Raw genomic sequence first — 85,596 nt, forward strand, 5'->3', positions numbered from 1 at the left:
CGCACACCCGTTCCCGACGGATCGGCGACGAACGGTCCGCGCTGGCGGACGGCGGGAATATAGCTTGCCGACCAGCCGCCGTCGGAACCGAGAAACAGATTGTCGTCAGGGTCGAGCCCGAGCAGCGCGACGGCATAGATGCCGCCACGATCGTCGCGCCTGAACAGGATCGGATAGTCGCGTTGCGCCGCCTCGAACTCGTTGGGGAACAGCAGCACCTGATTCACCGCATCGCCATGCGCGGCGTCGTGCACCACCGTGACGGTCAGGTCATGATGGTCGACATTGTTGAGCAGCACGGGGTTGGGCATCGCGATCCTCGAGGCAGGGTGCCGCCACGTTATGAAGAAGCGGTGGCAAGGAAAAGAGCCGTTCGGCAGTCCGAACGGCCCTTTCCAGTTACTTGACCGCGATCAGAAGCGGTAGCGGGCGCCTAGCAGGAAGCGCGGCTTCAGTTCCTGCGCGAACACCAGCGCGTTGCGATCGCGTCCGTACTGCACCAGCGGTTCGCTGGTCAGGTTCACGCCCTCGATCGACAGCGCCATGCGGTCGTTCAGGTCGTAGCTGATGTTGAAGTCGAGCGTGCCGAACGGCGCGACGAACAGCGGGTTGCGGCTGTCGCCCTGATTGGTCGCGGCAAGGAACTTGTCGCGCCAGTTGTACGACACGCGCGCCGACAGCCCGCTCTTGTCATAGATGATCGAGCCGTTGGCGCTGTCGCCAAGCCCCGTCAGCGCGAACACGTTGACGCTGGGGTCCGCGGCGATGTCGGCGTTCACGTCGCCATACACTTTGGTGTACGACGCCTGCACGCCGAAGCCGGTGTTGCCGAAGAAGTGCTGCCCGGCCAGTTCGAAGCCATAGATATGGCCGTCGCGGTTGTTGACTGGCTGCGACACCGCGAAGTCGTAGAGCGGGTCTTGCCCATTGGCGAAGATGTCGACTGATTGCAGGATGCTGTTGACGTAATCCTGGTTCAGCGCGCCCGCCGCGTTCCGGTTCGCCTGGAAATTGGCGTCGGCCTGGGCGGTGTTGCCGCCGTTCTGGCTGAGTAGCGCGGTGTAGGTGAACAGGTTGACGTCGCTGAGGTCGGCACCCAGCGCGCGCAGCCGGTCGGCCGCCGTGCCCGACCGCGTGCCCGCTGCGCCCGACGACGGATCGCGCAGGTCGAACAGGCTGCGGTTGAAGACGCCGGTGCCGATGAAGTTGCGCACCCGCTTGTCGAAGAAGCCGAGCGAGACATAGCTCGACGGCTTGTAATACCATTCGACCGACACGTCGAAGTTATCGGAGACCAGCGGCAGCAACCCGGCATTTCCCGAATTGCCAGTGGGACGACCGCCCAGTGCCACCGGCCGCGACGGCGCGCCTGCCGTGGTCGATGCGAACAGGTTGCCGTAATCGGCGCGCGCCAGTGTGCGGCTGGCGGACGCACGGGCGATGAAGTTGTCGAACACCTCGATATTGAAATCGACCGCCGGCAGCAGGTTGGTATAGCTGCCACGCTGCGTCACCGTCGACGCGGACGACGAGATGACCGACGAGAAGTCGTTGTCGGCATCCCATTTGATCGCCGACGGGATCGCCTGCAACGCGGTCGAGCGGACCTTGGTTTCTTCGTACCGGGTGCCGAACACCAGGTTGGCGGTGCGCCCGGCGATCTCGCCCTTCCACGTGATCTGGCCGTACACGCCCCAGATCTTTTCGCCGACGCTATCGAAATCATTGGCGGTCGTGTTGATCGGGTTGGCGGCATAGAAGTTCGAGAACAGGTCGTTCAGCACGACCGCATTGCCGCGGAACGCCGTCCGCTTCACGTCCGCCGGGCTGAACGTGTCGAATTTGCAGTCGAGGCAGAAAGTCTTGACGACGTTCGACGCCAGCCGTTGCACGATGCCCGGATCGGTAATGCCCCAGTCGCCGAGCTGCTGCTGCGTCTGCACCCGCGCGCTGGTCATCTGCGCATCGGTATAGGTGCCGCCGAAATCGAACCGGCTACCGCCGCCCAGATCCCAGCCGAGATCGGCGCGACCGCCATTGATCCGCTGCCGCTGGGTCGCGGTGTTGGTGCGCGCGATCTGCGTGCCGAGGTCGCCGATGTCGAGGACGCCGTTGCCGTTGCCGTTGATCGTGTCGTTGATCGTCTGCGTCACGCGCGGGAAGCCGGTGCTATAGTCGATCGCCTGGCTGCTGATGACCGGCGCGCCGAGCGACACCAGCGTCACCGACGTGCCGTTGGCGGCATCCGGCGTCGACTTCGACACGGCATGATAGCCATCGAGGTTCAGTGTAAGATTGTCGGTCATCTCCCACTTGCCGTTCAGGCCGTAGGATTGCAGCTGGGTCTTGGTCGCGCGGAATTGCTGTTCGAACCCCTGATCCTTTACGCCGTTGATCGATTCCGCGATGAAGTCGGGCGTTGCGATCACGTCGTTGCCGTTGAAGCGGATCTGGCCGAACGGGCGGTTGAACCAGTTGGTCTGCTCGCTGCGCTGCTCCTCCAGCCGGTTCTGCGCGAACAGCGCGTCGGCGGTGAAGGTCAGCCGGTCGGTCGGGGCGAGTTGCAGCACCGCCTGCCCGTTGATGCGCTCGCGCTTGTTCTCGGAGAACTGGTAGCGGCTGTCGTTCGGGATCAGCGCGAACGGGGTGGTCGGCCGGTTCTCGATCTGCGTCTGCCCGTTCACATACGGGCCGGCGGGGTTGAGGACGTTGGCGGTCGGTACCACGGTGAAATAATTGGGCGCGCTCTGTGCCGAGGTGCTGTCGCGCCGTTGATAGCTGCCGAACACTGACAGGCCGATGCTGCGCGAGTCGTTGCGCCAGCTGAGCAGGCCCGACACTTCGGGCAGGACGCGGGCGCCTTCGCCGGCATTGGTGCTGACGTCGTGCAGCGCCTTGACGCCGAACGACCCGGTGACGCCGGTTTCGCGCGAATCGAGCGGCTTGCGGGTGACGACGTTGATCGCCGCGCCGATGCCGCCCGACGGGATCGCGGCGCGGCCGGTCTTGTAGACCTCCAGCGCCGATACGCCTTCGGACGAGAGATTCTGGAAATCGAACGAGCGGCCGGTGCCGCGTGCGAAGTCGCCCGCGCCGCTGGTGTCGACGTTGGAGGCGGGCAACTGACGCCCGTTCAGCGTGACGAGGTTGAACCCGCCCGAGAAGCCGCGGACCGAGACCTGCGAGCCTTCGCCGTTGACGCGGTTGATCGATACGCCGGTGATGCGCTGCAGCGACTCGGCAAGGTTGGTGTCGGGGAACTTGCCGATATCCTCGGCCGAGATCGCATCGACGACGCCCGCCGAGTTGCGCTTGATATCGATCGCGCGGTTCAGCGACGCGCGGATGCCGGTGACGACGATCTCGCCGCCATCCTCCTGCACGGGGTCCTGACCGGTCGGCTGGGCGACGCTGCCCGCCGCGCCTTCGGTCGCGCCCGGCTGGGCATTGGTGGCGGTATCGGTGGTCTGTGCGGCGGCGACGCCCGGTGCGACGGACAATGCGGCGAGCGCAATGGTCGAGGACGTGCGCGCGAGCGTGCGAAGAAGGTGGCCCTTCATACGGAATCTCCCCTAAGTGGTTCTGACGGTTCAATCCGTCCATCATTCTCGCCGGATGATCCGGCTGTGGTAACGCTACCAATCTGTCCAGCGTTGTCAATGCGCGAACGGTGCGGTTCGCTGCTGCTAAGATATTATCTTGTATTCTTTTTAGGTCGGGATCGATGCCCTGTGTGCGGCAGGAACGGCGCATTCTCGACGTTAACCGTAAGTTATCGCCTCACCGCTACTACCCGTGGATCGATACGACAGCGCGTCCGTGCGGAAGCGTTTCGGGGGGGAGCAGGTTGACGATGAGATGGTTCAGCAAGGACGCACCGATCCGCACGAAATTCCTCGTCATGGGGATCGTGTATGTCGCGTTGATGTGCGTCCCGTTCGTCACGACGGTGCTGGCCGTCAACGAGACGCTGTCCGAACCGGTGTTGCTGGGCATCACCAGCGCGACCGTCATCGTTGCCATCGTGCTCGGCGTTCTTTTCCGTAACATCGTCTGCGGACCTTATGTCGGCACGGTCGAACGGATGGAGGGGCTCGCGCAAGGCGACCTGACCACGCCGATCGGCTTCGCCGACCATAAGGACTGTGTCGGTCGCATGTCGCGGGCGATGGAAGTATTCCGCGAGAACGGCCGGGTGGTGAAGGAAGCGGCGGCCGCGCAGCAGCAGGTGGTCGGTTCGCTGGGGCAGGGGCTGTCGCGTCTAGCCGCCAGCGACGTTACCTATCGCATCGAACAGAGTTTCCCGTCGGATTACGAACGCCTCCGCATCGATTTCAACGCGGCGATGGACGCGGTGTCCGAAGTATTGTCGGCCGTGCGCGATGCGACCAGCGGCATCAACAACGGAGCCAACGACATTCGTCAGGCATCCGACGACCTGTCGCAGCGCACCGAGCAACAGGCCGCCAGCCTTGAAGAGACCGCCGCGGCGATGGACCAGATCACGAGCACGGTGAAGGAAACCGCTACCGGTGCCAGCCGCGCCAACATGGTGGTCATCGAAACCCGCGACGAAGCCGAACAGTCGGGGGACGTCGTCCGACGCGCGGTGGAGGCGATGAACGGCATCGAGCGCGCCTCGGGCGAAATCGGCGACATCATCAGCGTGATCGACGGGATCGCGTTCCAGACGAACCTGCTGGCGCTGAACGCCGGTGTCGAAGCGGCGCGGGCCGGCGATGCGGGCAAGGGCTTTGCCGTCGTCGCCAGCGAAGTCCGGGCACTCGCCCAGCGGTCGGCCGATGCGGCCAAGGACGTGAAGTCCAAGATCACCGCTTCTTCCGAACAGGTCGCCATGGGCGTCGAACTGGTCAGCGAGACCGGCAAGGCACTGCAACGGATCATCAACCGCATCGGTGAGATCAGCACGCTGGTCGGCACCATCGCCACCTCGGCCGATCAGCAGGCGACCGGCCTCCAGCAGGTCAACACCGCCGTCGGCGAGATGGACGGGGTGACGCAACAGAATGCGGCGATGGTCGAACAGGCGAACGCTGCTGCCCGGACCCTTGCCGAAGAGGCACAGGAGCTCGCGCGACAGGTCGCCCGCTTCACGGTCGACAGCGGCAGCTACCGCGGCGGCATGAGCATGGGCGGGGGCGGCCATGTCCAGCAGATGCCGAGCGCGGTGCACCGCCTGCAAGCCCGCGCCGCGCAGGTCGGCCGTGAGATCGCCCGCGGATCGCGCAAGAAGGTCGCTGTTGGCGGCGGTGGCGGAGCCGCTGCGGCTGCACCGGTCGTCAACGAAGACGACTGGTCCGAATTCTGATCGCTCCGGCGACCCACGTCTTTTCCGAACAGGAATTTCCGATGCCTATCGTACTCGCTCCCGTGCTCGACACCGCCGCCGCCGCTCCGCTTCGGCTGACGCTGCGCGCCGCGATCGACACCGGTCAGTCGATTATCCTCGACGCATCCGCGGTCGAGCGGATCGGGCAAGCCTGTCTACAGATCCTTGCCGCCACCGAAGCGGCGGCGGACCTTGCCGGCCTCGACTTCCGCATCGTCGGTGCCAGCCCCGCCTTTGCCGACATGGCCACGCTGGCCGCGCTCGACACCCTTCTCGCCGCCTGATTCCGGAGCGAACCCATGGACCTCGACGCAATCCAGCAGATCTTCTTTCAGGAGTGCGAGGAAGGTCTCGCCGCGATGGAAGGCAATTTCGCGTTGCTGCGCGACGGCGACCGCGATTCGGAAACGATCAACGCCGTCTTCCGCTGCGTACATTCGATCAAGGGCGGGGCAGGGGCGTTCGGTCACGAACGTCTGCAGGCCTATACCCATCAATATGAAACGCTGCTCGACCTGATCCGCAACGGCACGCTGGAACTCACCTCACCGCTGCTCGACGTGGTCATGGGCGCGTTCGACATGCTGGCCGACCATGTCGCCGCCGCCCGCGATGGCGGAACGCCGCCGTCCGACGCGGCGATGCTCGACCGGCTGTCGGCGGCGGCGGGCGGCGGCTCGGCGCATGGCGGTTCGGCCAAGGCGGCAGCGGCCCCGGCTGCGGCCGAACCGGCCCCGGCGATCTCCGACGATTTCGACGATCTGATGTCGATGCTGGGCGATGTCGCCCCGTCCGAGGAGGGCGCCGATGCCGATGACGGCTGGCGGCTGCGCTACGAACCGGGTGCCAAGGCGTTCGAACACGGTGCCGAACCGCTGCTGCTGCTGCGCGAACTGACGCTGCTGGGTGGCAAGGTGACGCAGTGCGATCGCAGCGCGCTGCCGGGTCTCGACGCGCTCGATCCCGAAACCGGCTATCTGGCATGGGACGTGGCGTTGCCCGCCAGCGTTGCCGAGGATGATATCCGTGCGGTCTTCGAATTTTCGGACAGCAACGCGATCACGCTCGGCAAGGGCGCGCCGGAAGCGTCGATCATGGACGATGTCGATTCGCTGTTCGACTTGCTCGACACGGTCACCGCACCGGTAGCGGCGGTCGAGGAACCGGTCGCTCCGCCGCCCGCACCTGCACCCGCACCTGCCGCGCCGGCACCTGTTGCGGTCGCGCCGGCTCCGGCGGACGAGAAGGCCTCGCCGCGCGCCGCGGCGGCTGTCGCCCCGGCGGCGCAGACGATCCGCGTCGACCTCGACAAGCTCGACCGTCTGGTCAACCTGGTCGGCGAACTGGTCATCACCCAGGCGATGCTCGCCCAGCGTCTTGCGGAAAATGCGATGGGCGGGATTTCCGAGCTCAACGACCTCGAACATCTGACGCGCGAATTGCAGGAATCGACGATGGCGATCCGCGCGCAGCCGATGAAGACGGTGTTCAGCCGCGTACCGCGGATCGTCCGCGAACTGGAGGGCGAGACCGGCAAGCGCGTCCGACTCGAAGTCGACGGCGAGATGACCGAGGTCGACAAGACCGTCGTCGAACGCATCGGCGAGCCGCTGACCCACCTGATCCGCAATGCCGTCGACCACGGCCTCGAAATGCCCGACGTGCGCGTCGCCGCCGGCAAGCCGGCCGAGGGCGTCGTCCGCCTGTCGGCCGCGCACCAGTCGGGCCGCATCGTCATCACCGTCGCCGACGACGGACAGGGCATCAACCGGGCGCGGGTGAAGGCCAAGGCGATCGAGAAGGGCATCATCCTGCCTGATGCGGTCCTGAGCGATGAAGAGATCGACAACCTGATTTTTGCGCCGGGCTTTTCGACTGCGGCGGCGATCACCAACGTCTCCGGCCGCGGCGTCGGCATGGACGTGGTGCGCAAGAACATCCAGGCCCTGGGCGGACGCATCGGCATCCAGTCGCGCGAAGGATTCGGGTCGAGCTTCTCGCTCAGCCTGCCGCTGACGCTGGCGGTGCTGGACGGCATGATCGTGACGGTCGGCGAACAGACGTTCGTCATTCCGCTCGGCCACATCGTCGAAAGCCTGCGACCGACCGAGCTGACGCTCAACCGGCTGGGGCCGGAGGGGACGCTGCTCGACGTGCGCGGTTCCTATGTGCCGGTGCTGCGTATCGCCGATCATCTCGGCATCGCCGGCGCGCAGCGCAACGCCACCGACGCGGTGCTGATCGTGGTCGAGGGCGATCATGGACAGGCCGCGCTGCTGGTCGACTCGATCCAGGATCAGCGGCAGGTCGTCGTAAAGAGCCTTGAGGCCAATTATCAGGCGATCGACGGCGTGGCCGGGGCGACGATCCTCGGCGACGGGCGCGTCGCGCTGATCGCCGACGTCGACGCGCTGACGTCGCGCAGCCGCTTCGCCAACCGCGCGCCGGCGGCCATCGCCGCATGAGCGCCACCGCCGCCCTCGACAACGGCCGGACACGGGAGTTCGACTTCCAGACGGCCGACCACCGCGCGATCGCCGCGCTGGTGTATCAGGAGGTCGGCATCCTGTTGCCCGACGGCAAGGCGCAGCTCGTCTATGGCCGGATCGCGCCGCGGGTCCGCGCCTGCGGCCTGTCGAGCTTCGCCGATTATGTCGCGTTCATCGGCCGCGACGCCGAAGAGCGCGCTCGTACGGTCGATGCACTGACCACCAACCACACCAGTTTCTTTCGCGAAAACCATCATTTCGAGGATTTCGTCGGGCGCATCTGGCCGGGGCTGGTCGACCGGCTGAACAAGGGGGGCCGCGTCCGCCTGTGGTCGGCGGCGTGTTCGAGCGGCGAGGAACCCTATTCGTGGCTGATGGCGGCGTTCGGTGCCGACCGCAGCCTCGCGCAGCGAATGCTCAAGGCCGATCTGCGGATGCTGGCGACCGACGTGTCGCCCAGCGTCCTCGAAAAGGCACGGGCCGGGCAATATTCGAAGGAAACGATGCGGACCGTGCCTGCCGCGCTGCGCAGCGCATGGACCCGGGGGGAGGGCGACGATCTGATCGTCGACCCGCTATTGCGCGACGCGATCGCGTTCCGGCCGCTCAACCTGCTCGGCGACTGGCCGATCAAGGGGCGGTTCGACACGATCTTCTGTCGCAACGTGATGATCTATTTCGACGAACCGACGAAGGAAAAGCTCCTGGCCCGGCTCGCCGACCGACTGGAGGTGGGGGGGATGCTGTACATTGGTCATTCGGAGCGGTTGCTCGGCGCGGTAATCGACAAATTCCGTCCGATCGGTCGCACTGCCTATCAGAAGGTGGCGGCATGACCGTCCGTGCGCTGATCGTCGACGATTCCTATTCGATGCAGGCGATCATCCGTCGCAAGCTGCAGGCCGATCCGACGATCGAAGTCGTCGGCACCGCCGCCAGCGCGGACGAGGCGCGGGCCCAGATCAAGGCGCTCGACCCCGATGTCGTGACGCTCGACATCGAGATGCCGGGGATGAGCGGACTCGACTTTCTCGACCGGTTGATGCGGCTGCGCCCGACGCCGGTCGTGATGTTGTCGACGCTGACCGCGCAAGGCGCGGAGGCCAGCCTGACTGCGCTGGAGCGGGGGGCGTTCGACTGTTTCGACAAGAACCGGCTGATGGCGCACAACGACCATAGCGGACTGGACCTTGCCGATCTGGTCCGCGCGGCGTCGCAGACGCGGCCCGCCGCGCGGGTCGTGCCTGCGGCCCCGGTCGTTCACGAACGTGCGACCTATACGCCGCGTCCCGGATCGATGATCGCGATCGGCGCGTCGACCGGCGGCGTCGAGGCGCTGATCGAACTGCTGTCGGCGTTTCCCGCCAACTGCCCGCCGACGATGATCGTTCAGCATATGCCGGCGACCTTCACACCCAGTTTCGCTGCCCGGCTCAACCGGCTGTGCGCGCCGAGCGTCGAGGAAGCGCGCCCCGGCGCGGTGCTGGGCGTCGGCAAGATCTATCTCGCGCCGGGTGGTGAGCGTCACATGGAACTGGCGGGTACCGGCGACCGGCGTCATTGCCGCTTGTTGGAAGGCGACAAGGTCAATGGCCATCGTCCTTCGGTTGACCGGCTGTTCCATTCGGTCGCGCGTCTGGCCGGACGCGATGCCACCGCCGCGATCCTGACCGGCATGGGCAGCGACGGCGCGGAGGGGATGAAGGCGATGCGTGCCGCCGGTGCGATGACCTTCGGTCAGGACAAGGCGACCAGCGTCGTGTACGGCATGCCCGCCATCGCGTGGCAGATCGGCGGCGTTGCCGAACAATTGCCGCTGCGCCGCATCGCCGGACGGCTGCTCGCCGAATGTGCGCTGTGAACGCCCTGTCCGCGCGGGACGGTCTGCGCCGGGTCACCGTGGCGCAGGGCGAGACTCAGGTCAGCCGCGAACCCGATGTCGTGCTGACCACCGTGCTGGGCAGCTGCGTCGCCGCCTGCTTCTACGATCCTGTCGCGCAGATCGGCGGCATCAACCATTACCTGCTGGCGGACGGCACGGCATCGGACCAGGCATCGATGCAACGCTACGGCGTTTACGCGATGGAAGTACTTATCAACGCAATGTTGACCATGGGTGCCGCAAGATCGCGTTTGCGCGCACGAATCTTCGGCGGTGCAACGATGCGGGAAGGATTTCGTGATATCGGGGGTGCCAACATCGCCTTTGCCCGCACCTTCCTGCGGAACGAGCGGATCGCGCTGGTCGGCGAGGACGTCGGGGGGACGCGGGCACGCCGCGTCGAGTTTCGCGCGGCGGTCGGACTGGCCCGGTGCCGGTCGGTCGTCGATGCGGCACCGCCGGTGATCGTGGTCCGCAAACCACCACCGCCACCCGCCGCCGTCGGCGACGTGGAATTTTTTTGATGACTGATTTCGTACCGAGGGAGCCTACCGTGGCAAAGACGATCCTGACCGTCGATGATTCGCCCAGCATGCGGATGTTGCTGCGGGTGGCGTTGACCGACCTGGGCTATAGCGTGATCGAGGCGGAGGACGGCGTCCATGCGCTCGAAAAGCTCGACGGCGTACAGCCCGACCTGCTCATCACCGACATCAACATGCCGCGCATGGACGGTTTCGGCCTGATCGCCGAAGTGCGCGGGCAGGGGCGTCGCAGCCTGCCGATCCTGGTGCTGACCACCGAAAGCTCGGACGAAAAGAAGCAGCGCGCCCGCGATGCCGGCGCGACCGGCTGGATCGTCAAGCCGTTCCACCCCGAAAAGCTCGCGGCTGCCATTCGCCGCGTGCTGCACTGACCCGTTTCCCGCCCGAGGATTAGAGCATGTCCCGCCAACTTATCACCTTTCAGCTGGGCGACCAGATTCTGGGCGTCGACATCATGGCGATCCGCGAGATCCGCGCATGGTCGCCGGCGACGCCGCTGCCCAACGTGCCGCCCTATGTCCGCGGTGTCGTGAACCTGCGCGGCGTCGTGCTGCCGGTGTTCGACCTGCGCCACCGGCTGAACTGGGGCATGACCGATCCGTCGGCCCGCCACGTCATCATCGTCGTGCGCATCGATGAACAGTTGCAGGGCATCATCGTCGATGCGGTCAACGACATCGTGTCGATCCATCCCGATGCGATGCAGCCGATCCCCGACATGGGCGACACCGAAGCCTCGCGCTTCCTCGAAGGATTGGCGACGATCGACAATCGCATGATCCTGGTGCTGGCGCTCGACCGTCTGGTCGACCAGCAGGTCGCAGAAGCCGCCTGAAGTACCGCGTAATCTTTTTGGGACACTGACATCATGGCTGCAAGCACCAAGGTTCTCGTCGTCGACGACTCGTTGACCATGCGGGCGCTCATTTCGGGAGCGCTGGAACGGATTCCGGGTGTGGAGGTCGTCGGCCTTGCGGATGGTGCTGCGGAAGCACGTTCGATGGTCGCGTCGCTGAAACCCCACGTCATCACGCTCGACGTCGAAATGCCGGGCATGAGCGGCATCGAATATCTGGCCGAGATCATGGAATCGAAGCCGATGCCGGTCATCATGTTCTCCACCCGCACCACGGATGGCGCGGGCGAGACGATCGAGGCACTGCGGCTGGGAGCGATCGACTGCCTGCCCAAGCCGCGCGTCGCGGCCCCGGCCGAACTGAACGCGATCATCGCCAAGCTGGGCAAGCGCATCAAGTCGGCCCGCAATGCGCCGATGAAGAGCAAGGGACCGGCGGCCAAGGCCGCGGCGCCGATCGACTGGAACGGTCGCCTGATCGTGCTGGGCGGCGATGCGTCGAGCACTGCGTCGATGTTCGGCATGTTCGGTGCGTTTCCTGCCAACTGCCCGCCGACGATCGTCGTGCAGCATCTCGGGCCGGGTCTGGTCGAGGGCATGGTCGAAAAGCTCGGGACGCAGGTCGCGCCGAAGGTCGTCGTTGCGCAGGACGGGATGAAGATCGAGCAGGGCACGATCTATTTCGCGCCGCAGGGCGACCATCACGTCGTCGTCGACGCCTGGCCGTCGGGCAAGCTGCGGTTGCTGGCGCGCGATCCGGTCGCGGGCGAGCGTCCGTCGATCTCGCTGCTGTTCGCCGCTGCGGCCAAGGCGGCGGGGGCCAATGCGGTCGGCGTGCTGATGATCGACGGCAGCGAAGACGGCGGCGGCGGTCTGAAGGCGATGCTGGGCGCGGGCAGCTATGCCTTTTCCCCGGCGGAGGGCGGCGGCGGTCACACGCTGGCGCGGGGTATGGTCACGCAGCCGGTCGCGCCCGACGCGCTGACCGCCAGCGTCCTGAAACTGTGCTCGAAATGAACGCGCCCGTGACCTTTCCACAGCCGATTCCGATGGGCGGCGCACTGGCCGAAGAACTGGTGCGCGCCTCGCGGATGCTGGGCGACCTCGCCTTCGAACTCGGCAGCGACGAAGCGACGCTGCGCCGGCATCTGACCGGGTTGCAGTCGATCGATCACGTCACGCAGATCCTGCTCAACCTCGCCAGCGTGCTGCGCGGTGGCGACGGGCAGGATCAATTGTCCGAAGTGACGCTGGAGGACATGCTGGCGCGGCTACGTTGCCACGCCGCCTGACCGGTGCGTCACGCTATCCCGGATAGCGCAGCGCCAGCGGCAGGAAACACAGCGCGGCCCCGACCGCGACCCATGCCAGACCCGGCAGGTTCCGCGTCGCGCGGCCCCCGCCGGCATAGGCGAACGCCCCGTCCGATACCCAGATCAGCTTGAGGAAGCCGATCGTCATCACGATGTTGCCGATCGGAATCGCGACGAAGGCGGCGATGTCGACCATCATCAATGCGGATAATTGCTGACCGCGGACAGTGCCGCCTTCAGCCGGTCGCGTTCGTCGCGATAGGTCCGCGCTGCGCGGTCGATCTGATTGAATCGACGATCGGCGTCGAGCAACGCGTCCGTCAGACGCTGACGATAAATAAACGGCCACTGCATAGGTCCTCTCCCGATACGACGTAGATATGGAGGGCAGCGGAAGGTGCCGGACGGGACACTGGTCCCGCGCAGTCAGCCGTGGCGATGCCCGAACGGATCGCTAGGCCAAAGACCTGTTAAGCCGTTACTATAGCTTTCTTATGTATGGACGGCGTCCAGTGCCCGGCTACGCGTGGTCCGGGTGTACGGGCCGTGCCGCGGCGCGTTCGTGGGAGTCAGCCTGCCGCTATGCCGTCCTATCCGATCACCGCCGACCTTGCCTCGCGTGGACTGAAACTGTCGCTGAACCGGCACGAGCTCGCCTCGACCGCGACCGTCATCCTCGTCCTCGCGCTGGTCGGCAATCTGGTCGCCGCGCATTATGACGAGGTCACCGCTGCGCTGGTGTTCATGTTGGGCGTCACTGTCGCCGGGGCGGTCGGCGGCCTGTCCAGCGCGCTGATCGCGGCGGTAGCGGCGTTCCTGATCTTCAATTTCTTCATTACCCAGCCTGCTTTCTCGTTCCGGCTAGGCACCGAACGCGATCTGGCACCGCTGTTCATCTTCAACCTGTGCGCGATCGTGACCGGTATCCTTGCCGGGCGGTTGCGCGACCGGTCGGAACTGGCGCGGCTCGGCAATGCCCGGCTGACCAACCTGCTGCGGCTCAGTCGGGCGCTGCAATCGGCCGGGCGGGTCGTCGATATCACCGCTGCGCTCGCCCGCGTCGCCGAACCGATCCTGAACGCACGCCTGACGATCTTCCGGCTGCGGCCGGGCGGTCTCGACCGCGTCGGTCCGGACGAGACCCTTTGTGCGATCGACGACATGATCGCGGCGTTGCTCGCCAGCGACGAGGGCATCCTGGTCGAGCGTCCGCTGGTGGCGATCCGGCTGGACGGCAGCGAAGGCGCGATCGGTGTCCTGCTGCTGGAGGAAACCGGCGCTGGCCCGATGGACCTGACCCTGCTCAAGACGTTCGGCGGCAGCGTTTCGGTCGCCTTCGAACGCGCCATCCTGTCGGAACAGAATGCCGAACGTCGCGCAACGGTGAAGGCCGAGGAACTGAAGACCGCGCTGCTCAATTCGGTCAGCCACGATTTCCGCACGCCGTTGACCGCGATCAGCGCCTCGGCGTCGAGCCTGTTGATCTACCGTGACAAGCTGGATGCCGACACGTTCGAACAGTTTCTGCGCCAGATCGTCGACGATTGCGAACGGCTCAATCGCTACACGGCGAACCTGCTCGAAATGAGCAAGCTGGAGGTCGGCGACGATCCGGCATCGTTGCAGACGCTGGGCGTTGCCGAGATGATCGGCGTCGCCATCCAGCGCGTGCGCCCGCGCGCCGGCAACCGCCGGTTCGAAACGGTCGGCATGGACCCGAGACTGGTCGTATCGGCGAACCCGGCGCTGTTCGAACTGGTGCTCATCAACGTGCTCGACAATGCGATCCTTTATGGTCCCGACGGCACCCGCATCGTGCTGAGCGCCGAGGATCTGGGCGATCGTTGCCGGATCGGCATCGCCGACGAGGGTTGCGGTATTCCGGAGGACGACCTAGTCCGCGTTTTCGAGCGTTTCTACCGGGTGCGCCGGAGCGAGGCATCGCCACGCGGCAGCGGCCTGGGGCTGGCGATCGCCAAGGGCTTCGTCGAGGCGCTGGGCGGATCGATCGCGGCGCAGACGCCGGGCGTGGCGAACGGAGGCACGAAGATCGTTATCGAACTGCCGATCGCCAGCGGAATGCCTGCGACATGACCCGCATCCTGATCGTCGATGACGAACCGTCGCTGGTCGCGGTGCTGGAGCCGACGTTGCGCGCGGCGGGCTATGACGTGGCAACCGCCTGCGACGGCGACTCCGCTGTCGAGGCGGTACGACGGATCGACCCCGAACTGATCCTCCTCGACCTCGGCCTGCCCGACATGGACGGGAAGGACGTGATCGGCGCGGTGCGCGCAATCAGTGCGGCATCGGTCATCGTGATTTCGGCGCGGCATCAGGAAAGCGAAAAGATCGCGGCGCTCGACGGGGGGGCCGACGACTATGTCAACAAACCCTTCGAGATCGGCGAACTGACCGCCCGCATCCGCGCGGCGGTGCGGCGGCGTGCCAGCGTGCGGGTGAAGCCGCGGACCTATCACAGCGGCCCGCTGGCGATCGACTTCGATGCCCGGTCGGTCCGGATCGAAGACGAGCCGATCCGCTTGTCGCGCAAGGAATTCGACCTGTTGCAGGCGCTGGCGATGAGCGCCGGACAGGTCGTCACGCACAAACGGCTGCTCGAGGTCGGCTGGGGATCGCCATCGGCGGACAGTCAGTATCTGCGCGTCTATATCGGCTATCTGCGGCAGAAGCTGGAGGAGGATTCGACCGATCCCCGGCTGATCCTGACCGAACCGGGCGTCGGGTACCGGCTCGCGCCACCGCGCTAAGCTGGTCCGCCCGAGCGGGAAATAAGGGATGGTGGTGCCCCGTGCAGGAATCGAACCCGCGTCTCTTCGTTACAAAGGAAGCCGTTTACCATTAACGTAACGGGGCACTTCCTCGCGCTCTGTACCAAGCGGCGTGCCTCAGCACAACGGCGGGTGAGGCGGGATATTCGACCCGCTCGTCGCGACGGTCTCCGCCTCACCGCACCCCGAACGTCCACCCTTCCGTCCGCGCGACCTGCGCCGTCAGCCCGGCCGGTGTCCACAACCGGCCATCTCCCGCGACCTGCCGCAACCAAGCCGCGCTCAACAACGCGTCGGTGGCATGATCGTCGTAGCGGGCGATCGGAACGTGCGCGGGGCTGCCCAGCACCGCCAGCGCCGCATCCAGCGACGCAGCATCGCGCAACTTGCTCAATCCCTTGCGCACCCCCGCCGCCCGCGCCGCGATGGTCGTGTAAATTTCGACGATCACCGGCCCGGCATCGGGCAGCGGATCGAACGGCCAGACCGGGATCGCACCGCGCAGCCGGTGCAGCACGCGCATGCCGGTCAGGCTCGACTTCCCGACCTGCGCCGCGCCGACGAGGTTGAAACAGCTGGTCGGCGACAGCCCAGCCAGCAACTGCCGTTCCTCGCACACTCGCAACCGCCCGCGTCCGGCACCGAACAAGTCGCCGCACGCGCGCTGCCGCCGGAAGTGCCGCGACAGTTCCGGATCGGCGACCACCGACGACGCCGCCAGAAACGGATCGTCCGCCGCCATCGTGTCGACCATCGCCCAGAGTGCCCGTGCATCGGGCGGCGACGCGTCCCAGCCCGGAAAATAGCGGTCTAGGTCGACAAACGGCAGCGCCGGCGACAGGTCCAGTCCGATCAGCATGTCGGCTCGCGCTGCCGCCAGCCCGGCCAGCCAGTCGAGCACCGCGCCCCGCGACCATCCGCCTTCGCGCACGATCAGTTCGGGGCCGGCGTCACCGATTTCGGCGACCGCCAGTCCCTCCGGGTGCGCGACCGCCTGTCCCGACCAGTCGATCGCCGCGAACCGGGTGAAGCGCCGGGTCAGGGCCGCTCGCCCCACGCCTTGCGCTGGGTGACCGTCGCCCGGTCCCACCATGCCCGGTGCAGCAGCGTCGCGATCCGATCGCTGGCATTGGTTCCGTAGCGCACCAGCACCACCGGCCAGCCGCGATAATGGTCGGTCTGCCAGAAAGTCGCCGGATCGGTCTCGATCAGCATGTCCTTCTCACCTTCCGCGACATGAAGCACGAAGCTGTCGGACCCGGGCGCGGTCGTGCCCGCAAGCGTCCTGTTCCTGAAACGCAGCGCCGGCCGGCCATAGCTGCTGCCCGGCTCGACGCCTGGCAAAGTGCAGCCGATCGCCACGACCTCGGTCCAGTCCCTCATGACTGGCGCCGTTCGTCCCACCACGCCATGCGTTCGGCGATCCGCTGTTCGAAGCCGCGCCCGGTCGGTTCGTAGAACCGCTTTGGCGTCATCTCCTCCGGCCAGTAATTCGCGCCCGAAAACCCGTCCTGATGATCATGGTCATAGGCATAGTCCTTGCCATAGCCGATATCCTTCATCAGCCGGGTCGGGGCGTTCAGGATCGACTGCGGCGGCATCAGCGACCCCGTCTCGCGCGCGCTGGCGAAGGCCGCCTTCTGCGCCTTGTACGCCGCGTTCGATTTGGGCGCGGTGGCGAGATACAGGCACGCCTGGACGATCGCCAGTTCGCCCTCGGGACTGCCGAGAAAGTCATAGGCATCCTTGGCGGCGAGGCATTGCACCAGCGCCTGCGGATCGGCGAGGCCGATATCCTCGCTGGCGAACCGCGTCAGCCGGCGCAGGACATAGAGCGGTTCCTCACCCGCCGTCAGCATCCGCGCCATGTAATAGAGGGCGGCCTGCGGGTCCGATCCGCGCAGCGACTTGTGCAGCGCCGAGATAAGATTGTAATGCCCTTCCCGGTCCTTGTCGTAGACCGCGACGCGCCGTTGCAGCAGCGCCGACAGCCCGGCAGGGTCGAGCGGTTCGGGCAGTTGGATCGAAAACAATGTCTCCGCCTGATTGAGCAGGAAGCGCCCATCGCCATCGGCGCTCGCCACCAGTGCCGCCCGCGCGGCATCGGTCAGGGGCAGGGGGCGTTCCTCCGTCGCCTCGGCACGGATCAGCAATTCGTTGAGTGCGGCGGCGTCGAGCCGGTGCAGGATCAGCACCTGTGCCCGGCTGAGCAATGCCGCGTTCAGTTCGAACGACGGATTCTCGGTCGTCGCCCCGACCAGCGTGACGGTGCCATCCTCGACATAGGGCAGAAAACCGTCCTGCTGCGCGCGGTTGAAGCGATGGATCTCGTCCACGAACAGCAGCGTGCGTTTGCCGATCCGGCCATGGTCGCGCGCCTCGGCGAACACCTTCTTCAGGTCGGCGACCCCTGAGAACACCGCCGAAATCTGGGAATAGCGCAGGCCTACCGCATCGGCCAGCAGGCGGGCGATCGTCGTCTTGCCGGTGCCGGGCGGACCCCACAGGATCATCGACGACAGCTTGCCGGCCGCGACCATGCGCCCGATCGCGCCATCCGCGCCGGTCAGGTGATCCTGTCCGACCACCTCCGCCAGCGTTGTCGGGCGCAACCGGTCGGCGAGCGGCCCACCGTTCGGCGTTTCGGGCGGGGGCGGGGCGAAGTCGGCGAAAAGGTCGGCCATGCCGGCAATATAGGGTGCGCGAAAAAACCCGAAAGCTGATCTTGTATGCGATTGTTTCAGATATATCTTACCGCTCAAGATATATCGGAGAATGAAGATGCGATTTGGATTGGGATATGATTCATGGACCGGCGGGCCGGGCATGGGCGGGCGTGGCCGACACGGTGGTCCGCGCGGACCGCGCGGGCGGGTGCTGGGCGGTGACGAACTGAAGCTGGTCCTGCTGGCCTTGATCGCCGAGACGCCGCGCCACGGATATGACCTGATCCGCGCGATCGAGGGGAAGACCGGCGGTGCCTATGCGCCCAGCCCCGGCGTCGTCTATCCGACGCTGACGCTGCTGACCGACATGGGGCTGATCGACGAGCAGGCGAGCGAGGGGACGCGCAAGCGGTTCGCGGTGACGGAAGCGGGCACCGCGCAATTGACGACCGATGCGGCGCAGGTCGGCGAACTGTTCGAACGGCTTGCGGCACTGGGCGAACATCGCGCCCGCACCGATGCCGGCCCGATCCACCGCGCCCGTGCGAATCTGCGCACCGCGATCCATCATCGGCTGGCGGCGGACGTCGACACCGAAACCCTCCACCGGGTCGCCGCCATCCTCGACGAAGCCGCGCAAAAGGTAGAACGCCTGTGACTGACCATACCGCTACCGCGATCGTCGCGACCGCCCATGCCAGCCGGTACCTGCAGCAGCTTTGCAAACATTGGCAGCACAACCTGACCGTCGCATTCGACGCGAACCACGGCACGGTCGCGTTCCCCCGCGACGCGCGCGGGGCCGATCATCCTGGTGACGCACTGGTGACGTTCGACGCCGCCGACGATGCGTTGACCGTCCGCATCGACGCGACCTCGACCGAGCAATTGGCGGGGCTGGAGGGTGCCGTCGCCCGCCACCTCGATCGCTTCGCCTTTCGCGAAGCGCCGCTCGGGTTCGACTGGCGATGAGGCGCGGCGCGGTTTCGTGCGTTCGGGTCCCATGACCGATTCGATCGACACCCTGCGCCAGCAGATGGAGGCCGCCGCCGCCGCAATGGATTTCGAAACCGCATCGCGACTGCGCGACCGGATCAACCTGCTGCGCGGCGGTGCGCAGGCGGAGGCGGCGATCGCTGCGGACACCGCTGGCCTGACCCGCCAGCAACCGGGCGCAATGGGACTGGGCACCAGCCGCCAGCGGGTTGAACCGCCCGCCGGCTGGAAACCGCCGAAAAAGCCCGATCCGATGGTGACGCGGAAACGATAGCGTTCGTAGCGATTTGCATCGAACTAAAGCACCGACACGGCGTTGGAACCGCGATGAAGCGATATGTTGTATCTTCGCGCGATCGGGAGCATAAGGCGGCGATGCGCAGTTCCACCGCCCGATCCTGGTTGCACGAAGGTCGCCTCGACCGCGCCGGCATCGTGCTGTCGGCGCTGTGTGCGGTGCATTGCGTCACGACGATCGCGATCATGGCGTTGCTCGCCTCGGTCGGCGGTGCGTTGCTGCATCCCGCGATCCACGAACTCGGCCTCGCCTTCGCGGTGCTGCTCGGCATCGTCGCGCTGGGAGCCGGTTATCTCCGCCACGGCCAGCGTCTGCCGACCGCAATCGGCGGCGTCGGGCTCGCCGTGATGGCGCTGGCCCTGACCCTGCCGCACGGGGTGCCCGAAGCGATCGCGACCCTGAGCGGCGTCGCGCTGCTGGCGTACGGTCATCATCTGAACCGCCGCGCCGGCTGCTGACCGGCTTGCCGCCAACGGTGCAGCCGCTTATCTCATTGCGATGGCGCATGAGCATCACGATCATCACGGCCCCGCGTGGAGCAAGGCTGCCGAAGTCGCGCTGACCCGCGCCGGTGAACAATGGACCGCGATGCGCGCGAGCATTTTCGATGTGCTCACCTCGTTCGACAAACCGGCTTCCGCCTATGACATCGCCGATGCCGTGTCGAAGGCGCAGGGGCGGCGGGTGGCCCCCAACAGCGTCTATCGCATCCTCGACCTGTTCGTGAACGCGAACCTCGCCCGCCGGGTCGAAAGCGCCAATGCCTATCTGGCGAACAGTCATCCCGACTGCATCCACGACTGCATCTTCCTCGTCTGCGACCGCTGCGGACAGACGACGCATATCGACGACGACCGGATCACCGGCAGCGTCCGCTCCGCCGCCAGCGGGGCCGGCTTCACGCCCGTCCGCCCGGTGATCGAGGTTCGGGGTACGTGCGCGGACTGTGCAGGAACGGTGCACGACTGACGCTTTCCCGAAGCATTGTCGCGCTTTGTCCGAACGGCGTGCCACGAACAATCGACACTGTGGCTGACCTGCGATAAGCAAGGATGATGGCCGATCCAATTAGCACGCCGCTGCTCGATACCGTTCAGACGCCCGCCGACCTTCGCAAGCTCTCCGCCGGCGATCTTCGGCAACTCGCCGATGAATTGCGACACGAAACCATCAGTGCGGTCGGTACGACCGGCGGTCATCTTGGATCGGGTCTGGGCGTCGTCGAACTGACCGTCGCGATCCATTATGTCTTCAACACGCCTGCCGACCGGCTCGTCTGGGACGTCGGGCATCAATGCTATCCGCACAAGATCCTGACCGGCCGTCGCGACCGGATCCGCACGCTGCGGCAGGGCGGGGGGCTTTCGGGTTTCACCAAACGGTCGGAAAGCGAATACGACCCGTTCGGCGCGGCGCACAGTTCGACCTCGATCTCGGCCGCGCTCGGCTTTGCCGTCGCGAACAAGATCGCGGGCACGCCGGGCAAGGGCATCGCCGTGATCGGGGACGGCGCGATGTCGGCGGGCATGGCCTATGAGGCGATGAACAACGCCGAACAGGCCGGCAACCGTCTGGTCGTCATCCTCAACGACAACGACATGTCGATCGCCCCGCCGGTGGGTGGTCTGTCGGCCTATCTGTCGCGCATCGTGTCGAGCCGGGAGTTTCTCGGCATACGCGAGACGTTCAAGAAGATCGCCCGCCGGCTGCCGCGTCCGCTGCATACCGCCGCGCGCAAGACCGATGAGTTCGCCCGCGGCATGGCGACCGGCGGTACGTTGTTCGAGGAACTGGGCTTTTACTACGTCGGCCCGATCGACGGTCACAATCTCGACCATCTGATCCCGGTCCTCGAAAATGTCCGCGATGCCGCCGAAGGGCCGATCCTGATCCATGTTGTGACCAAGAAGGGCAAGGGCTATGGCCCGGCCGAGGCGGCGGCCGACAAATATCACGGCGTGCAGAAGTTCGACGTCATCACCGGCACGCAGGTGAAGGCACCGGCCGGCCCGCCGCAATATCAGAACGTGTTCGGCGAAACGCTGAGCAAGCTGGCCGAGACCGATGACCGCATCTGCGCGATCACCGCCGCGATGCCGTCGGGTACCGGCCTCGACAAGTTCGCGAAGGCGCATTCGGGTCGGTTCTTCGACGTCGGTATCGCCGAACAACATGCGGTGACCTTCGCCGCTGGGCTGGCGGCGCAGGGGATGCGGCCGTTCTGCGCGATCTATTCGACGTTCCTGCAACGCGCCTATGATCAGGTCGTGCATGATGTCTGTATCCAGAACCTGCCGGTCCGCTTCGCGATCGACCGCGCCGGGCTGGTCGGGGCGGACGGCGCGACCCATGCCGGCAGCTTCGACGTGACCTATCTGGCGACCCTGCCCAACATGGTGGTGATGGCGGCGGCCGACGAAGCCGAACTGGTCCACATGACCTATACCGCCGCCGAATATGACGCGGGCCCGATCGCGGTTCGCTACCCGCGCGGCAACGGCGTGGGCGTCGCGCTGCCCGAAACCCCGCAAAAGCTGGAGATCGGCAAGGGGCGGCTGGTCCGCGAGGGGCATAAGGTCGCGATCCTGTCGCTCGGCACCCGGCTGGAAGAAGCGCTGAAGGCCGCCGACGCGCTGGAGGCGAAGGGGTTGTCGACCACCGTCGCCGACCTGCGCTTCGCCAAGCCGCTCGACGAAGCGATGATCCGCCGCCTGCTGACCACGCACGAGGTCGCGGTGACGGTCGAGGAGGGCGCGGTCGGCGGACTCGGTGCGCATGTGCTGACCTTCGCCAGCGACGCCGGCCTGATCGACGGCGGCTTGAAGCTGCGCACGATGCGCCTGCCCGATACATTCCAGGATCAGAACGCCCCGCAGAAGCAATATGACGAGGCCGGCCTCAACGCGCCGCAGATCGTCGACACCGTGCTGCAGGCGCTGCGCTGGAACGAAAGCGGGGCCACAGAAGTCCGCGCATGACCGGCCCGCAAAAGGCGGTCGCGATCATCGCGTTGGCGGTGATCGCGGTCGGCTGGTTCAACTGGCGGATGTGGCGGCGATTTCGCGCCGCCAAAGCGTATCGTGGCGGCTGGAGCGAGGCGGACTTCGACACGATGGTCGCCGGCAACGGCGTATCGTTGGCAGTAGCCGCAGCGGTCCGCGTCGCCGTCTCCCATTTGTACGGATCGGGCGTGGTTCCGCATCCCGACGACGACTTTCTACGCTTCCTGGGCGTCGATCCAGAAGATCTCGGTAAGTTTGTCTCCGATGCGGCCTTCTTGTTGAACCTGCCGATACTTGGATCGGAAGATCCAGACCAGGTCTCGGCACTTCACGACCTGCGCGACCTCGCTCAATATATGCAAGCTAAGGTCGACGCAGGCATCTGATGCGCGGGTTAACGCAAAAACTGCCCCTGTGCCGCGTCGGTTGCGTTGATCGCCAGCACCGACCGCGCGTCGCTGGGCAGGCGGACATGGCCATGCCCGTCGCCCGATGCCGAAATGACCCGTTCGAGCAATTCCTGACCCTCTTCCCACCAGCCGATGCCGCTGGCGGCGTTCAGATGCCCTTGCGGGCCGGCATCGATGAAATGACTGCCCCAATCGGCCGCCATCGAATGGGCGCGTTCGATCGACACCCACGGGTCGTCGGTCGACGCCACGACGATTGACGGGAAGGGCAGCGAGAAGCGCGGCGTCGGCGCGAAACCCTGCAATTCCATCGGTGCGCCGTGCCGGTCGACATCCGCCGGCGCGACCAGCAACGCGCCCGCGACCGGCCAGCCATAAGGCTGCCCCGACAGTTGCGCCCACCACGCGACCGCGAGGCAACCGAGCGAATGTGCCGCCAACACCACCGGCGCCTGCGCCTGCCGGATGGCCTGATCCAGTTTCGTCACCCACGCATTGCGCAACGGGCGCGACCATAATCCCAGCTCGACGCGCGCCGTGTCCGGCCGCGACTGTTCCCACAGGGTCTGCCAGTGCGACGGTCCGGAGCCATTCAATCCCGGCACGGTCAGCACCGTCGGCAAGGCGGTCGGGGGTGTCGAAAACTGCGCCATCGTCACGCTCCTGTACGGTTCGCTCTCGATGAAGGCCGACCCGTCAGCTTTAGGGGAGGGATCGGGGCCGGGTCGGCCTTCACCAGCAAACATATTCCTACTGCAATGATAGGCAATAGCCAATCGGCGAGTGGATCGAGGGTTGCGACAAACCGAAAGCCGCGCCATGCGCCGTCCATGGCAAAGCAACGCGCGGACCAGATGCTCGTCGATCGCGGCCTCGCCGAGAGCCGCACCCGGGCGCAGGCGCTCATCATGGCCGGACTAGTCTTCGTCGGCGACCGCAAGGTCGACAAGCCGGGACAGCAGCTTCCCGACGCCGCCGTGCTCGACGTGCGCGGGCGCGATCATCCCTGGGTATCGCGCGGCGGGGTCAAGCTGGCGCATGGCCTCGACCATTTCGGCTGGAACGCGACCGGCGCGATCGCTGTCGATGTCGGATCGTCGACCGGCGGCTTTACCGACGTGCTGCTGACCAATGGCGCGACCCGCGTCTATGCCGTCGACAGCGGCACCAACCAGCTTGCATGGAAGCTGCGACAGGACCCGCGCGTCGTCGTCCTCGAACAGCTGAGCGCACGACTGCTGACGCCCGCGCATATTCCCGAACCCGTCGATCTGGTCGTCTGCGACGCCAGCTTTATCGCCCTGTCGAAGGTGCTGGCCGTCCCGCTCGGCTTCGTAAAGCCCGGCGGGCGGTTGCTCGCCCTCATCAAGCCGCAGTTCGAGGCGGGGCGCGAAGAGGTCGGCAAGGGCGGCGTGGTCCGCGATCCCGCCATCCACGCCCGCGTCTGTGACGAGGTCGCGGCGTGGCTGACCGGCATCGGCTGGCAGGTGATCGGTATCGATCGCAGCCCGATTACCGGGCCCGAAGGCAATATCGAGTTCCTCATCGCCGCCACCGCGCCCGAATCCACTACGGACACTTGCAATGACGCAGCGCACACAGCAAGCAATGCCGCCTGAACGACCGCACAAGGCGTGTGGCCGGCACCGGGGTACGGGATGAACGAGATCGCGTCGAAGTGGCAGTTGCGTTCGGAATTCCTGCGATGGGCCGTCATATGCGTGCCGCTGATCCTGTTGCTGGGTTTCACGTCGGGCCAGCTGGTCGTCGCCGGCGACGATAACGGCTGGTACCGGATGCTCGACCTGCCGGCGCTGCGGCCGCCGAACTGGGCCTTCCCGGTCGTCTGGACGATCCTGTACGTGGCGATGGGCTTCTCGCTGGCGATCATCCTGAGCGCGCGCGGCGCGCGGGGGCGGGGCATCGCCATCGCGCTGTTCGTCGTGCAGCTGGTAATGAACCTCGTCTGGTCGCCGCTCTTCTTCGGCGCGCATCAGGTCAGCCTTGCGCTGATCCTGATCGTCGCGCTGTTCTTCACCGCGCTTGCCACGACCTTCGCCTTTGGCCGCATCCGTCCGCTCGCGGCGTGGCTGTTGGTGCCGTATCTGGCGTGGCTGGTGGTCGCATCGGCGCTGAACTGGCAGATCGACCGGCGCAATCCCGATGCGGAAACCCTTGTGCCGCCGGCCCATTCCACCCAAATCGCACTTTGACGGCAGGCGGTTTCCCGCCTTCGCCAACGAAAAGGATTATCCATGCAGTCCGACAACCGCCTGTTCGACGATTTCGCCAAGTTCGTGAACGGCGCCGCCGGCACCATCGCCGGCATGGCCCGTGAGGGCGAGGCGGCAGCGCGCGAGCGGGCCAAGACGTTTCTCGGCGGCATGGATTTCGTCAGCCGCGACGAATTCGAAGTGGTGAAGGCCATGGCCGTCGCCGCCCGTGACGAAGCCGATGCGCTGCGCGCCCGGCTCAGTGCATTGGAAGGCAAGCAGGCCGTCGCACAGCCGCTGACGGCCGACACGTCGGGTGCCGGCGAAGGCGCGCTTTGATTCGTGCCGCACGTCCGCCGTGGCGCGTGACGAGGGCGACGCGCGCGGCTAGGACGTGGGGATGATGTTGGACGAAGTGGAAGAGGACGGCGACGACGCCGCTCCGATCGATACGCTGGAACGCTATTTCGCGGCGCACGGCTGGAAGCATGAGCGGGACGGCGACGAGATCGTCGCGAACGTGAAGGGTAGCTGGACCGAATTCGAACTCCGCGCGATCTGGCGAGGAGAAGATGGCGTCCTGCAATTCCTCGCGCTGCCCGATATTCGCGTCGCGGATGAACGGCGCGGTGCGATCTACGAAACCATCGGCCTGATCAACGAACAGTTGTGGATCGGCCACTTCGAGCTTTGGTCGTCGAGCGGTATCCTGCTGTATCGCCATGCCGCGATGCTGGGCGACGAGCCGGCGCTGACCATCGATCAGGCCGAATTGATCATCGACGCCGCGATCGACGAATGCGAACGCTTCTACCCGGTGTTCCAGTTCGTGCTGTGGGGCGGCAAGACGCCGAAGGAAGCCATTGCTGCGTCGATGATCGAGACGCAGGGCGAGGCATGACCGCACTGCCCGGATCGCTGTGGCTGATCGGCTGCGGCAATATGGGCGGGGCGATGCTCGATCGCTGGATCGCGGACGGCGTCGATCCGGCGGCGATTACGGTCGTAACCCGCAGCCCGCGCGAGGTTCCGGCGGGCGTTACCCATGCGATCACGCTGCCCGAAACGCGTCCGGCGATCGTCGTGCTGGCGGTCAAGCCGCAGCAACTCGATGTGATCGCGCCCGATCTGGCCCCCCGCCTCGCCGGCGTGCCGCTGTTGATCTCGATCCTCGCCGGTGTCGAGGAAGCCGCGCTCGCCCGCCGGTTCGATGCAGCGACGATCGTGCGCGCCATGCCCAATTTGCCGGTCGCGATCGGGCAGGGGGTGGTTGCGCTCCACTCGCACGGATCGGATGGCAATGCCCGGTCGACTGCCGAAGCGCTGATGCAGCCGCTCGGACTGGTCGAATGGATCGACGATGCCACGCTGTTCGATGCCGTAACCGCCTTGTCGGGCTGCGGACCGGGGTTCGTGTTCCGCTTCATCGACGCGCTGGCGGCGGCGAGCGCGGCGCTTGGTCTGCCCTCTGATCAGGCGCAACGCTTCGCCATCGCCACGGTGCAGGGTTCGGCGACGATGGCGGCAGGAAGCGATGCCTCGCCCGCAACGCTCGCCGATCGTGTCGCCAGTCCCGGCGGCTCGACGCGGCAGGGGCTGAACGTCCTCGACGAAGGCGACGCGCTGAAACGCCTGCTCGCCGCGACCCTTGCTGCGTCCGAACGGCGCAATGCGGAGATGGCGGCGGCGGCGAGAGGATGATCGGCGCGATGCTGCTCGCGGCGATGCCGGCCGCAACCCCGCCCGCCGACGTCGCTGCCCGCGCGCGACAATGCGCCGGTAAGGACGGCTGGAGCGATCCCGCGCCGCCGGTCCGCATCTTCGGCAACGTCTACGACATCGGCACCTGTGGCATTACCGTGCTGCTGATTGCCGGGCCGCACGGCCATATCGTCATCGACGCCGCGACGGCCGAAGCGGTGCCGTCTATCGTCGGCAACATCCGAAGGCTGGGTTTCCGACCGCAGGATGTGAAGCTGCTGCTGATGAGCCACAGTCATATCGACCATGCCGGCGGCCTCGCCGCGCTGCGTCGCGCGACTGGTGCGAAACTGCTCGCAAGTGCCGCGGCGCGTGAGGTGATCGAACGCGGCCGGTTCGCGGGCGACGATCCGCAGCGCGACATCCTGTCTCCGGTCGATCGCGTTCCGGTCGCCGGCGTCCTGACCGACGGCCAGCCGGTTACGCTCGGCCCGATCCGACTGACCGCGCATCTGACCCCCGGTCACTCGCCCGACGGCATGAGCTGGTCGTGGCGTTCGTGTGCGGGAAAGATCTGCCGCACCGTCGTCTTTGCCGACAGCCTGTCCGCCGTATCGTCGGATGCCTACCGCTTTCGCGACCACCCCGCCTATGTCGCACGGCTACGCGCGACGATCGCCAAGGTGGCGGCGCTGTCGTGCGATATCGTCCTTACCCCGCATCCGGCGGCAAGCGACATGGCGGAGCGCTTGGCAGGCGATAAGCCGCTGGTCGACCCGAACGGCTGCCGCGCCTACGCCGCCGCCGCGACCCGGCGTCTCGACAAGAGGCTGATCGACGAAGCGCGCTGACCTACCGCCCCAGCGCCGCCACCGCCGCCTTGTCCCCCGCCGGGATCAGCCCCTCCAGCACCGCCCAGAAGCCGCTGACGGCGTCCTGTCCCGCACCCGAATAGGCGCGCGACAATTTCGCGTTGAGCATTTCGTACAGTCGCGCCTCCAGCGCCTGTCCTTCGGGCGTCAGTTTCAGCAACCGCTGCCGCGCATCGCGGTCGCCCGCCCGGCTCTCGACCAGACCCCGCGACGACAGGTCGTTCAGCACCCGCCCCAACGACTGTTTCGTGATCGCCAGCAACCGCAGCAATTCGCTGACCGACAGGTCGGGCCGGCGGGCGATGAAATACAGCGCGCGGTGATGCGCACGCCCCAGATTCTGCGCCGCCAGTTCCTCATCGATCGTCCGCGTCAAATGGCTATAGCCGAAATACAGCAGTTCGATCCCGCGCCGTACCTCCGCTTCGCGCAGGAACAATGCCGATGCGGCCATCGACTGGGCGGGCGATATTGGGGCAGTCATGTTGACCATTTCTGCCATCCGGCCTACGCCACCGCAAGCATTCATCCATGAGGACGCCATGACGCAGCCGACCTTCGCCTTCGAATCCCATGCGACGCCGGTCGCGGCGAGCGAGCGGGCGGCACGGATCGTCAATCCGGGGTTCGGGCGCGTCTTCACCGACCATATGGCGACGATGCGCTGGTCGGAGGACAAGGGCTGGTATGACGCCAGGATCAGCGCACGCGCGCCGATCGTCATGGACCCGGCCGCCGCTGTCCTCCACTACGCGCAGGAGATTTTCGAGGGGTTGAAGGCCTATACGCTGCCCGATGGCGGCGTCGCGCTATTCCGCGCCGAACAGAATGCCGCCCGCTTCCGCCGCTCGGCAAAGCGCCTTGCCATGGCCGAATTGCCAGAGGACCTGTTCGTCGCGTCGTGCCGCGAACTGACGCTGGCCGAGCGCGACTGGATTCCGGCCGGGGAGGGCAGCGCGCTCTATCTGCGCCCGTTCATGATCGCGAGCGAGACGTTTCTCGGCGTGAAGCCGTCCGCCGAGTATCTCTATTGCGTCATTGCCTCGGCGGTTGGCAACTACTGGCCGGGCGGTGCCAAGAGCATCTCGTTGTGGGTGTCGAAGGAATTTACCCGCGCGGCGCCGGGCGGCACCGGCGATGCGAAGTGCGGCGGCAATTACGCCGCCAGCCTGCTCGCCCAGTCCGAAGCGATCCGGCAGGGCTGCGATCAGGTCGTGTTCCTCGACGCGGTAGAACGCCGCTGGGTCGAGGAACTGGGCGGCATGAACATCTTCTTCGTGTTCGACGACGGCACGATGCTCACCCCGCCGCTGACCGGCACGATCCTGCCCGGCATCACCCGCGATTCGATCCTGACGCTGGCCCGCGATGCCGGGATCGACGTGCGCGAGGAACGCTATTCGATCGACCAGTGGCAGGCCGATGCCGCCAGCGGCCGTCTGGTCGAGGCGTTCGCCTGCGGCACCGCCGCCGTCGTCACCCCGATCGGCAAGGTGTCGTCGGCGGACTTCAGCTTCCAGATCGGCGACGGCCAACCCGGTGCGCGGACGCAGGCGCTGCTCAAGCAACTGACCGACATCCAGCGCGGCCGCAGCAACGACCCGCACGGCTGGATGCAACGCATCGGCTGACCCACGGCCCTCTCCCCTTCAAGGGCGTTTCGGGTGAACAGTGCCCCGCACTGTTCAGCCCATGCCGGGACCAAGGTTCGACCTGCGAGTTTCGCCTGCCGGCACCGCGCTCAACCGAACCGCTTTCGCCCGGTTGAACGCGGAATGCCTCAAAGCACCTCGAACAACCCCGCAGCGCCCATGCCGCCGCCGACGCACATCGTCACAACGACATACTTTACGCCGCGCCGCTTACCCTCGATCAGCGCATGGCCCGTCATCCGTGCGCCCGACATGCCGTACGGATGCCCGATCGAGATCGCGCCGCCATTGACGTTCAGCCGGTCGTCGGGAATGCCCAGTACGTCCTGGCAATACAGCACCTGCACTGCGAACGCCTCGTTCAGTTCCCACAGCCCGATATCGTCGACCGACAGGCCGAAGCGTTCGAGCAGCTTGGGCACGGCATAGACCGGGCCGATCCCCATCTCGTCGGGCTTGGTGCCCGCCACCGCCATGCCGACATAGCGGCCCAGCGGCTGCAACCCGCGCGCTGCGGCGACCGATTCCTCCATCAGCACGCACGACGACGACCCGTCCGACAACTGGCTGGCATTGCCGGCGGTGATGACCGCCTGTTCACCCATGACAGGTTTCAGCGACTGCAGCCCCTCCAGCGTCGTGTCGGCGCGGTTGCCTTCGTCCTTGGTCAACGTGACGTCGTGGGTCGATACTTCCTTGGTCGCCTTGTCGACGACGTTCATCGTCGCGGTCACCGGCACCAGTTCGGCATCGAACAGTCCGTTCGCCTGCGCGGCGGCGGTGCGCTGTTGCGACTGGAGCGCATAGGCGTCCTGCCGATCGCGCGAGATGCCATAGCGTTTGGCGACGATCTCGGCGGTCTGGAGCATCGGCATATAGATGTCGCCGTGCATCGCCAGCAATTCGGGATCGGCGGCGATCCGCATCTGCGGCGTCTGGACAAGGCTGATCGATTCGACCCCGCCGGCGACACAGATGTCCATGCGGTCGTGCACGATCTGTTTGGCGGCGGTAGCGATCGCCATCAGCCCGCTGGCGCATTGCCGGTCGATCGACATGCCCGACACCGTCGTCGGCAGGCCGGCGCGCAGAGCCGCCTGACGCGCGATATTGCCGGCCTGATGCCCCTGTTGCAGCGCCGCGCCGAACAGCACGTCGTCGACCTCGCCCCCCTCGATCCCGGCGCGTTCGACCGCCGCCCGGATCGAATGCGCGGCCAGCGTCGGCGCGGGCAGGTTGTTGAACGCCCCGCGATAGGCGCGCCCGATCGGGGTACGGGCGGTCGAAACGATGACGGCTGAGCGCATGGCGGGTCCTTGTTCAGGTGAAGATCTGGCTGATCCATTCGGCGATCAGCGCGGGTTGATCGGTACCGTCGACCTCGACGGCATAGCTGATGGTCTGTTGCCACCGGCCGGGGCGCTTCTGTTCGAACGCCACCAGCGTGAAGCGCCCGCGAACGCGCGACCCCGACCGCACCGGCCGGACGAAACGCACGCGGTTGCCGCCATAGTTGATTTCCATACGCGCGCCCGACACCGCCGGCATCCCGCTGCTCGCCGCCAGTTTCGGCAGCAGCGACAACAGCAGGAAGCCGTGCGCGATCGTACCGCCGAACGGGGTCGCGGCGGCCGCCACCGGGTCGACATGGATGAACTGATGGTCGCCGGTCGCATCGGCAAAGGCGGTGATCCGCGACTGGTCCAGCGTCATCCAGTCCGACAGCCATTCGCCGCCGATCCGTTCCGCCATCGCCTCCGCCGTGATCGCCGTCACCGACCTCTCCTTATCCGGCCAAGCATAGCGGCACCAACGGCGCAACCGCAAGCGCGAACACACCGAAAGCCGGAAAGTCAGGATATCGGCGTCCGGGATGCCCAAACCCTATCTTCGAAAAGATCAGCTCGCCGTAGGGGCCGGGTCGACGATCGAGCCATCCGCCCGAGCCGTCATGTTGACCTGCGTCGGATAGGCGATCTCGATCCCTTCGGCATTGAACCGTCGCAGGATCGCGATGCCGACCGCGGTCCGCCCGTCGTAGAAGGCCGCATAGTCGACGCCCGGCGAATCGAAGATGACCTCGAAATCGAGGCTCGATGCGCCGAACCCGATAAAGCCGCAACGAACGAACACGCGATGTTCGGCCTCGACGATCTCGCGCAGCATCGTGGGCAAGCGCGCACAGGTGTCGGCATCGGTCTGATAGGTCACACCGATCACGAACGACGCGCGGCGATGCTCGCGCCGGCTGTTGTTGGTGATTTCCTTGTCGAGCAGGTTCTTGTTCGAAATGATCCGCTCTTCGCCGGTGATCGACCGGATCCGCGTCGATTTCAGCCCGATCTCGGCGATGGCACCATTGGTCTGGTCGTAACTGACATTGTCGCCGCGCCGGAACGGCTTGTCGAAGATGATCGACAGCGCGGCGAACAGATCGGCGAAAATGCCCTGCGCGGCCAGACCGATGGCGATGCCGCCGACGCCCAGTCCCGCGACCAGCCCGGTGACGTTCACCCCCAGATTGTCGAGCACGACGATCAGCGCGATGGCGAACAGCGCGAAGGTGACCAGCAACCGGATCAGCCCCATTGCCGATGCCAGCGCCTCACCATGATTATGGTCGCTCGCCGTCCGCCGCTCGACCACGCCCAGGATCACTTCGCGCGCCCAGATCGCCGCCTGGAACACCGCGGCGACGGTGAACAGGAACTCGATCGTCGCGGTCACCATCGGCGGCGCGCTGGCATAGCCGTCGACCAGCTTGGCGGCGAGCGTTACCATGAAGAACAGGCCGGTCCGCGCGACCGCCCGCCCGACGACGGTACCCCATCCGGCGCGATCGTTGCGACACAGCCGCATGCCCCAGCGCCGTACGACCAGCAGCGCGACGACGATCGCCGCCCCAACGCCCAGCGCGACCAGCACCTGCAACCAGTTGTCGGCGATCCACCGCGCGCTGTCCTGCAACAACAGCTGCGCCTGCGCTTGCGCCTGATCGGCGCTGAAGCTCTTTTCGACCGTCGCGGCGGCCGAACTATTCTGGGCGGTCATGCAATCCTTTCAGGCGGCTTCGGCGACCTTCGCCTGTGCTTCGAGCAGCGCGATCAGCCCGCGTTCGTGCCGGTTGAGATGCTTGGCACTACGCGGCAGGCGCAGCGTCTCGCGAAATGCGGTCTGCCCGTCCTTGACCAGATCGATCAGCAGCGGATGGACATAGGATTTGCGGGCGATCGCCGGGGTATTGCCCAGCGCGTCGACCACCGGCCCCAGCATCGTCTTCAGGCTGATGTCCTGCTCCGCCTCGGCCAGCGAGGTGAAGGCCAGCACGCTCGCCCCCCACGTCCGGAAATGCTTGGCGGTGAAATCCCCGCCCATCGCCTCGCGGATATAGGCGTTGACGTCGCCCGACGTGACCGGATGCGTCTCGCCCTCGGCATCGACCCAGCGGAACAGATGCTGTCCCGGCAGATCCTGACACTTGCGTACGAAACTGGCCAATGAGCGGTCGGTGATCGTCAGGATTCGCAGCTTGCCCGACTTCGCCTTATATTGCAGCTTCAGCGAGGTGCCCGACAGCCTGGCGTGGCGCTTGCGCAGCGTCGTCGCGCCGAAACTCTTGTTGACCCGTGCATAGCCTTCGTTGCCGACCCGGACCCGGCCGAGATCGAGCAACCGCACCACCGCCGCCACCGCCCGCTCGCGTGACAGCGCCCGCTTGGCCAGATCGCGTTCGACCTGCGCCCGCAATTTGGGCAGGGCATGGCCGAACGCGGCACAGCGATCATATTTCGCCGTTTCCTGCGCTTCGCGGAAATCGGGGTGATAGCGATACTGCTTGCGGCCCTTGTCGTCCCATCCGATCGCCTGAATATGCCCCGACCGATCGGTGCAGAACCATGCGTCGCGATAGGCGGGCGGCAGGCCGATGGCGTTCAGCCGGTCGATCTCGTCGCGGTCGGTGATGCGTTCGCCGTCCGCGTCGTAATAGCCCCAGCCGTGCGTCAGTTTCTTGCGGGTAATGCCGGTTGCCGCGCAGTCCGAAAACGTGCAGCCGGCGGGGCAGGGGAGGTTGTCTTCGGCTGGTTCCATCGGGCTTTCCCTGCAGGTGATCCGATCAATGTTCGGCTCGTCGCTTCGTTCCGGAACCGGGCCGGTGCCGACCGGTTAGGGGCGGACCGTAACAGGAGATTACCGATGGCCGACCTCGCCAATGCCCGCGTGCTGATCCTCGCCGCCGACGGGTTCGAGGAATCCGAACTGTTCGATCCGCGTCAGGCGCTGCTCGACGCCGGGGCGCAGGTGACGCTCGCCTCGATCAGGACCGATCCGATCCAGGGCGTCGTCAACGACAGTGAAAAGGCGCGGACGATCACCCCCGACCTGACGCTCGACGATGTCGATACCGAACAGTTCGATGCGCTGCTGCTGCCCGGCGGCGTCGGCAATCCCGACAAGATGCGCATGGAGGAACGCGCGGTCGAAATCGTCAGCGAATTCATGGACGACGACAAGATCGTCGCCGCGATCTGCCATGCCCCATGGCTGCTAGTCGAAGCCGATGTGGTCGACGGCCGCCGCGTCACCAGCTGGCCGTCGGTGCGCACCGACCTCGAAAATGCTGGTGCCGAAGTGGTCGATCAGGAGGTCGTGATCGACGGCAACCTCATCACCAGCCGCATGCCCGACGACATTCCGGCCTTTTCGAAGGCGATGATCGACGCGCTGGAAAGCGAACTGGCGGAGGCGTGAACGGGGCGGGGCGGAGCAACCTCCGCCCCGTGTCCGCTGTAACCGACGTTCGTCCTTACCGCGAAGGCGGGAACCCAGATGCGCCAACGTTCGCGCTCGGATCGGAAGTGTTGCGTCTATAGGTCCCCGCCTTTGCGGGGACGGTGACGCGTACCTGCAACGGTAAAAGCCTGCCGTCAGCCCCTCAAACCCCGACCGCAACCCTCCGCCGATCCCACCACCGGTTCATCCACCCCTGCGCCGGCCGCTCGACATAGCGATACAGCAGTTCCGACGACCCGATCACCGCGACCCCATACAGCGCCAGCACCCATGGCCGCGCGGTCGCGGCGTCGGCGACGAACACCAGCTTGAACACGAACCACAGCAGGAAATGGCCGAGATAGGTCGCGTAGCTGATCTCGCCCAGCCGATGGATCGGCCACCATTCGAGCGGATTGCCCCGCCGGTTCGACAGGATCGCCAACGCCAGCAACAGACACGCCAGCGCCGGCGGAAACGCATAGGGCTCGGGCAACAGCTTCAGCCCCCATCCGACCACCAGCAACCCTGCCAGCAGCACCGCAATCCCCGCGACCCCGTCGCGCCGCTGCCACCGGACCCATAGCGCGCCGATCGCCGTCCCCGCCGCGAACTGGATCACGCACCGCGCCACGGCGAAGCGTCGCAGATCGGCCCCCAGCCCATCCTGCCCGGCATGGGGCAGCAGCCCGAACAGCAGCACTGCGACCACCGCTATCAGCGCCCAGCTCGGTACCCGCCGCCAGTCGACCGTCACCGCCAGCACCGGGAACAGCAGATACGCTGCCGACTCCGCCGAAATCGACCACGCCGGATCATTCCACGCCAGCGGCTCGACGAAACCCCAGCTTTGCAGCAGCACTAGGTGCAGCGGCAATTCGGCAAAGGGGAAGCGGTCGATATTGCGCCCGCTCGCGGCCAGCACGATCGCGAGGGCGACGGCGCAGGCGAGCACGAACAGATGCAGCGGCCAGATGCGTGCCATCCGCTTCCAAAGGAATCGCCCCGCCTCGCCGAACCCGCGTTCGCGAAACCGCGATCCCCATGACAGCCAGATCACGAAGCCCGACAACAGAAAGAAGAAATCGACCGCCAGATACCCCTTGGCGATCGCGGATTCGATCGCCGGGTGCAGCGCGCCCATCGAGCCGCGCAGGTGGAAAAACACCACCCACCATGCGGCGATCCCGCGCGCGCCGGTCAGGGCCTTCAACTCGTTCATGCCGCCATCGTCTCCGTCTTGCGCCGCTGGAGCGGTTGCCACGCCGCCTCGGTCCGTTTGCGCGCCAGATAGGTGTCGAGGCCGATCTGCGCGCCGATCAGCATGAAGACGAAGGGTTGAAAAGCGATGGCGATGAAGTTCGCGCCGAACAGATAGATGATGTGCCCGTTCTGCAGCGCGGCGGCGAGCGGCACCACCCACGCCTCATTTTCGCCCGCCTTGGCATAGCGCCGCCGCAGCACTTCCATGCGGAACAGCCCGCCCAGATTGATCGCCAGCCACAGCATCAGCCCCGGCCAACCCTGTTCGCCCAGCATCTCGAAATAGGCCGAGTGGTAGGCGCGGGCCTTGTCGACTTCCAGACTGCGCTCGACCGTGCGGTTGCCGGCGTCGCCGACCACCGCGACCTTTTCATAGCGGATGCGGTTCTGCAGGAACGCGTTGAACCCGCCGCCGAACGGGTTCTGCTTCACATAGTCCAGCGTCCATGCCCACACCGCCAGCCGCGTCGATGCCGATGCGTCGGCCTGATAGGTGCCGATCGTCTCCATCCGCTGGGTAAAGGCGGAGGGGAGGAACGGCAGCGCCAGCAGTCCCGCCGCACCCGCCATTGCCAGATAGGTCAGCCGCCGCTTCACGTCGCGCAGGCTCAGCACGCCCAGCAGCGCGATGCACAGCAACCCGGTACGTGTCGACGTGCCGACCGGGATCAACAGGCAGGAAAAGGCCAGCGCATAGCAGAAGGTCCGTGCCCGCCAGTCGGGGGCGAACACCGTGCCGAACCGGGTGAACCACAGGATCAGCGGGATGATCGCGATCGCGACCGTCGAGATCGTCGACCCTTCGTACAGGCCGGCATTGTTCGACACCATCAGGTTCAGCTCGCCATAGCCGCCGCCCGATCCCAGCGTCTTGATCCCGCCGACGATGATGATCGACGCCGCCGACAGCACCATGAACAGCAGCAGCGATTCGATCCGCAATTTCGTCCGCAGGGTGAGCGGCAGGAAGATCGCGAACGCCAGCGCCTTCCACACCCATTCCCATTTATACTGCGCGTCGACCGGAAAATCGGCGGTCTTCGTGGTCCACAGGCAATAAAAGAGCAGCGCCAGCATCAGCAATTGTCGCGGCGCGATCCGCGTATCGCGCTTGTCGTCGACCGCGATCCACGCGACCACCGACATGCCGGCGGCGATCAGCGAAATCGGCACCGAATTCAGCAGGATATAGGTCAGCCGCTGCGGCGCGACGATGTCGATATAGACATAGGTCAGCACGAACACGAACGGCCGCCGCAACCCGGCGGCGAACAACGCGCACAGGAACGCAACGAAGACGAGGTCACGCACCCGGGCGTTTGCCCCGCTTCACGCCCACCCTGACCGGCTCGCCCTCGCGATCCAGATCATCGCGCCGCAACAGGTGCCACACCGCCAGCAGCATCAGGAAATGGGTAAGGCCCAGCGAGAAATTGTCGATCATCAGCCGGCCCCTTCGCGTTGCCCGCCGGTATCGCACGGGCGGGTTGACGCGACGTTAAGCGCGATAGGGAGCGGGGGCCAGCCGGACTGGAAAGCGTCGGTGCCGAAGGGCGTATCCCCCGGCACGAACGCACCCTTCATCCGGCGTCGTCGGGGACCGTCCCCGCCGCGGCGCTGACCCGCGCATGGGTGAAGATCATCTCGCGGCCCTGGCGGATGTCGCCGGTTTCGGACTGCTGCAGCAACCGCTTCGCATCGGTCTTGCGGTACAGATCCTCGGTCCGGTCGATTTCGCCATCGTCGACACCGACCGAGACCATCGCCGCGCGCGCCATCGTCACTGCCGAATCGAGCACTTCGCGGAATACGCCCTCGATCGGCGCACCGGCCAGCTTCATGACCGCGCGCCGGTCAAACGCGCGCACGAAGATGCCCGGCGTCGGAAACGCCTGATGGATCGCCGCGACCGATTCACCGTCCAGCGGATCGCCATCGACGCAGAACAGCAGCAACGCCGCATCCTGCGCCCCGGCCAGCCGCAACAGGTCGATGCGGGTGCCGTCGCCATAATAGACCTTCATGCCGAAACTGCCCGCAATCTCGATCATCTCGACGTCGCGGTCGATCACGGTGACGCTGATCCCCTGCGCCAGCAGCATCTGCGCGACGGTCTGCCCGAACCGGCCATAGCCGACCACGACCGCGCTCGCCCCGTCATGGCGCGGGCCTTCGGGGGTGTCGCCGCGCTTCTTGTCGGGGTCGGCGCGGAAGCGGCGCGTCGCCATCATCAGGAACGGGGTGGTCGCCATCGACAGGGTGACGATCGCGCCGAAGACGCTGGCCGCTTCGGGCGCGATCAGCAGCGCGTTCTGCGCCTGCGCGAACAGCACGAATCCGAATTCGCCGCCCTGGCTCAGCAACAGGCCGAGCGCCAGCGCCCCGCGCCACGGCATCCCGAACAACCGCCCGATGCCGAAGATCACCAGCCCTTTGGTCGCGATCAGCGCGATCGCCATGCCGACCACGAACACCGGCCGCTCGACGATCGCGCCGAGATCGAGCATCATGCCGACCGCGAGGAAGAACAGCCCGAGCAGGATCGACCGGAACGGTTCGACATCGGCCTCCAGCTCGTGGCGATACGGGCTGTCGGCCAGCATCACGCCGGCGATGAACGCACCGAGCGCCGTGGACAGCCCCAGCGCCTGCATCACCGCCGCGCTGGCGATGACGGTGAACAGTCCGGCGAACACGAACATCTCGCGCTCGCCCATATTGCCGATCAGCCGGAACATCGGCCTGAGCAGGAACCGCCCGGCAAGGATCAGCCCCGCGACCGCGCCGATCGTCCACAGCCCCAATTGCCATCCCGGCGGCCCGGCGGCATCGGCCGGGTTACGCGACAGCGCGGCGACGATGGTGATCAGCGGCACGATCGACAGGTCCTGGAACAACAGGATCGCGAACGCCCGCTCGCCGAACGGCGTCTTCATCCGCCCCGCCGATTGCAGCATCGGCAGCACCTGTGCCGTCGACGACAGCGCCAGCGGCAGGCCGAGCGCCAGTGCCGCCGCCCAGCTGAAATGCGTCGCCAGCCACACGACGCCGGTGATCGCGACGCCGCACAGCACGACCTGCATCAGCCCCAGCCCGAAGATATCGCGCTTCATCTGCCATAGCCGGGACGGGCTGAGTTCCAGCCCGACAAGGAACAGCAACAGGGTGATGCCGAGTTCGGCGATGGCCAGTTTGGATTCGGCGTTGCCGACCAGCCCCAGCACTTCCGGCCCGACCACCGACCCGGCGACCAGATAGCCGAGCGTCGCACCCAGTCCCAGTTTTCGGAAGATCAGGACGAAGATCAGCGCCGCGCCCAGCAGCGGCGCGAAATCCCGTAACAGCGACGCGGTGCCGTGCTCCATCAGGCCGCAGCCCGCCGACCGGCGATCGCCGCCGCTTCCGCCGCCGCCTCGAACGCGAGCCGGATCGAGGCATGGCGCGCGCTATGCGGCCGCGCCGGTTCGAACAGCGTCAACCCCGGCCACTCGGGCGCGACGCCTTCCCCCGCTAGCCAGGTGGCCAGCGCATCGCGAGCGGCGGCCAGTTCCGCCGCATTCCGCCCGACGATCTCGCGCGCCAGCAACGCCGACGACGCCTGCCCCAGTGCGCACGCGCGCACCAGCATGCCCACCGCCGCGACGCGGCCGTCCTCGTCGAGTATGACATCGACCGTCACCCGGCTGCCGCAGATCGGCGATCGTTTCTCGATGCTGGCATGGGGGTCGGGCAGGCGGACGGCCTGCGCGGTCTCGGCGGCTAGGCGGAGGATTTCGGTATTGTACAGATTGGCGGTCACGCGACCGGATGTAGGGCGCGATCGTGACGCTGGCGAGTCGGTCGCACGATTATTCGCCGAACACCGGCTCGCCCCGGCGGCGGCGATCGATAAAATCGACCACGCTGGTGCTGGTGGCGTTGAGCAGCGGATAGGTCCGCGCGTCCTTGATCCACACCGGCCGCCGCGTCGGTCCGCCGCCGATGAAGTCGGCCGCCAGCAGCAGCAGCAGAAAGGCGAGACTGGTCAGGATCAAGCCCTTGAGCGCACCGAAACCGAACCCCAATGCCCGGTCGACCGGCCCCAGCACCGACGCCCGCGTCCGCGCACCGATCGCATTGGCGACCAGCCGCCCGGCAAAATAGCCGACCCCCGCGATCAGCGCGAAGGCGAGCGTCGCTGCCCCCCCGGCGGTGCCGGTCGGCCCGACCAGTGCGGCGGCGACCGGCGTATGGAACAGCTTGAGCGCCAGCACGACCAGCACCCATGCGCCGAGCGACAGGATCTCCGTCACGAACCCGCGCAGGAAGCCGAGCACCGCCGCACCGCCAACGGTGAGCAGAACGGCGATATCGAGCGAGGTCAGACCCATGGCCGGGCTATGCCGGGCGTGGCGGGGATTGTCGAGCGCTCCCGATCCTGTCCGGTCTGCGAGGTCGCTGCGAACGTCCCGCGCGCGGCTTCCTTCTTCCGTACCCCGGCGAAGGCCGGGGTCCAGTTGGGGAACGTCGGTGATCTGTGGGAAAGCCTTCCCAACTGGCCTCCGGCTCCGGCGAAACCTTGGGACCGATCGACATTCAGCGATAATCACGGAATTTCGTCATTCCCGCGCAGGCGGGAATCCATAAACGCCGACGGTTTGGCTCGATCCGCGACGTTGGCGTATAGGGGCTCCCGCCTGCGCGGGAGTGATGAGAGGGGATGGAACACTATTCCTTCATCCAGCGAACTGAATGTCGATCCCGCTTAGCGAAAGTGCCGATCGCCGACCCGCTGACGTACCCTCCCGCAGGCGGGGGGCCAGAGCCCCGAGCAAGGGCGGTTGTTTGCTTGGCACCGGACGCCCGCCTGCGCCGAGGGTTCGGCGGATATGCGGGTATATGCCGTGTTTAGATCAAGGGGCGCGGCCCGCGCACCGGACCGTCCCTGCAGGAGCAGGTAGAAGCGCGCCCGTCAGCAGTCCCGACTTCCACAAAGGTCTGGCGCCGGTACGGTTCCGGACCGCCGACCACCAAACGAACCTATTCCGTAACCACCGGTATCCCCGGCAACGCCTTCGACGTCCGGACGGTCGGCGACGTCTTCACGCTCGCGACGTTCGGCGCGGTAATCAACTGCGTCGTCAGCATCGACTGAAAACTTTCCAGATCGGCAGCGACGATCTTCAGGATGAAATCGATCTCGCCGTTCAGCATATGGCATTCCCGGACTTCGGGAATCGTCGCGATATGCGCCTCGAACGCCGCCAGATCGCTACCCGCCTGGCTTTTCAGGCTGACCAGCGCGAACACGGTGATCGTGAAACCCAGCAGTCGCGGGTCGAGTGCGGCGTGATACCCCTTGATCGCGCCGGCCTCCTCCAGCGCCCGCACGCGGCGCAGACAGGGGGGTGCGGTCAGCCCGACGCGCTCGGCCAGTTCGACGTTCGTCATTCGCCCGTCCTCCTGCAACAGCGACAGGATCTGCCGGTCGATACGATCGAAAGCCATATAGTGCGGTCCGTGGGTTTGTTCGAATGAAAGCGCAACCTACAGCATCACAAAATTGCGCGGAAGCGTAATTGTCCCACATTGCGACGTACCGAAATTGAGCGGTTCCGGAATGCGCTTCTCCTCGTTAAGGGTTCCTTAGCGCGGCGGCTTCGCGTGGCGCTTTCATGGGTGGCTGGTGCACTTCGACGACACTCTCGAAACGGTTCTCGCTGCCGATTTGTCGGGCGAGGGCGCGCGCGCGTCGGTGTGGCGGCAACTCGTCGATCTGGTGGGCCGGGGACGGGTGTCCGCCGACCCCCGCGCCATCGCCTTGCTCCATGATCTGCGTAACCATGTTCCGCGAACGGTTCGCGTGGCCAGTGCCCGCGACCTCGAATATGCCCGCCCGCCGGTCGAACTGGTCGGATTGCTGGCGACCGATGTGATCGAAGCGGCCTTGCCGGTACTGCGCGGCGCTATCCTGTCGGTCGATCAGTGGCAGGCACTGTTGCCGCGCCTGTCGCCACCGGCGCGCGGCGTGGTGCGCAATCGCCGCGACATCGACCCCGCCGTCCACCGCGCGCTCGACAGCTTCGGATCGGTCGATCTGGTGCTGTCCGACGAACGCCCGGTCGAACCGATCGCGCCGCAGCCGGTCACCGCGCCGGTTCTCGCCGTCGTCCCGCCGCTCGCTGCCGTTCCGGTGACTGCGCCGGCGATCGATCCGGAACCGCTGTTCCTCGACCCCGCGACCGAGCCCGATCCCGCCGGTCCGTTCCGCATCGCCGACGTCATGGCGCGGATCGAGGCGTTCGAACGCATCCATGACGGCGCGCCGCCGCCCCCGCCGCAAATCGCGCCGCAGGACAGCTTCCGCTTCGAAGCCGACGCCGCCGGTCAGATCCGTTGGGTCGACGGGGTAAGCCGTGCGCCGCTGATCGGCATGTCGCTGGATTTCTGCGCGACGCCCGGCCATGCCCGGTTCGATGCGATCGCCGCCGGCGCGCTGCGCAAGCGCGCGCCGTTCCGCGATGCCCGTCTGACCATCGGCGGCGACAGCGATGCGACCGGCGAATGGTTCGTGTCGGGCGTACCCGCGTTCGACCATGCCACCGGCCGCTTCATCGGCTATCGCGGGACCGCGCGGCGACCCTATCACGGCGAACGCGCCGAACCCTATCTCAACCGCGATGCCGGCATCGCCCAGCTGCGCCAGCTCGTCCACGAACTGCGCACCCCGGCGGGCGCGATCGCGGGCTTTGCCGAAATGATCCAGCAGGAATTGCTGGGGCCGGTGCTGCCCGTCTATCGCGATCGTGCCGGTGCGATCCTCAACCATTCGCGCGATCTGGTCGCGGTGATCGACGATCTCGATCTTGCCGCGCGGATCGACGGCGACGCGCTCGACCTGCGCGACGATCGCGTCGCGCTCGGGCCGTTGTTCGACGTGATCGCCGCCGATCTCGTGTCGCTGTGCGAATTGCGCGGCACGCTGCTGGAGGTCGATCCGACCGACATCGCCGTCGCCGGGGATCGCCGCGCCGTCGAACGGCTTCTCGCCCGGCTGCTCGCGACCCTCGTTTCGGCGGGGGGGCAGGACGAATCGATCCATGTCCGGGTCGGCCTCGAAGGTGATGGCTTTGTGTCGATCGTGCTCGACCGGCCGCAGGCGCTCGACGCATGGCCCGGTAACAGTGTGTTCGACGTCGATGACGGCGAAGAGGATATGTCGCTGCTCGGGACCGGCTTCGCGTTGCGCCTCGCCCGCAATCTCGCGCGCGAACTCGACGGGACGCTGGCGTTCGGCTCGGCGACCCTGACCCTGCGCCTGCCGGCCGCCCATGCGGTGGAGATCGAACGGGCGCAGCGGCGCTGATGGAGCCGTTCCGGCCCGCCGATGGCCGACCGGTCGTCTGGCGCGAAGGGTTCGGCACACGCTTCACCGTCTTCGTCGATACCGAGGAAGAGTTCGACTGGCGCGCGCCGTTCCGCCACGATGGCTGGGGCGTCGGTGCCGTCGCCGCGCTGCCCGACGCGCACCGCCGTTTCGCCGACCATCGCGTCGAAACCTGCTATCTGGTCGACTATCCGGTCGCGACCGATCCCGCCGCCCTCGACGCGCTGCGCGCGGTGGTTGCCCATGGCCGCGCCACGATCGGTGCGCAGCTGCACCCATGGGTCAATCCGCCGTTCGACGAAACCCTGTCGGCGCATAGCAGCTTTGCCGGCAACCTGCCGCGCGCGCTGGAGGCCGCCAAGCTCGACCGCCTGACCGACGCCCTGACCAGGGGTTTCGGGACTCGCCCGATCGTCTATCGGGCCGGGCGCTATGGCCTGGGGCCGGCGACGCTGGGGTTGCTGGCGGCGCGCGGCTATGCGCTCGATAGCTCGATGCGCGCCCGCTATGACTATCGGGCACAGGGCGGGCCGGACTATCGCGGCATCGGCAACGATGCGTTCCACACCGGCCCCGACGAGCGCATCGTCGAACTGCCGCTGACGACCGTCTTCACCGGGCGGCTGCGGCGCGGCGATGCGCGGCTGTACGAAAGTGCAGGCCGGTTTCCCCGCGGCCGGGGTCTGCTCGCCCGGCTCGGCCTGCTCCACCGCGTCGCGCTGACGCCCGAGGACATGCCGCTGGCCGACGCGCTGGAGGCGATCCGGGTGGCGGTGGGCGAGGGGGTGCGTGTCCTCAACTTCGCCTATCATTCGCCGAGCCTCATACCTGGCCACACCCCCTATGTCCGCGATGCCGCCGATCTGGCCGCCTTCTGGCACTGGTGGGATGCCGTGCTGGCGCTGCTCGCCACCTTGCACGTCCATCCCGCGTCCAGCGACGACATCCTCGCCGCCGCCACCTGATTCTTTCGCCTTCGCCGTGCGTTGGGCCGCGCGAAAGGAATTGCCGATGCTCACCGCGCAAGACGAACACTGGATGCGCGAGGCGATCGCCATCGCCCGGACCAAGGGCGACGACCCGTCCTGCTCCCCCCTCGGCTCGATCATCGTTCGCGACGGCCGCGTGTTGTCGGCGCAGCCGAACCAGACGCAGGAACTCCCCGACGCAACCGCCCATGCCGAAATGATGGCGATCCGCCGCGCCTGCGAAAGCGAGGGCGATATGGAGCTGCGCGGCGCGACGCTCTATTCGACGCTGCAACCCTGCGGCATGTGCACCATGGCCTCGATCTGGTCGAAGGTCGGCCGCGTCGTCTACGGCGCCGGCCGCGACGATGTGCACGCCATGTATTTCGAGGATCGGCACATCGATACGCTGGCGTTCATCGGCGACGCTTATCGCGACGACATCGTCATCGAGGGCGGCTGCCTGCGCGCGGAATGTGCGAAGCTCTATTACGGCCCGGACGACGACGTGCCGGAGGAAGAACAGGGCAACCTCTGACTCCCTCTCCCCTTCAGGGGAGAGGGAAGGGGCCCGTCCGGCGCAGCCGGATGGGAAGGGAGAGGGGCATAGAAAAAGGAGCCGGAAGCGCGAAGCCTCCGACCCCAATTCTGCATGTCGGCCGACGCGGGACTAAATCCCGCGTCGTCGGTCGGGTGCTACGCCCCCGCCGGCCGGTCGCCAGCCGTCTCCGTTTTAGCTTGCGCTAAAGCGGTGCGGCCCGGAGCTTACGCTCCGGCTACTTCCGTAGTGTCGACCTTGATCCCCGGGCCCATCGACGACGAAACCGCAACCTTGCGGACATACTTGCCCTTGGCGCCCGTCGGCTTGGCCTTGACCACCGCATCGACCAGTGCGTCGAAGTTTTCGCGCAGATCGGCCGCCGAGAACGACGCCTTGCCGATGCCCGAATGGATGATACCGGCCTTTTCGACGCGATATTCGACCTGGCCGCCCTTGGCCGCTTCGACCGCAGCCGCGACGTTCATGGTGACGGTGCCGAGCTTCGGGTTCGGCATCAGGCCCTTCGGACCCAGGATCTTGCCGAGACGACCGACCAGACCCATCATGTCCGGGGTCGCGATGCAGCGATCGAAGTCGATCTTGCCGCCCTGGATGGCGTCCATCAGGTCTTCGGCACCGACGACATCGGCACCCGCCGCGGTGGCTTCGTCCGCCTTCGCACCGCGTGCGAACACGCCGACGCGCACGGTCTTGCCGGTGCCCTTGGGCAGGGTCACGACGCCGCGCACCATCTGGTCGGCGTGACGCGGATCGACGCCGAGGTTCAGCGCGACTTCGATCGTCTCGTCGAACTTGGCGGTCGCGTGGGTCTTCGCCAGCGCGATCGCTTCATCGATGCCGTGCAGCTTCAGCGCGTCGACGGCGGTGGCGAGGGTCTTCGCCTTCTTGGTCAGCTTGGCCACAGTCTTAACCCTCCACCACTTCGAGGCCCATCGCGCGGGCCGAACCTTCGATGATCTTCGTCGCCGCGTCGATGTCGTTGGCGTTCAGATCCTTCATCTTGATCGTCGCGATCTCGCTCAGCTGCGAACGCTTGATCTTGCCGGCAACCGACTTGCCCGGTTCCTTCGAACCCGACTTCAGGTTGATCGCCTGCTTGATGAGATAGGTCGCCGGCGGCGTCTTCGTCTCGAAGCTGAACGAACGGTCGGCATAGACGGTGATGATCGTCGGCAGCGGCGTGCCCTTGGCGATATCGCCGCTGGAAGTCTGCGCGTTGAACGTCTTGCAGAATTCCATGATGTTCACGCCGCGCTGACCCAGTGCGGGGCCGATCGGCGGCGACGGCTTGGCTTCGCCTGCCGGCACCTGCAGCTTGATATAGCCGGTAATCTTTTTGGCCATGAGTCTCACTCTCTTTCAAGTTTAGCGGTACGTGCGGTCGATCCTGCCGGACCGGCCTCCCGCCATGGTTTCCAAAACTGTCGTTTGGGAAGCGGCGCGCTTAGCCGAAACACCGCGCGCTTGCAATGTAGGATTCCGTCTGATCCGTTCGGGACCATGCCCCAGCCGAAACCACGTCCCTATACCCGCAAGCAGGCGCTGCAAAACGCCGCCTTCCTGACCGAACTGGCCCGCACCGGCAATGCGCGGGAGGCGGCACGCACGCTCGACCTCAACCGCTCGATGCTGACCAAGCGGAGGAACGCCGACCCCGACTTCGCCCAGCGGTGGGAGGCGGCGCTGGTCCTCGCCGCCGCCGCGCTGTCCGACCCGCAAGCCCCGCCCGGCGAGGCGCACGTCGTCCGCACGCGCGGCCGCCTGCAACTGCGCACGTCCGGCAAGCGTCGCCAGATCGATCGCGACGCCGAACAACGCTTCCTCGCCGCGGTCAGCGCCACCGCCAATATCCGCCTGTCCGCGCAGGCCGCCGGCTTCGCGCACAGCAGCTTCTACGCCCGCGCCCGCCGCCATCCCGGCTTCGCCCGCGAACTGCGCATCGCGCTCGCCATCGGGGCCGAGCGGCTGGAGGCGGCATTGCTCGAAAGCAGCCTGCCCGAAAGCAACGCCCACGATCACTGGCGGCACAACGATCCGCCCGCCATCCCGCCGATGACGGTAGCGCAGGCGATGCAGATGATCGGCCAAAAAGCGCGCCGCGAACGCGAACTCGCCGACCCGCAGGCCCTCCCCAAACGTGGCGAGAGCAACGCCGCATGGATCGAACGCCGCACGCTGGCCAATGGCGTCCGGGCGATGCTGGAAGAGGAGGAAGCGCGGATGGTCGAATATGCGCAGGAGGAATGGCGCAAGGGTGGCCGGCGCACCCAATGGGAACCGGGCGGCTGGGACTTGCTGCTCGAACAGGCGTTGCGGGTGAAGGGGAAGGCGGGCAGCTGACGCAACCGCCCCCGCCCGCCAGTATCGCCCCGGCCCGGACCCGGCGGCACCTCCCGCCATCGTCACTCCAGCACAGGCCGGCGTCACCCGGCGATCGAGCGCAACGCCCGCCCGAAACCCCCGAAACGCACCCATCGCCCCCTTGCTGTCTTCCCCAATCCGGCGCAATTTCCATCCCGGAGAGGTACAAGAAGAGGCAGCAAGACGATGCGAAGCGCGTTCCTGATCCTGACCCTGATCGCCACCACCGGCCCGGCCATCGCCGCCACACGCCCACCGACCACCACCTGGGGCAAGCCCGGCGTGTCCTTCGACGCCTATCGCCGCGACGCCCGCGAATGCGCGGTGCAGGGCGCGAAGGCCGATATTGGTGGGTGGAAATCGACGAAGGAAGTCGTCGCCGCCACCCGCGATCAGGACCGCATCCTCGAAAACCAGACGCTCAGTCCGAACAATCCGATGATCGACTACGCCATGGTCTATCACCGCCGCATCCGCGGGAATGTCGAGGAAGTGCAGCAGACGATGGTCGGCGCGGTCGAGGAATGCCTGATCGGTCGCGGCTATCGCGAGGTCGTGCTGGACAAGGCGCAGGAGCGGCAGTTGCGGAAGTTGAAATGGGGGACCGAGGCGCGGGCGCGGTATTTACATGCGCTGGCGACGCGGGAGCCGGGGGTGGGGAATAGTGCGCCGGTTTGAATGGGGCTGAGGAGCCATTTTTGCCGCCCTCGCAAGGGCCGGGTCCGTTCGCAGGATAGAAATTAGCGGATTTCCCTCGGCGGCCGGCTTCTCAAAAGTGCCCAGAAAACGATTCTACGATTGGCACCAAAAGCGGCGGATTTCTGCGGTTTTCTGAAAGAGCGTCGGGAAGGTTGTATTAGGCTTTTGTACTAGTCGAGGCAAGGGGCTGGCGAGCCATTCGGCTACGCTCCCTGAGCTACCTCTGTATCAATCTCGAAAGACATAAGCGGCTTCCCGAAATGCCTAGCCATATCTAAATTGTATTGTTTGAGGCAACTTTGGAGCTTCGCCATGTTTTCAGCTAGCAGTGCAATCATACTATCTAAAAGGGCTTCAAGCATGAGAGTGTATGGCTTGATTCTAGCCGCTTCTTCTGGCCTTATCCGATGTGTGAAAGTCATTCCCTGATTGGCTACAGGCTGAGGCATCAACTCATAAAGAGCTTCATGCCTTGCCTTGTACTCATTCATTGCAAAGATAATTGATGAGTAGCGGCCGAAGCATAGTTCTAGCTCTATTAGAAGCTCAGCCGATTGTGACTTGAGCAAGAGATCAGTTTCGCTTTGATTTAGCTCCTGCGGTTTACGATCAGGCACACCTAAAGGGCGGACTAGCGGAAACTTCATATTTGGCGGGTACATCGGTTCACGGATAGCAAGACTGCCCTTGATATGCCGGTCAATGTCCGCATTCTGGTTTAAAAGCGTGAGAACCTTCCATCCAATGCCCCGGCCAATCTCCGCGTCACGCTGCCTATCAGCTTTCTGCTTCTGCCGGTTGGCGATAGGATAGGCTGAAAGGGCGACGGCCACGGCCAACGCCGACATGGACCCTGAGAACCAATCGGCCCAGCTACCCGGCTCAAGGCCGACAAGACCGAGCAATGTGTATTCCTGCGCCATCTGCGCCTCCAACTAGATCGTTATTTAGGTCGGCTACGGATATGCCGTCTCCATATCCCGGCCAGAATGTGCGGCGGCATCTTTGATTAGGGCATCGCCCATAGCTACACAGCCAGTAGCATAGACCAGCTTGTAGTTATCCTCTTTCGATCCCTTGAGGAACGGAGCTATTTTCAAGATAGGCTCTAACAATGTCGGGTGGTCAAAGGTCAGCGGTAGCGCCCGATGGGCGAAAACATTCCTAATATCCTTGATCGCGTTAAGACGGCCATGCATCAATGGACCGTAGATACCTATCGCCATGCCCAGCTGTATCTTGGCAGAGAAAGTGGCGAATGGCGCGCTAGGCCCGGTAAACCACTCTCCGGCTAGCTTTGCTCCGGGATCAATTAGGCGGCACTTGATAGCTTGAGTAAGATAATGTTCGACCAATCCGCCGCCCATAATTGCGCAGCCACGATCGTCAGCTTCAAAATGCAGCATCTTCAAGTATGCAGGCATGTCGGCTGGATCGGGTATCTCAGCCATAAGCTGCTGCCGGGTCGGCTGCTTAACGCCACGGGCTGCCGTATGCTTCGCCCGATCATTGCCGCTTCCTGTCACTCGCTACCCCTATGCAACCTGCCTACGACCTATTTCCGCTGAGGATATGCGAGAGGGCAGATCAGACAAGTGGGAGCCGGTTTGCCCCCGTAGCCCCTCCCTGCCCGGTCCCACGATTATGACACGCCTAGCGCGACCTGCATCATCGCGCATGGTTCTTCATCCCTGCATGACGTGTCGCAGTAGCTAGATCATGGCTGGATTGGTGCTGTCCAGAATAACCAAACGAGTATTTGCGGATCTCCGCAGGAACAAAAACGGCGCAGGGCCTTCGCCCTACGCCGCTGACGTCGGTCGGGTTGCACCCGCCGGCCGGTGTCCGCCGTCTCACGAATAGCGTTCGCTATTCGTGTGCGGACAGCAAGTCAGGCTTTCGCCTTACTTGCTTCGTTCCACCTGCTCGAAATCCAGTTCGACCGGGGTCGCGCGCCCGAAGATCGACACCGATACCTTCACCTTCGACTTGTCGAAGTCCAGCTCCTCGACCAGACCGTTGAAGCTCGCGAACGGGCCGTCCAGCACCTTGACCGAATCGCCGATCTCGAAATCGACCTTGATCTTTTGCTTGGTGGGCGAGGCGGCGGCCTCTTCCTTGCTGTTCAGCATCCGCGTGGCTTCCGCCTCGCTGATCGCCTGCGGCTTGCCCGACGATCCCAGGAAGCCGGTGACCTTCGGCGTGTTCTTGACGAGGTGATAGACCTGATCGCTCAGGTCCAGCTTCGCCAGCACGTATCCCGGCATGAACTTGCGTTCGGACTGCACCTTCTTGCCGCGACGGACTTCGGTCACATTCTCGGTCGGGACCTCGATCGCTTCGACCGCATGATCGAGGCCGAGGCGCGTCGCCTCGCTCAGGATCGAATCGCGGACCTTGCCCTCGAAACCCGAATAGGCGTGAATGATGTACCAGCGCGACATGCGTATCCTTTGAACTTTTCGAAGGGGTGCGGGAGACCGATCGGTTACTGTGCGAGCTTCAGCAGGCCCTTGACGATCGCGTCGAACGCCGAATCCACGCCGAGGAAGAAGATCGCCAGCAACGTCGTCATGATGACGACCATCACCGCGGTCATCACGGTTTCGCGGCGCGTCGGCCACGTCACCTTGGCGGTTTCGGCCCGGACCTGCCGCATGAATTCGACTGGGGTAACCTTCGCCACGTGCCTGACCTTCGTTATCGGTTTGACCGACGGCGGGACACAAGGCCCCGTCCGGTTCCTGTCAGGAAACCGGCGCTGCCCATCCACGCTGTCGGATTGGGCATGGTATCTAGCGATCTAGGGCGGAGGAAGCAAGCGCGCGGGGCAACGGGGCGGCACACCCGCCGCCCGTGCCCACGCACGATTGGTTTGGAACCGCGCGAAGGGCGATTTTTGAAGGCGGTGCCGGCCCGCCGCTTCGCCCGACCACCCACGCGGCGCGCGCAATAGCTGGCCGGGTAGGGGAGCGGGCCGGCACCGCAAACCGCGCAACCGCGCGGTTCCGAACTGCCTTTTAAAAGCGGAAGCCGATGCCGGCCGTCGCCTGCACGCGTTCGAAATTGACGCCGTCATACAGCGTCTTGTTGGTCGAATATTGGGTGACGGCCACGTCGCCCTTCAGATAGGCGCGGCCACCAATGCCATATTCGGCACCCGCGCCGATATGATAGCCGCTATAGCTTTCGTCGGTCGAAAAGTCGTCCGAGGTGCCCACGGCATCGTAATCGAGCTTCAGCTTGGCGTGCGAATAGCCGCCCCGCAGATAGGCGACCGACCGCGCCCCGATCGGGAAGCCGACGCGGACACCGGCATATTTGGCGACGCCGGCCTTCTGGCACAGTTCGTCATCGCCAAAGATTTCGTCGCACTGCTTCTGCGTCGACTTGCCGATCCCGGCATAGGCGCCGAGCAGCACCTTCGCGCTGACCGCGACGTCATAGCCGATCTCGCCGCCGAAACCGATGCCGTCATAGCCATCGTAATATTTCGTATCGTCGTCGTAATAATTTCCCTCCAGCCGGTCGTACCCGACCAGCGCCTCGACGCGCAGCCCCTGCAGTGGATCGCGCGCGACCCGCTCCTTCATTTCGGGATAGGGCTGCGGCGCGTCCTGCGCGGCGGCGGGTTGTGCGAACGCGATGGTTGCGGCCACGATGGCCCCTGCCTGAAACTTCATGAAAACCCCCTTTGGTCCACGCGGTTGTCGCGTCGGACGGCGGGGCCGTTAGCGGATACGTGCGGCCTTGTCGCCGGTACTTTGGTCCGGTTCAGAGCAGACTGACCGCTGCGAACCCGCCGATCAGCGCCACGACCAGCAACGTCCCGATCAGCGTCAGCCGCTTCTCGATGAACGTCTGCACCGGCTGGCCATATTTCTTCAGCAGGAACGCGATCAGGAAAAAGCGGAAGGCGCGGGTGATCGCGGCCGTCAGCACGAACAGGCCGAAATTGAACTTGGCGAGCCCCGAGGCGATCGTCACCAGCTTGAACGGGATCGGGGTCAGCCCCTTCAGCAGGATGATCGCCGCGCCGTACTGCGCAAACCCCGCCTGAAATTTCGCGGCCTTGTCCTGCAACCCGTACAGGTTGATGACCCACGCCCCGACCGTATCCCACAGGAAATAGCCGATCGCATACCCGACCATACCGCCCAATACCGACGCAATCGTGCAAATCGCCGCGATCTGATAGGCGCGGGNAGCTTACGACGGCGAGGCTACGCACCGCGTGCCGATGGTTGGCAAGGCGGAGCGTCCAGTCGTACAGCGCACGGAACATCGTCGGCATCCATATAGGGGTCGGCGCGGGGTGCGTGTCGTCGCAAAGAGCAATGTATGCGACTAACCCACTGATTGCAGCGGGCCTAAAGCATAGAACATAAGGACAGCGCAACCTTACAAACTGCTCGAACGGGCGATTTAGAACCGTTTGACCGGTGCAACCAAAGAAAGCTCTTCCGGTGCAGGAGCAGTCAACGGCTGATCAGCGCATATCCCTTCCACCATTTCATATGGTCCGGGCGGCTCGTTCGGTGCGTTTGACGATGTTGCGAGCGGCAGGGCTGCGCAGGGACCGGCTCCGTCAAGGGCGCTGGTTCCGGACGACTGGCCCTGTCCAACAATATGGATTGCCACGGCATCACCGATCCAATCGTCAACGCAAGATTGTCGTCTGAACTACGGGAAAAATCGATACTCTGAGTAGGTTATATTCCCCCGCGTTACTTGTGATTACCGTCAGGCTCTGATCGCAGTACGTCGCTTATATTTTAAGAATGAAGCGGCCGTTCGTCGGCAATCGGAAGGACGGCTATGGTTGTGAAGGTGTACGGCCCGCGCTCGGCGTTACTCCCCGCTCTGGCGTCGTTGCTGGCGTTGACGGCATGCTCGGTGCCGAACCACATGCATGTGACACGCGGCACCGACCCCAAATATGTCGACACCAATGTCCGCTTCCGCACGACCTATTACTTTCGCGTGTTCGACTTTTGTTGGTCGGCAGATACTGCTGTCGGCAGCGGGAGCGGCGCTCCGCGTTATCGCAGCATCATTCCACAGACCGACACGCTCTACCGGTATCGCATGACGGGCAAGGCATCGGCGCTGGGCAGCAATATCAAGTTCGAATCCGGAGTGCTCAACGAGAAGGATATCGACCCCTTCGGTGCCGACGTCGTCTATAATGGCGACGTCAACCGTTATGTCGTCCGCAGCCGTTCCGATGCCAAGTCGCAGGCCGACCAAATCGCTGCCGACCGCCGTGCCGCCGCCCTTGCCACGGCGGCGCGCTCCGCTGCCGATGCGGCGCTCGGGCGGTTCGAGGCGCTCGGCAAATTGCTCGAACAGTCCGCAAAACTCCCCGAAAAGGAACGCGACATCGCCCAGGCCGAATTGAAGACGGCGATGGCTGATGTGCTGCAGGACTATACCGGCAAGCTGCGCGCGCCGCTGGGCGATGCCCTGACGGACAGGTTCGACCGTATCGACAAGCTGCTCGCCGGCCTCGCCGCGACCGAGGGTCGACCGACCACGCCGCCTGCCGCCGCCACGGCCGAAGCGATTGCCAAGGCTGCCGTCGAGGAGGCGCGGGCCGCCATCAACGAGGCGGCTCGGAAACAGGCGCTGTCGGCGCAAGCCGACGGTGCCGCCACACCGCCGCTATGTCCGGCCAACACCATCCTGACCAAGGGATTCCAGGTAATGGGCCCTGAAGGGATGCGGCCGTTCGACCAGAAGCAGCGGCTGGTGATGGCGATGTACACCAGTGCGAAGCCCCTCACCGAAACCCTGACCGAATATTCGGGCAGGATCGTCAACGGACGGGCCAATCCCGCCGAACAGTTGCTGCCGCTGGCGCGCGAAACGCTACGCATTGTCGAGACGCAGCGGACGCTGGACGCCGCGGCCGGTCGGATCGCCGCCGGTGGCGATGCCGTGCCGAAGCTGGACGAACTGTTCGCGACGACGATCGAAACCTTTGGAACGGCGCCCCGCTGATGCGTACACTTCTCACCCTGATCGCCGTGCTGCTGTGCGCCGGCTGCACCCGTTACGAACCGGTCTCGCTGCACGGCGCGGGATCGATGCGCGTCGAGGTCGAGGTCTACAAGGGGCCGCTGTCGGTATCGTCCGAAGCGCAGGTCGGACAGATGGTGGCGGTGATGGCTGATCTGGTCCGCGCCACCGTGGACTGGCGCGCCAGCATCAAACGCCAGTTCGGCAATGTCGAGGAGCAGCAATGCACGCGGCCGGGGTCGGACGGCCTGGCGGGGCTCGATCCGCGCGACTGCGCGATGCTGAAAAGCGTGTTCGACAGCAGCGGGGACGTGATCGGCGGTGCCTGCTATATTTTCGAGACACCGACGCTCAGCAAGACGGTCGGCCCCGCCGTCTATCTGCCGCTGGGGACGTGCAGGCAGCACCAGCAATATTGGGACCATCTCGGCACCTATCGCCGGTTGCTCGACGATGCGCTGGCCAATTGCCAGCCCAAGGACGGCCAATCCGTCAACCTGCTGCAATGCCAAGGCAGCACGATCGTCATCGCGGTCGAGAATCTGGCGTCGATGATGCGCACCGCCGCGTTTCGGCAGGCAAACAGCCAGGTGGCCTATATTTCCAAGGACCAGCAGGTGCGGATGGCGCTAGCCCGTTTCGGCTATATCGCGTCGGAATATGGCAACCAGATCCAGGGACGGATCGGGGTGCTGCAGAAGCAGCTCGGCGATGACGAGCAGGCGCGCAACCTGCCGATCGGCGATTATCTCCGCAGCGCGCGACCGACCGATTTCGTGCAATTGTTCGACTGGCTCGACGCGGGCGACCCGAGCGGGCGGGTGATGCCGGTCGAGGACCGGGTGCGGATGGCCGAACGACTGACATCCGATTTCTACTGGGAGAAGGTCAACGAGGTCTATGCATCGGGCCAGGGCGATGTGTCGATGGCGTTCATCAAGGACGATCTGGGCAACTGGAACCTCAAATCGTTCAGCAACGATCCGCAAAAGCTGCTCGGCGCTTATCGCAAGGCGACCGACGCGGCGTTGAAGGCGGTCGCGAAGCTCGCGTCGAATGCCGCGACCGGGGGTACCGTCGAGGGCGTGGCGCAGGCCAGCCGCATGGCAGCACTCGCCAATCAATTGGCGACCGGACAGGTGCCCGGCGGCGGCGCCAACGTTGCCGGGCTGGACGTCGGCGGACTGCACGATCGCGCCGTTGCCCGGATCGCGGCGATCCGCGAACGCTTTGCAACGCGCGGGGCGGGGCTCGACACCGAGATCGCCACCCAGACGGCCGCGCTCGGTGCGGAGATGAAGGCAGTGGCGGAGAAACAGCAGGTGCGACAGGCCCGACAGGCGGCGGTGGATGCGTCTGACACGGAGGAGAGCCGCACCGCGCTGAACGCCGCCACGCTGGACGTGGCGGAAGCGGAAACCAAGGCCAAGACGGCACAGGACGCACTCGACCGGTTGCAGCGTCGCAAGGCCGAATTGCCGGCCGAGGCGATCGAATCGCTGCGCGCCGCGCTGGGCGATCATCTGGCGGTGGTCGCGGCGATGCAGGACGGCATCGCCGCGTCGTCGGCCCCGCCGAAAACCCCGTAACCGGCGGATACGCACGCAGGCCAGGAGAAGATGGATGTTCGCACCGGTCCCGATGCTCACCGCACTCCTTGCCGGGCCGGTCGTCGGTGCGCCCGCGCCGCCGGTTGCGTGGGCGGCGACTGCGGAGGATGACGACCGCCTGCGGGTCGTGCACGAAGAGAAGGCGCCGACGCCCGTTTCCGCCGACACGGTCAGCGTGCGCCTGTCCGGTTCCGGCCTTCGCATCGACCCGCGCGAGTTGCTCCAGCAGCGCCGGGCGTCGACCCGGGCAAGAACGTCGGTCGAGATCAAATGCCCCAGCGCGATCGGCGATACCGTTGCCCGGATTCCCTATCGGCTGGCCCGGCAGACCTATGGCAATGCCCGGTTGATCGCCGACGTGAACGGCGTATCCGGCATCGCCGTCGCGACCGATCCCTATGGCGACGGCATCCTCATCGTCAGGGTTCCGGGCGAGCGGATCGGCGCCGACGGCATCCTGTCCATCGACCTGCTGCTGCAGGCCGAATGTTTCGACTGGTGCGTGGTCGCCGCCGAGGTCGAGGACGTCACCCTCGCCATCCACCGCTCGAAGGCGGTGCCGAAGGACTGCAAGGAATCTTCGCCCCCGGCACCGAGGAGGACAGGAACAGTCGCGGCGAAGCCCGTGTCCCGTCGCGTCGCGCGCGCTGTCCCGCCGCCGGCCGCCCGGGTATCGCGTACAGCCCCGCCGAAGGTGAAGCCTGCGCTGCCCCCCGTTCCTGCGCGATCCCCGGTTGCAACCCCATCCGCAACGGCGACCTTGCCGCCGGTCGCTCTGACCTACGACCTCGGCCCCGCAACGTCGGCGTTTCGTGGCAAGTGGCGGGCGCGGGTTCAGGCTGCGATAATCCCCATCAATGCGTTCGACGCGGAGCCGACGACGGATGCGTCGTCGACCGAAGCGCGCAGCGACATGCGGTTCTACCTGCCGTTACGCGCCAAGGCCGCGCTGGGCGATCGGAAGACGCGTGTCACCCTGATCTGGTCCGTCAGGAAGCAGAAGCTTGCCGATGGTCATGTCGAACTCACCGTCAACGGCCTCACGGCGCACAAGGTCATTCGTGCCAGCAGTGGTTCGGCGGTCGCGCAGCGGCTGTCGCTGTTCGTGCCGGCGGTTGCCGTTCGTGCTGACGACCGGCTGTCGATCGAGGCGTCGGTCCGGGCCCGACGCGGTACAACGGGAAGCGTCAATGTCGTGAGCGTGGACGCGCTGGAAATCGAGGTGTTGCGATGACGCGGCTGGGCTATTGGGGTGCGGAAGACCTTGTCGGGCCTACTCCTGGCAGTGAACCGACCGCGGGGGTCGAAGACGATTCGGACAATTCTGCGATCGAAGACGTTGAGCGCAAATACGTCGCGGCGCGCCGGAGAACTCCATATCAGGGTCCGCCCATTGTTGACGGCCCCCCTGCTGGTGGCGCTTCACTATCCGGCGCTGCTCCACCCGCAAGCAACGTTCCATCGGCTGGCAACCAGGCGAAGGACACCCGGATCGGACTAGCCCTGTCGGGTGGCGGAATCCGCTCGGCCACTTTCTCTCTTGGCATCTTACGGGGTCTTAGCCGCCTGAAGCTTATCCAACGATTTGACTATCTTTCGACCGTGTCGGGGGGCAGCTACATCGGTGCCTTTTACGTCAGCCTGTTCACACCCCCCGCAAAAAGGGGAAGCGGGCCTGTGGTGTGGACGTCGCCGGTCGATGACGCAGACCCGCTGGGAACGGCATTCGGTGCCCAGGCCATCCGCCATCTGCGCGAGAGCGGGCGTTATCTCCTGCCCGGCGGCGGAGGCGACGCGCTGCGGCTGGCAATCATGGCATTCCGCAATTGGGTCGCGGTGCAAATGGTGATCGGGATGTCGCTGCTGACGTTGTTCTTGTGCGGCAAGACCGCACAGGCGGCGCTGGTCGAATGGAAGGTGCTGGACCCGTTTCAGGCGTGGATTGCCGCGGACGGATGGCCCGCATGGCTATGGCCCGTCGAATGGTTGCAAGGGTATCCGACGGAGACTCTCATCCTCAGTTCACTCTGGCCGATCGTCGTGTTGTGCCTGTGTGTCGCGATCGCGCTGAGCTGGGGATACTGGCTCGCACGCCTCGAAAACATTCAGGAGCTGCGCGTATTGCGGATTCTCGGTGGCGCGGGACTGGGAACAGTCGGGATCGTCGCGTTGTGCTACTGGCTCGCCGCGCACAGCGAATCTCCGGGAGTATGGCTGGGCATTGCCGTTCTCGGGTCCGGAGGGTTGTTGTCTTACCTCGCCGCCGAATGGGTCGATTACCTTCGCATGGGCAGCGGCTATGCCAACGCCACCTCAGCGCTCAGGGAGCAGGAGGACCGCGTACGCAACCGCCTCACCGGCTGGGCGACAAAGGTTGTGATGACTGCGTCGATCGCCGGATTGCTGGCACTGGTCGATACGTTCGGACAATCGGCTTACGAGTATCTGCGGCAACCCACCAGTTCCTCGCTAGGTTTGCCGCTATCGATCAGCGCAGCCATCGCCGCCGCGACACCGGTGTTGCAACGCATCCTTGCCACGGTGCAACGGCTTGGCTCGGTGCCGGTCCTGCTGCGGCGCTTTGGCCGATGGATCGCTACCCTTGTGGGGCTGCTGCTGGTGTTGGCGATCGTAACGCTGTGGGCGATTGCCGCCGATTATATCGCGTGGCGCGGTGAACCGATCGGCTTCGTAGGCCCGGCGATATTCCCGATCACTCCCCTCGGATCGCTCGCCATCACTGCGAGCATCGCCGTCGCGGTCGCGACCTGCATCGGCCTGTCGTTCGGCTTCCTGAACATCTCCTCGTTCAGCGGCTTCTATGCCGGGCGGTTGCGTCGAGCCTATCTTGGCGCCAGCAACCCGCACCGCGTATCCTCCCAAAAACCGAGCAATCGGGACGATCCGGGCGACGATATCGCGCCGCCCGATTATTACGCCATGGGAAGCGGCGCGCCGCTGCACCTGATAAACGTGACCATCGCTGAAACGCATGGCAAGGGGTCGCCGCTGGTGCAACGTGACCGCAAGGGACGACCGATGACGTTGTCGCCGGCGGGCTATCTCGTCCCGACGATCGGCGAGAAACGGGTCAGAATAGGTTTCGAAACCGATCCCGCCGCGCAGGGCGTCGCTGCCGCATCGCCGCCGCGTCGTACCGGTTCCGATCTGCCACTGTCGACCTGGGTGGCGATTTCGGGGGCCGCCTTCTCCACGGCGCTGGGTTCATACACGTCGATGGGTTTCTCGCTGCTCGCCGGACTGGCCAACCTTCGCCTCGGCTATTGGTGGGAGCCATTCCCGCAAAATGCTGCGCGGCGACCGTCGCAATGGACGCAACGCTATCTCGTGCGCGAGTTTCTCGCGCGCTTCGGCGGCATTTTCCATCATCGCTGGTACCTTACCGATGGCGGCCATTTCGAAAATACGGGGGTGTACGAACTCGTCCGCCGCCGGGTGCCGCTGATCGTCGCGTGCGACAATGCGGCCGACCCGGATTATGACTTTGGCGACATCATGAACCTAACGCGTAAGCTGCGGATTGACTTCGACGCGGAGCTTGAGTTCCTGCCGCGCGCGGAACTGGATAAGTTGCTGGGCGTTGGCACGCCCGTACGGTCGGTGTTCGGTGAATTAAGCGATCTGGTCCGGTTCCACGCGGGCAGCAGCAGCCGCGGTCCCTATGCCGCACTGGCGCGGATCACCGTCCCGGATCGTCCCGGCAAGCCGGCTTATATAGGCACGATGATCCTCATCAAACCGCGGCTGGGCGGTCTCGAACTGGCCGACCTGCTCGATTACAACCGCATCGATGCGACTTTCCCGCAGCAGACGACCCGCGACCAGTTTTTCGACGAGGCGCAATGGGAAAGCTATTACCGGTTGGGGATGATGATCGCCGATCTCGTCTTTGCGCCGCCGGCCAAGGGGCAGTGCTGGGCACCGGCCTCGCTTGTCGCGGTCGATACGGAACGGGCCACCTGGGTCGATAAGGAATGGGTTCCGCAGCCGAGGATCGCTAAGGTGGAGCGGGCGGCTCCCCTCCCAACACAACCGACCGTATGCTGGTCGCGCATGAAGTCGCTCTGGCCGCGAAAGCGCGGTTGAGCGGGAACTCGCGAAGGCGCGGCGTGGATGCCAACCGGTTTGCTCCACCGCCGTCGCCGCCGGCCACGGACCGGTGGTGGTCCGAGACCGGGACGCGCAAATCAAATGAGCCCTAACCCTAATTTTTGAAAGGCGCGGAGCGGTAGCTAGGGTCAGGACCCATCGATGTGAGCGGCGCGATCTGATTCAGGCTCCGCAAGGAGACCGAAATGAGCGACCTGTTTTGGCTGACGGACGAGCAGATTGAGCGGCTGCGGCCGTTCTTTCCCAAGAGCCACGGCAGGCCTCGGGTGGATGACCGCCGGGCGCTGAGCGGCATCGTCTTCGTCAACCGCAATGGGCTGCGCTGGCGAGATGCGCCCAGCGCCTATGGTCCTCACAAGACGCTGTACAATCGATGGAAGCGCTGGGGCGAGCGAGGCGTGTTCACGCGCATGATGGAGGGGCTGGCTTCGGGCGATTCAGAGCCGAAGACCGTCATGATAGACGCGACATATCTGAAGGCGCACCGTACGGCATCGAGCCTGCGGGTTAAAAAGGGGATCTCGGCCGCCTGATCGGACGCACCAAAGGCGGCATGAACACCAAGCTCCATGCCGTCGCCGATGCAAACGGCCGCCCCTTGAGCTTCTTCATGACCGCCGGGCAGGTTAGCGACTACACCGGCGCGGCAGCGCTGCTGGACGACCTGCCAAAAGCGCAGTGGCTGCTCGGCGACCGCGGCTACGACGCCGATTGGTTCAGGGACGCTCTCCAGGCCAAGGGCATCCAACCATGCATCCCGGGCCGGCGATCGCGCAACGAGCCGGTCAGATACGACAAGCGCCGTTAGCGGCGCCGTAGCCGCATCGAGATCATGTTCGGCCGCCTCAAGGACTGGCGTCGCGTTGCGACACGCTATGATCGCTGCCCCACCGCCTTCTTTTCCGCCGTTGCTCTCGCTGCCACCGTCATCTTCTGGCTGTCATCAACGAGTCCTGACCCTAGACCGTGTTGAATTTCTGAGTGATCGTTCATCACCGTGGCGTTGCGCATCCACAGCTTCCGACCGTCCAGGATTTCGAGTGCGGTATCGGCCGTGGTGTAGTGGGCGAGCTTTATGCCCTCTCTTTTAAGCCTAGCTTCGCGTTCGAAAGCATAACCGAAAACAATGCGGGTCAGCTCGCCCCAAGCGGTCGCAGATCACCCCCGGGAATAAGAAGTCGCCATAGTCCAGGCTGTCGTCTTCGAGTTTCAAAAGCGGCTGTCCCGCGATCACCCTTGTCATTCCTCAAAACCTTGCCCCCGTCGCGATTCCCCTGAAGCGGAGCATAGACGGAATCAGTGCTTTTCATAGGATTGGGCCGACGATCGTGACCTGTTGAAGAATCGCATGGTTGCTTTGCTATCTCAACCCGCTAGTTCCACACCGATGACCATCGAGGAACTAGAAGATCCGGCGGGAGGCATCCTGGCTGATCGCGAAGCGCAGCGGCAAGACCGCAGCGAAGGCGCTCACCATCGGCAGTGAAAGTCTGGATAAGACGATCCTGGAGATCGCCGACATGTATGGCCTGACAGAAGGCGAGCGGCGGGTTCTGCGCCCGTCGATCGCCGATGACGTTCAGAAGGGTGCGTCTACGATCGTCACCGCCGCGAAGTCGTTGGCGGGAGCCGCGGCCACCACGGCGGATGCAGGCAAGATGGCCAAGGCCGCAGGTGCGGCATGGAAGACTGGCCGGGTCGGCAAGACGCTAGTGACTGCCATTACTCATGGTCCCAAGGCGGCCCAGACCTTCGCTAATATCGGGCGGATCGTGGGCGAGGCGAACCCTGTGCTGCTCGGCTTGACCGTGGCGTGGACGGTCGGGTCAACCGGGTGGTTCGTCTATCATGCCCGCAGCTATAGCCTGGCCGCATATGAGATGAAGAAGCGGCAACTGGCGACGGCGGATACCGCCGCAATTAACGAGGAGAGCAGCCGGTGACGACCACGATCTACTTCGACGCCTTCTACCGCAAGGAAACCGGCGAGATCTATACGGCGATAGTTTGCCAGGACTATTCCGAGCTTACATGCGAGAAATTGCAAGGAACCAGCAGCGGTCATGCCGAGTGGATCGCCGCGCTATCGGCGCTGGAATACGCGGCAGGCCTCAGGCTCAATGTCTCCATAGGCTGCGGTCTGGGTGACATAAAGCTCGCCGGCGACGCCAAAGTCGTCACCGAGCAGATGGAGAATCCAGATCGGCTCAAGCACAACGAAGCGGGCCGGAATGCCGATCTCGTCGCGTACCAGAGATACGCTATGGGCCTCTGCGAGGAAATCGGTGGGGTCGAGTGGGGATGGGTATCGACTGATGATAATCCGGCTGGGCAATACATACGGCGCAAGCAGCAAGCCGGTGTCATGAGGGCGAAGGGGCTTCTTGCATAGAGGTCGGCACCAGCCCTGACGCTGTGACTTGGACGTCAGGGCAGGTGTCGATGGGACGGTTAGCTGCAGAGGACAAGGTTGAGGATTCCGTCCGCGGGCTCGTGAAACGCCGCGGACCGGACGGTCGAGCGCCCTCGTCGCGACAGCCAACCGGACAGACGCGATGCCAGCATGGTGCTCGATCCCACGGTTGCAGACCAACACCCCACGAACGCGCCGTTGCCCGGATGGCGCACAACGACGCTATGGAATCCTTCCGGAAGGGCCAAGTCTCTTAACGTCTCGAACCGAGCTCCCAGACCCATACCTAGACTTTCGTTAATCGCCGCGCAGAAGTCGTCGATCGCCTTGCTCGTCTCCTTGGTCTTCATTTGTGTTTTCCTTTTACAAGTTTAGACGCAGCTGAACATTGCGCCAGCGAAACCAAGTGCCTGTTCCGCCTGCATTCGGAACCAGCAGCCCGTAAAGGGTTGAGTGAGGGCTGCGTCTTCGAGAAATTTGACGATCGCGGAAGATGATCGGGAGGTTCTACACATCAGCTCCCCCGTGGAGACGTAGAGCGCCGCGAGGTCGAGCACGTCGTCAACGGCGATGCGCTTCGGCATCTTGCCAGTGACAGGTTTCGAGAAGACGACGGCGGTGGGCTTCCAAGTGAGATTCAGAATCTCCAGCGCGTCCTCCAGGATCATCTCGCTGGAAAGGCGATCCGGCCACGCGGCATGGTCGAATCGCGACCGGCAGATCCGGAGCATGTCGGCACGTTCGATGGACACGCGCTGGAACATCGGACCATCGTCGTCGGCGATCACGAAGGGTACATCGGCGAGCATCGCCTCGATCGCCGGCCCCCAAGGCTTGCGGCCTGGAATTGATCGAAAAGCATCGACCAGCCGGATGGGATCGGACAGGTTCCGTGTGACCGCCGCCTCGATCCGGTCGGTGAAGTCCGGAACGTCGGTCTCGATCAGGAAGTGGCGATCCCAGTCGGTCGACAGCCGAAGGCCGGAAGCGGTGAGCACGCCGAGACACAGCATCTGTTCGACGGCGTACAACGGCAGGCCCAGGCGGTGCGCAACGGCGGATGCGGAAAGCCGCTCGCGCATGGCATCGCCGATCGCCATGGCTTCGTGGAGGAAGAACGCAGGTACCAGCCGAGGGCCGTGACCGCGTTGCAGCCTAGCGACCAGACCGTCGTTCCAGGCGGTCGTCAGAGTGGCGCGCCGGGTACCGGCCGCTTCGGCAGCTGGGCGAACTGCGAGGATGCTGTCCGGTGGAACCTTGCTTCGCTGGCACGAGGCGACCGACGTCGGCTCGGAACCTTGGGCAGGACACGGCTGGAGCGGTGACAGCGCGACGACGATGGCGTCCAAGACGGTGGGCGGCAGGGCCCTTGCCAGATCTTCGCTGCGCATCGTCTTGACGAATGCGACGAACCTGGCCCGATCCCGCGAGGGCAGCGCTCGAGCGGCGATCTCGATCGCCTTCAGCGGAACCGGCCAGTCGAGCAGCACGTCGCACGCGCCGGTGAGACGCGGCAATCACCGAAACCGAGATCCGCGCGATCGGCGGCATAGGAGACGACTTGGCACTGCATCTGAACGGCGGCGATACACCGCTGCGCCTGGGATCGGTGGTCGACCTCACTACGCCCTGGCCCCCGCAGATCGAGACCCGGGACGCGTCGTCGATGCCCGAAAGCGCGCCGGTCCCTGCCGTGATCAACGGGAGGACGGTCCTGCTGAAACAACCCGACGTAACCTTCGAGGATCTTGTCGGCCTTGCGTTTCCAGGCACCGATCTGGCGACCGCATCCAGCAGGGCATTGACCGTCACTTACCGCCGCGGCCCGCCCGAGAAGTCGGAGGGTTCGCTGCTCTCGCAGGAGGGGATCACTGCGCGCCGGGGGGAGGTCTTCAATGTCAGCGCAACGACCAAATCGTAGTCCGGACATCCAACGCCTTGTCGACGACGGCTACGACCTCGCCATCGTCGACGGGTTCCTGGTCTTGCGCGACGTCCCCTATGTCGATCGTCACCGGCAGCTCAGGCGGGGACGGCTGGTGTCGACCCTCGACTTGGCCGGCGACCGGACCGTGCGCCCGCGCGACCATCAGGCGTGGTTCGCCGGGGCGCTGCCGTGCGACCGCGAGGGACGTCCGCTGGTCAACATGGTGCATGCCCAACAGCGGCGCGACCTGGGCCGGGGACTGGTCGTTGACCATTGGCTCTGCAGCAAGCCCCTTGGTCGCGAGTTTACCGACTATCATGAGAAGATGGTCACCTTCGTGCACCAGATTGCGAGCCATGCCGCTGCTCTCGACCCTTCGGCGACTGCTCGTACCGGCACGATCGTCGCCGCCGCCGCGACCGAATCGCCGTTCCACTATGCCGATACCGCCACCGCGCGAAACGGCACCGGCCGCCTGTCGGATCGCCTTACCGGCCAAGCTATCGGCATCGTGGGACTCGGCGGCACTGGCGGATACGTGCTCGACTTCTTGAGCAAGACGCCGGTGGCACGCATCCATCTGTTCGACGACGACCTGTTCCTGCAGCACAATGCATTCCGCGCGCCCGGTGCCGCGCCGCTCTCCGCTCTGGCGGAACGGCGTTCGAAGGTAAATCACTTCGATCGAATCTATTCCGCCCTACATCGGGGCACCGTGCCCCACCGGGTCAAGATGTCTACGGCGACAATGCCGCTAACGGACGGTCTGGACTTCGTCTTTCTGTGCCTTGACGATCCGACGATCAAGCGGTCGCTCATCGAGCGGCTGGAGGATCAGGGGACCAGCTTCATCGACGTCGGCATGGGGCTGCAGGCAGGGGAAGCTGGCCTTACGGGCGTTCTTCGAGTGACGACCAGCACGCCGGCCATGCGGGACCATGTTTGGGAGAAGTCGAGGATACCGATGGCCGCCGACGATCGCGTCGACCCTTATGCCATCAATGTCCAAATCGCAGAACTGAACGCACTTAACGCCGCGCTGGCCGTCGTCAGGTGGAAACGAATCTGTGGCTTCTATGCCGACACCGAGGCTGAACACTTCTCGACATATGCCGTCGACGGCAACCACATGATCAATGATGACCGCGCGTAGGGTGCCTGTTGTGCTACGCGCTTCATGCTGGCTAGGCGCCGTGCTGTAACTCAGTCCTTCGACCGATAGTACAACGACAAGCAGAAATTATGACGCGAAGAGCGCTCCGCACTTTCAGCGAACGCCGTTCCACTACCGTCGGTCATGGTAGTCCGGTCAGTCGGCGCTGGGCGAAAACGTCAGAAGCCCAATTGCTTCCTAACGTTCAATTGCGCAGTCATATCCTTCAACGACAGTGCGCTGGCACGAGTGGAGGGATTCGAACCCCCGGCCCTCGGTTTTGGAGACCGATGCTCTACCAGCTGAGCTACACTCGTGTGCGGACGCGGCCTCTATCCCGGTGGAACCGGAAGGGCAAGGCCGATTTGTGGTTAGGGGAGCGGGGGGCTGTAGGAAAGCGAAAAATGCCTCCCCGGATGATCAGGCGGCGATCGCGTAGGGCTTGATCTCGCCTTCCAGATACAGCTTGCGCGCCTTGGCGCGGCTCAGCTTGCCCGACGACGTGCGGGGCAGGGTGCGCGGCGGGACCAGTTCGATGACGCAGTTCATGCCGGTAACCGACCGGACGCGCTCGCGAATTTCCTCACGCAGCCGCTGGCGCTCCCCCTCGTCCGATGCGCGGCACTGGACGAGGACCGCGGGCGTTTCCTCGCCGCCGGGGGTGGTGATGGCGAAGGCGGCGATGTCGCCGGCCTTGAAACCGGGAAGTTGTTCCACCGCCCATTCGATGTCCTGCGGCCAGTGGTTTTTGCCGTTGACGATGATCATGTCCTTCGCCCGGCCGACGATATAGACATATCCGTCAGACAGATAGCCCATGTCACCGGTGTCGAGCCAGCCGCCGACCATGCATGCGGCGGTCGCTTCGGGATCGCGGAAATAGCCGCTCATCAGCGACGGCCCCTTGCACCAGACCTTGCCGATCGCGCGCTCGGGAAGCGGCGATCCGTCCTCTTCGCGGATCTCGACCGCCATGTCGCGGACGGGTTTCCCACAATTCACGATCGCGCGGTAGCGTTGCGGCCGGTCGGCGCGGCCGGCATGGCCCGAAAGCTCGGTCTCTTCGACCAGTTCGACGATGATCCCTTCGCCCGGCGGCATGATCGCCACTGCCAGCGTCGCTTCGGCGAGGCCGTAGGACGGCAGGAAAGCCGACGCCTTGAACCCGGCATCAGCGAACGCGTCGACGAATGATTGCATCACATCGGGACGGATCATGTCCGCGCCATTGCCCGCCAGCCGCCAGCGCGACAGGTCGAACCGGTCCGCCGCCTTGGTCTGGCTCGACATGCGCCGCGCGCAGATGTCGTAGCCGAAGGTCGGAGAATAGCTGATCGAATTGCCCTGATTGCGGCTGATCAGGTCGAGCCATGCGAGCGGACGCCGCGCGAAATCCTCGGTCTTCAGATAGTCGGTCGATACCTGATTGGCGACGACCGACAGGAAACAGCCGACCAGCCCCATGTCGTGATACCAGGGCAGCCACGAGATGCAGCGATCCTCCGCGGCCAGCTGCATGCCGTGGCTGTGCGCGGCAAGGTTGTTGAGCAGCGCGGCATGGGTAATTTCGGTCCCGTGCGGAAAGCGCGTCGAGCCGCTGGAATATTGCAGATAGCAGATGTCGTCGGTCGACGCCGTCGGCAGATCGACGACCGGGGCATCGATCGCCGAGAAGCTTTCCCAATCAATGCCTTCGACCCCGGCGATGCGCGCGGCCTCGCCAGCCATCGCTTCGAGTTCGGCGGGGTAGAACAAGGTCTTGGGATCGCAGCTGTCCAACTGGACGCGCAATTGTTCGACATAGGCCTCGCGCCCGCCGAACGAGGTGGGCAGCGGCAGCGGCACCGGCCATGCGCCGGCATAGACCACCCCGAAGAACAAGGCGGCGAACTCGGCACCGGTTTCGGCGACCAGCGCGATACGGTCGTTGGGCTGCACGCCCTTCGCGATCAGGCGATAGGCCTGTTGCAACGCGTCTTTGCGCATGTCGCGGAACGGGTAGGGGTGTTTCAGCGTGCCGCGCGCGTCGTAGAAGTTCAGCCCGCGCGTGCCCTGCGCGGCGTAATCCATCGCCTCGCCCAGCGTCGCGAAATCTGCGAGCCGGCGCGGCAATGTGTCGCCGGTCGGGGTCGCTTCCAGCGCGATTGCAACACTTCCTTCAAGTTTTGTCGTCATTCTTGTCCAACTCTCGGCACCGTTCGCACGCGTTCGCGGCGTTCGAAGCGTGTCGCCATAGCGGCAAAGAGCCGCACGGCACAGTTGATTTCAAAATCGCGGCGTAGTGTGGCACAAACATGGCGCATGCCGCGTGACCCCCGCCGCCCCCTTCCGCCCATCGACCAGCCCGCGCTGGAGCGGATGGCGTTGCGCTATGTCGAACGCTTTGCCACGACCCGGGCAAAGCTGGCCGCCTATCTGACACGCAAACTGCGCGAACGGGGTGGGGAGGGGCCGATCGATATTGAGTCGCTGGCCGACCGGATGGCGGAACTGCGCTATGTCGATGATCGGGCTTTCGCAGAGGCGCACGCGGCATCGATGACCCGGCGCGGGCTGGGCGCGCGGCGGGTGCGCGACGCGCTTCGCCACGCCGGGGTCGGGACCGACGATAGCGAGGCGGTCGTCGACACGCTGGACGATGGCGCGGAAGCGTCGGCCATGGCCTTTGCCAGACGCAAGCGGATCGGTCCCTTCGCCACCGAACCGGTCGAGCGCGACCGTCGCGAAAAGCAGATCGGTGCCATGGTTCGCGCCGGCCATTCGCCTGCGCTGGCAAGACGGATCGCCGCGATGGCACCGGGCGACGGGGAGGACGCTGTTCATGATCGGTAAAGCGCAAAGAAACCGTCGCGTTCATGAAACATCGTGGTACAAAGGGCGGCAGGGGGAGTAAGCAATCATGCGTCTGGAAGCGCGAACGATTGTCGATGATTGCGCGGTCCAGCCGGCCGTCGCTGCGGCAATGTCCAACAGTCGGGACGATGACGTCGTGTCGGTGCGCGGTATCGTCAAATGGTTCGACGTTACCCGCGGCTTCGGTTTCGCGGTAGCCGACGACACCAGTCTCGGCGATGTGCTGATCCATTTTTCGGTGCTGGAGCCGCATGGTCGCCGCACCCTGCCCGAAGGGGCGATCGTCACCTGCAATGCCGCGCGGCGCAGCCGGGGGATGCAGGCGGTCGAGATCCTCGACATCGACCTGTCGCTGGCGGTCGAGCCGATGCGTCGCACCGTCGACCGCCCCGACCGGACGGCGATGGCCGAACAGGCTGGACCGTTCGAGCCGGTGACGGTGAAATGGTTCAATCGCCTGAAAGGCTATGGGTTTCTGGTCCGCGACAGCAAGGCCGGCGACGTGTTCGTCCATATGGAAACGCTGCGCCGGGGCGGTATTGAGGAGGTCGAGCCCGAACAGCGGCTTGTCGCCCGCATCGTCGAGGGGCAAAAAGGGCCGATGGCCGTTGCGGTCGAAACGGGCGAGTGACAGCGTGACGGGATTGCGATTTTCGGCACTGGCGGCGGTGGCGTTGCTGGCGGCACTGAACGGCTGCAAGGGGGAAACTGCCGGCAACGATCCGGTTTCGGAACACGGCATGGCCGTCCGGCCGGTGACCGTCACCACCGCCGATGGCAAGGCACATATCTTCAAATCGGAAGTCGCCGCGAACGAGGCGCAGCAACAGCAAGGGTTGATGTATCGCCCGCGGCTGGCACCCGATGCCGGCATGTTGTTCGCGCCCTATCCCCCCGATGGCGGACCGCCCAGGGCGGCGAGCTTCTGGATGGAAAATACGCCGAACGCGCTCGACATCATCTTCATTCGCGCCGACGGGACCATCGCGACGATCGGCGAAAATGCCGTGCCGCTGTCGCGCGCGAAGGTCGAATCGGGCGAGCCGATCGCGGCGGTGCTGGAAATCGCCGGCGGACGTGCCGCCGAACTGGGAATCGCGGCCGGCGACAAGGTGACGTGGAAATGATCCGCCCCATTGTCGCGGGCGTGGGCAGGCGCTAAGCGGTCGCTTATGGGTATCCTCGCGAACGTCTTCACCTGGTGGAACGGTGCCACCTTCGGCACGTGGCTCGGCTTGCACGGCAAGACGCAGGTCGGGACCGACCATCTCGGCAACGCCTATTATGAGGGTGGTCGCGACACGATGGGCAATCCGCGGCGCTGGGTGATCTATTCGGGATCGAACGACGCGAGCCGCGTGCCGCCCGAATGGTTCAGCTGGCTGCACCATCAGATCGATCGCACGCCCGACGAATCGCTGCCGCCGGTCCGCCAGTGGCAGAAGCCGCCGATCGAGAACCAGACCGGCACCGCGCTCGCCTATCGCCCGCCGGGTGTGCTCGACAAGGGTGGCGCACGCGTCCGGGCGACTGGTGATTACGAGGCGTGGAGCCCCGACGCGTGAACCCACGCCGCTGGCTGGCCGGGCTGGCGATTGCGATAATGTTGGCGGTCGCGGGCTGGTTCGGCTGGCAGCGGCTGCATCGGCAGTCGGCAACGACCCCGCCCGCCACGGCCGAGGTAGCCGTGCCCGAATCGGTGCGTCCCAACCCCAATGCGCCCGAGGTGGTGAGCGTCGACGCCGGACTGGACAGTAGCCTTTTAGCCGGCGCGACGCCGATGGCCGAACGGGTCGCGGTGGTCGGCCTGCTCAACAAGCGCAACGGCGAAACCCGCGACCTGACGCTCAAGCCCGGTCAGGCGACGCGCGTCGGTGATGTGATCGTCCGCCTGCGCGCCTGCGAACGCACCGCGCCGTGGGAGCAGGAGCAATATACCGGCGCGTTCGTGCAGATGGACGTACGCGGCACGGATTCGAAATGGCGGCGACCGTTTTCGGGGTGGTTGTTCAAGGAGCGTCCGGCGCTGAACGTCGTGCTCCACCCGATTTACGACGTGTGGCCCAAGAGCTGCACGATGTCCTTCCCCGACAGGGGGCCGGACACGGTATCGGCCGGGGCGGGAGCCGCGTCGCCGGGCGCACCCGCGCGGCGATCGAGTGCGTCGAACGCGGCCGAGGCCAGCCCGGAAGCGCCCGCCGAATCCAGCCCCAGCGCGCCTGCCAACAGCACGGAATAGGTTTTCTTGGGCACCTCGATCACGCCCATCGTCGCGAGGTGATCGGTCAGGAACTGGCAGTCGAGCAACCGGAAGCCGCCGACCCGCAATCGCGCGACCAGCCACGCCAGCGCGACCTTTGATGCGCTGGGCGCGCGGCTGACCATCGATTCGCCGAAAAACGCCTGCCCCAGCGCGAGGCCATATAATCCGCCAACCAGACGCGGGCCGTCCCAGACCTCGACCGAATGGGCCAGCCCCATTTCGTGCAGCCGGTTGAAGGCCTGTTCGATCGTACCGTTGATCCACGTCTCCGGCCGGTCGGACGCGCTTTCGGCGCACAGTCGGATGATATCCTCGAACGCCTGATCGGCGGTGACCCGGTAGCGGTCCGACGCGATCAGCTTGCGCAGCGAGCGCGACAGGTGAAATCCGTCCAACGGCAATATGCCGCGCAGCTTGGGTTCGACCCAGTAGATGCCGGGCGCATCGCGATCGTCGGCCATCGGAAAGATGCCGCTGGCATAGGCGCGCAGCAGCGTTTGCGGGTCGAGCTCGAACAGGGGCGCCATCGGCCGCACCCTATCGCGGCCGGCGGCGCAGGCAATGGCCGCCCGCCATCATTCGCCGGCGAGGTAGCGCGCGACCGGTTCGATCATGTCCTCCGGGATGCGACGGGCGATGACCGGCATCGTCGCCTGATCCTTGCGCGCATCGACCACCTCCTTTTCGCCGCGCCAATGGCGGAGCCGTCCGGCGATATAGACGGCGCGCTGGCCATCGATCACCGGGAAGCGCTTGGCTCCGGCGGCGTCATGGCAGCTGCGACAGGCGGGAAGCTGCTTGTCGGGCAGGCCGCGCTCGACGATCTGGCGCGCCGCCGCGTCGCCATTGCCGGCGCGACCCGGCACGATGCCGGGCATCGCCGCGAACCGCCGGGCGAGGGCGACGCGTTCTTCCGGGGTCAGCTGTGCGGCGGCATTGGCCATGACCGCGCTCTGGCGGGTGCCGGTGGCGTAGGCTTCGAGGGCGGCGGCAAGATAGGCCGGGTCCTGTCCGGCGAGGATCGGAATGTCGCGCTGACCTCGGCCGAGCCCGTCGCTGCCATGGCAACCGGCGCAGCTGTCGAACCGGCCATTGGCGGCACCGAAGCCCTGCGCATTGCTGCCTGCCAGCACACGATATTGCTGCGGCGTCATCGTCGGCAGCAGGCGGACGAACGCGACCATGCGCTTCACTTCGTCGGGCCGGTCCCTGGCGGCCCAGGCGGGCATCCCGCTGAACTTCACGCCGTGTTCGAGGATCCAGAACAGCTGGCGGTCGGTCCACTCCGTCGCGTTTTTCGACAGGTCGGGGGCAGGCGGCGTCGCCTTCTGCATCAACGGCAGTGGGCGCACGCCCGGCGCGCCGTGGCACGAGGCGCAGGACGCGGCATAATAGCCTGCCGCGCTGACGAGGCCGCTATCGTCCTTTGCGTCCTTCGGCGTGGAAAAGGCGGCATGGGTCTGCACCGAATTGCGCATCACCCAGTGCAGGAACCAGTCGCTGATCGCCCAATGCCCCGACGACGCGGCGACGTTGAACAACCCGGACCAAGCAAAGGCCATGCCCAGCGCGAACAGCCCGAGCAGCGTGACGATGACGCGCTTCCACGTCAGGCGGATGGTCATGGCTGCGGCTCCGGTTGGCGCAATAGCGTGGCGAGCAGCGCAAGGCCGCCGAGGAAATAGCTGGCCGCGCCGACCAGCAGCATCACGACCCCGCCGAGTTGCTGGTCGGCAAGCGCATCGTGCATCCCATGCGCCATCGCCGGATAAAGCGGGCGGGGGGCAAGGCCGATCAGCGCGCCGAGCAGGGTCATGTGCATCGAAGTGAGCAGCAGCGCGCCGACACCCGCCGCGCGGCGATCGGGTCCGGTGCCGAGCACGGCGGCCCAGAGCAGCCATCCGGCGGCGAGGAACATCGCCTGTTCGACGATCATCGCCGCCATATTGCTGTCCGCCAGCATCCGCAGTGCGGGCAGGTGCCAGCCCCATACCGTTGCCAGCTCGACCAGCGACATCGCGAGCGGGGTGACGATGTGCGGCCAGCGCCGGGCCGGGTCACAGGCACTGTCGGTCAGCCCGAACGCAACCAGCGGTGCGGCCACCGCAACCGCGATCATGTGTCCGGCCATATGCCCGACCATGCCCGCCTGTGCCGCCGCCAGCCAGCCGAGCGGCAACAGCACCAATCCGGCGATCAGGCTGACGCGCTTCATCGGCAGTCCGTCAGGAAGACGACCGGTGCGGCGGTGAAGATGACGCCGACGAAGCTCAACGCGGCGAGCAATACCGTCGAGAAGGCGAGGAACCGGACGCGGTCGGTGTCGGTGCTCTCCTCATGCGGCGGCGTGTCGCCGGGTACGCGTGACTGGATATGCGCGACGATGCCGGCGGCGGCGATCAGCAGCAGTGCCAGGACGGTGCCGACCGTATAGAGGATCGGCAGCCGCGGAAATCCGCCGACCTTTGCACAGTGGATCGCCGCCCACAGATACGAAAACAGAAAATGCACCGCCCAGACGGTCGGCGGCACGATCAGCGTCCAGAGCGTTACCTTCAGCCGGGTGACCATGCCGTGCAGCCCGCGTTTCATGCGACCCCCGGGAACAGGCCGATCGTCGCGTAGGTGACGATGGCGGTCAGTGCCATGAAATGCTGATAGACGGTGATGTTCCGCAGGTCGGCGTCATGGCGGGGCGTCATCCGCCCGGCAATGCTGCGCGCCAGCGTATAGCCTTGCATGATCGCGCCGATCCCGGCATGGGCGGTGGTCCAGATCACCAATACCCACACGATCGCGGGATAGCTGTGCAGTTCGGGATCGAGGCCGGTGGTCAGCGGGCCCTGCAAACCCGCCCAGATGCCCGCAAGGCTGGCGGCGATGCCGACGATCAGCAACAGCCGCGCCGCGCCGACGATGCCGCGCCGGTTGGTCCCGCGCGCAGCGACCGTCGCGCCCCAGCTGATCGCGGCCAACGTCAGCGCGACCATCGGCCAATAGGTACCGGGGCCATCCATGCCCGCTCCCGACGGCGGAAATTCGGGATGCACCGTCCAGAAGAAATAATAGCCGAAGACCAGCCCCGAAAACGCGGTCGCATCCGCCATCATCGTGATGAACATCGCCCACCACCCCGGCGCCGCCGAACCGGAAACGTACAGCGGCAGTTCGATGCCGTGGCCGATCGGCTTGGAAGGCTTTTCCGGAATCTCGGCGGTTCCCGTCCACAGCCAGTAGAGCACGAACGCGAGCGTCGCGATCGCGCCGGCCAGCGACCACCAATACAGGTGGTAGGTGGTTAGAATGAACACGCTGCCTAGCGCGATTGCGGTCAGCATCGGCACCCAGCTGGGCGTACCCAGCCGAACGACATAGAGCGGGCGCGCGTCGAGCACGCTGGTCACGATCGTCTCGCGCCGACCTTCCTCGGCATCGGGCAGGAAGAAGCGGCCCTCGTCGACCTTCTTCACGAAATCCTTCTGGTCCCAGATCGGGTAGCGGCTTTCGATCAGCGGCACCGAACGGATGCCCCAATCCTCGTCATCGGGATGAGCCAGCCATTCGAGCGTGCCGGCGTTCCACGGATTGCGCTGCGCCTTTTGCCGCCATGGCGAGCGGGCGAGATCGAAGCAGATGATCGCGGTGCCGGTCGCGAACAGATACGCCCCCATCGTCGAGGCGAGGTTGAGATAATCGATGCCCAGTTCGCTCGGATAGGTGAAGACCCGGCGCGGCATGCCGTACAAGCCGCTGAAGTGCATCGGAAAGAAGGTCAGGTTCGCGCCGACGAACAACGTCCAGAAGGCGATGCGCCCCAGTCGGTCCGACAGTTTCTTGCCGGTAATCAGCGGCCAGTAATAATATAGCCCGCCGAACAACGGCAGCAACGTACCGCCGATCAACACGTAATGGAGGTGCGCCACGATGAAATAAGTGTCGTGCGCCTGCCAGTCGAACGGTGCGATCGCGACCATCACCCCGGTCAGGCCACCGATGACGAAGATGGCGAGGCTGCCGGTCGCATAGAGCAGCGGCGTCGACCATTTCACCTTGCCCGCCCACAGCGTCGCGATGAACGCGAATATCTGGATGCCGGTCGGAATCGCGACGGCTTCGGACGCGGCCGAGAAGAAGGCGAGGCTGATCTTGGGCAGGCCGGTCGCGAACATGTGATGAACCCACAGGCCGAACGACAGGAATGCGGTGCCGACGGCCGCCAGCACGATCCACGGATACCCCAGCAGATGCCGCTGCGCGAAGGTCGGGATCATCATCGCGAACAGCGCGATCGACGGCAGGAACACGATGTAGACCTCCGGATGGCCGAAGATCCAGAACAGGTGCTGCCACAAGAGCGGATCGCCGCCGCGCGCCGCATCGAAGAACGGCCAGTTGAGCAGCCGCTCCATTTCGAACAGCACGTCGCCCGCGATCAGCGGCGGGAAGGCGAACAGGATCATCACCGCGACGACGAGGATGTACCACGCATACAGCGGCATCAGGTTCAGCCGCATCCCCGGCGGCCGGCATTTCAGCACGCCGACGATCAGCTCGACCGCCGCCGCCACCGACGATACCTCGATGAAGGACAGGCCGAGCATCCAGATATCGGCACCCAGCCCCGACAGGTCGGTGCGGGTGGTCAGCGGCGGATACATGAACCAGCCGCCATCGGGCGCGGCGTTGAAGAAGATCGATCCCCCGACGAACACCCCGCCCAGCAGGAACGACCAGTAACCAAAGGCGGATAGCCGCGGAAACGGCAAGTCGCGCGCGCCCAGCAGCTGCGGCAACAGGATGATCGACACCGCTTCGAACATCGGCACGGCGAACAAGAACATCATCATCGAGCCGTGCAGCGTGAACAGCTGATTGAAGGTATTCGCCGAGACGAGGTCGTTGTCGGGCACCGCCAGCTGCGTGCGCATGATCAGCGCCAGCACACCGGCAAACAGCATGAAGGCGAATGCGGTCAGCGTGTACCACACGCCGACGCGGTTGTTGTTGCAGTCGGTCCAGCGCAGGAAGAGGCCCTGCGGTGGTGCCCATACCTTGCGTAGGCGTTCCTCCTGCGCGGCGCGGAGCGCGGGATCGTCTTGCGCGTGCAGGCTCATTTCATGCTTTCCAGATAGGCGGCGATCGCCTGCGCGTCCTGGCGCGACATTTGCGGATAGGCGGGCATGCGCGCACCGGGTTTGACCGCCGGCGCATCCGTGATGAAGCGGACCAGCGCGGCACGGGTCATCGGCTGCGTGGCCGCGCCCAGCGAACTGCGACTGCCGAGATGGGTCAGGTCGGGCCCGATCGCGCCGGCGGCGTCGGTTCCGGCAATGGCATGGCAACCGGCACAGCCATTGGCGGCAAAGGCATTTGCGCCCGCGGCAGTATCGGCGGCGGGGGCGGCAGGGCGACGCTCGTTCGCCAGCCATGCGTCGAACGCCGCCGGCTCCATCGCCACGACATCGAATGCCATCAGCGCGTGGCTGAGGCCGCAAAATTCGGTGCAGACGCCGCGAAATGTGCCGGGTTTGGTCGCGCGGACGATCAATCGGTTGGTCCGGCCGGGGATCATGTCCATCTTGCCCGCAAGGCCGGGGATCCAGAAGCTGTGGATCACGTCCCCGGCGGTCAGGTCGAATTGTACGGTGCGGCCGACGGGTACCCGGATTTCGTTGGCGGTGACGACCGGCGCGGCACCCGGCGGCTGATACTGGACCCGCCACCAGAATTGCTCGCCCTCGACAGCGATGCGCAGATCATTCTGCGCCACCGGCAACGGCCGCATCGCGGGCAGGCTGTAGAGCAACAGTCCGAGCAGCACGACCACCGGCACAACGCCACCGGCCCAGCCGATCAGTCGCATGCCGCTTGACAAGGTCAGTCGACCCTCCGGCGCACGGACGGCGGCGATCATCAGCGCAGCCACGCCGCAGGCGATCACGATCGCGCCGATCAGCATGACGACGGTCAAGTGTCGGACCGTCGCCGCCTCTTCGCCAAAGACGGTCAGCGCCGATTGATGTCGATTACAGCCCCCCAGAACGAGCAGCGCGGCTACCCCGCCACTGGACTTTACGCCCCGCATAATCCCCCTTCGCCCCGCATCGCGGTATACGACACGCAAACGAAACGAGATGTCGGCGGTTGCGTTCCATCACGATCCGGATCGGTCCGGTGGGGGCCAGGATGGGCGGACCGGCCACGGCGATCCGCATTAGCTTGCCATCGATCGTGGCAACACCCGGTCGCCTGTTGCCCGGATTGACGCCGCCAAAGGGTCTGCGCAATCCGCCCGAAATCGCCGCCGTCCGCAGGGCAGCGACGTTCAGGCCAGCCAACCGCCGGTAAAGCCGGCCCGTTCCAGGCCACGCCGGATATGCGGGTTGCGCCGCATCACTTCCCAGATCATGCCGCTGCGCTGATTTTCGATCATCAGCACGATCGGTCCCTGATCGATGCCCAGATAGTCGCCATCGACCCAGCCGACGCCCGGCACGATCTTGCCGTGTTTCAGCGGTTCGTCGGTGCGGGTCAGCGTCGGATTGAACGCGTCGAGAAAGCCGTATTTGTCATAGATGCCGGCACCATAGCGCGCATGCATCCTGTCGATCATCGGCGTGACGATGTCGGGCGCGAAGGCGATCGATCCCAGTGCCGCGGTCGGGGCCAGCGTGCCGTCGTCACGTTCGCCCGGGCCACGTGCCGAATAGCTGAAGAACTCGCGCTGCCTGCCATCGATCGTCACGGTGAAGTCGCCGGGACCGTCGCAGGCGGTCAGCCCCCAGCAATCGTCGCCATATCCGACCTTGCCGCCCGGATTTTCATTGGCATAGGCGCGCTGTGCATAAGTCGCACGGCGGCTGTTCTCGAAATAATCGATGCCCTTGGACGCGATATAGGGGTCGCGAATGCCGCGAAAATCGACCCAGACATGGCTGTACTGGTGGCCGAACATCGGCGCGAATTGCAGATGCGGCTCGCCCCAGCGATTGCCCCAGCTTTTCTCGAACTTCTGCGTCAGCGCGCCCCAGGTCGCGGGCGGCAGCGGATGCGTCGGGCTGGCCAAGGCCAACACGTACAGGATCATGCCTTCGTTATACGTATCCCAGTCGGATCGGATAAAGCCGCTTTCGGGATGCCAGCCCATCGAGACGAAGGGCGCGCGCGGCACGATCCAGTCCCATTCGACCGCGCGATAGAGTTGCTCGGCCAGATCGCGGATGCGCGCTTCCTGCGGGTCGACGCGGTCGAACCAGCTCTGCGCGAACAGCACGCCGCCCAGCAGCAGCGACGTGTCGATCGTCGACAATTCGCACCGGGCGAACCGCTGTCCCTTCGTCACGCCGAGAAAGTGGTAGAAAAAGCCCTTATACCCGCTGAACCCGGTTTCGCCGTCACCTTGCGGCGCAGCGGCAAGGAATTCGAGCGTGGCGAGCGTGCGGGCGCGATGTTGTTCGCGGGTGATCCAGCCATGTTTTTCGCCGACGCCATAGGCCGTCAGCGCAAACCCGATCGCCGCGATCGACGCGAAGCTGGGGGTAGGCCAGCGATCCGGCGCAAGGCCGGTTTCCGCGTCGGTGGTTTCCCAGAAAAACCGGAACGCGCGCTGCTGCACGTCCGAAATCAGGTCGGGCGTGGTCCCGGAGCCGATCCCGGTCCGTGCAGTGCACCCGGCGACGAGCGCGGCGGTGCTGGCGGCAAGGAAATGGCGGCGATCGATCACGGGCAAGCCCCTTTGCGGAATACGGAAATGCCGGGACAGGCGTAACGCCTGTCCCGGCAGGGGAGGGAGGGTTAGAAGCGGTAGCCGACGCGGAACTGGATGCGCCGCGGCAGGGTCAGCAGGTTGCTGCCGATCCGACCGGGAATGAATGCATCCCGTGGCTGACCCGTCTCCGGATCGATCTGATTGTTGAACGCACCATCGAAGCTGGAGAAGTTATTGTTGTTGAAGGCGTTGAGCAGATCGACCGCGATCTCGGTCTGGCCGCCGAGGATTTTCAGCTTGTTGGCCAGCGTCAGGTTGACTTCGCAGAAGGCAAAGACGCCCTTGATGCAGTTCTTTTCGGGATATGCAGCGAGGAAGCGCCGCTGACCCGGATCGGCACCGTTAGTGAAGTCGACGACCTGATAAGCCTGGCCCGACCCGAAGGTGCTGAGCGTCGAGAACTGGAAGCCGAGCGGTAGATCAACGATGCCCGATACGACGACCCGATGCCGTTCGTCGCCATCGCGCGGACGCCAGCCGTAATCGTCCGGCGTCACTTCGTCGAGGCTGAACAGGTCGCCGCCGTTCTTCTCGCCTTTCGACAGCGTATAGGCGACGTTCAAGCCCCAGCCCGATACTTCCGTGTAAGGCTTGTCTGCCGTGAAATAGAGCGCCTTGTACCGGGTATCGAGACCGTCGAACCCGATCAGGGCGTTCGAATAACCGAACGGGACGACTGGTGCGGTATTGCAGCACCCGCCAAGTCCGCCGTTGTTACGGGTGGCGAACAGGTTGGTGTAGCCGTTGCGGCCCCGCTGGTACGAACCGGTCGCAGAGAACTGCCACGGGCCGACCTGTTGGCGGATGCCGAGGCTGACCTGGTCGTTCACCGGCGGCTTCGTATTGTTCTGAACCGCAAACAGTTCAGGCAGGCCGCTGGTCGAGTTCGCGCGGAGGGCGAGCAGGCCTTCTCGGGTCAGGTAGGACGAGTTCCACGCCACGGTCGGCAGTCCGTTGCGCGGCTGGCCGTCGCGCGAGAAACGGAACACGCCGACCGGGTTGATCGTCCGCGACAGTTCGTCGACCGTGTTGCTGAAATTGTTACGATCGTAATAGCGGCCAAACCCACCGAAGATGACCGTGCTGGCGTTGTCGAAAATGTCGTAGGAGAAGCCGAATCGCGGCGCGATTGCCCCTGCGAACGGCTTGCGGTTGTTGCCGGTGCTGATGTAATTTTCCGGGTTGAAGTAGCTTGTCGTGGGCAAAGCGCGCAGAGCGGCGGCTGCGTTGGCCGGCGTTACGTAGTCGTTGTTACTACCGTTGGTTTCATAGTCCCAACGCACCCCGACGTTAAGTTGCAGTCGATCGGTAACGTCCCAATCGTCCTGCGCGTACAGGCCGATCTGTGTATTTGAGCCGCGAACGGTCCCGTTGCCCAACCCCAGTCGGGCCTCTGCGGGGAACGTGAAGTCGGTGTTGTTCTGTGTATCCAGCCGGAAGACGAAACCGGGTTGCAGGAACGCGAGGTTCGAGAACTCGATGTCGGTAATCTCGACTCGTGCGCCTACCTTGATGGCGTGGTCGTCAAGACCGGTATAGGTAAAATCGTCACGCAACGTGTAGCCCTGCTGCACTTCACGCCGGGTCGAATCGCGACCGCCGAATAGAATCGTGTTTTCATAATTGAAACTCGGGCTGCCCGGGTTCAACGATGTCGGGTTGAACACGTAATTCAGGTAGTTCAGATTGACTTCGTTGATGAAGTTATCGCCTCGATAGGTCCATTTCAGCAGGTACGTATCAACCGTATTGATCTTGTTTTCGGCGAACTCATACGCGGTCGTGCCGCCAAAACCTTGAATGTCGGTTTCTTCGCGCCGGCTGTAAGACAGGTCGAACGTCTGGCGGTCGTCCGGTGTGAAAGTAAGCTTTCCAAAATAGAAATCAGCGCGGAACGGGCTAACGAAATTACCTTCGAATTCGCTCACGCTCCGACCGGTCGCGCGTTCGAAAGCGGCAAGGTTCGCCGGATTGGCATTGGTGGTCGCATCGACGATGAAGGCACGGTTCTGGTCGTTGCCTTCATAGGTGCCGAAGAAGAACAGCTTGTCCTTGATGATCGGGCCGCCGAGCGAGACGCCATATTGCTTGCGCTCGAACTCGGGCTTTTCGCGACCGGCCTGACGATCGAAGAAGTTGCGCTCCGTCAGGCTGCGGTCGGTATACTGACCGAACGCCTCGCCATGAAATTCGTTGGTGCCCGACTTGGTGATAGCGGTAATGATCGCCGAGCCGGCCTGTTCATACTCGGCCTTGTAGTTTTGGGTCAGGACACGGAATTCCTGCACCGCCAACTGGCCGAACGGGTTGCCGCGGCTGTTCTGCTGGCCGGCGACGCCACCTTCGCGCAGCTTGTTCTTCAGACTGACGCCGTCGATGAAGACGTTGACCTGGGACGCGGTCGACGCACCTGCCTGAATGCCCTTGTCGGTTTCGCTGTCGTTGTAGCGCACGCCAGGAGCGAGTGCGGCGAACGACAGGAAGTTGCGATCGGTCTGCGGCAGGGTCCGGAGCTGTTCCTGCGTCACGTTGGTCGCGATTTCGCTTGTCCGGCTTTCGATCAGGCGGCGGCCGGTTACGACGATCGTATCGTCGCCGGGGGCCGCGACCGTCTCGTCGGGCGTTCCCGGCGCGGCAGCCGCGCCCAGCGTCACGTCAAGGCTTGCCGCCTGCGCGATGCCGACAGTGACTTCGCTGGTCGCGGTTTCGCCACCGGGACCGGTCACCGTGATCGAATAGCCACCGGCACGGATGCCGTTGAGTGTGTAGCGACCGGTCGTATCGGTCGTCGCACGATAGGACTGGTTCGTACCGGTCGAGGTGGCGACGACGGTCGCGCCGCCAACGGCGGCACCGGCGGCGTCGCGGACGGTGCCGCGCACCGAAGCCGTCGTGGTCTGCGCCGAAGCGGGTGCCATCGGCACAACCACCGCACCCGTCGCCAGCGTCGTAGCAGCGGCAAGTGCCGCGCGTAACATCGTATTCCTCATGCGTAAATTCCCCTTGTTTCCCGGTTTTCCGGGTCTTCCCTTGGTGAAGTCGTCTCGCGCACGATCAGGGTCGGTGCACGAAGTTCGATGCTGCGGTCGTCGGAACCACCGATCCGGTCGGTCAGCCGGGCAATCGCGCGCGCGCCGAGGTCGGCGATGTCGATGCGCAGCGTGGTGAGCGATGGCGAGATCAGGCGGGCGAGCGGTACGTCGTCGAACCCGGCGACCGCGACCCGGTCGGGCACCGACACCCCGGCGCGTTGCAATCCCATCAGGACGCCGATCGCCATCATGTCGTTCGCGGCGAAGACCGCATCGACGTCGTTCCCCTCCCGAACGATCTTTTCAGCGAGGAAAACGCCCGACTCTTCGAGAAAGGTTCCGCGTTCGATCATGGGTTGCAGCCCGGCCGCGGCGATGCCGTCGCGGTAGCCGCCGACCCGTTCCTCCGCATCGATATTGCCGATCGGACCGGCGAGATGGAGGATGCGGCGTCGCCCGGTCGTGACCAGATGATCGACCATCGCCCGCGCCCCGCGCGCATTGTCGATGCGCAGTTCGGGGCGCGGCTGGTGATGCGGCGCACAGTTGACCAGCACCACCGGTACACCTTTCGGCAGATGCGCGAACAGTTGATCGGGGTCGATGTGCGGGGCCATCACCACCATGCCGTCGACCCGCCCGCGCATCGTCCGCAGCGCCTCCACGCCGCGCGCCGGTTCGGCATGCATGTTCGACAGCAAGAGTTGCAGGCCCTGCGCCGACGCCTCGCGGTCCATGCCGCGCAGCAGTTCGGAAAAGAATTCGCCGTGCAGGTCGGGCAGGACGACACCGATCGCATTCGACCGGGCGAGACTGAGCGAACGCGCACCGGCGTGCGGAACATAGCCGAGCCTGGCTGCCGCCGCCTCGACCCGTTCGCGCAGTTCGGCGCGGACATTGTCATGGCCGTTCAGCACGCGCGACACCGAAGCGACGGACACGTCCGCCGCACGAGCCACATCGCGGATGGTGGCGTTCGCCATGCCTGTTCAGTTCCGCTCCCACATCGTCGCGCCCTTCGCGGCGAATCCGTCGGCTTGCGGCCGATCGCTCTTGATGTAACCGGTTACATGATCTTAAAACACGCTTCAACTACAGATTCGAAACACAAGCGCGCCGGTTTCGTTGCGCCAACGACACAGAGGGGATCGCATGGAAGACATTCGCATTTCGCGACGGGCCATTATGATGGGTGCCGGCGCGATCGCCGCATGGAGCGCCTCTCCGGCGCGCGCCTTGCTGGCGCAGGCGGGCGATCGGCTGCCGGCATCGGTCGAGGCGGTCGTCGGCCAGATGACCGTCGAGGAGAAGGCCGGACAGCTGACGCTGATGGCGGCGGCATGGGCGGGCGGTGCAGCGAATGCGCTCAATCCGATCGGTGCGACGGCGACGTTCGACGAACAGCTGGCGCAGGTCCGCGCCGGGCGGCTGACCGGCGTGTTCAACGGCAACGGTGCCGACATGGCGCGCCGGATGCAGACTGTTGCGATGAAGGAACAGCGGCTGAAGGTGCCGCTGCTGTTCGCCGCCGACATCATTCACGGGTTCCGCACCGTCTTCCCGATGCCGCTGGCCGAGGCGGGGACGTTCGACGCCGATCTGGCCGAACGTACCGCGCGCGCGGCGGCGGTCGAGGCGTCGGCGGCCGGCATCGACTGGACCTTCGCGCCGATGGTCGACATCGCCCGCGACCAGCGCTGGGGCCGGGGGATCGAGGGGGCGGGCGAGGACCTGCTGCTCGGCAAGACTATGGCCGATGCACGCGTGCGTGGTTTTCAGGGCCGGCGCGGCCTGATGGCCGACGATGCGGTCGCGGCCTGCGCCAAGCATTTCGCCGCCTATGGCGCGGGCGAGGCGGGGCTGGACTACAACACCGTCGACGTATCCGAACGGACGCTGCGCGAAACCTATTTCCCCCCGTTTCAGACGGCGTTCGCCGCCGGGGCACCCACGACGATGGCGTCGTTCAACGAATTGTCGGGGGTGCCGGCGACCGCCAATCCGTGGCTGCTCGACACGATCCTGCGCAAGGAATGGGGGTTTGGCGGGCTGGTCGTGTCCGACTACACCGGCGACGAGGAACTGATCGCGCACGGGTTCGCCGCCGATGCCCGCGAAGCGACGAAGCTAGCCTTCCTCGCCGGTGTCGACATGTCGATGCAGTCGGGTTTCTATCTCAAACACCTCCCCGATCTGGTCGCGAAGGGCGAGGTCCCGATGGAGCGGCTCGATCAGGCGGTCCGCCGCGTGCTTGCGCTGAAGGTACAACTCGGCCTGTTCGACAATCCGTTCCGCCGCATCGATCCGCGCCGCGAAAAGCAGCGCGTGCGCACGGCCGCCCATCTGAAGCTGGCGCGTGAGGCGGGGGCGCGGTCGATCGTCATGCTCAAGAATGACGGCGACCTGCTGCCCCTGCCCAAATCGGGCAAGCGCATCGCGCTGATCGGACCGTTCGTGCAGGGGCAGCGCGAACTGATCGGAACGTGGAACGTCTATGGTTCTGATGCGGAGGCGGTCGACCTGCTGACCGGCGTCCGTGCCGCCGTCACCGATCCCAGAATGGTCACCGCCGTCGACGGATCGGGCATCACCGATCCGATCCCCGGCGGGATCGAGGCGGCGGTGATCGCGGCGTCACAGGCCGATATCGTCCTGCTCGCGATCGGTGAATCGCAACGCATGTCGGGCGAGGCGCAGTCGCGGGTCGATATCGGCATTCCCAGGGCGCAACTCGATCTGGCGGAGGCGGTGCTGGCGACCGGCAAGCCGACCGTCCTCCTGCTGCGCAACGGCCGGGCGATGGTGCTCGACAAGCCGGTCCTCGACGCGCGCGCCATTCTGGTGACGTGGTTCCTCGGATCGGAAAGCGGTCCGGCGACCGCCGACATTCTGTTCGGCGATGTCGGTCCGTCGGCCCGCCTGCCGGTCAGCTTTCCCTATGCGACCGGCCAGCAGCCCTATTATTATGCCCACAAGGCCACCGGTCGCCCCAACCCGCCGGGGCCGCTCGCCGAATACAAGGCGCGCTATCGCGAGGGGCCGAATGCGGCGCGTTTCCCGTTCGGGCACGGGCTGACCTACGGCCGGATCGCCTATAGCGACCTCGACCTCGGCGACGGGCGGCTGAACAGCGACGGCGCGCTCAAGGTTCGGGCACGGGTGACGAATAGCGGGACCCGGGCGGCGACCGAAGTGGTGCAGCTCTATATCCACGACGTCGCCGCCAGCATCACCCGTCCGGTGCGGGAACTGAAGGCATTTCAGCGCGTGGCATTGGCACCGGGTGAATCGAAGGTCGTCGAATTTACGCTCCGTGCCAACGATCTGCGCTTCATCGGGGTGGAGAATCGGCCGGTGGTCGAGCCGGGCAGCTTCCATGTATGGGTCGCGCCATCGGCCGAGGCGGATGGCGTGAACGGCAGCTTCGTGCTGGCGTAACCCTGCTCCCTCTCCCCTTCAGGGGAGAGGGCCGGGGAGAGGGGGCGCAATCAGCGACAGGGCTCATGACTGGGCCCCCCCCCCCCCCCCCCCCCCCCCCNNNGGCTTTTATAGCGCACCCACATCGCCCACCGACGCGTTAACCCCTTCCCGAAGAAGGAGAAGCACGCGATGACCGATGACGGAAAGCAACCCAACCAGGCCGTGGGAAACGGCTCCGACACCGCGAAGCCCGACGGCGTCAATACGCCACCCGGCGGCGGTCAGTCAGGGGGCGGTGCCTATCCCAACCCGCATGACGACAGCAACGCCGGACGGTTCGACGGCGGACAGAGCCTGAAGGACTATCATGGCAGCGAAGGCGCCAAGGAAAATGAAGCCGCCGGTACCGAAGGATCGGGGTCGGCATAGCCCAGATCGCGACTGATCGCCCGCGCTGTCGCCGCGACCTGCGGGCCGATCGCTGCGACCTTGTCCGGGGTCAGATATTGCGCGGCGGTGGCGATGCCGATCGCTGCGACGATATCCCCGGATACGTCGCGGATCGGCGCGGCGATCGATCGGATGCCGTCATTGCCGACGCTATCGTGGATCACGTGGCCGCGCGCAATATCGGCGCGCATGTCGGCAACCCACCGATCGATCGCGGCCGCATCGTCGGCTCCGGTCGCACGGTACAGCCGCGCAAGGCCATCGTCACGCTCGTCGAACAGCAATGCCTTGCCCAGCCCGGTTCTCGCTACCGGCCGCCGGTCGCCGGGGCGGGTCGACACTTCCAGCCGCTGTCGCCCCGCCGCCCGGTCGAGGTGGAGCGAATGATCGCCGTCGCGCCGCCCCAGAAAGACGCAAAGTCCGGTATCGGCCGACAGCGCCTCCATGCGCGACCGCGCCACGCGCACCAGGTCGATGCGCCGGTGCGCGGTGAACCCCAGTTGCAGCAGCGTCGGCCCCAGCGTCAGCAAGCCGCGCTCGGCCTGCGCGACATAGCCGCGCTCGACCAGCGCCGCCGCCAGCCGGTGCGTCGTCGTCCGGCTAAGGCCCAGCGTGCGTGCCAGTTCGGCCACGCGCAACGGTTCGTCGCGCAGCGCCTCGACCAGATCGAGTCCGCGCATCAGCGTTTGCGTGCCGCGCGATGCGCCGGACGGTTCTTCGGTGCTGTCGTTCATCGCCCGAACTGTGGATCACTGCGCGGCGTTACGCCAGCGCGTCCTGCGCCATGACCAGCGTACCCAGCGGACCGGCCTCGTCGCCCAGCGCGGCGGGAATGATCCGCGCATCGATCGATCCGGCATCGACGAAGCCCAGATAGCCGCCTAGCGCGGCGACGACCCGTTCGCGCACCATCGGCAGCACCTGCGGCTGGCCCAGTCCGACCCCGCCGCCGACGATGATACGGGCAGGGGACAGCGTCAGGAACAGTGTCGCGAATGCCTCGCCCAATGCATCGGCGATGTCGCGCCACGCCGGATCGTCGGCCGACAGCAGATGCGCCGGCCCGCCGGTCCGCGCCGCGATCGCTGGCCCGCTGACCAGCCCTTCCAGACAGTCGCCGTGAAACGGGCACGCGCCGGCAAAGGGATCGTCCGCGCGACGGCGAACACGGATATGTCCCGCTTCAGGATGCATCATGCCGGTCACCGGTCGCCCCCCGGCGATGATCCCCATACCGACGCCGGTGCCGACCGTGACGTACAGAAAATCGGACAGTCCGACCCCGGCCCCGAACGCGCCTTCGCCCAGCGCCGCGCCGGTGACGTCGGTGTGGAACGCGACCTTGTCGAACCCCTGCGCCAGCGGGGCGACGATGTCGGCACCGGCCCAATGGGGTTTGGGCGTCGGGAGCATGATGCCATCGGCGACCGATATCGGCCCGAAACTGGCGATGCCGATCGCGGCGGGGCGATGCTCCTGCCGCCACTGCGCCAGTTTCGCCGCGATGATGCCCAGCGTTTCGTCGGGGG

Annotated in this window: 88 protein-coding genes, 2 tRNA genes and 2 pseudogenes (1 of these 92 cut by a window edge); 48 read left to right on the top strand and 44 right to left on the bottom strand. The window is 65.5% G+C overall.

All coding sequences use genetic code 11. The features are described 5' to 3' along the window. Together ASE91_RS12675 and ASE91_RS12680 are read right to left on the bottom strand one after the other, a co-directional pair. Window positions 1-311: the beginning of a SapC family protein gene (locus tag ASE91_RS12675; protein WP_056626677.1), read on the bottom strand. Its footprint begins 391 nt before the window's first position; the window shows 311 of its 702 coding nt (coding positions 1-311); its start codon is at window positions 309-311; its stop codon lies off the left edge, out of view. A gap of 102 nt (window positions 312-413) precedes the next feature. Continuing rightward, window positions 414-3,560, bottom strand: coding sequence for a TonB-dependent receptor (locus ASE91_RS12680; RefSeq protein WP_056626679.1), 3,147 nt, complete (start codon window positions 3,558-3,560; stop codon window positions 414-416). A gap of 293 nt (window positions 3,561-3,853) precedes the next feature. On the opposite strand from ASE91_RS12680, the gene ASE91_RS12685 reads away from it, so the two are divergent. From ASE91_RS12685 to ASE91_RS12730, 10 genes are read left to right on the top strand one after another with little or no spacing between them, the layout of a single operon-like run. Beyond that, on the top strand, window positions 3,854-5,329 hold the full coding sequence (locus ASE91_RS12685; protein WP_055995352.1) for a methyl-accepting chemotaxis protein: 1,476 nt from the start codon (window positions 3,854-3,856) through the stop codon (window positions 5,327-5,329). A gap of 41 nt (window positions 5,330-5,370) precedes the next feature. Beyond that, window positions 5,371-5,634, top strand: a complete 264-nt coding sequence (locus tag ASE91_RS12690; RefSeq protein WP_235530471.1) for an STAS domain-containing protein — start codon at window positions 5,371-5,373, stop codon at window positions 5,632-5,634. A 15-nt stretch (window positions 5,635-5,649) separates the two neighbouring features. Further along, window positions 5,650-7,815 (top strand): chemotaxis protein CheA, encoded by a 2,166-nt coding sequence (locus tag ASE91_RS12695; protein ID WP_056626683.1) that lies wholly within the window; start codon window positions 5,650-5,652, stop codon window positions 7,813-7,815. Next, entirely contained in the window at window positions 7,812-8,675 is an 864-nt protein-coding gene (locus ASE91_RS12700) for a CheR family methyltransferase (protein WP_056626685.1), read from the top strand. The genes ASE91_RS12695 and ASE91_RS12700 overlap by 4 nt, the downstream gene beginning before the upstream one ends. Further along, window positions 8,672-9,700, top strand: coding sequence for a protein-glutamate methylesterase/protein-glutamine glutaminase (locus ASE91_RS12705; protein WP_056626687.1), 1,029 nt, complete (start codon window positions 8,672-8,674; stop codon window positions 9,698-9,700). Before ASE91_RS12700 ends, ASE91_RS12705 begins: the two co-directional genes overlap by 4 nt. Next, window positions 9,688-10,245, top strand: a complete 558-nt coding sequence (locus tag ASE91_RS12710; RefSeq protein WP_082449317.1) for a chemotaxis protein CheD — start codon at window positions 9,688-9,690, stop codon at window positions 10,243-10,245. The genes ASE91_RS12705 and ASE91_RS12710 overlap by 13 nt, the downstream gene beginning before the upstream one ends. A gap of 29 nt (window positions 10,246-10,274) precedes the next feature. Next, on the top strand, window positions 10,275-10,637 hold the full coding sequence (locus ASE91_RS12715; protein WP_055995337.1) for a response regulator: 363 nt from the start codon (window positions 10,275-10,277) through the stop codon (window positions 10,635-10,637). Window positions 10,638-10,663: 26 nt separating this feature from the next. After that, window positions 10,664-11,101: a chemotaxis protein CheW gene (locus ASE91_RS12720; RefSeq protein WP_056626692.1), complete on the top strand. Its 438-nt coding sequence runs from the start codon at window positions 10,664-10,666 to the stop codon at window positions 11,099-11,101. A 33-nt stretch (window positions 11,102-11,134) separates the two neighbouring features. Next, on the top strand, window positions 11,135-12,139 hold the full coding sequence (locus ASE91_RS12725; protein WP_235530472.1) for a chemotaxis protein CheB: 1,005 nt from the start codon (window positions 11,135-11,137) through the stop codon (window positions 12,137-12,139). 8 nt (window positions 12,140-12,147) lie between these two features. Further along, window positions 12,148-12,414, top strand: coding sequence for a hypothetical protein (locus tag ASE91_RS12730; protein ID WP_156357825.1), 267 nt, complete (start codon window positions 12,148-12,150; stop codon window positions 12,412-12,414). Window positions 12,415-12,427: 13 nt separating this feature from the next. Here the strand turns inward: ASE91_RS12730 and ASE91_RS12735 are convergent, their stop codons facing one another. After that, window positions 12,428-12,634, bottom strand: coding sequence for a hypothetical protein (locus tag ASE91_RS12735; protein ID WP_156357826.1), 207 nt, complete (start codon window positions 12,632-12,634; stop codon window positions 12,428-12,430). After that, window positions 12,634-12,789, bottom strand: coding sequence for a hypothetical protein (locus ASE91_RS19675; RefSeq protein WP_156357827.1), 156 nt, complete (start codon window positions 12,787-12,789; stop codon window positions 12,634-12,636). Before ASE91_RS19675 ends, ASE91_RS12735 begins: the two co-directional genes overlap by 1 nt. A 228-nt stretch (window positions 12,790-13,017) precedes the next feature. On the opposite strand from ASE91_RS19675, the gene ASE91_RS12740 reads away from it, so the two are divergent. Further along, the gene (locus ASE91_RS12740; RefSeq protein WP_056626701.1) at window positions 13,018-14,529 is read left to right on the top strand and encodes a sensor histidine kinase; all 1,512 of its coding nucleotides are present in this window, start codon (window positions 13,018-13,020) and stop codon (window positions 14,527-14,529) included. Continuing rightward, window positions 14,526-15,206: a response regulator transcription factor gene (locus tag ASE91_RS12745; RefSeq protein ID WP_056626704.1), complete on the top strand. Its 681-nt coding sequence runs from the start codon at window positions 14,526-14,528 to the stop codon at window positions 15,204-15,206. The genes ASE91_RS12740 and ASE91_RS12745 overlap by 4 nt, the downstream gene beginning before the upstream one ends. Window positions 15,207-15,238: 32 nt before the next feature. Here ASE91_RS12745 and ASE91_RS12750 read toward each other — a convergent pair. From ASE91_RS12750 to ASE91_RS12765, 4 genes are all read right to left on the bottom strand, one after another. Then, window positions 15,239-15,312 (bottom strand) — tRNA-Thr (locus ASE91_RS12750). Between the two features lie 90 nt (window positions 15,313-15,402). Next, window positions 15,403-16,284 carry a hypothetical protein gene (locus ASE91_RS12755; protein ID WP_235530473.1) on the bottom strand — a complete coding sequence of 294 codons (882 nt, stop codon included), beginning with the start codon at window positions 16,282-16,284 and terminating at the stop codon, window positions 15,403-15,405. After that, entirely contained in the window at window positions 16,266-16,610 is a 345-nt protein-coding gene (locus ASE91_RS12760; protein WP_056626708.1) for an MmcQ/YjbR family DNA-binding protein, read from the bottom strand. Before ASE91_RS12760 ends, ASE91_RS12755 begins: the two co-directional genes overlap by 19 nt. Continuing rightward, complete coding sequence (locus tag ASE91_RS12765) at window positions 16,607-17,911, bottom strand: replication-associated recombination protein A (protein ID WP_056626712.1); 1,305 nt, start codon at window positions 17,909-17,911, stop codon at window positions 16,607-16,609. Before ASE91_RS12765 ends, ASE91_RS12760 begins: the two co-directional genes overlap by 4 nt. A gap of 97 nt (window positions 17,912-18,008) precedes the next feature. Here ASE91_RS12765 and ASE91_RS12770 point away from each other — a divergent pair, with 97 nt between their 5' ends. The 7 genes from ASE91_RS12770 (at window position 18,009) to ASE91_RS12800 (ending at window position 22,575) form a co-directional block, all read left to right on the top strand. Further along, window positions 18,009-18,551 (top strand): PadR family transcriptional regulator, encoded by a 543-nt coding sequence (locus ASE91_RS12770; RefSeq protein WP_056627186.1) that lies wholly within the window; start codon window positions 18,009-18,011, stop codon window positions 18,549-18,551. After that, a complete protein-coding gene (locus ASE91_RS12775) occupies window positions 18,548-18,865 on the top strand; it encodes a DUF2218 domain-containing protein (RefSeq protein ID WP_056626715.1) in 318 nt (105 codons plus the stop codon). The genes ASE91_RS12770 and ASE91_RS12775 overlap by 4 nt, the downstream gene beginning before the upstream one ends. Window positions 18,866-18,896: 31 nt before the next feature. Next, window positions 18,897-19,163 (top strand): UvrB/UvrC motif-containing protein, encoded by a 267-nt coding sequence (locus ASE91_RS12780; protein ID WP_055995305.1) that lies wholly within the window; start codon window positions 18,897-18,899, stop codon window positions 19,161-19,163. A gap of 101 nt (window positions 19,164-19,264) precedes the next feature. After that, on the top strand, window positions 19,265-19,645 hold the full coding sequence (locus ASE91_RS12785; protein WP_055997110.1) for a MerC domain-containing protein: 381 nt from the start codon (window positions 19,265-19,267) through the stop codon (window positions 19,643-19,645). 40 nt (window positions 19,646-19,685) lie between these two features. Next, window positions 19,686-20,156 carry a Fur family transcriptional regulator gene (locus tag ASE91_RS12790; RefSeq protein ID WP_055995302.1) on the top strand — a complete coding sequence of 157 codons (471 nt, stop codon included), beginning with the start codon at window positions 19,686-19,688 and terminating at the stop codon, window positions 20,154-20,156. 86 nt (window positions 20,157-20,242) lie between these two features. Then, complete coding sequence (gene dxs, locus ASE91_RS12795) at window positions 20,243-22,165, top strand: 1-deoxy-D-xylulose-5-phosphate synthase (protein WP_056627188.1); 1,923 nt, start codon at window positions 20,243-20,245, stop codon at window positions 22,163-22,165. Then, window positions 22,162-22,575, top strand: coding sequence for a hypothetical protein (locus ASE91_RS12800; RefSeq protein ID WP_056626717.1), 414 nt, complete (start codon window positions 22,162-22,164; stop codon window positions 22,573-22,575). Before dxs ends, ASE91_RS12800 begins: the two co-directional genes overlap by 4 nt. Window positions 22,576-22,583: 8 nt before the next feature. Here the strand turns inward: ASE91_RS12800 and ASE91_RS12805 are convergent, their stop codons facing one another. After that, window positions 22,584-23,252, bottom strand: coding sequence for an RBBP9/YdeN family alpha/beta hydrolase (locus ASE91_RS12805; protein WP_055995296.1), 669 nt, complete (start codon window positions 23,250-23,252; stop codon window positions 22,584-22,586). 177 nt (window positions 23,253-23,429) lie between these two features. On the opposite strand from ASE91_RS12805, the gene ASE91_RS12810 reads away from it, so the two are divergent. The 6 genes from ASE91_RS12810 (at window position 23,430) to bla (ending at window position 27,364) form a co-directional block, all read left to right on the top strand. Then, on the top strand, window positions 23,430-24,218 hold the full coding sequence (locus tag ASE91_RS12810; RefSeq protein WP_056626719.1) for a TlyA family RNA methyltransferase: 789 nt from the start codon (window positions 23,430-23,432) through the stop codon (window positions 24,216-24,218). A 39-nt stretch (window positions 24,219-24,257) separates the two neighbouring features. Then, on the top strand, window positions 24,258-24,812 hold the full coding sequence (locus ASE91_RS12815; RefSeq protein WP_056626722.1) for a TspO/MBR family protein: 555 nt from the start codon (window positions 24,258-24,260) through the stop codon (window positions 24,810-24,812). Between the two features lie 42 nt (window positions 24,813-24,854). Continuing rightward, entirely contained in the window at window positions 24,855-25,151 is a 297-nt protein-coding gene (locus tag ASE91_RS12820) for an accessory factor UbiK family protein (protein ID WP_056626724.1), read from the top strand. A gap of 61 nt (window positions 25,152-25,212) precedes the next feature. After that, window positions 25,213-25,713, top strand: coding sequence for a YbjN domain-containing protein (locus ASE91_RS12825; protein WP_056500364.1), 501 nt, complete (start codon window positions 25,213-25,215; stop codon window positions 25,711-25,713). Continuing rightward, on the top strand, window positions 25,710-26,513 hold the full coding sequence (proC, locus tag ASE91_RS12830) for a pyrroline-5-carboxylate reductase (protein ID WP_056626726.1): 804 nt from the start codon (window positions 25,710-25,712) through the stop codon (window positions 26,511-26,513). Before ASE91_RS12825 ends, proC begins: the two co-directional genes overlap by 4 nt. Then, window positions 26,510-27,364, top strand: a complete 855-nt coding sequence (gene bla, locus ASE91_RS12835) for a subclass B3 metallo-beta-lactamase (RefSeq protein ID WP_056626728.1) — start codon at window positions 26,510-26,512, stop codon at window positions 27,362-27,364. Before proC ends, bla begins: the two co-directional genes overlap by 4 nt. 1 nt (window position 27,365) lies before the next feature. On the opposite strand, the gene ASE91_RS12840 is transcribed toward bla, so the two are convergent. Continuing rightward, on the bottom strand, window positions 27,366-27,869 hold the full coding sequence (locus ASE91_RS12840) for a MarR family winged helix-turn-helix transcriptional regulator (RefSeq protein WP_056627190.1): 504 nt from the start codon (window positions 27,867-27,869) through the stop codon (window positions 27,366-27,368). A gap of 58 nt (window positions 27,870-27,927) precedes the next feature. On the opposite strand from ASE91_RS12840, the gene ASE91_RS12845 reads away from it, so the two are divergent. After that, on the top strand, window positions 27,928-29,016 hold the full coding sequence (locus ASE91_RS12845; protein WP_056626731.1) for a branched-chain amino acid aminotransferase: 1,089 nt from the start codon (window positions 27,928-27,930) through the stop codon (window positions 29,014-29,016). 149 nt (window positions 29,017-29,165) lie between these two features. Here the strand turns inward: ASE91_RS12845 and ASE91_RS12850 are convergent, their stop codons facing one another. From ASE91_RS12850 to ASE91_RS12865, 4 genes are all read right to left on the bottom strand, one after another. After that, entirely contained in the window at window positions 29,166-30,344 is a 1,179-nt protein-coding gene (locus ASE91_RS12850) for an acetyl-CoA C-acyltransferase (protein WP_056626733.1), read from the bottom strand. A gap of 13 nt (window positions 30,345-30,357) precedes the next feature. Continuing rightward, on the bottom strand, window positions 30,358-30,813 hold the full coding sequence (locus ASE91_RS12855; RefSeq protein WP_082454012.1) for a MaoC family dehydratase: 456 nt from the start codon (window positions 30,811-30,813) through the stop codon (window positions 30,358-30,360). A 123-nt stretch (window positions 30,814-30,936) separates the two neighbouring features. Then, on the bottom strand, window positions 30,937-32,088 hold the full coding sequence (locus ASE91_RS12860; RefSeq protein ID WP_082454013.1) for a mechanosensitive ion channel family protein: 1,152 nt from the start codon (window positions 32,086-32,088) through the stop codon (window positions 30,937-30,939). A 9-nt stretch (window positions 32,089-32,097) separates the two neighbouring features. After that, on the bottom strand, window positions 32,098-33,126 hold the full coding sequence (locus ASE91_RS12865; protein ID WP_056626735.1) for a DNA topoisomerase IB: 1,029 nt from the start codon (window positions 33,124-33,126) through the stop codon (window positions 32,098-32,100). 105 nt (window positions 33,127-33,231) lie between these two features. Between ASE91_RS12865 and ASE91_RS12870 the strand changes: the two genes are divergently transcribed. Further along, the gene (locus ASE91_RS12870; protein ID WP_056626737.1) at window positions 33,232-33,786 is read left to right on the top strand and encodes a type 1 glutamine amidotransferase domain-containing protein; all 555 of its coding nucleotides are present in this window, start codon (window positions 33,232-33,234) and stop codon (window positions 33,784-33,786) included. Between the two features lie 184 nt (window positions 33,787-33,970). On the opposite strand, the gene ASE91_RS12875 is transcribed toward ASE91_RS12870, so the two are convergent. The 7 genes from ASE91_RS12875 to ASE91_RS12900 form a co-directional block, all read right to left on the bottom strand. Beyond that, entirely contained in the window at window positions 33,971-35,029 is a 1,059-nt protein-coding gene (locus tag ASE91_RS12875) for an acyltransferase family protein (RefSeq protein WP_056626739.1), read from the bottom strand. Further along, complete coding sequence (locus ASE91_RS12880) at window positions 35,026-36,381, bottom strand: DUF5935 domain-containing protein (protein WP_056626740.1); 1,356 nt, start codon at window positions 36,379-36,381, stop codon at window positions 35,026-35,028. The genes ASE91_RS12875 and ASE91_RS12880 overlap by 4 nt, the downstream gene beginning before the upstream one ends. Beyond that, on the bottom strand, window positions 36,374-36,514 hold the full coding sequence (locus ASE91_RS20270; RefSeq protein ID WP_200910765.1) for a hypothetical protein: 141 nt from the start codon (window positions 36,512-36,514) through the stop codon (window positions 36,374-36,376). Before ASE91_RS20270 ends, ASE91_RS12880 begins: the two co-directional genes overlap by 8 nt. 136 nt (window positions 36,515-36,650) lie before the next feature. Continuing rightward, on the bottom strand, window positions 36,651-38,435 hold the full coding sequence (locus tag ASE91_RS12885; RefSeq protein ID WP_056626742.1) for a cation:proton antiporter domain-containing protein: 1,785 nt from the start codon (window positions 38,433-38,435) through the stop codon (window positions 36,651-36,653). Then, window positions 38,435-38,869 (bottom strand): iron-sulfur cluster assembly scaffold protein, encoded by a 435-nt coding sequence (locus tag ASE91_RS12890; RefSeq protein ID WP_056626744.1) that lies wholly within the window; start codon window positions 38,867-38,869, stop codon window positions 38,435-38,437. The genes ASE91_RS12885 and ASE91_RS12890 overlap by 1 nt, the downstream gene beginning before the upstream one ends. Before the next feature lie 49 nt (window positions 38,870-38,918). Continuing rightward, on the bottom strand, window positions 38,919-39,440 hold the full coding sequence (locus ASE91_RS12895; RefSeq protein ID WP_055995251.1) for a CvpA family protein: 522 nt from the start codon (window positions 39,438-39,440) through the stop codon (window positions 38,919-38,921). A gap of 649 nt (window positions 39,441-40,089) precedes the next feature. Further along, window positions 40,090-40,557: an Lrp/AsnC family transcriptional regulator gene (locus tag ASE91_RS12900; protein WP_056403342.1), complete on the bottom strand. Its 468-nt coding sequence runs from the start codon at window positions 40,555-40,557 to the stop codon at window positions 40,090-40,092. Between the two features lie 178 nt (window positions 40,558-40,735). Between ASE91_RS12900 and ASE91_RS12905 the strand changes: the two genes are divergently transcribed. Genes ASE91_RS12905 through ASE91_RS12915 form a run of 3 tightly spaced genes read left to right on the top strand, consistent with a single transcriptional unit; the run spans window position 40,736 to window position 43,942 of the window. Beyond that, window positions 40,736-42,415 (top strand): sensor histidine kinase, encoded by a 1,680-nt coding sequence (locus tag ASE91_RS12905; RefSeq protein WP_056626746.1) that lies wholly within the window; start codon window positions 40,736-40,738, stop codon window positions 42,413-42,415. Further along, window positions 42,415-43,401 carry a polysaccharide deacetylase family protein gene (locus tag ASE91_RS12910; protein ID WP_056626748.1) on the top strand — a complete coding sequence of 329 codons (987 nt, stop codon included), beginning with the start codon at window positions 42,415-42,417 and terminating at the stop codon, window positions 43,399-43,401. Before ASE91_RS12905 ends, ASE91_RS12910 begins: the two co-directional genes overlap by 1 nt. 46 nt (window positions 43,402-43,447) lie before the next feature. Next, complete coding sequence (locus tag ASE91_RS12915) at window positions 43,448-43,942, top strand: nucleoside deaminase (RefSeq protein WP_056626751.1); 495 nt, start codon at window positions 43,448-43,450, stop codon at window positions 43,940-43,942. Between the two features lie 227 nt (window positions 43,943-44,169). On the opposite strand, the gene rplA is transcribed toward ASE91_RS12915, so the two are convergent. Continuing rightward, window positions 44,170-44,868: a 50S ribosomal protein L1 gene (rplA, locus tag ASE91_RS12920; RefSeq protein WP_055995239.1), complete on the bottom strand. Its 699-nt coding sequence runs from the start codon at window positions 44,866-44,868 to the stop codon at window positions 44,170-44,172. Between the two features lie 4 nt (window positions 44,869-44,872). Next, window positions 44,873-45,310 carry a 50S ribosomal protein L11 gene (rplK, locus tag ASE91_RS12925; RefSeq protein WP_055995235.1) on the bottom strand — a complete coding sequence of 146 codons (438 nt, stop codon included), beginning with the start codon at window positions 45,308-45,310 and terminating at the stop codon, window positions 44,873-44,875. Between the two features lie 156 nt (window positions 45,311-45,466). On the opposite strand from rplK, the gene ASE91_RS12930 reads away from it, so the two are divergent. Both ASE91_RS12930 and ASE91_RS12935 read left to right on the top strand, forming a co-directional pair. Continuing rightward, complete coding sequence (locus ASE91_RS12930) at window positions 45,467-46,306, top strand: hypothetical protein (protein ID WP_056626753.1); 840 nt, start codon at window positions 45,467-45,469, stop codon at window positions 46,304-46,306. A gap of 207 nt (window positions 46,307-46,513) precedes the next feature. Beyond that, window positions 46,514-47,005 (top strand): hypothetical protein, encoded by a 492-nt coding sequence (locus tag ASE91_RS12935; protein ID WP_056626755.1) that lies wholly within the window; start codon window positions 46,514-46,516, stop codon window positions 47,003-47,005. 224 nt (window positions 47,006-47,229) lie between these two features. Here the strand turns inward: ASE91_RS12935 and ASE91_RS12940 are convergent, their stop codons facing one another. From ASE91_RS12940 to ASE91_RS12965, 6 genes are all read right to left on the bottom strand, one after another. Beyond that, window positions 47,230-47,949 carry a hypothetical protein gene (locus ASE91_RS12940; RefSeq protein ID WP_156357829.1) on the bottom strand — a complete coding sequence of 240 codons (720 nt, stop codon included), beginning with the start codon at window positions 47,947-47,949 and terminating at the stop codon, window positions 47,230-47,232. Between the two features lie 33 nt (window positions 47,950-47,982). Further along, window positions 47,983-48,552, bottom strand: coding sequence for a DUF4145 domain-containing protein (locus tag ASE91_RS20685; RefSeq protein ID WP_235530474.1), 570 nt, complete (start codon window positions 48,550-48,552; stop codon window positions 47,983-47,985). Between the two features lie 378 nt (window positions 48,553-48,930). Continuing rightward, window positions 48,931-49,470, bottom strand: coding sequence for a transcription termination/antitermination protein NusG (gene nusG / locus ASE91_RS12950; protein WP_055995227.1), 540 nt, complete (start codon window positions 49,468-49,470; stop codon window positions 48,931-48,933). 44 nt (window positions 49,471-49,514) lie between these two features. Continuing rightward, window positions 49,515-49,712, bottom strand: a complete 198-nt coding sequence (secE, locus tag ASE91_RS12955) for a preprotein translocase subunit SecE (RefSeq protein WP_055995225.1) — start codon at window positions 49,710-49,712, stop codon at window positions 49,515-49,517. Window positions 49,713-50,046: 334 nt separating this feature from the next. Continuing rightward, on the bottom strand, window positions 50,047-50,709 hold the full coding sequence (locus ASE91_RS12960; RefSeq protein ID WP_056626762.1) for an outer membrane beta-barrel protein: 663 nt from the start codon (window positions 50,707-50,709) through the stop codon (window positions 50,047-50,049). A gap of 91 nt (window positions 50,710-50,800) precedes the next feature. Then, complete coding sequence (locus ASE91_RS12965) at window positions 50,801-51,178, bottom strand: YqaA family protein (protein WP_056626764.1); 378 nt, start codon at window positions 51,176-51,178, stop codon at window positions 50,801-50,803. Window positions 51,179-51,934: 756 nt separating this feature from the next. Here ASE91_RS12965 and ASE91_RS12970 point away from each other — a divergent pair. The 7 genes and pseudogenes from ASE91_RS12970 to ASE91_RS13005 all read left to right on the top strand — a co-directional run bounded on the left by ASE91_RS12970 (window position 51,935) and on the right by ASE91_RS13005 (window position 61,180). Continuing rightward, window positions 51,935-53,029: a hypothetical protein gene (locus tag ASE91_RS12970; RefSeq protein ID WP_235530475.1), complete on the top strand. Its 1,095-nt coding sequence runs from the start codon at window positions 51,935-51,937 to the stop codon at window positions 53,027-53,029. Then, window positions 53,029-54,636: a hypothetical protein gene (locus tag ASE91_RS12975; RefSeq protein ID WP_056626771.1), complete on the top strand. Its 1,608-nt coding sequence runs from the start codon at window positions 53,029-53,031 to the stop codon at window positions 54,634-54,636. The genes ASE91_RS12970 and ASE91_RS12975 overlap by 1 nt, the downstream gene beginning before the upstream one ends. Window positions 54,637-54,670: 34 nt before the next feature. Then, a complete protein-coding gene (locus ASE91_RS12980) occupies window positions 54,671-55,891 on the top strand; it encodes a hypothetical protein (protein WP_056626772.1) in 1,221 nt (406 codons plus the stop codon). Continuing rightward, complete coding sequence (locus ASE91_RS12985; protein ID WP_082454014.1) at window positions 55,888-58,764, top strand: patatin-like phospholipase family protein; 2,877 nt, start codon at window positions 55,888-55,890, stop codon at window positions 58,762-58,764. The genes ASE91_RS12980 and ASE91_RS12985 overlap by 4 nt, the downstream gene beginning before the upstream one ends. Window positions 58,765-58,973: 209 nt before the next feature. Continuing rightward, window positions 58,974-59,761: pseudogene (locus tag ASE91_RS18950) on the top strand (IS5 family transposase). A 547-nt stretch (window positions 59,762-60,308) separates the two neighbouring features. Beyond that, window positions 60,309-60,731 carry a hypothetical protein gene (locus ASE91_RS13000; RefSeq protein WP_056626779.1) on the top strand — a complete coding sequence of 141 codons (423 nt, stop codon included), beginning with the start codon at window positions 60,309-60,311 and terminating at the stop codon, window positions 60,729-60,731. Beyond that, window positions 60,728-61,180: a hypothetical protein gene (locus ASE91_RS13005; protein WP_056626781.1), complete on the top strand. Its 453-nt coding sequence runs from the start codon at window positions 60,728-60,730 to the stop codon at window positions 61,178-61,180. Before ASE91_RS13000 ends, ASE91_RS13005 begins: the two co-directional genes overlap by 4 nt. 59 nt (window positions 61,181-61,239) lie before the next feature. On the opposite strand, the gene ASE91_RS13010 is transcribed toward ASE91_RS13005, so the two are convergent. Together ASE91_RS13010 and ASE91_RS13015 are read right to left on the bottom strand one after the other, a co-directional pair. Continuing rightward, window positions 61,240-61,551: a hypothetical protein gene (locus tag ASE91_RS13010; protein ID WP_056626783.1), complete on the bottom strand. Its 312-nt coding sequence runs from the start codon at window positions 61,549-61,551 to the stop codon at window positions 61,240-61,242. A gap of 21 nt (window positions 61,552-61,572) precedes the next feature. Beyond that, window positions 61,573-62,718 carry a hypothetical protein gene (locus ASE91_RS13015; protein WP_056626790.1) on the bottom strand — a complete coding sequence of 382 codons (1,146 nt, stop codon included), beginning with the start codon at window positions 62,716-62,718 and terminating at the stop codon, window positions 61,573-61,575. A gap of 44 nt (window positions 62,719-62,762) precedes the next feature. Between ASE91_RS13015 and ASE91_RS13020 the strand changes: the two genes are divergently transcribed. Continuing rightward, window positions 62,763-63,122 carry a multiubiquitin domain-containing protein gene (locus ASE91_RS13020; protein WP_056626791.1) on the top strand — a complete coding sequence of 120 codons (360 nt, stop codon included), beginning with the start codon at window positions 62,763-62,765 and terminating at the stop codon, window positions 63,120-63,122. Further along, complete coding sequence (locus ASE91_RS13025; RefSeq protein ID WP_056626796.1) at window positions 63,097-64,281, top strand: ThiF family adenylyltransferase; 1,185 nt, start codon at window positions 63,097-63,099, stop codon at window positions 64,279-64,281. The genes ASE91_RS13020 and ASE91_RS13025 overlap by 26 nt, the downstream gene beginning before the upstream one ends. Window positions 64,282-64,522: 241 nt before the next feature. Here the strand turns inward: ASE91_RS13025 and ASE91_RS13030 are convergent. After that, window positions 64,523-64,598 (bottom strand) — tRNA-Trp (locus tag ASE91_RS13030). Between the two features lie 103 nt (window positions 64,599-64,701). Then, a complete protein-coding gene (locus ASE91_RS13035; RefSeq protein WP_056626797.1) occupies window positions 64,702-66,456 on the bottom strand; it encodes a fatty acyl-AMP ligase in 1,755 nt (584 codons plus the stop codon). 126 nt (window positions 66,457-66,582) lie between these two features. Between ASE91_RS13035 and ASE91_RS13040 the strand changes: the two genes are divergently transcribed. The 5 genes and pseudogenes from ASE91_RS13040 to ASE91_RS20690 form a co-directional block, all read left to right on the top strand. Continuing rightward, on the top strand, window positions 66,583-67,113 hold the full coding sequence (locus ASE91_RS13040; protein WP_156357831.1) for a regulatory protein RecX: 531 nt from the start codon (window positions 66,583-66,585) through the stop codon (window positions 67,111-67,113). Window positions 67,114-67,243: 130 nt separating this feature from the next. Continuing rightward, the gene (locus ASE91_RS13045) at window positions 67,244-67,765 is read left to right on the top strand and encodes a cold-shock protein (RefSeq protein WP_056627196.1); all 522 of its coding nucleotides are present in this window, start codon (window positions 67,244-67,246) and stop codon (window positions 67,763-67,765) included. Between the two features lie 4 nt (window positions 67,766-67,769). After that, the gene (locus ASE91_RS13050) at window positions 67,770-68,261 is read left to right on the top strand and encodes a DUF192 domain-containing protein (RefSeq protein WP_235530476.1); all 492 of its coding nucleotides are present in this window, start codon (window positions 67,770-67,772) and stop codon (window positions 68,259-68,261) included. Window positions 68,262-68,306: 45 nt separating this feature from the next. Further along, window positions 68,307-68,699, top strand: a complete 393-nt coding sequence (locus ASE91_RS13055) for an NADH:ubiquinone oxidoreductase subunit NDUFA12 (RefSeq protein WP_056626800.1) — start codon at window positions 68,307-68,309, stop codon at window positions 68,697-68,699. A 215-nt stretch (window positions 68,700-68,914) separates the two neighbouring features. Next, window positions 68,915-69,148 (top strand): annotated as a pseudogene (locus ASE91_RS20690) (DUF2155 domain-containing protein); the annotation flags it as partial. Window positions 69,149-69,183: 35 nt separating this feature from the next. Here ASE91_RS20690 and aat read toward each other — a convergent pair. From aat to ASE91_RS13100, 9 genes are all read right to left on the bottom strand, one after another. Further along, window positions 69,184-69,924 carry a leucyl/phenylalanyl-tRNA--protein transferase gene (gene aat / locus ASE91_RS13060; protein ID WP_056626802.1) on the bottom strand — a complete coding sequence of 247 codons (741 nt, stop codon included), beginning with the start codon at window positions 69,922-69,924 and terminating at the stop codon, window positions 69,184-69,186. Window positions 69,925-69,972: 48 nt separating this feature from the next. Then, window positions 69,973-71,022 (bottom strand): c-type cytochrome, encoded by a 1,050-nt coding sequence (locus ASE91_RS13065; RefSeq protein WP_056626805.1) that lies wholly within the window; start codon window positions 71,020-71,022, stop codon window positions 69,973-69,975. Next, window positions 71,019-71,612, bottom strand: coding sequence for a cytochrome c oxidase assembly protein (locus ASE91_RS13070; RefSeq protein ID WP_056626807.1), 594 nt, complete (start codon window positions 71,610-71,612; stop codon window positions 71,019-71,021). Before ASE91_RS13070 ends, ASE91_RS13065 begins: the two co-directional genes overlap by 4 nt. Then, a complete protein-coding gene (locus tag ASE91_RS13075) occupies window positions 71,609-71,989 on the bottom strand; it encodes a hypothetical protein (protein ID WP_055995197.1) in 381 nt (126 codons plus the stop codon). The genes ASE91_RS13070 and ASE91_RS13075 overlap by 4 nt, the downstream gene beginning before the upstream one ends. Then, window positions 71,986-74,511, bottom strand: coding sequence for a cytochrome c oxidase subunit I (gene ctaD, locus ASE91_RS13080; protein WP_056626808.1), 2,526 nt, complete (start codon window positions 74,509-74,511; stop codon window positions 71,986-71,988). The genes ASE91_RS13075 and ctaD overlap by 4 nt, the downstream gene beginning before the upstream one ends. Then, window positions 74,508-75,368 (bottom strand): cytochrome c oxidase subunit II, encoded by an 861-nt coding sequence (gene coxB / locus ASE91_RS13085; RefSeq protein ID WP_327196785.1) that lies wholly within the window; start codon window positions 75,366-75,368, stop codon window positions 74,508-74,510. The genes ctaD and coxB overlap by 4 nt, the downstream gene beginning before the upstream one ends. 354 nt (window positions 75,369-75,722) lie before the next feature. After that, entirely contained in the window at window positions 75,723-77,120 is a 1,398-nt protein-coding gene (locus tag ASE91_RS13090; protein ID WP_056626810.1) for a glucoamylase family protein, read from the bottom strand. Window positions 77,121-77,191: 71 nt separating this feature from the next. Next, complete coding sequence (locus tag ASE91_RS13095) at window positions 77,192-80,155, bottom strand: TonB-dependent receptor (protein ID WP_056626812.1); 2,964 nt, start codon at window positions 80,153-80,155, stop codon at window positions 77,192-77,194. Further along, window positions 80,152-81,180 (bottom strand): LacI family DNA-binding transcriptional regulator, encoded by a 1,029-nt coding sequence (locus ASE91_RS13100; RefSeq protein WP_056626814.1) that lies wholly within the window; start codon window positions 81,178-81,180, stop codon window positions 80,152-80,154. Before ASE91_RS13100 ends, ASE91_RS13095 begins: the two co-directional genes overlap by 4 nt. A gap of 169 nt (window positions 81,181-81,349) precedes the next feature. On the opposite strand from ASE91_RS13100, the gene ASE91_RS13105 reads away from it, so the two are divergent. Both ASE91_RS13105 and ASE91_RS13110 read left to right on the top strand, forming a co-directional pair. Next, entirely contained in the window at window positions 81,350-83,635 is a 2,286-nt protein-coding gene (locus ASE91_RS13105; RefSeq protein ID WP_056626816.1) for a glycoside hydrolase family 3 N-terminal domain-containing protein, read from the top strand. Window positions 83,636-83,806: 171 nt separating this feature from the next. Further along, window positions 83,807-84,046: a hypothetical protein gene (locus ASE91_RS13110; RefSeq protein WP_055995176.1), complete on the top strand. Its 240-nt coding sequence runs from the start codon at window positions 83,807-83,809 to the stop codon at window positions 84,044-84,046. Here the strand turns inward: ASE91_RS13110 and ASE91_RS13115 are convergent. Then, window positions 83,983-84,801 (bottom strand): IclR family transcriptional regulator, encoded by an 819-nt coding sequence (locus tag ASE91_RS13115; RefSeq protein WP_056626818.1) that lies wholly within the window; start codon window positions 84,799-84,801, stop codon window positions 83,983-83,985. The two genes, ASE91_RS13110 and ASE91_RS13115, sit on opposite strands and share 64 nt — an antisense overlap. 28 nt (window positions 84,802-84,829) lie before the next feature. Next, a partial coding sequence (locus tag ASE91_RS13120; protein ID WP_235530477.1) for an ROK family protein occupies window positions 84,830-85,596 on the bottom strand: 767 nt, incomplete at its 5' end.

The sequence above is a fragment of the Sphingomonas sp. Leaf62 genome (assembly GCF_001421915.1).
Taxonomy (GTDB): domain Bacteria; phylum Pseudomonadota; class Alphaproteobacteria; order Sphingomonadales; family Sphingomonadaceae; genus Sphingomonas.

Coding starts and splice junctions, on each gene's coding strand:
- ASE91_RS12680 (WP_056626679.1), bottom strand. CDS start 3,560: ATGAAGGGCCACCTTCTTCGCACGCTCGCGCGCACGTCCTCGACCATT.
- ASE91_RS12685 (WP_055995352.1), top strand. CDS start 3,854: ATGAGATGGTTCAGCAAGGACGCACCGATCCGCACGAAATTCCTCGTC.
- ASE91_RS12690 (WP_235530471.1), top strand. CDS start 5,371: ATGCCTATCGTACTCGCTCCCGTGCTCGACACCGCCGCCGCCGCTCCG.
- ASE91_RS12695 (WP_056626683.1), top strand. CDS start 5,650: ATGGACCTCGACGCAATCCAGCAGATCTTCTTTCAGGAGTGCGAGGAA.
- ASE91_RS12700 (WP_056626685.1), top strand. CDS start 7,812: ATGAGCGCCACCGCCGCCCTCGACAACGGCCGGACACGGGAGTTCGAC.
- ASE91_RS12705 (WP_056626687.1), top strand. CDS start 8,672: ATGACCGTCCGTGCGCTGATCGTCGACGATTCCTATTCGATGCAGGCG.
- ASE91_RS12710 (WP_082449317.1), top strand. CDS start 9,688: ATGTGCGCTGTGAACGCCCTGTCCGCGCGGGACGGTCTGCGCCGGGTC.
- ASE91_RS12720 (WP_056626692.1), top strand. CDS start 10,664: ATGTCCCGCCAACTTATCACCTTTCAGCTGGGCGACCAGATTCTGGGC.
- ASE91_RS12725 (WP_235530472.1), top strand. CDS start 11,135: ATGGCTGCAAGCACCAAGGTTCTCGTCGTCGACGACTCGTTGACCATG.
- ASE91_RS12735 (WP_156357826.1), bottom strand. CDS start 12,634: ATGATGGTCGACATCGCCGCCTTCGTCGCGATTCCGATCGGCAACATC.
- ASE91_RS19675 (WP_156357827.1), bottom strand. CDS start 12,789: ATGCAGTGGCCGTTTATTTATCGTCAGCGTCTGACGGACGCGTTGCTC.
- ASE91_RS12740 (WP_056626701.1), top strand. CDS start 13,018: ATGCCGTCCTATCCGATCACCGCCGACCTTGCCTCGCGTGGACTGAAA.
- ASE91_RS12745 (WP_056626704.1), top strand. CDS start 14,526: ATGACCCGCATCCTGATCGTCGATGACGAACCGTCGCTGGTCGCGGTG.
- ASE91_RS12760 (WP_056626708.1), bottom strand. CDS start 16,610: ATGAGGGACTGGACCGAGGTCGTGGCGATCGGCTGCACTTTGCCAGGC.
- ASE91_RS12765 (WP_056626712.1), bottom strand. CDS start 17,911: ATGGCCGACCTTTTCGCCGACTTCGCCCCGCCCCCGCCCGAAACGCCG.
- ASE91_RS12770 (WP_056627186.1), top strand. CDS start 18,009: ATGCGATTTGGATTGGGATATGATTCATGGACCGGCGGGCCGGGCATG.
- ASE91_RS12780 (WP_055995305.1), top strand. CDS start 18,897: ATGACCGATTCGATCGACACCCTGCGCCAGCAGATGGAGGCCGCCGCC.
- ASE91_RS12785 (WP_055997110.1), top strand. CDS start 19,265: ATGCGCAGTTCCACCGCCCGATCCTGGTTGCACGAAGGTCGCCTCGAC.
- ASE91_RS12790 (WP_055995302.1), top strand. CDS start 19,686: ATGGCGCATGAGCATCACGATCATCACGGCCCCGCGTGGAGCAAGGCT.
- dxs (WP_056627188.1), top strand. CDS start 20,243: ATGGCCGATCCAATTAGCACGCCGCTGCTCGATACCGTTCAGACGCCC.
- ASE91_RS12800 (WP_056626717.1), top strand. CDS start 22,162: ATGACCGGCCCGCAAAAGGCGGTCGCGATCATCGCGTTGGCGGTGATC.
- ASE91_RS12805 (WP_055995296.1), bottom strand. CDS start 23,252: ATGGCGCAGTTTTCGACACCCCCGACCGCCTTGCCGACGGTGCTGACC.
- ASE91_RS12810 (WP_056626719.1), top strand. CDS start 23,430: ATGGCAAAGCAACGCGCGGACCAGATGCTCGTCGATCGCGGCCTCGCC.
- ASE91_RS12815 (WP_056626722.1), top strand. CDS start 24,258: ATGAACGAGATCGCGTCGAAGTGGCAGTTGCGTTCGGAATTCCTGCGA.
- ASE91_RS12820 (WP_056626724.1), top strand. CDS start 24,855: ATGCAGTCCGACAACCGCCTGTTCGACGATTTCGCCAAGTTCGTGAAC.
- ASE91_RS12825 (WP_056500364.1), top strand. CDS start 25,213: ATGATGTTGGACGAAGTGGAAGAGGACGGCGACGACGCCGCTCCGATC.
- proC (WP_056626726.1), top strand. CDS start 25,710: ATGACCGCACTGCCCGGATCGCTGTGGCTGATCGGCTGCGGCAATATG.
- bla (WP_056626728.1), top strand. CDS start 26,510: ATGATCGGCGCGATGCTGCTCGCGGCGATGCCGGCCGCAACCCCGCCC.
- ASE91_RS12840 (WP_056627190.1), bottom strand. CDS start 27,869: ATGACTGCCCCAATATCGCCCGCCCAGTCGATGGCCGCATCGGCATTG.
- ASE91_RS12845 (WP_056626731.1), top strand. CDS start 27,928: ATGACGCAGCCGACCTTCGCCTTCGAATCCCATGCGACGCCGGTCGCG.
- ASE91_RS12850 (WP_056626733.1), bottom strand. CDS start 30,344: ATGCGCTCAGCCGTCATCGTTTCGACCGCCCGTACCCCGATCGGGCGC.
- ASE91_RS12860 (WP_082454013.1), bottom strand. CDS start 32,088: ATGACCGCCCAGAATAGTTCGGCCGCCGCGACGGTCGAAAAGAGCTTC.
- ASE91_RS12865 (WP_056626735.1), bottom strand. CDS start 33,126: ATGGAACCAGCCGAAGACAACCTCCCCTGCCCCGCCGGCTGCACGTTT.
- ASE91_RS12870 (WP_056626737.1), top strand. CDS start 33,232: ATGGCCGACCTCGCCAATGCCCGCGTGCTGATCCTCGCCGCCGACGGG.
- ASE91_RS12875 (WP_056626739.1), bottom strand. CDS start 35,029: ATGAACGAGTTGAAGGCCCTGACCGGCGCGCGCGGGATCGCCGCATGG.
- ASE91_RS20270 (WP_200910765.1), bottom strand. CDS start 36,514: ATGATCGACAATTTCTCGCTGGGCCTTACCCATTTCCTGATGCTGCTG.
- ASE91_RS12885 (WP_056626742.1), bottom strand. CDS start 38,435: ATGGAGCACGGCACCGCGTCGCTGTTACGGGATTTCGCGCCGCTGCTG.
- ASE91_RS12895 (WP_055995251.1), bottom strand. CDS start 39,440: ATGGGTCTGACCTCGCTCGATATCGCCGTTCTGCTCACCGTTGGCGGT.
- ASE91_RS12900 (WP_056403342.1), bottom strand. CDS start 40,557: ATGGCTTTCGATCGTATCGACCGGCAGATCCTGTCGCTGTTGCAGGAG.
- ASE91_RS12910 (WP_056626748.1), top strand. CDS start 42,415: ATGGAGCCGTTCCGGCCCGCCGATGGCCGACCGGTCGTCTGGCGCGAA.
- ASE91_RS12915 (WP_056626751.1), top strand. CDS start 43,448: ATGCTCACCGCGCAAGACGAACACTGGATGCGCGAGGCGATCGCCATC.
- rplK (WP_055995235.1), bottom strand. CDS start 45,310: ATGGCCAAAAAGATTACCGGCTATATCAAGCTGCAGGTGCCGGCAGGC.
- ASE91_RS12930 (WP_056626753.1), top strand. CDS start 45,467: ATGCCCCAGCCGAAACCACGTCCCTATACCCGCAAGCAGGCGCTGCAA.
- ASE91_RS12935 (WP_056626755.1), top strand. CDS start 46,514: ATGCGAAGCGCGTTCCTGATCCTGACCCTGATCGCCACCACCGGCCCG.
- ASE91_RS12940 (WP_156357829.1), bottom strand. CDS start 47,949: ATGGCGCAGGAATACACATTGCTCGGTCTTGTCGGCCTTGAGCCGGGT.
- nusG (WP_055995227.1), bottom strand. CDS start 49,470: ATGTCGCGCTGGTACATCATTCACGCCTATTCGGGTTTCGAGGGCAAG.
- ASE91_RS12960 (WP_056626762.1), bottom strand. CDS start 50,709: ATGAAGTTTCAGGCAGGGGCCATCGTGGCCGCAACCATCGCGTTCGCA.
- ASE91_RS12965 (WP_056626764.1), bottom strand. CDS start 51,178: ATGGTCGGGTATGCGATCGGCTATTTCCTGTGGGATACGGTCGGGGCG.
- ASE91_RS12970 (WP_235530475.1), top strand. CDS start 51,935: ATGCATGTGACACGCGGCACCGACCCCAAATATGTCGACACCAATGTC.
- ASE91_RS12975 (WP_056626771.1), top strand. CDS start 53,029: ATGCGTACACTTCTCACCCTGATCGCCGTGCTGCTGTGCGCCGGCTGC.
- ASE91_RS12980 (WP_056626772.1), top strand. CDS start 54,671: ATGTTCGCACCGGTCCCGATGCTCACCGCACTCCTTGCCGGGCCGGTC.
- ASE91_RS12985 (WP_082454014.1), top strand. CDS start 55,888: ATGACGCGGCTGGGCTATTGGGGTGCGGAAGACCTTGTCGGGCCTACT.
- ASE91_RS13000 (WP_056626779.1), top strand. CDS start 60,309: ATGTATGGCCTGACAGAAGGCGAGCGGCGGGTTCTGCGCCCGTCGATC.
- ASE91_RS13010 (WP_056626783.1), bottom strand. CDS start 61,551: ATGAAGACCAAGGAGACGAGCAAGGCGATCGACGACTTCTGCGCGGCG.
- ASE91_RS13025 (WP_056626796.1), top strand. CDS start 63,097: ATGTCAGCGCAACGACCAAATCGTAGTCCGGACATCCAACGCCTTGTC.
- ASE91_RS13035 (WP_056626797.1), bottom strand. CDS start 66,456: ATGACGACAAAACTTGAAGGAAGTGTTGCAATCGCGCTGGAAGCGACC.
- ASE91_RS13040 (WP_156357831.1), top strand. CDS start 66,583: ATGCCGCGTGACCCCCGCCGCCCCCTTCCGCCCATCGACCAGCCCGCG.
- ASE91_RS13045 (WP_056627196.1), top strand. CDS start 67,244: ATGTCCAACAGTCGGGACGATGACGTCGTGTCGGTGCGCGGTATCGTC.
- ASE91_RS13055 (WP_056626800.1), top strand. CDS start 68,307: ATGGGTATCCTCGCGAACGTCTTCACCTGGTGGAACGGTGCCACCTTC.
- aat (WP_056626802.1), bottom strand. CDS start 69,924: ATGGCGCCCCTGTTCGAGCTCGACCCGCAAACGCTGCTGCGCGCCTAT.
- ASE91_RS13065 (WP_056626805.1), bottom strand. CDS start 71,022: ATGACCATCCGCCTGACGTGGAAGCGCGTCATCGTCACGCTGCTCGGG.
- ASE91_RS13070 (WP_056626807.1), bottom strand. CDS start 71,612: ATGAAGCGCGTCAGCCTGATCGCCGGATTGGTGCTGTTGCCGCTCGGC.
- ASE91_RS13075 (WP_055995197.1), bottom strand. CDS start 71,989: ATGAAACGCGGGCTGCACGGCATGGTCACCCGGCTGAAGGTAACGCTC.
- ctaD (WP_056626808.1), bottom strand. CDS start 74,511: ATGAGCCTGCACGCGCAAGACGATCCCGCGCTCCGCGCCGCGCAGGAG.
- ASE91_RS13095 (WP_056626812.1), bottom strand. CDS start 80,155: ATGAGGAATACGATGTTACGCGCGGCACTTGCCGCTGCTACGACGCTG.
- ASE91_RS13100 (WP_056626814.1), bottom strand. CDS start 81,180: ATGGCGAACGCCACCATCCGCGATGTGGCTCGTGCGGCGGACGTGTCC.
- ASE91_RS13105 (WP_056626816.1), top strand. CDS start 81,350: ATGGAAGACATTCGCATTTCGCGACGGGCCATTATGATGGGTGCCGGC.
- ASE91_RS13110 (WP_055995176.1), top strand. CDS start 83,807: ATGACCGATGACGGAAAGCAACCCAACCAGGCCGTGGGAAACGGCTCC.
- ASE91_RS13115 (WP_056626818.1), bottom strand. CDS start 84,801: ATGAACGACAGCACCGAAGAACCGTCCGGCGCATCGCGCGGCACGCAA.